The 113,743-nt window shown below is 62.1% G+C and carries 106 protein-coding genes and 9 pseudogenes (1 of these 115 cut by a window edge); 55 read left to right on the forward strand and 60 right to left on the reverse strand.

What is annotated here, in order from left to right; translation table 11 throughout:
- The first annotated feature begins 558 nt into the window (after positions 1-558).
- Positions 559-1,773, forward strand: coding sequence for an NAD-dependent formate dehydrogenase (locus tag FJV77_RS22730; RefSeq protein ID WP_142868855.1), 1,215 nt, complete (start codon positions 559-561; stop codon positions 1,771-1,773).
- A gap of 58 nt (positions 1,774-1,831) precedes the next feature.
- Here the strand turns inward: FJV77_RS22730 and FJV77_RS22735 are convergent, their stop codons facing one another.
- The gene (locus FJV77_RS22735) at positions 1,832-2,350 is read right to left on the reverse strand and encodes a YbhB/YbcL family Raf kinase inhibitor-like protein (RefSeq protein WP_142868856.1); all 519 of its coding nucleotides are present in this window, start codon (positions 2,348-2,350) and stop codon (positions 1,832-1,834) included.
- A gap of 368 nt (positions 2,351-2,718) precedes the next feature.
- Here FJV77_RS22735 and nuoH point away from each other — a divergent pair.
- The 3 genes and pseudogenes from nuoH to FJV77_RS22750 form a co-directional block, all read left to right on the forward strand.
- A pseudogene (gene nuoH / locus FJV77_RS22740) lies at positions 2,719-3,722 on the forward strand (NADH-quinone oxidoreductase subunit NuoH); the annotation flags it as partial.
- Between the two features lie 13 nt (positions 3,723-3,735).
- Positions 3,736-4,302: an NADH-quinone oxidoreductase subunit I gene (locus tag FJV77_RS22745; protein WP_142868858.1), complete on the forward strand. Its 567-nt coding sequence runs from the start codon at positions 3,736-3,738 to the stop codon at positions 4,300-4,302.
- 45 nt (positions 4,303-4,347) lie between these two features.
- On the forward strand, positions 4,348-4,788 hold the full coding sequence (locus tag FJV77_RS22750) for a CBS domain-containing protein (protein WP_142868859.1): 441 nt from the start codon (positions 4,348-4,350) through the stop codon (positions 4,786-4,788).
- 56 nt (positions 4,789-4,844) lie between these two features.
- Here the strand turns inward: FJV77_RS22750 and nuoG are convergent, their stop codons facing one another.
- The 14 genes from nuoG to FJV77_RS22820 form a co-directional block, all read right to left on the reverse strand.
- A complete protein-coding gene (gene nuoG, locus FJV77_RS22755; protein WP_142868860.1) occupies positions 4,845-7,433 on the reverse strand; it encodes an NADH-quinone oxidoreductase subunit NuoG in 2,589 nt (862 codons plus the stop codon).
- Between the two features lie 33 nt (positions 7,434-7,466).
- The gene (nuoF, locus tag FJV77_RS22760) at positions 7,467-8,732 is read right to left on the reverse strand and encodes an NADH-quinone oxidoreductase subunit NuoF (protein WP_142868861.1); all 1,266 of its coding nucleotides are present in this window, start codon (positions 8,730-8,732) and stop codon (positions 7,467-7,469) included.
- 4 nt (positions 8,733-8,736) lie between these two features.
- Complete coding sequence (gene nuoE, locus FJV77_RS22765; RefSeq protein WP_142868862.1) at positions 8,737-9,249, reverse strand: NADH-quinone oxidoreductase subunit NuoE; 513 nt, start codon at positions 9,247-9,249, stop codon at positions 8,737-8,739.
- 16 nt (positions 9,250-9,265) lie between these two features.
- Positions 9,266-10,480 carry an NADH dehydrogenase (quinone) subunit D gene (nuoD, locus tag FJV77_RS22770; protein WP_142868863.1) on the reverse strand — a complete coding sequence of 405 codons (1,215 nt, stop codon included), beginning with the start codon at positions 10,478-10,480 and terminating at the stop codon, positions 9,266-9,268.
- A gap of 28 nt (positions 10,481-10,508) precedes the next feature.
- Positions 10,509-11,045 carry an NADH-quinone oxidoreductase subunit C gene (locus FJV77_RS22775; protein ID WP_142868864.1) on the reverse strand — a complete coding sequence of 179 codons (537 nt, stop codon included), beginning with the start codon at positions 11,043-11,045 and terminating at the stop codon, positions 10,509-10,511.
- Positions 11,042-11,545, reverse strand: a complete 504-nt coding sequence (locus tag FJV77_RS22780; RefSeq protein ID WP_142868865.1) for an NADH-quinone oxidoreductase subunit B — start codon at positions 11,543-11,545, stop codon at positions 11,042-11,044. The genes FJV77_RS22775 and FJV77_RS22780 overlap by 4 nt, the downstream gene beginning before the upstream one ends.
- Positions 11,533-11,898, reverse strand: a complete 366-nt coding sequence (locus FJV77_RS22785; protein ID WP_142868866.1) for an NADH-quinone oxidoreductase subunit A — start codon at positions 11,896-11,898, stop codon at positions 11,533-11,535. Before FJV77_RS22785 ends, FJV77_RS22780 begins: the two co-directional genes overlap by 13 nt.
- 153 nt (positions 11,899-12,051) lie before the next feature.
- On the reverse strand, positions 12,052-13,491 hold the full coding sequence (locus FJV77_RS22790; protein WP_142868867.1) for an NADH-quinone oxidoreductase subunit N: 1,440 nt from the start codon (positions 13,489-13,491) through the stop codon (positions 12,052-12,054).
- Positions 13,488-14,963: an NADH-quinone oxidoreductase subunit M gene (locus FJV77_RS22795; RefSeq protein ID WP_142868868.1), complete on the reverse strand. Its 1,476-nt coding sequence runs from the start codon at positions 14,961-14,963 to the stop codon at positions 13,488-13,490. The genes FJV77_RS22790 and FJV77_RS22795 overlap by 4 nt, the downstream gene beginning before the upstream one ends.
- A gap of 8 nt (positions 14,964-14,971) precedes the next feature.
- Positions 14,972-16,732 (reverse strand): Na(+)/H(+) antiporter subunit D, encoded by a 1,761-nt coding sequence (locus tag FJV77_RS22800; RefSeq protein ID WP_142868869.1) that lies wholly within the window; start codon positions 16,730-16,732, stop codon positions 14,972-14,974.
- Complete coding sequence (locus FJV77_RS22805) at positions 16,725-16,979, reverse strand: hypothetical protein (RefSeq protein ID WP_111547971.1); 255 nt, start codon at positions 16,977-16,979, stop codon at positions 16,725-16,727. Before FJV77_RS22805 ends, FJV77_RS22800 begins: the two co-directional genes overlap by 8 nt.
- Positions 16,976-18,439 carry a monovalent cation/H+ antiporter subunit D family protein gene (locus FJV77_RS22810; RefSeq protein WP_142868870.1) on the reverse strand — a complete coding sequence of 488 codons (1,464 nt, stop codon included), beginning with the start codon at positions 18,437-18,439 and terminating at the stop codon, positions 16,976-16,978. Before FJV77_RS22810 ends, FJV77_RS22805 begins: the two co-directional genes overlap by 4 nt.
- A gap of 4 nt (positions 18,440-18,443) precedes the next feature.
- The gene (nuoK, locus tag FJV77_RS22815; RefSeq protein ID WP_142868871.1) at positions 18,444-18,746 is read right to left on the reverse strand and encodes an NADH-quinone oxidoreductase subunit NuoK; all 303 of its coding nucleotides are present in this window, start codon (positions 18,744-18,746) and stop codon (positions 18,444-18,446) included.
- On the reverse strand, positions 18,746-19,246 hold the full coding sequence (locus FJV77_RS22820) for an NADH-quinone oxidoreductase subunit J (protein ID WP_142868872.1): 501 nt from the start codon (positions 19,244-19,246) through the stop codon (positions 18,746-18,748). Before FJV77_RS22820 ends, nuoK begins: the two co-directional genes overlap by 1 nt.
- A gap of 1,150 nt (positions 19,247-20,396) precedes the next feature.
- Here FJV77_RS22820 and FJV77_RS22825 point away from each other — a divergent pair.
- A complete protein-coding gene (locus FJV77_RS22825) occupies positions 20,397-22,148 on the forward strand; it encodes an adenylate/guanylate cyclase domain-containing protein (protein WP_142868873.1) in 1,752 nt (583 codons plus the stop codon).
- Here FJV77_RS22825 and FJV77_RS22830 read toward each other — a convergent pair.
- The 4 genes and pseudogenes from FJV77_RS22830 to FJV77_RS32475 all read right to left on the reverse strand — a co-directional run bounded on the left by FJV77_RS22830 (position 22,084) and on the right by FJV77_RS32475 (position 23,675).
- Positions 22,084-22,365, reverse strand: coding sequence for a transaldolase family protein (locus FJV77_RS22830; RefSeq protein ID WP_246691348.1), 282 nt, complete (start codon positions 22,363-22,365; stop codon positions 22,084-22,086). The two genes, FJV77_RS22825 and FJV77_RS22830, sit on opposite strands and share 65 nt — an antisense overlap.
- Before the next feature lie 84 nt (positions 22,366-22,449).
- On the reverse strand, positions 22,450-22,695 hold the full coding sequence (locus FJV77_RS22835) for a DUF982 domain-containing protein (RefSeq protein ID WP_142868874.1): 246 nt from the start codon (positions 22,693-22,695) through the stop codon (positions 22,450-22,452).
- A gap of 594 nt (positions 22,696-23,289) precedes the next feature.
- A pseudogene (locus FJV77_RS22840) lies at positions 23,290-23,478 on the reverse strand (MucR family transcriptional regulator); the annotation flags it as partial.
- The gene (locus FJV77_RS32475; protein ID WP_185970403.1) at positions 23,460-23,675 is read right to left on the reverse strand and encodes a methyltransferase domain-containing protein; all 216 of its coding nucleotides are present in this window, start codon (positions 23,673-23,675) and stop codon (positions 23,460-23,462) included. The gene FJV77_RS32475 and the pseudogene FJV77_RS22840, both read right to left, overlap by 19 nt.
- A gap of 72 nt (positions 23,676-23,747) precedes the next feature.
- Between FJV77_RS32475 and FJV77_RS33395 the strand changes: the two are divergent.
- Positions 23,748-23,846: pseudogene (locus FJV77_RS33395) on the forward strand (HAD family hydrolase); the annotation flags it as partial.
- A gap of 20 nt (positions 23,847-23,866) precedes the next feature.
- Here the strand turns inward: FJV77_RS33395 and FJV77_RS22850 are convergent.
- Positions 23,867-24,328 (reverse strand): cupin domain-containing protein, encoded by a 462-nt coding sequence (locus FJV77_RS22850; protein ID WP_142868875.1) that lies wholly within the window; start codon positions 24,326-24,328, stop codon positions 23,867-23,869.
- A gap of 108 nt (positions 24,329-24,436) precedes the next feature.
- Between FJV77_RS22850 and FJV77_RS22855 the strand changes: the two genes are divergently transcribed.
- Complete coding sequence (locus tag FJV77_RS22855; protein ID WP_142868876.1) at positions 24,437-25,996, forward strand: winged helix-turn-helix domain-containing tetratricopeptide repeat protein; 1,560 nt, start codon at positions 24,437-24,439, stop codon at positions 25,994-25,996.
- Between the two features lie 358 nt (positions 25,997-26,354).
- Here the strand turns inward: FJV77_RS22855 and FJV77_RS33050 are convergent.
- The 7 genes and pseudogenes from FJV77_RS33050 to FJV77_RS22890 all read right to left on the reverse strand — a co-directional run.
- Positions 26,355-26,551, reverse strand: a pseudogene (locus FJV77_RS33050) (hypothetical protein); the annotation flags it as partial.
- A gap of 97 nt (positions 26,552-26,648) precedes the next feature.
- Positions 26,649-27,689: an EscU/YscU/HrcU family type III secretion system export apparatus switch protein gene (locus FJV77_RS22865; RefSeq protein ID WP_142868877.1), complete on the reverse strand. Its 1,041-nt coding sequence runs from the start codon at positions 27,687-27,689 to the stop codon at positions 26,649-26,651.
- A 168-nt stretch (positions 27,690-27,857) separates the two neighbouring features.
- Positions 27,858-30,023 carry a type III secretion system export apparatus subunit SctV gene (gene sctV, locus FJV77_RS22870; RefSeq protein WP_142868878.1) on the reverse strand — a complete coding sequence of 722 codons (2,166 nt, stop codon included), beginning with the start codon at positions 30,021-30,023 and terminating at the stop codon, positions 27,858-27,860.
- Positions 30,020-30,331, reverse strand: coding sequence for a hypothetical protein (locus FJV77_RS22875; protein ID WP_246691349.1), 312 nt, complete (start codon positions 30,329-30,331; stop codon positions 30,020-30,022). Before FJV77_RS22875 ends, sctV begins: the two co-directional genes overlap by 4 nt.
- A 17-nt stretch (positions 30,332-30,348) precedes the next feature.
- Positions 30,349-30,783, reverse strand: coding sequence for a hypothetical protein (locus FJV77_RS22880; protein WP_142868879.1), 435 nt, complete (start codon positions 30,781-30,783; stop codon positions 30,349-30,351).
- Entirely contained in the window at positions 30,780-31,781 is a 1,002-nt protein-coding gene (locus FJV77_RS22885) for an EscD/YscD/HrpQ family type III secretion system periplasmic domain-containing protein (protein ID WP_142868880.1), read from the reverse strand. The genes FJV77_RS22880 and FJV77_RS22885 overlap by 4 nt, the downstream gene beginning before the upstream one ends.
- 119 nt (positions 31,782-31,900) lie before the next feature.
- The gene (locus FJV77_RS22890; RefSeq protein WP_142868881.1) at positions 31,901-32,083 is read right to left on the reverse strand and encodes a hypothetical protein; all 183 of its coding nucleotides are present in this window, start codon (positions 32,081-32,083) and stop codon (positions 31,901-31,903) included.
- Between the two features lie 213 nt (positions 32,084-32,296).
- On the opposite strand from FJV77_RS22890, the gene FJV77_RS22895 reads away from it, so the two are divergent.
- Positions 32,297-33,157, forward strand: coding sequence for a MurR/RpiR family transcriptional regulator (locus FJV77_RS22895; RefSeq protein WP_142868882.1), 861 nt, complete (start codon positions 32,297-32,299; stop codon positions 33,155-33,157).
- A gap of 78 nt (positions 33,158-33,235) precedes the next feature.
- Positions 33,236-43,213: a LysM peptidoglycan-binding domain-containing protein gene (locus tag FJV77_RS22900; protein WP_142868883.1), complete on the forward strand. Its 9,978-nt coding sequence runs from the start codon at positions 33,236-33,238 to the stop codon at positions 43,211-43,213.
- A gap of 51 nt (positions 43,214-43,264) precedes the next feature.
- Here the strand turns inward: FJV77_RS22900 and FJV77_RS22905 are convergent, their stop codons facing one another.
- Together FJV77_RS22905 and FJV77_RS22910 are read right to left on the reverse strand one after the other, a co-directional pair.
- The gene (locus FJV77_RS22905) at positions 43,265-44,179 is read right to left on the reverse strand and encodes a LysR family transcriptional regulator (RefSeq protein ID WP_142868884.1); all 915 of its coding nucleotides are present in this window, start codon (positions 44,177-44,179) and stop codon (positions 43,265-43,267) included.
- A gap of 3 nt (positions 44,180-44,182) precedes the next feature.
- Positions 44,183-44,802 (reverse strand): annotated as a pseudogene (locus FJV77_RS22910) (L,D-transpeptidase).
- Between FJV77_RS22910 and FJV77_RS33055 the strand changes: the two are divergent.
- From FJV77_RS33055 to FJV77_RS22940, 7 genes are all read left to right on the forward strand, one after another.
- Entirely contained in the window at positions 44,767-44,958 is a 192-nt protein-coding gene (locus FJV77_RS33055) for a hypothetical protein (protein WP_246691350.1), read from the forward strand. The pseudogene FJV77_RS22910 and the gene FJV77_RS33055 sit on opposite strands and share 36 nt — an antisense overlap.
- A 349-nt stretch (positions 44,959-45,307) precedes the next feature.
- Positions 45,308-45,784, forward strand: a complete 477-nt coding sequence (locus FJV77_RS22915; protein ID WP_246691351.1) for a type III secretion protein — start codon at positions 45,308-45,310, stop codon at positions 45,782-45,784.
- An 18-nt stretch (positions 45,785-45,802) separates the two neighbouring features.
- Entirely contained in the window at positions 45,803-46,435 is a 633-nt protein-coding gene (locus tag FJV77_RS22920) for a hypothetical protein (RefSeq protein WP_142868885.1), read from the forward strand.
- A gap of 17 nt (positions 46,436-46,452) precedes the next feature.
- Positions 46,453-47,286 (forward strand): type III secretion inner membrane ring lipoprotein SctJ, encoded by an 834-nt coding sequence (gene sctJ, locus FJV77_RS22925; protein WP_281408594.1) that lies wholly within the window; start codon positions 46,453-46,455, stop codon positions 47,284-47,286.
- Entirely contained in the window at positions 47,283-47,903 is a 621-nt protein-coding gene (locus tag FJV77_RS22930) for a SctK family type III secretion system sorting platform protein (RefSeq protein ID WP_142868887.1), read from the forward strand. Before sctJ ends, FJV77_RS22930 begins: the two co-directional genes overlap by 4 nt.
- 5 nt (positions 47,904-47,908) lie before the next feature.
- Positions 47,909-48,526, forward strand: coding sequence for a type III secretion system stator protein SctL (sctL, locus tag FJV77_RS22935; protein WP_142868888.1), 618 nt, complete (start codon positions 47,909-47,911; stop codon positions 48,524-48,526).
- Positions 48,523-49,881, forward strand: a complete 1,359-nt coding sequence (locus FJV77_RS22940; protein ID WP_142868889.1) for a FliI/YscN family ATPase — start codon at positions 48,523-48,525, stop codon at positions 49,879-49,881. The genes sctL and FJV77_RS22940 overlap by 4 nt, the downstream gene beginning before the upstream one ends.
- On the opposite strand, the gene FJV77_RS22945 is transcribed toward FJV77_RS22940, so the two are convergent.
- Positions 49,865-50,362: a hypothetical protein gene (locus tag FJV77_RS22945; RefSeq protein WP_142868890.1), complete on the reverse strand. Its 498-nt coding sequence runs from the start codon at positions 50,360-50,362 to the stop codon at positions 49,865-49,867. The two genes, FJV77_RS22940 and FJV77_RS22945, sit on opposite strands and share 17 nt — an antisense overlap.
- Positions 50,363-50,387: 25 nt before the next feature.
- Here FJV77_RS22945 and sctQ point away from each other — a divergent pair, with 25 nt between their 5' ends.
- The 6 genes from sctQ (at position 50,388) to FJV77_RS22975 (ending at position 54,631) form a co-directional block, all read left to right on the forward strand.
- Complete coding sequence (gene sctQ / locus FJV77_RS22950) at positions 50,388-51,482, forward strand: type III secretion system cytoplasmic ring protein SctQ (protein WP_142868891.1); 1,095 nt, start codon at positions 50,388-50,390, stop codon at positions 51,480-51,482.
- On the forward strand, positions 51,475-52,128 hold the full coding sequence (sctR, locus tag FJV77_RS22955; protein ID WP_142868892.1) for a type III secretion system export apparatus subunit SctR: 654 nt from the start codon (positions 51,475-51,477) through the stop codon (positions 52,126-52,128). Before sctQ ends, sctR begins: the two co-directional genes overlap by 8 nt.
- 18 nt (positions 52,129-52,146) lie before the next feature.
- Complete coding sequence (locus FJV77_RS22960; protein WP_023758730.1) at positions 52,147-52,416, forward strand: flagellar biosynthetic protein FliQ; 270 nt, start codon at positions 52,147-52,149, stop codon at positions 52,414-52,416.
- Positions 52,417-52,425: 9 nt separating this feature from the next.
- Positions 52,426-53,241: a type III secretion system export apparatus subunit SctT gene (gene sctT, locus FJV77_RS22965; RefSeq protein ID WP_142868893.1), complete on the forward strand. Its 816-nt coding sequence runs from the start codon at positions 52,426-52,428 to the stop codon at positions 53,239-53,241.
- A 170-nt stretch (positions 53,242-53,411) separates the two neighbouring features.
- A complete protein-coding gene (locus FJV77_RS22970) occupies positions 53,412-54,239 on the forward strand; it encodes a DUF1445 domain-containing protein (protein ID WP_142868894.1) in 828 nt (275 codons plus the stop codon).
- 251 nt (positions 54,240-54,490) lie between these two features.
- On the forward strand, positions 54,491-54,631 hold the full coding sequence (locus FJV77_RS22975; protein WP_142868895.1) for a hypothetical protein: 141 nt from the start codon (positions 54,491-54,493) through the stop codon (positions 54,629-54,631).
- A gap of 46 nt (positions 54,632-54,677) precedes the next feature.
- Here FJV77_RS22975 and FJV77_RS22980 read toward each other — a convergent pair whose 3' ends face one another.
- Complete coding sequence (locus FJV77_RS22980) at positions 54,678-55,793, reverse strand: Gfo/Idh/MocA family oxidoreductase (RefSeq protein WP_142868896.1); 1,116 nt, start codon at positions 55,791-55,793, stop codon at positions 54,678-54,680.
- Between the two features lie 23 nt (positions 55,794-55,816).
- On the reverse strand, positions 55,817-56,554 hold the full coding sequence (locus tag FJV77_RS22985) for a GntR family transcriptional regulator (protein ID WP_142868897.1): 738 nt from the start codon (positions 56,552-56,554) through the stop codon (positions 55,817-55,819).
- 124 nt (positions 56,555-56,678) lie between these two features.
- Between FJV77_RS22985 and FJV77_RS22990 the strand changes: the two genes are divergently transcribed.
- Positions 56,679-57,836: an LLM class flavin-dependent oxidoreductase gene (locus FJV77_RS22990; RefSeq protein ID WP_142868898.1), complete on the forward strand. Its 1,158-nt coding sequence runs from the start codon at positions 56,679-56,681 to the stop codon at positions 57,834-57,836.
- Complete coding sequence (locus tag FJV77_RS22995) at positions 57,836-58,318, forward strand: flavin reductase family protein (RefSeq protein ID WP_142868899.1); 483 nt, start codon at positions 57,836-57,838, stop codon at positions 58,316-58,318. Before FJV77_RS22990 ends, FJV77_RS22995 begins: the two co-directional genes overlap by 1 nt.
- Here FJV77_RS22995 and FJV77_RS23000 read toward each other — a convergent pair.
- Entirely contained in the window at positions 58,303-59,367 is a 1,065-nt protein-coding gene (locus FJV77_RS23000) for a LacI family DNA-binding transcriptional regulator (protein ID WP_142868900.1), read from the reverse strand. The genes FJV77_RS22995 and FJV77_RS23000 overlap by 16 nt on opposite strands.
- 105 nt (positions 59,368-59,472) lie before the next feature.
- On the opposite strand from FJV77_RS23000, the gene FJV77_RS23005 reads away from it, so the two are divergent.
- The 7 genes from FJV77_RS23005 to ugpC all read left to right on the forward strand — a co-directional run bounded on the left by FJV77_RS23005 (position 59,473) and on the right by ugpC (position 68,438).
- Positions 59,473-60,573, forward strand: coding sequence for a glycoside hydrolase family 88 protein (locus tag FJV77_RS23005; RefSeq protein WP_142868901.1), 1,101 nt, complete (start codon positions 59,473-59,475; stop codon positions 60,571-60,573).
- On the forward strand, positions 60,570-61,403 hold the full coding sequence (gene kduI, locus FJV77_RS23010) for a 5-dehydro-4-deoxy-D-glucuronate isomerase (RefSeq protein WP_142868902.1): 834 nt from the start codon (positions 60,570-60,572) through the stop codon (positions 61,401-61,403). The genes FJV77_RS23005 and kduI overlap by 4 nt, the downstream gene beginning before the upstream one ends.
- Entirely contained in the window at positions 61,400-63,919 is a 2,520-nt protein-coding gene (locus FJV77_RS23015) for a hypothetical protein (RefSeq protein ID WP_246691352.1), read from the forward strand. The genes kduI and FJV77_RS23015 overlap by 4 nt, the downstream gene beginning before the upstream one ends.
- 85 nt (positions 63,920-64,004) lie before the next feature.
- Complete coding sequence (locus FJV77_RS23020; protein WP_142868903.1) at positions 64,005-65,273, forward strand: ABC transporter substrate-binding protein; 1,269 nt, start codon at positions 64,005-64,007, stop codon at positions 65,271-65,273.
- A gap of 53 nt (positions 65,274-65,326) precedes the next feature.
- Positions 65,327-66,292, forward strand: a complete 966-nt coding sequence (locus FJV77_RS23025) for a sugar ABC transporter permease (protein WP_246691362.1) — start codon at positions 65,327-65,329, stop codon at positions 66,290-66,292.
- Positions 66,289-67,341 (forward strand): carbohydrate ABC transporter permease, encoded by a 1,053-nt coding sequence (locus FJV77_RS23030; protein WP_142868904.1) that lies wholly within the window; start codon positions 66,289-66,291, stop codon positions 67,339-67,341. The genes FJV77_RS23025 and FJV77_RS23030 overlap by 4 nt, the downstream gene beginning before the upstream one ends.
- Before the next feature lie 8 nt (positions 67,342-67,349).
- On the forward strand, positions 67,350-68,438 hold the full coding sequence (gene ugpC, locus FJV77_RS23035; protein ID WP_142868905.1) for a sn-glycerol-3-phosphate ABC transporter ATP-binding protein UgpC: 1,089 nt from the start codon (positions 67,350-67,352) through the stop codon (positions 68,436-68,438).
- A 147-nt stretch (positions 68,439-68,585) separates the two neighbouring features.
- Here ugpC and FJV77_RS23040 read toward each other — a convergent pair whose 3' ends face one another.
- A complete protein-coding gene (locus FJV77_RS23040; protein ID WP_142868906.1) occupies positions 68,586-69,467 on the reverse strand; it encodes a CocE/NonD family hydrolase in 882 nt (293 codons plus the stop codon).
- A 520-nt stretch (positions 69,468-69,987) separates the two neighbouring features.
- Here FJV77_RS23040 and FJV77_RS23045 point away from each other — a divergent pair.
- Positions 69,988-70,215 (forward strand): annotated as a pseudogene (locus FJV77_RS23045) (Arm DNA-binding domain-containing protein); the annotation flags it as partial.
- A gap of 52 nt (positions 70,216-70,267) precedes the next feature.
- Here the strand turns inward: FJV77_RS23045 and FJV77_RS23050 are convergent.
- Positions 70,268-72,259: a protein-L-isoaspartate(D-aspartate) O-methyltransferase gene (locus FJV77_RS23050; protein WP_142868907.1), complete on the reverse strand. Its 1,992-nt coding sequence runs from the start codon at positions 72,257-72,259 to the stop codon at positions 70,268-70,270.
- A gap of 501 nt (positions 72,260-72,760) precedes the next feature.
- Between FJV77_RS23050 and FJV77_RS23055 the strand changes: the two genes are divergently transcribed.
- From FJV77_RS23055 to FJV77_RS23065, 3 genes are read left to right on the forward strand one after another with little or no spacing between them, the layout of a single operon-like run.
- Entirely contained in the window at positions 72,761-73,828 is a 1,068-nt protein-coding gene (locus tag FJV77_RS23055) for a type III polyketide synthase (RefSeq protein ID WP_142868908.1), read from the forward strand.
- 44 nt (positions 73,829-73,872) lie between these two features.
- Positions 73,873-74,550 carry a methyltransferase domain-containing protein gene (locus FJV77_RS23060; protein ID WP_246691353.1) on the forward strand — a complete coding sequence of 226 codons (678 nt, stop codon included), beginning with the start codon at positions 73,873-73,875 and terminating at the stop codon, positions 74,548-74,550.
- Complete coding sequence (locus FJV77_RS23065; protein ID WP_142868910.1) at positions 74,547-75,791, forward strand: NAD(P)/FAD-dependent oxidoreductase; 1,245 nt, start codon at positions 74,547-74,549, stop codon at positions 75,789-75,791. Before FJV77_RS23060 ends, FJV77_RS23065 begins: the two co-directional genes overlap by 4 nt.
- 267 nt (positions 75,792-76,058) lie before the next feature.
- On the opposite strand, the pseudogene FJV77_RS23070 reads toward FJV77_RS23065, so the two are convergent.
- A pseudogene (locus tag FJV77_RS23070) lies at positions 76,059-76,229 on the reverse strand (hydrolase); the annotation flags it as partial.
- Positions 76,230-76,618: 389 nt separating this feature from the next.
- On the opposite strand from FJV77_RS23070, the gene FJV77_RS23075 reads away from it, so the two are divergent.
- Positions 76,619-77,002, forward strand: coding sequence for a VOC family protein (locus FJV77_RS23075; RefSeq protein WP_142868952.1), 384 nt, complete (start codon positions 76,619-76,621; stop codon positions 77,000-77,002).
- 259 nt (positions 77,003-77,261) lie between these two features.
- On the opposite strand, the gene FJV77_RS23080 is transcribed toward FJV77_RS23075, so the two are convergent.
- From FJV77_RS23080 to FJV77_RS23090, 3 genes are all read right to left on the reverse strand, one after another.
- The gene (locus FJV77_RS23080; protein WP_246691354.1) at positions 77,262-77,546 is read right to left on the reverse strand and encodes a hypothetical protein; all 285 of its coding nucleotides are present in this window, start codon (positions 77,544-77,546) and stop codon (positions 77,262-77,264) included.
- A 245-nt stretch (positions 77,547-77,791) separates the two neighbouring features.
- On the reverse strand, positions 77,792-77,992 hold the full coding sequence (locus FJV77_RS23085; protein ID WP_142868911.1) for a hypothetical protein: 201 nt from the start codon (positions 77,990-77,992) through the stop codon (positions 77,792-77,794).
- Between the two features lie 71 nt (positions 77,993-78,063).
- Complete coding sequence (locus tag FJV77_RS23090; protein ID WP_142868912.1) at positions 78,064-78,363, reverse strand: DUF1236 domain-containing protein; 300 nt, start codon at positions 78,361-78,363, stop codon at positions 78,064-78,066.
- Positions 78,364-78,565: 202 nt separating this feature from the next.
- On the opposite strand from FJV77_RS23090, the gene FJV77_RS23095 reads away from it, so the two are divergent.
- The 6 genes from FJV77_RS23095 to FJV77_RS23120 all read left to right on the forward strand — a co-directional run bounded on the left by FJV77_RS23095 (position 78,566) and on the right by FJV77_RS23120 (position 83,606).
- A complete protein-coding gene (locus tag FJV77_RS23095) occupies positions 78,566-79,219 on the forward strand; it encodes a hypothetical protein (protein ID WP_142868913.1) in 654 nt (217 codons plus the stop codon).
- Positions 79,220-79,247: 28 nt separating this feature from the next.
- Positions 79,248-79,607 carry a hypothetical protein gene (locus FJV77_RS23100; RefSeq protein WP_142868914.1) on the forward strand — a complete coding sequence of 120 codons (360 nt, stop codon included), beginning with the start codon at positions 79,248-79,250 and terminating at the stop codon, positions 79,605-79,607.
- A 566-nt stretch (positions 79,608-80,173) separates the two neighbouring features.
- Positions 80,174-80,365: a hypothetical protein gene (locus tag FJV77_RS23105; RefSeq protein WP_142868915.1), complete on the forward strand. Its 192-nt coding sequence runs from the start codon at positions 80,174-80,176 to the stop codon at positions 80,363-80,365.
- A gap of 112 nt (positions 80,366-80,477) precedes the next feature.
- On the forward strand, positions 80,478-81,110 hold the full coding sequence (locus tag FJV77_RS23110) for an acetylglutamate kinase (protein ID WP_210246361.1): 633 nt from the start codon (positions 80,478-80,480) through the stop codon (positions 81,108-81,110).
- A 436-nt stretch (positions 81,111-81,546) separates the two neighbouring features.
- Positions 81,547-82,854: a divalent metal cation transporter gene (locus FJV77_RS23115; RefSeq protein WP_246691355.1), complete on the forward strand. Its 1,308-nt coding sequence runs from the start codon at positions 81,547-81,549 to the stop codon at positions 82,852-82,854.
- Positions 82,855-83,342: 488 nt separating this feature from the next.
- Positions 83,343-83,606: a hypothetical protein gene (locus FJV77_RS23120; protein ID WP_142868917.1), complete on the forward strand. Its 264-nt coding sequence runs from the start codon at positions 83,343-83,345 to the stop codon at positions 83,604-83,606.
- Positions 83,607-83,806: 200 nt separating this feature from the next.
- Here the strand turns inward: FJV77_RS23120 and FJV77_RS23125 are convergent, their stop codons facing one another.
- Complete coding sequence (locus FJV77_RS23125) at positions 83,807-84,130, reverse strand: hypothetical protein (RefSeq protein WP_246691356.1); 324 nt, start codon at positions 84,128-84,130, stop codon at positions 83,807-83,809.
- Between the two features lie 217 nt (positions 84,131-84,347).
- Here FJV77_RS23125 and FJV77_RS23130 point away from each other — a divergent pair, with 217 nt between their 5' ends.
- The 3 genes from FJV77_RS23130 (at position 84,348) to FJV77_RS23145 (ending at position 85,852) form a co-directional block, all read left to right on the forward strand.
- A complete protein-coding gene (locus tag FJV77_RS23130; protein WP_246691357.1) occupies positions 84,348-84,779 on the forward strand; it encodes a hypothetical protein in 432 nt (143 codons plus the stop codon).
- Between the two features lie 154 nt (positions 84,780-84,933).
- Complete coding sequence (locus tag FJV77_RS23135) at positions 84,934-85,128, forward strand: DUF2934 domain-containing protein (RefSeq protein WP_142868919.1); 195 nt, start codon at positions 84,934-84,936, stop codon at positions 85,126-85,128.
- A 313-nt stretch (positions 85,129-85,441) separates the two neighbouring features.
- Positions 85,442-85,852, forward strand: coding sequence for a DUF427 domain-containing protein (locus FJV77_RS23145; protein ID WP_142868921.1), 411 nt, complete (start codon positions 85,442-85,444; stop codon positions 85,850-85,852).
- Positions 85,853-85,859: 7 nt separating this feature from the next.
- Here the strand turns inward: FJV77_RS23145 and FJV77_RS23150 are convergent.
- Positions 85,860-86,081: pseudogene (locus tag FJV77_RS23150) on the reverse strand (metal-dependent phosphohydrolase); the annotation flags it as partial.
- 153 nt (positions 86,082-86,234) lie between these two features.
- Here FJV77_RS23150 and FJV77_RS23155 point away from each other — a divergent pair.
- The 7 genes from FJV77_RS23155 to FJV77_RS23185 all read left to right on the forward strand — a co-directional run bounded on the left by FJV77_RS23155 (position 86,235) and on the right by FJV77_RS23185 (position 92,228).
- On the forward strand, positions 86,235-87,014 hold the full coding sequence (locus FJV77_RS23155) for an alpha/beta hydrolase (RefSeq protein WP_142868922.1): 780 nt from the start codon (positions 86,235-86,237) through the stop codon (positions 87,012-87,014).
- Positions 87,015-87,084: 70 nt separating this feature from the next.
- Positions 87,085-87,855, forward strand: coding sequence for an SDR family oxidoreductase (locus FJV77_RS23160; protein WP_142868923.1), 771 nt, complete (start codon positions 87,085-87,087; stop codon positions 87,853-87,855).
- A 199-nt stretch (positions 87,856-88,054) separates the two neighbouring features.
- On the forward strand, positions 88,055-88,885 hold the full coding sequence (locus FJV77_RS23165) for an alpha/beta hydrolase (RefSeq protein ID WP_142868955.1): 831 nt from the start codon (positions 88,055-88,057) through the stop codon (positions 88,883-88,885).
- 90 nt (positions 88,886-88,975) lie between these two features.
- The gene (locus FJV77_RS23170) at positions 88,976-89,398 is read left to right on the forward strand and encodes a cupin domain-containing protein (protein WP_142868924.1); all 423 of its coding nucleotides are present in this window, start codon (positions 88,976-88,978) and stop codon (positions 89,396-89,398) included.
- 339 nt (positions 89,399-89,737) lie between these two features.
- Complete coding sequence (locus FJV77_RS23175) at positions 89,738-90,655, forward strand: MBL fold metallo-hydrolase (protein ID WP_142868925.1); 918 nt, start codon at positions 89,738-89,740, stop codon at positions 90,653-90,655.
- A 111-nt stretch (positions 90,656-90,766) separates the two neighbouring features.
- Positions 90,767-91,519 (forward strand): SDR family oxidoreductase, encoded by a 753-nt coding sequence (locus tag FJV77_RS23180; RefSeq protein WP_142868926.1) that lies wholly within the window; start codon positions 90,767-90,769, stop codon positions 91,517-91,519.
- 61 nt (positions 91,520-91,580) lie between these two features.
- A complete protein-coding gene (locus FJV77_RS23185) occupies positions 91,581-92,228 on the forward strand; it encodes a hypothetical protein (RefSeq protein ID WP_142868927.1) in 648 nt (215 codons plus the stop codon).
- 137 nt (positions 92,229-92,365) lie between these two features.
- Here FJV77_RS23185 and FJV77_RS23190 read toward each other — a convergent pair whose 3' ends face one another.
- The 4 genes from FJV77_RS23190 to FJV77_RS23205 are packed head-to-tail and all read right to left on the reverse strand — an operon-like array spanning position 92,366 to position 97,312.
- Positions 92,366-93,070 (reverse strand): response regulator transcription factor, encoded by a 705-nt coding sequence (locus FJV77_RS23190; protein ID WP_142868928.1) that lies wholly within the window; start codon positions 93,068-93,070, stop codon positions 92,366-92,368.
- Positions 93,071-93,087: 17 nt separating this feature from the next.
- Complete coding sequence (locus tag FJV77_RS23195) at positions 93,088-93,444, reverse strand: response regulator (protein ID WP_142868929.1); 357 nt, start codon at positions 93,442-93,444, stop codon at positions 93,088-93,090.
- A 2-nt stretch (positions 93,445-93,446) separates the two neighbouring features.
- Positions 93,447-94,088, reverse strand: a complete 642-nt coding sequence (locus tag FJV77_RS23200) for a response regulator (RefSeq protein WP_142868930.1) — start codon at positions 94,086-94,088, stop codon at positions 93,447-93,449.
- Positions 94,085-97,312, reverse strand: a complete 3,228-nt coding sequence (locus FJV77_RS23205; protein ID WP_142868931.1) for a PAS domain-containing protein — start codon at positions 97,310-97,312, stop codon at positions 94,085-94,087. Before FJV77_RS23205 ends, FJV77_RS23200 begins: the two co-directional genes overlap by 4 nt.
- A gap of 1,022 nt (positions 97,313-98,334) precedes the next feature.
- On the opposite strand from FJV77_RS23205, the gene FJV77_RS23210 reads away from it, so the two are divergent.
- Positions 98,335-98,688 (forward strand): hypothetical protein, encoded by a 354-nt coding sequence (locus FJV77_RS23210; protein WP_142868932.1) that lies wholly within the window; start codon positions 98,335-98,337, stop codon positions 98,686-98,688.
- Positions 98,689-98,978: 290 nt separating this feature from the next.
- Here FJV77_RS23210 and FJV77_RS23215 read toward each other — a convergent pair whose 3' ends face one another.
- The 7 genes from FJV77_RS23215 to FJV77_RS23245 form a co-directional block, all read right to left on the reverse strand.
- On the reverse strand, positions 98,979-99,959 hold the full coding sequence (locus FJV77_RS23215; RefSeq protein ID WP_142868933.1) for a 2-dehydropantoate 2-reductase: 981 nt from the start codon (positions 99,957-99,959) through the stop codon (positions 98,979-98,981).
- A gap of 2 nt (positions 99,960-99,961) precedes the next feature.
- Positions 99,962-101,488 (reverse strand): acyl--CoA ligase, encoded by a 1,527-nt coding sequence (locus FJV77_RS23220; protein WP_142868934.1) that lies wholly within the window; start codon positions 101,486-101,488, stop codon positions 99,962-99,964.
- Positions 101,489-101,565: 77 nt separating this feature from the next.
- Positions 101,566-103,152, reverse strand: a complete 1,587-nt coding sequence (gene ggt, locus FJV77_RS23225; protein WP_142868935.1) for a gamma-glutamyltransferase — start codon at positions 103,150-103,152, stop codon at positions 101,566-101,568.
- A 130-nt stretch (positions 103,153-103,282) separates the two neighbouring features.
- Positions 103,283-103,975, reverse strand: a complete 693-nt coding sequence (locus tag FJV77_RS23230; protein ID WP_142868936.1) for an ABC transporter permease — start codon at positions 103,973-103,975, stop codon at positions 103,283-103,285.
- Positions 103,972-104,685 (reverse strand): ABC transporter permease subunit, encoded by a 714-nt coding sequence (locus FJV77_RS23235; RefSeq protein ID WP_142868937.1) that lies wholly within the window; start codon positions 104,683-104,685, stop codon positions 103,972-103,974. The genes FJV77_RS23230 and FJV77_RS23235 overlap by 4 nt, the downstream gene beginning before the upstream one ends.
- Before the next feature lie 74 nt (positions 104,686-104,759).
- Positions 104,760-105,611 carry a transporter substrate-binding domain-containing protein gene (locus FJV77_RS23240; protein WP_142868938.1) on the reverse strand — a complete coding sequence of 284 codons (852 nt, stop codon included), beginning with the start codon at positions 105,609-105,611 and terminating at the stop codon, positions 104,760-104,762.
- An 86-nt stretch (positions 105,612-105,697) separates the two neighbouring features.
- Positions 105,698-106,339: a GntR family transcriptional regulator gene (locus tag FJV77_RS23245; protein WP_246691358.1), complete on the reverse strand. Its 642-nt coding sequence runs from the start codon at positions 106,337-106,339 to the stop codon at positions 105,698-105,700.
- A 192-nt stretch (positions 106,340-106,531) separates the two neighbouring features.
- Here FJV77_RS23245 and FJV77_RS23250 point away from each other — a divergent pair, with 192 nt between their 5' ends.
- Positions 106,532-106,891, forward strand: coding sequence for an FCD domain-containing protein (locus FJV77_RS23250; RefSeq protein WP_246691359.1), 360 nt, complete (start codon positions 106,532-106,534; stop codon positions 106,889-106,891).
- Positions 106,892-106,965: 74 nt separating this feature from the next.
- Here FJV77_RS23250 and FJV77_RS23255 read toward each other — a convergent pair whose 3' ends face one another.
- Positions 106,966-107,565 (reverse strand): NADPH-dependent F420 reductase, encoded by a 600-nt coding sequence (locus FJV77_RS23255; RefSeq protein WP_142868940.1) that lies wholly within the window; start codon positions 107,563-107,565, stop codon positions 106,966-106,968.
- 41 nt (positions 107,566-107,606) lie between these two features.
- Entirely contained in the window at positions 107,607-108,188 is a 582-nt protein-coding gene (locus FJV77_RS23260) for an SDR family oxidoreductase (RefSeq protein WP_142868941.1), read from the reverse strand.
- Between the two features lie 278 nt (positions 108,189-108,466).
- Here FJV77_RS23260 and FJV77_RS23265 point away from each other — a divergent pair.
- Positions 108,467-109,357 (forward strand): annotated as a pseudogene (locus FJV77_RS23265) (LysR family transcriptional regulator).
- Between the two features lie 47 nt (positions 109,358-109,404).
- Here the strand turns inward: FJV77_RS23265 and FJV77_RS23270 are convergent.
- The 6 genes from FJV77_RS23270 to FJV77_RS23295 form a co-directional block, all read right to left on the reverse strand.
- Positions 109,405-110,157, reverse strand: a complete 753-nt coding sequence (locus FJV77_RS23270) for a GGDEF domain-containing protein (RefSeq protein WP_142868942.1) — start codon at positions 110,155-110,157, stop codon at positions 109,405-109,407.
- Between the two features lie 165 nt (positions 110,158-110,322).
- On the reverse strand, positions 110,323-111,000 hold the full coding sequence (locus tag FJV77_RS23275; protein ID WP_246691363.1) for a thermonuclease family protein: 678 nt from the start codon (positions 110,998-111,000) through the stop codon (positions 110,323-110,325).
- A 59-nt stretch (positions 111,001-111,059) separates the two neighbouring features.
- A complete protein-coding gene (locus FJV77_RS23280; RefSeq protein ID WP_142868944.1) occupies positions 111,060-112,259 on the reverse strand; it encodes an ABC transporter substrate-binding protein in 1,200 nt (399 codons plus the stop codon).
- A gap of 199 nt (positions 112,260-112,458) precedes the next feature.
- Entirely contained in the window at positions 112,459-113,163 is a 705-nt protein-coding gene (locus FJV77_RS23285) for a transglycosylase SLT domain-containing protein (RefSeq protein WP_246691360.1), read from the reverse strand.
- A gap of 81 nt (positions 113,164-113,244) precedes the next feature.
- Positions 113,245-113,613, reverse strand: a complete 369-nt coding sequence (locus tag FJV77_RS23290; protein ID WP_142868946.1) for a hypothetical protein — start codon at positions 113,611-113,613, stop codon at positions 113,245-113,247.
- A 72-nt stretch (positions 113,614-113,685) separates the two neighbouring features.
- The coding region annotated (locus tag FJV77_RS23295; protein ID WP_142868947.1) for a type I secretion C-terminal target domain-containing protein crosses the window boundary (this coding region is incomplete at its 5' end): on the reverse strand, positions 113,686-113,743 show 58 of its 2,780 nt. Its footprint extends 2,722 nt past the window's final position.

The following is a 113,743-nucleotide window of genomic DNA, read 5'->3' on the forward strand; positions in this document are numbered from 1 at the left end:
GTCTCCTTTCAACCGCAATGAATCACGAACTCAAACCAAGGGGAATCCTGAATCCTTTAAAAGGCGACAGGCTTTAGCCTTGTAGCGCTGGCTGGTGAGCGTTGCGAATTGGCTTGGCAATACCGTCTGAGCGGCAAACGATGCGAGATTCCTCTGCTTGATAAGCGCTGACTAACAGGTTGTTTGCAATCTTTGAGGGGATGCAGAAGCCCTTGAGGCCTGCGAAGTCGGAGCCTGTCAGTGATCATGATGCACGGTGCCCAACCTCGTCAATTCTGAAGTGTCCGCATCAAGCATTTGTTGTCAGCAGAGCGTGCGCGCGGTCTGAAATAAAGGAACTCGAACGCTGCACCAGTGCCGCCCGCAGCACTTGAAACCATGCCCGGGTCTTCCATGTAATACGCAATAGCGCACAACTTTCCGAATGAGGAAGCGCCGGCAGATGAGTCTGCTCCCCACCAGCAATTCAACAGAGCATCGCCGTGCCGACCATCGTTGGCCGGCAGCGTTAACAACAGAGCGTTTTCCTCTTCGTTGTCAGACGAAGGGAGATACACAATGGCAAAGGTCGTTTGCGTCCTCTATGACGATCCGGTCGACGGTTATCCGACAAAATATGCGCGGGACGGCCTGCCGAAGCTCGACCGCTATCCCGGCGGCCAGACACTTCCCACGCCGAAGGCCATCGACTTTGAACCGGGGCTTCTGCTCGGCAGCGTGTCGGGCGAACTCGGCCTGAGGGAATTTCTCGAAGGCGCGGGCCACAGCCTGGTAGTGACCTCGGACAAAGACGGTCCAGACAGCATTTTCGAACGCGAACTCGTTGACGCCGAAATCGTGATCTCGCAGCCGTTCTGGCCGGCATATCTGACCGAAGAACGCATAGCCAAGGCAAGCAGACTGAAGCTTGCGATCACCGCCGGCATCGGATCCGATCATGTCGATCTTCAGGCCGCCATGGACCGCGGCATCACGGTCGCCGAGGTGACTTACTGCAATTCGATCAGCGTGTCCGAGCATGTGGTCATGATGATCCTGGGGCTCGTGCGCAACTACATCCCGTCCTACCAGTGGGTCGTGAAAGGCGGCTGGAATATCGCCGACTGCGTCGCACGCTCCTACGATATCGAGGGAATGCAGATCGGAACCGTCGGCGCCGGCCGGATCGGCAGCGCGGTATTGCGCCGGCTGAAGCCGTTCGACGTCAAGTTGCACTACACCGATCGCCACCAACTGCCTGAGGCGGTCGAGAAAGAACTTGGCGTCACCTTCCACCAGGATCCCGCATCCATGGTCGGCGTCTGCGACGTGGTCACCATCAATGCACCTCTGCATCCCGAGACGGAAAACCTCTTTGACGAGACGATGATCGCCAGGATGAAACGCGGCGCCTATCTGGTGAACACGGCGCGCGGCAAGATCTGCAATCGAGACGCCATCGCCCGCGCGCTGGAGAGTGGCCAACTCGCTGGCTATGCCGGCGACGTCTGGTTCCCGCAGCCGGCTCCCAAGGATCATCCGTGGCGATCGATGCCGCATCACGGCATGACGCCGCACATTTCGGGATCGTCGCTCTCCGCCCAGGCGCGCTACGCCGCGGGCACCCGCGAAATTCTCGAATGCTGGTTCGAAGGCCGGCCGATCCGTGAGGAATATCTGATCGTCGATGGCGGCAAGCTCGCCGGCGCCGGTGCACATTCCTACAGCGCCGGCGACGCCACCCGCGGTTCGGAAGAGGCAGCACGCTTTAAGGCCAGGAGTGATCCGAGCTAGATCGATTTCCGCTGCGCTCGACTCGGACGGGAAGAAGACAAGGGTGACGTGGGGCAGATCAACATGGGTCCCTGTCGAGAACCGGAAATGCGCGCGATCTCGGCCGGTCGGCTTCTACGCAAAACATGCGGACCACTGCGGACGGGGACAGTCGGTCCCGCGTCTTGCGCGCTTCTCGTTCGACCGCCTGACACGATGGGTCGTTGCCGGGCGGCAGGTGCTCGATCGACAGCGCAAGCAACCAGAAGTGATAGCGGTGTCGGCCGTGGCGATGCGGTGGGCAGGGACCACCGTAACCTGGTCGCCGGAAATCGTTGGTTGCCTGCTTGAAGCCTTGCTTGCCGGCGTGCTGGGCGGCGCCTTCGGCCAACCCTGCACAATCGGCCGCAATGTCATAGGCCGCCCAGTGATGCCAGATCTTCGCCGGAGCGTCTGGATCATCGCAGAGAAGGACAAAGCTGCCGGTTCCGGCTGGAGCGCCAGTCCAGCCGAGGGGAGGGGAACGATCCTCACCGTCGCAAGTGAAGCGCCGCGGGATCGTCGTACTGTTCGCAAAGCTGCTTGAACTGAGCTGCATGGGTCGCCCCTTACGCTGTTGCCGCGCCGCGCAACACTCAGTCCCAAAACGCCAGGTGCCAGGCAAAACTGGTAGGAAGCGCGGGCGTCGCCTTGAGGCTGCGTTCCGACACGAGCTTCACGGTTGATCGGGCGCGAGGATAAGCGCTCTATCGAAAATGTACGAGACAATATTGAATGGCAGTTCGCTTCGCCTTGCCGTCCCGGCTAAGCGCCGCGCCGCACGGATCGTAGCCAGCGATGGCAAGGCTGTGATATCATTGCACAGGTTGCGCCACCGTTGGCAATTGCCACGCCCGCGCAGCCTAACCACTGCGCAGTGCTAATCGGGTCGCGGGTCTCGTCCCGTTGAACGAGTGGCCTCGGATCATGGAACTCGTCGTTGCTCTTGGGCTGATCGTCTTCAAGGTCGCGTTGCTGATTGCGATCCTGCTGCTGCTGCCCTTGCCGCTGACCTGGCTGGAACGCAAGATCGCGGGGCACGTGCAGCAGAGGATGGGGCCGATGCGTGTGGGATGGCATGGGCTGCTGCAGCCGGTGGCGGACGGGGTCAAGCTCTTGACCAAAGAGGACCACATCCCTGCCGAGGCCGACCGCTTCCTGTTCAAACTGGCGCCAATCCTGGCGCTCGCCCCGCCCTTCGTGGTGTTCGTCGCGGTCCCCTTTGGCGAATCCGTATCGGTCCTCGGCACCGAGATCACTCTCTACGTCTCCAACATGAACGTCGCGCTGCTTTTCGTCTTCGCGGTGATCGGGATCGAGGTCTATGGCGTCATCTTCGGAGGCTGGGCAGCGAACAGCAAATACGCTGTTCTGGGCAGTCTCAGGACCTGCGCGCAGATGATCAGCTACGAGATCCCGATGGGGTTCGCGGTCATCGGCGTGGTCATGCTGGCGCAATCCATGAGCCTGCTCGACATCGTGCGGGCGCAAGCCAATGTCTGGAACATCGTCTACCAACCGGTCGGGTTCTTCGTGTTCTTCGTCGCTGGGCTGGCCGAATCCCAGCGCATTCCCTTCGACCTGGCGGAAGCGGAAGGCGACCTGGGGGCCGGGTTCCATACCGAATACAGCGGTATCCGCTTTGCGTTCTTCATGGTCAGTGAATACGCCATCATGCTTTTGACGTCGGTCCTGGCGGTGATCCTGTTCTTCGGCGGCTGGAACGGCGTGCTGGTCCCGTTGCCACCGCTCGTCTGGTTCGTGCTCAAGGTCGCGTTCTTCGTCTATGTGTTTATCTGGTTCCGCTTCACTTTCCCGCGCTATCGCTACGACCAACTGATGGCGATCGGTTGGAAAGTCTTGCTTCCTCTGTCAATGGCGAACATAATCATAACCGGTGTTGCTTTCCTTTAGGGGCCGTAGCGGCTCCGCAGCGGGGCGACGATGTCGCGCACACTGGACAGAATTGGAACATGGATCGGCTGGGCGTTCTTCGCCGATCTGGCGAACGGCTTGGCGCTGACCTTCGGATACATGTTCTCCAAATCCGTGACCATGCAGTATCCTGACAAGGAAAAATGGTTGCCCTATTCGCGTTACCGCGGGCATCACTTCCTGAAGCGTGACGAAGAGGGCGAGATCAAATGCGTGGCCTGCGAACTCTGCGCGCGGATTTGTCCCTGCTACTGCATCGAAGTCATCCCCTACGAGGACGAGAAGGGCAACCGACGCCCGGCAAAATTCGAGATCGACATGGCCCGGTGCCTATTCTGCGGGCTGTGTGAAGACGCCTGTCCGGCGGACGCGATCGCGCTTGGCCAACAGTACGAGTTCTCGAGTTTTTCCTCGCGTGACCTAGTGATCGGACGCGACGATCTGCTCGGCAAACCGGGCAAGGCGATGACCGGCGGCGGCGTGGTCGCTGCACGTCTGAACACCGAGCAGGACGTGCTGGTCGAGACGAGCGAGCCGCAGGGATACAACTGGTGGCGGAATATCCGACGAACATGAAGGCGCGCCAGCTGGCAAGCCGGGGCGCGCAGACAGGAGGCTCAAATGCTGGTCTGCCATATCTTGAAGACCAAGGCTCCCGAGGTCATCTCGGTCACTCCAAGTCAGACGATGGTGGAAGTGCTACGGCTGTTTCGGGAGAACAACATCGGCTTCGTGGTCGTCAGCCGTTTCCCCGGGCAATGCCTGGGCACGCTTTCGGAGCGGGACTGCTGCAATGCGGTGGCTGAATACGGAACCGAGGCGGCCTTGATGCGGGTCGCCGACATCATGAACCGCAGTGTGGCGACCTGTTCGACACAGGATTTGCTGCCGTCGGTGATGGCGACCATGACCAAACGGCGTACGCGCCATGTGCTGGTCATGGATGGCAACGCTACTGTCGGCGTGGTGAGCATCGGCGATGTGGTCAAGCACCGGCTCGACGAACTGATGAGCAACGAGCAAGTGCTGCACGATTACATTGCCGGGACCGGCTATCACTGACGACACCGGCTCAAGGCGCAGGATCAGGGCAGGCTGCACAGGGAACCCGTGATGCCTCAGATCGGATTGTCAGGCCGCGCCTCGGCCACGGCGACAGTGGCGATCTCGAAAGCGGCGTGCGCCATTTCAACTTCCACCGGACATGGGTATTCGCCCCGCCGCATCAGGCTGTTGAGACGCAGGGATCTGTAGTTCTCGGGAACGAACACGAGGCCCCTGGGAAAACGCTTGTTGACCTTGAGCTTCGCCGTCAGTTCGCCCTGGGCGGACCGCACGACCACCTGATCGCCATCCGCAAGGCCAAGCTGCGTTGCATCCGGCGCGCTCATCTCGACATACGGGTCATCCGCGACCGTATTCAGGATCTCCGAGCGCTCGGAAAGATATCCGTTGTGGAACAGGCAGTTGCCGGTAACCAGTATGAGCCGGTCGGCTGCAATGGGGGCAGGCGGGAGGGCGAAGAACTCGCCAACCGGTGGCGCAAGGGCCGCCTTCGTGAAAGCTCCGTCGGCGCCAAGCCCGTCCTGCGTCAATCCTTCGTAGGCCGGAACCAGCTGGGCGATCTCGCCGAAGATTTCGCCTTGGATCGACGGCCGCAACGCCTGGCCGCGAAGCGCCGCTACGAAGTCGAATATCGCCAGATTGTCCCGCGCCTCGAGGGCGGGTTCGCGGAACTTGCAGACCGTCTGGGTGCGGCCTTCGTTGTTGGTGAACGTGCCGGATTCCTCGCCATAACTCGCCGCGGGCAGCACGACATCCGCCAGGCCCGCCGTATCCGTGAGGAACGCGTCCTGCACGATCAAGAGATCGGCGGCACGAAGCGCCCGCTGCACGAATCCCCGGTCGGGATAGGACATCAGGGGGTCGCTTCCGACGATATAGAGCGCACCCATTCGCTTCCTGTCACAGAGCTCCAGCATGGCGTCGAAATCCACGCCCGGTTCAGATGGGATTTCGACGCCCCAGGCTCGTTCGAGAGTTGCGCGCGCCGCATCATTGGCGAGCGCCCACAGCCCCGGCAGCGCCGTCGGCAGAACGCCCATGTCCCAGGCACCCAGTTGGTTGGCACGGTCGAACAGGAACTGCATCGCCAGGCCCTTGCCGAGTGCGCGCAGAACCTGCAAAAGGTTGTTGAGCTGGTACAACGTCGCGCGCGCTTGGGGCGATCTCAAGAGGTCAGCGCTGACAAGCACGGTGACGCTGCGGCCTTCCAGCAGCGCCGCGGCCAGACGGTCCGGACCGTCACTGTCGGTGGCCGCTGCCGGCCGGCCGGTTTTCGCGCCCATGTCCGCAAAAACATCGCCCGGCAATGCCTGACCAGCCGCCCCCAGTGCGCTCACCACCGCGGCAAGGCCCTGAGCCTCACCGCCCGGCGGCACGCGAACGACCGCCCGCGCATCGGCGTCCAGGCGGGATGGCCGCGCCGCGAGCATGAGTAAGCCGGTCTGTCGCCGCCGTGCACAGTCTCGCAGCAGATATTCGGTGACTGGGTTTTCGTCCGTCACGTTGCCACCGACGACAAGCACACAGTCGTTGCCGATCACCTCCTCCAGCGGCGCGCGGGTATAGAAGGCGGCCACCAACGGGCCGAGCGCATCAAAGGGCGTGGACCAGCGCGAGGAGCAGTCGATATTGTTGGTCCGGAATGCCGTCCGCATCAGCTTCTGGAACTGATAAAGCACCTCGTTGGGCAGACGCGGCGAGGCCAGCCCGCCCGCGGCCTTGCTGGCGACGGCCGACAGCCGCCGGCGGAGGTAGTCCTCCGCTTCGTCCCAGGAAACCGGAACCAGGACCCCGTCACGACGGATCATCGGCCGCTTGATCCGGTCCTGACTGCCGACGAAGTCGAGGCCGAAGCGCCCGCGCACGCAGAGCGTTTCGCGGTTTATGCCGTGCTCCACCTTCGAGCGGACCCGCATGAATTCGCCCTTGCGCGCGCCGACGGTTAATTGGCAGCCGGTGCCGCAATGCGGGCAGACCGTGTCGGTCTCGACCAGATCCCAGGGCCGCGCCTTGTAGCGATAGGGGAAGCTCATCAGCGCGCCGACCGGGCAGACCTCGACGCAATTGCCGCATTGATCGCAACTCGCGAGACTGCCCTCGAAGCCAGTGACGGCGGTATCCATGCCTTTTTCAACGGTGCCCAAGGCGACCGCGCCGACGACTTCTTCGCACATCCGGACGCAGCGCTGGCACTGGATGCAGCGGTTGACGTTCATGATGATGACCGGGCTGAGACGGATGTCCTCGGAGTGGAACACGCGCTTGGCATCGCGGAACCGGCTTGTGCGGGGCCCGTATGCCATCACCATGTCTTGCAGCTCGCACTCGCCACCCTTGTCGCAGATCGGGCAGTCGAGGGGGTGGTTGGCGAGCAGCATGTCGAGCATGGAAGAGCGCGTTTCGTCGATCAGCTGCGTGTTCGTCCGCACCACCATGCCGTCAGTTACCGCGGTGGCGCAAGAAGGCTGTAGCCGCCGCTGCCCCTCAATCTCCACCAGGCACATGCGGCAGGAGGCCAGCGCCGGCAGCCGCTTCAGATAGCAGAAGGTCGGGATGTCGATGCCCAAACGCTCGGCGGCCTGGAGCACCGTAGAGCCCGTCTCCACTTCCAGCGTTCGTTCATCGATTGTGACGCTAACCATGGCTTTCCTCGCCGTCCTCTCGCTGCGTCCCCCTCAGTGAAACGGGCACCTCCGCTCTTCGATATGCGCGACGAATTCATGCTCGAAATGCGCCAGTGCTGCCCGCAGGCCCATTGCTGCGCCGTCGCCCAGAGCGCAGAACGTGTTGCCGAAAATGCCTTTGCAGAGCGCCTCCAGCTGTTCCAGATCGCCCGGCGCGCCCTGGCCCGCCTCGACCCGGCGCATCACTTTCACGACCCAGTTCAGCCCTTCGCGGCAGGGGGTGCACTTGCCGCAGGACTCGTGGTGGAAGAACTCGATGATCCGGGTGGCGACCTTGACGATGCAGGTCGAGTCGTCGATCACGATCACCCCGGCCGAGCCGAGCATCGAGCCAGCGGCGGCCAGCGAGTCGAAGTCCATCCCCACGTCCATCCCGCGCTCCGGGATCAGCGGCGCCGAGACCCCGCCTGGGATCACCGCCTTGAGCTTGCGCCCCGGTAGCGGCCCGCCGGCGCAGTCCTCGACCAGTTCGCGCAGCGGTATCCCCATTGGCAGCTCGTAAAGGCCCGGTTTCCGCACCTGTCCGCTGAGGCAATAGAGCTTCGGGCCGGGGCTCTTGTCCGGGCCGATGCTGCGGAACCAGTCCGGCCCTCGCGCCACGATATGCGGGACGCAGGCCAGCGTCTCGACGTTGTTGATCACGGTCGGGCTGGCGTAAAGCCCTTCGACCGCCGGAAACGGCGGTTTCAGACGAGGCTGCGCCCGCTTGCCTTCGAGCGAGTCGAGCATCGCGGTCTCCTCGCCGCAGATATAGGCGCCGGCGCCACAATGGATGTACACGACGAAGCTGAAATCCGAGCCCAGAATCCGCGTTCCCAGATAACCCTTCGCATGAGCCTCGGCGATCGCCCGCTCCAGCCGGCAGATCGCCAGCGTGTATTCCCCGCGGATGTAGACATAGGCGGTTTCCGCTCCTATCGCGTAGGCGCTGATCGCCATGCCCTCGATCAGTTGGTGCGGGTCACGCTCCATGATAATCCGGTCCTTGAAGGTGCCCGGCTCGCCCTCGTCGGCGTTGCAGCACAGGTATTTCGGCTTGCCGGCACGCTTAGGCACGAAGCTCCATTTCGCCCCGGTTGGGAATCCGGCCCCGCCGCGACCGCGAAGGTTGGATTTCTTGACGAGGTCGATGATCTCGTCGGGCGTGTGCTCGCGAAGCGCCTTGGCCAGTGCCTGGTAGCCACCGCCGGCTTCGTAGGTCGAGAGCAGATGGCCATCCGGCACGTCCACGTTCCTGAGGAGGATCGGTTCGAACATGGGGCTACTCACCCGCCAGTGCTGCTGCGGCGAGATCGGCGCCAGTCACTTGCTCCGCCGCCGCCCGGAGCCTGTCCAGCAGCGCGTCGATCCGCGTGATGTCGAGGTCGCCGTGATAGTCGTCGCCGACCTGCATCACCGGGGCCATCTCGCAAGCGCCGAGGCATTCGACGGTCGAAAGCGTGAACAGCCCGTCCGGCGTCGTGCCGCCATTCTTGATCCCCAGCACAGCCTCCAGGTGCCTCAGCAGGTCCTCCGATCGGCACAGCATGCAGGAGACGTTGTCGCAGAGTTGCAGGTGGAACATACCCACCGGCTCGGTATGGAAGAGGGTGTAGAAGGTTGCCAGTTCGTAGACCCAGATCCGCTCGACACCGAGGATGTCGGCGACCTCTTCCAACACCGGGCCGGGCAGATGGCCATGTTCTCTCTGCGCGATCAGAAGCGCGGGCATGATCGCCGAGCGCTGGTCGGGATACCGCGCCGCCGCCGCTTCGATCTTTTCGCGCATGTTCATTGCGTCCAGATCCCTGCTACTTGTCCACCTCTGCCATCACCGGGTCGAGGCTGCCCAGCACGGCGATCATGTCCGCCAGGAAGCGCGCATTGCTTGCCCCGAACAGTCCCTGAAGGTTGACGAACGACGGTGCTCGCACCTTCATACGGAACGGTTTTTGCGACCCGTCGCTGATGATGTAAAATCCGAGTTCGCCCTTTGGCGCCTCGATCGCCGAATAAACCTCGCCCTTCGGCACTTTGAAACCATAAGCCGACAGGTCGAAATGCTGGATCAGCGCCTCCATCGAGCAGTGCACCCTGTCTTTGTCTACCGGGAAAGCGACTGTCGGCATGTCGATCTGGAACGGCCCCTCGGGCATCTGGTCGAGGCATTGTTCGATGATCCGGACGCTCTCGCGCATCTCCTCGACCCGGCATCGCCAGCGCGCATAGCAGTCGCCCTCATCGCGGGTGATGACGTTGAAATCGAGCCGGTCGTAGATCTCGTAAGGCTCGTCGCGCCGGATGTCCCAGTCGACGCCCGAAGCGCGCAGGTTCGGGCCGCTCAGGCCGAGATCGATGCCGTCCTCGGCGGAGATCACACCGATCCCCTGCGTGCGTTTCAGGAACACGCGGTTGTTCTCGACCAGCCGTTCATAGTCGCGAATTCGATTCGGGAAGATGTCGCAGAACTCCCTGATCTTGGGGAAGAACCCGTCGGGCAGGTCCTCGCGCACACCGCCGACCCGGCAGAAGGAGGTGTGCATCCGCGCCCCGCTGATCATCTCCATCAGGTCCATGACCATTTCGCGTTCGCGCATGGCATAGAGCAACGCGGTCATGGCGCCCAGGTCCATCGGCAGCGCGCCGGTGATCATGAGATGACCGGAGATACGCGCCAGTTCGGCCATCAGCACGCGGATATATTGCGCGCGGATCGGCGCTTGGATGCCCAGGAGCTTCTCCACTGCAATCGCGAAGGCCAGGTTGTTCGAGGGTGGGCAGAGATAGTCGAGCCGGTCGGTCAGCGGGAAGATCTGAGTGTAGGTGAAGCTCTCGGCCAGTTTCTCAGTGCCGCGGTGGAGGTAGCCGATATGCGGGTCCACGCGTGCGACATATTCGCCGTCCAACTCGAGGACGAGCCGCAGCACCCCATGCGTGCTGGGATGCTGCGGGCCGAGGTTGAGAAGCACCTCCCTGGTGTGGGGCGCATCGGCTTCCGGCCAGCTCAGTTCCGTGACTTCGGTCATCTCAAGTCCTCGGTGTGGAACGGCCTCCCTATGGAATGTCCTTGGTGGCAAGGTCGGGCTGCGTCGGCGGCGGGCCTTCGGCGCCAAATGGGTTCAGCTTGTCCTTGTAGCCCCGCAGCGGAAAGTCCTTGCGCTGCGGGAAGCCCTCGAACCCTTCCCACATATAGATCCGGCGCAGGTCGGGGTGGCCCTCGAACCTGATCCCGTACATGTCCCAGGCCTCGCGCTCATGCCAGTTGGCGGTGCGCCAGACCCCCGTCACCGACGGGACCCGCGGCGGATCGCCGAGGCGGCACTTGATGCGAACGCGCCATTTGTTCGGCAGCGAATAGAGGTGGTACACCGCCTCGTAGCGCGGTGCCTCGGGGTAGTGATCGACCCCGCAGATGTCGGACAGGAAATCGAACCGCAGCGCCGGGTGTTCCTTCAGGAACCGGCAAAGCTCGACGACCATGTCAAGCGGAGCGGCGAAAGCGTGAACCCCATGCGAGAAGCCAAGCTCCTCGATTGCCCCCCCGAAACGTTCCGCGATCAGGGTGCGGATGAGGGTCGTCTCCACGCTCATGGCACCGCGACCCGGTCCAGAGGCGTCCCGGCAAGCGCCCTGGATTTCTTGATCTTCTCCTGAAGCAGAAGGAAGCCATGCATCAGCGCCTCGGGCCGCGGCGGGCAGCCGGGCACATGCACGTCCACCGGCACGAAGGTCTCCGCCCCCTGCACCACGGCATAGGTGTTGTAGACCCCGCCCGAGATCGCGCAGGTGCCCATCGCGATGACCCAGCGCGGCTCCGGCATCTGGTCATAGAGCCGGCGCACCACGGGCGCGAATTTCCGCGTTATGGTGCCGGCGATGATCATCACGTCGGACTGGCGCGGCGAAGGCCGGAACACCACACCGAAGCGGTCGAGATCATAGCGGGCACACCCCGCCGAGATCATCTCGATGGCGCAGCAGGCAATGCCGAAGGTCTCGGGCCACAGCGCCGAACGTCGGCTCCAGTTGATCACGCTTTCGGCCGTGGTGAACAGCACGCTGTCACGGATTGCGTTGTTTACGCTTCCCATTCCAGCGCCCCCTTCAGCCAGGCGTAGGCGAAGCCCACGAGAAGCAGCAATATGAAGATGAACATCTCGACATAGCCGACCAGCCCGATCTCTTTCAGGACAACGGCCCAGGGAAAGAGGAACATCGTCTCGACATCGAAGACGACAAATAGGATCGCGAGGATGAAGAACTGCACCCTGAAGCGGCCTCCGGCGGCTTCGCCCGCCGGGTCCATGCCGCATTCATAGGGCATGTTCTTCGCAGGATAGGGATTGGATTGGCGCAGTAGCGATGAGACAAAAAGCGTAACCATCGCCACCAGAACAATTCCGGCGACCATGAAAAGAACCGGCAGGAACTCCATTCGGGTCACGACGCTGGCCCCGGTCACCCACCGAGGGCTTTGCTCAGGCCGCTACCGACCCCTTTGGGACCGGTGATGCGGGCGCCCTGGGAAGCGACTTGGGCATTCCTTTCTTGCGCGGCCAGAGTATTCCGTCGGCCGGATCATTGCAAATCCAATCGATCAGCCGCCAACTGCGGCATGTTGAGCAAGCCTCAGAAACCACGCCGGAAATAAGCCGATGCCGATGGTGCCGGCAGCGGTGAAGGCGAGTGTGGCGCCGACCGCGGGCGTCAGCGCCGGGTCGAACGCGCCCTCTGGCTCGCGCATGTAGATCACCATCACGATGCGGATGTAGAAGTAGGCGGCAACGGCGCTCAGCAGCACTGCGATCACCGCCAGCATGACGAAACCCCGCTCGACGAGTGCGACCAGCACGTAGAACTTGGCGAAGAACCCGGCTGTCGGCGGAATGCCGGCCAACGAGAACAGATAAAGCAGCATCAGAAGCGCCAGCCCGCGATGCGACTTGGCGAAACCAGCGTAGTCCTCGATGACCTCGCCCGAGAAATCGCCGTTCCGCATCATGATGACGATGCCGAAGATGCCCAGGTTCATGAACGCATAGATCAGCAAATAGAGCATCACGCTCGCGACCCCGTCCGCACCGCCAGCCGCCACGCCGAACATGGCGAACCCGGCATGGGCGATGCTGGAATAGGCCAAGAGGCGCTTGAAATTGTCCTGCACCAGCGCCACGAAACTGCCGAGCGCCATCGTCACGGCTGCAATGACCGCGACGATGATCCAGACGTTCGAGGCCGCGACCAGTGGGTTGAGGAACACCCGCAGGACCACAGCGAACCCCGCTGCCTTGGGCCCCACCGACATGAAGGCCGTGATCGTCGTCGGTGCGCCCTCATAGACGTCCGGCACCCACATGTGGAACGGTACCGCGCCGACCTTGAATACCAGCCCGGCGACGATAAAGACCACAGCCAGGAGCAATCCGGGATCGAGCGGATCACCGGTGACCGTTGCAGCCATCCTGTCCAACTGCGTCGTGCCGGTGAGCCCGTAGATCAGCGAAACGCCGTAAAGGAAAATCCCGGTCGAGACCCCGCCAAGGATCACGTATTTCAGCGCCGCTTCGTTCGACCGCGGCTGCTGCCGCAGGAAGCCGGTCAGCACATAAGTGCACAGCACCATCAATTCGAGGCCTACATAGATCGACAGGAGGTCGGTCGCCGAGGCCATGATCATCATACCCGAAAGCGTCAAGAGCAGCAGTACATAGTATTCACTGCTCCCGATCCCTTCGGTCTCGGCATATTTTCGCGAAAGAAGGAATGTCAGAACTGTGACCAAGTAGAACACGACCTTGAAGAAGACCGCGAAGCGGTCGGCGACGAACATGCCCGAGTAGGCCGGCCGCACCTCGCCCGCCAGCATGAGTGTCCCCAGGGCGGCAATCAGCACGACCGCGATTGAAGCCCAGACAAGGAATTGTTGCTGCCCCTTCCGCACCAACTGCCCCAGGATCAGCAGGATGCAGGCCCCGGTAACCACGACGATCTCGGGCAGGCTCGCCAGAATCGACTGGAAAAGCGCGGCGGCGGTCATTGGGCGCCCCCCTTACCGTGCACCTGCGCTAGTAGATGCTTCACCGAGGCGTCGATGATTTCGAGAAAGGGCTTCGGATAGAGTCCGATCCAAAGAACGAAGACGGCTAGCGGCAGGATCGCCGCCATCTCGCGGGCGTTCACGTCGCGGATCTTGAACCGCACGCCGATGCTGGCCGGACCAAGCGCGACTTTCCTATACATGCGAAGCAGATAGGCTGCTCCCAGCAAGGCCCCTAGAACGGCGGCAGCGCCGACAGCGAGGTTGGCTGCGAACGCGCCTGACAGCACCAGCAACTCGCCAACGAACGAATTCGTTCCCGGCAGAGCCATCGACGACAGGGTGAATAGTGCAAGAAACGCAGTATAGACCGGCGCCGCCTTCATCAGCCCGCCATAATCCGCGATGCTGCGGGTATGGGTCCGCTCGTAGATAAGGCCCACAGACAGGAACAACGCGCCCGTCGTTACGCCATGATTAAACATCTGCAGGATGCCGCCCTCGAGCCCACGAAGGTTCAGCGTGAAAATCCCCAGCGTCACCAGGCCCATGTGGCTGATGCTGGAATAGGCCACCAGCTTCTTCAGATCGTCCTGCGCCAAGGCCAGCAACCCGCCATAGACGATAGCGACCGCCGAAAGGACCAGCATCAGCGTCGAATAATGCACCGTCGCCTCGGGCAGCATTGGCAGCGAGAACCGCAGGAACCCGTAGGCGCCCATCTTCAGGAGTACGGCGGCGAGGATGATGCTGCCGGCCGTCGGTGCCTGCACATGGGCATCCGGCAGCCAGGTATGGACCGGGACCATCGGCACCTTGACCGCGAAGGCGATCAGGAAGGCGAAGAACAGCCATGACTGGACCTGGAATGGCAAATCCTGCGCCATCAGGGTGCGAATGTCGAAGGTCTCACCACCGTGGAAATAGAGCATGATGATACCAATCAGGAACATGAGGCTGCCTGCCAGCGTGTAGAGGAAGAACTTGAAGGCTGCATAGACCCGGCCGTCGCCACCCCAGACGCCGATGATCAGATACATCGGGATCAGCATCGCCTCCCAGAAGACGTAGAACAGGAACAGGTCCAGTGCGCAGAACACGCCCAGCATCAGCGCCTGCATGGCCAGCAGGCTGACCATGAACTCTTTCACCTTGCGGTCGATCGCAACCCACGAGGCAAGCACGCTGATCCAGCCCAACAGCGCGGTCAGGAACACGAAGGGTGCGCTGATCCCGTCGATGCCAAGTGTGTAGGTGATCCCTAGCGCCGGCACCCACGGGCGCGTCTCGGTGAACTGCATTTCGTGGGTAGAGGTGTCAAAGCCGCCGAGCATGGCGATGCAAAGCACGAAGTCGAGGACAGTGACACCCAGTGCCATCCACCGCACCACATCGTCGTTGCGGACAAACATCAGCGCCGCTGCCCCGACGGCTGGCGTGAACACGATGAGGCCAAGCAAAGGGATCGTCATCGCGCCCCCTACCGCCACGCCACAGCGAATACAGCGATAGCCGCGATCACACCAGCGATCATCGCCAGCGCGTAATGGGTCACGACGCCGCTCTGGAGCCGCCGCAGCGCCCCACCGCCGCGCAGGATCGCGCGAGCGACGGCGTTCACGAAGGCGTCCACGCCGCGCAGATCGATCCGCAGTCCTGCCCGTGCCATCCTGTGCAGAAAGGGCAGCGCCGCGGTCTCGGACACGTCACTCACCGCCTTCTCGTAGCGCGCCAGCGGTTTTTCGGCGAGCCACATGAAGCGCCGCGCGCCCATGCGGTAGAACCAGTCGGTATCGATGCTGATCGTATTCTCGGGGTCGAGCGCTCTGAGGAAGATGACGAAGCCCAAGGCGGTGAACATCAGCACGCCGAGGCTCTCGGTGATATGGACGCCGGTGTAGGGATCGAAGTCGACCGGATGGGGCAGAAGCGCGTAGAGCGTCTGGGGGAACACCCCGATCGCAATGCAGAGCACCGCTGCCATACCCATCGCAACCAGCATGTTGCGCGGCGGTTCTCGCGCTTGCAGCCCTTGGTCCGTGCCGAAAAACATGTAGTACGGGAGCTTGAGCCCGGTGTGCAGGAACGTCCCTGACGACGCCATTGTCAGCGCCAGCACCACCAGCGCGCGATGATCCTGTCCGGCGGCGGCCACCACCATCGACTTGGTGACGAAGCCTGAGAAGAACGGGAATGCCGAGATCGCCAAGGCGCCAACCATGTAGAGCGTAAGGGTTACCGGCATGGTTTTGTAGAGCCCTCCGAGTTCGGTGAGCTTGCGCCGCCCAGTGACGTGGATCACCGCCCCCGCGCCCATGAAGAGGAGCGCCTTGTAAAGGATATGCGCGAAGGCATGGCTGACGGCGCCGTTCACCGCCATCTCGGTCCCGATGCCGATGCCCACCACCATGTAGCCCACCTGGCTGACGATGTGATAGGCCAAGAGCCGCCGGCAATCGTTCTCCAGCACCGCGTAGACAACGCCGTAAAGCGCCATCACCGTGCCGAGCCAGACAAGAAGATCGGTCCCCGGAAACGCCCGCGCCAGCACATAGACGGCGGTCTTCGTGGTGAAGGCGCTCATGAATACGGCCCCGGTGACTGTCGCTTCCGGGTAGGCGTCGGTCAGCCAGGCGTTGAGTGGCGGCACCGCGGCGTTGAGTAGGAACCCGGCAAGGATCAGGCAGGTGGCGAAGCCAAGCCCGTCCTCGATCGGGCCAAAGAGCACCGAACCGGTGGCGAACCCATGGAGAATGATGCCGCCGAGCAGGGCAACGCTGCCCGTGATATGGACCATGAGGTAGCGGTACCCTGCGCGGAGCGCCTGCTCGCTGCGCTGGGCAAAGACCAGGTAGGCAGAGGCAAACGTCATACCCTCCCAGAACAGGAACAGGGTCAGGTAGTCGCCGGCGAACACTACCCCGAGCGCGCTGCCGACGTAGACGAACGCCGCCACATGCTGGGCTGCGTGCGTCAGATGCAACGCATAGACCGTGCCGATCAATGCCATGATGCTGAAAACGGTGGCGAAGAGGACACTCAGCTTGTCGACCTTCGCGATCATGATTTGCTGCCCGATGAACTGCGCCGCGCCGTAGCCGCCAGGATGCATCGTCAGCACGGCCAGGATCGCCAGCGTCGGGATCAGCAGCACATAGGCCTTGCGGACAGACCCTTTCAGGATGGGGATCGGCAACGCGCCGAGAATGAACAGCAGGCCGGGGTGGACGAAGTCAGTCATAGTAGTCCTCGCGCCGCATCAGCCCGCACTGATGGCCAAGAAACTTGGACACGAAGATCAGAAGCACGCAGGAGCCGAAGCCGTAGAGGGCAGACCAGCCAGGCAGCCGCTCCCACAGGTATTCGGCGTGTTCGCGGAAGACCAGAAAGTCGGCGATGACGATCAGGACGAGCACCAGATAAAATAGCCGGCGACGCTTTTTCGCATGTCTCTCATCGCCAAAGAAATCGACGACGCGCTTGATCATCTGACGACTCTTTCCGCTAGGGCGAGGAAATAGTCCGGGAAGATGCCCATCGCCACCGACAGGATGGCGGTCGCGACCAGCGGGATCGTCAACATCGGAATTTCACGAACGGTCGCCGGGCATTCCTCCGCCTCCGTCCCGAAGAAAGCGGCATAGCTGACCGGGAGGAAATAGGCGGCGTTCAGGACCGAACTTATCAAGAGCACGATGAGGAACGGGGTCTCCCCAGCCTCCACCGAGCCGAGCGCCAGATACCACTTGCTGATAAAGCCCGCAGCCGGCGGCACCCCGATCATGCTGAGCGAGCCGACGAAGAACGCTCCCATCGTCCAGGGCAGTCTGCGCCCGATGCCGGCCATGTCGCTGATGTTGCGCTTGCCAGACGCGCAATAGATCGACCCGGCGCAGAAAAAGAGCGTGATCTTCGAGAATGCATGCGCCGCGATGTGGATGATCCCGCCGACCATTGCGGCGGGCGACAGCAGAACCGCGCCCAGCACGATGTAGGAGAGTTGGCTGACCGTCGAATAGGCGAGCCGTGCCTTCAGATCGTCCCGCGTCAGGGCGTAGATGGACGCCATCAGGATCGTGAACGAGACCACGTAGGCCGTGGCGATGCCGAGCCCGAGCCCGCCCACCAGCCCTGCGCCGAAGACATGGAACACCACGCGCAGCACGCAGAACACACCCATCTTGACAACCGCCACCGCATGCAAGAGCGCGCTAACCGGTGTCGGCGCCACCATCGCGGCAGGCAGCCAGGCGTGCATCGGCATCACCGCGGCTTTGGCGAAGCCAAAGAGATAGCAGAAATAGACGACGGTCAGCAGCGGCGCCGAGGCGTTTGCCCCCGCCAGCAACCCGCCCGCCACAAAGTCGAGCGACCCCGCAATCTGGTAAGTCAACGCCAGCGCGGCCAGAAGCACGCTTTTCGATGCGCCCATCAAATAGACGAGGTACTTGCGGCTGCCCGTCCATCCCTCCTCGTCCTCGTGGTGGTAGACAAGCGGATAGGTAACGAGGCTCAGGACCTCGTAGAAGATCACCAACGTGAACAGATTGGCGGCAAAGGCGCCTCCGACGGCGGCCGCGAGGCTGGCGGCGAAGCAGGCGAAGAACCGGGTCTGCGCATGCTCATTCAGGTGCCGCATGTAGCCGATGGAATAGATCGACGCCACGATCCACAGCAGCGACGAGACGGTGGCAAACACCATGCCGAGCGCATCGACCCGGAAAGCGAAGTCGATCCCCGGCAGAATCTCGAACAGGCGCAAATCGACTGTCCCGCCCGCCAGCACCGTGGGCGCCATCGAGGCGACAATTGCGAACATGGTGATCGCGGCCAACGGCGAGACGACATCGCGGAGTTTCTCGCGGTTGTTTAGAAGGAGAACTGCAAGAGCCGCCAGACCTGCGACGGCAACGGCAAGCAGCGGCCGGATCGATATCACCGGGTCCAAGCCGCTATCCTTTCATCGTGGTCACTTCGTCGACCTTGAGGGTGGACTTGTTCCTCGCGAGGGCGACCAAGATGCCGAGGGCGACGGCAACCTCCGCCGCAGTGATCGCGATGACGAAGATGGCGAAAATCTGCCCGCGGAAGTCGTCGTAGTAGTGCCCGAAAGCGATGAAATTGATGTTGACCGAGTTGAGCAGCAGTTCCAGCGACATCAGCACGACCAGGATATTGCGCCTGAGCAGTACGCCCGCCGCACCGATCACGAACAGGACCACTCCGAGCACGATATACCACCAGAGCGGCACCATCACTGCGGCTCCTTCCGCGCCAGCACGATCGCGCCTACCAGGGCCGCCAGCAGGATGACGGAGGCGACTTCAAACGGCAGGAGATAGTCGGCGAAAAGCGTCGTGCTGAGCTGCCTGACCTCACCGACGGTGCGCATTGCGACGGGCTCCGCGACCGAAAAGCGGTCGCTCCTGAGCACCAGTACAAGCATCTCGACCCCAAGCAGGACGAGCAGCACCAGAGCAGGCAGGCTGCTGCCCGGCAAGAACCGCTGCAACACCGCTTCGCGCACATCAATCATCATGATCACGAATAGGAACAGGACCATGATCGCGCCGACATAGATGAAAATTTGGATGACCGCGAGCAACGGCGCCTCGAGCAAGACGAAGATCGCCGATATCTGCAGGAAACACGCCATCAGCGCCAATGCGCTGTGAACTGGATTCCGCGCCAGGACCAAGGTCAGGGCCGTGACCACGGACGCCGCAGCGAACAGAAGAAAGAACCCCTGATCCATCGACGCCGCTCCTCCGACGCGAACTGTCACGAGACGCGACAGGGCCGGACTTGAGATAGCTGTCCACTTCCGTTCACAAATTGTGCCCGAGTATCGGATTTTTCACAAGCTTGTCGTGGTTTGGTGCTGCGCTAAACTCACTACTCATATTTGAGAGAGAAGCGCGCCAGCTCAATTTCCGGGTTGCCTCGGAAGAGTTGGGTGTCGCTCAGGGTGCTGTTGCCCGACAAACACTAGGCTTGGAAGAGGCGCTGACATCAAACGGTTTGCCAGGCAGGATGGGCGCTCATCGCGCGGTAGCGGCGCACCTTCGTCGTTCAATCCGATCGGCGTGAACGTCGCGCCAGCCTTTGCTTGCATTCGCACAAGTCCATTGCGGCGAGGCCGTACGGAACAATAGGGGAAGATTTCTGTTTCAGGCCCACGAAAAAGCCAATGAAATCAAGTTTCCTGGCACGTCCTCCGGGCCTCCCATAACCATCGATTTTCCAACGAAAATATGCACCTAGTGACGGTACTTTTCGAGACGCACTAAGTCGCGCTGTCGAACGCCACAAGCTGCAAAAATCGTCCGATTGTTCTCGATAGTTGGTGAAACCTCAAAATATTTTTTGTGGCGAATTTCCCTTTAAAATCAAAAGCGTAATTTTTTGACGGTTCTGGTGTCGGACTTTTCGCGGCTATGAACAATATTTGACAGTAATATCAATAGGTTATATGCTGTTTGAACAATCGAGTGGGAGTGAGGGGTTGGCGTCAGTAGCGACGTTCGGCAGCCCTCTTGCTCTTTCGACCGTTCCTGTGCTCTTTCCTGACCGTTTACCCGATCAGATAGGTCGTTGCTTCGGAAGTAAATCCCGTTCGGCCCCACAGAGGGCTATGGCGTACTGCGGCGTACAAATAGGCTGGTCCTAGCAGGCCCGAACCAGGGGCTGTGGTTTGCTATTTTCGGGTGGCGGCAGCTTTGACCCCAAAGTAGCCCTTCGGCAGCACCCGCGATCGGACCATAAACGACGCCGTGTGAGGAAGGCCTAAGGGACGTGGTGAGTTGATCGCTGCTGGCGCCGGCACTGCACGCTCGCATTCGAGATAGGACTAGAATACGCTCACCGCCCGGAGCTTCGACCTACGGAAGAGGCAGGACACAAGCATGGAGCGACGCCTCACCGCAATTCTTGCTGCCGACGTCGTCGGCTACAGCCGCCTCATGGGAGCAGACGAGGTTGGCACGCTTGCACGGCTGAAGAGGCTTCGCGCCGAAGTGATCGCGCCCAAGATCACCGAGTCGCGCGGACGCATCGTCGGTTCCGCTGGCGACAGCCTCCTTGTCGAATTCGCCAGCGCAGTCCTCGCGGTGCAGTGTGCGGTCGAAGCCCAAGAGGGATTGGCCGCTCACAATGCAAGTTTGCCCGAAGACAAGCGCATGACTTTCCGCATAGGCGTGAATTTGGGCGACGTGATTGCAGAGGACGAAACGATCTACGGTGATGGCGTGAATATCGCCGCGCGGCTCGAGAAGCTTGCAGAACCTGGCGGCGTCTGCGTCGCGAGCAACGTCTACGAGCAGGTCAAAGGCAAACTAGACTATGCCTACACCGACCTCGGTAGCCATCAGGTCCACAACATCGTGGAGCCGGTGCGCGCCTATCTGGTCACTCGAGCAAAACCCACTTCGGCATTCTCGACAAGGGATACGCTGACGCTTCCCGAAAAACCGTCCATCGCGGTCTTGCCATTCGACAACTTAAGTGGCGATCCCGAGCAGGGCTATTTCGCTGATGGCATGGTGGAGGAGATCATCACCGCGCTGTCCCGGACGCGCTGGCTGTTCGTCATCGCGCGCAACTCGAGCTTTACCTACAAGGGCCGGGCAGTGGACATTAAGCAGGTCGGACGCGAGCTTGGTGTGCGCTACGTGCTTGAAGGGAGTGTGCGCAAGGCGGGGAGCAGGGTGCGCATCACCGGGCAGCTTATCGATGCGTCAACGGGTGCACATCTATGGGCCGACCGTTTCGACGGCGGGCTGGAGGACGTTTTTGAGCTGCAGGAGGAGGTGACCCGGAGCGTCGTCGGAGCGATCGCTCCGAAGCTGGAACAGGCAGAGATCGAGCGGGCCAAGCGCAAGCCGACCGAGCACCTTGACGCTTACGACTACTATCTGCGCGGGGTAGCAAGCCTCCACCAGTTGACCAGGGAATCCAACGCAAACGCCCTCCAGTTTTTTTACAAAGCGATCGAACTCGACCCTGAATTTGCCTCGGCATACGGCATGGCCGCCTGGTGTGCCGTCATGCGCAAGGCGAACGGTTGGATGACGGATCGCAAGCAAGAAACCGCCGAGACGGAACGCCTGGCTCTGAAGGCAGTGGATTTGGGCAGGGACGACGCGATCGCGCTTTCTCGCGGCGGGAACGCGCTCGCCTTCGTCGTGGGCGACAACAATAGCGGGGCAGCGTTCATTGATCGCGCGCTTGCGCTCAATCCGAACCTGGCTACCGCGTGGCTATTCAGCGGCTGGGTCAGAGCCGACCTCGGCGATACGGAAACCTCCCTCCGGCACCTGGCGACTGCGATACGCATGAGCCCAGTCGACCCGCTCATGTTCGATATGCAGAATGCGGTTGCAGTGGCCCATCTCTTCGCTGGTCGATTTGAAGAGGCATCATCTTGGGCTGAAAGGTCGTTGCGTGAGAAGCCGGACTATTTGGGGTCGTTGCGCTATGCGGCTGCAAGCTATGCCTACGTTGGCCGAACCGAGGATGCGCAAAAGGTGGTGAGCCGAATGCTCGCCCTCGATCCCGGCCAACGAATTTCCAATCTCGCCGATGTCATGCCAACTAGCCGTCCGGCCGATATGGCTCTGCTTGCAGAAGGTTTGCGAAAGGCGGGGCTGCCGGAATAGCGCCCGCTTTCCCTTCTCTGGCGTTTCGATGAAGGGCCTTGTCGTAAGCTGTGCTGTTCTTAATCGCCTCATCGAAAATCGTGGGATTCGACGTCAATCCCGTCACCGAAAATTCGGTGCAATAGCGTTCAAGGGTGCCGCTGCTCAGCAAGTCGCGGGTGATGTTGTCCAACCAGAGGCTTTGGCCGAGTTCGTGCAATCGGGTTGTTACATTCATGGCGACCTCGCTAGCGTGATGGCCCGTTTGGACGGACCAAAATTGATCGGCGACCCTAACCAAATCCTATGGCCGAAACGCAAATCACTCGACCAGAATGTGTGCTTCACGCGCCGCGTCGACAAACGCGTCTCTGGCCACGTCAGCCGGAACACTGCCATTCAAGGCCTGCTGGCATGCACGTTTCGCCGATCGGTGCTTGTCGCTTCCTCCGTTGCGCCAATGATCGTTGAGTAGGTCAAGAGCTTGTCGAGCGTTGACAAGGTTTCGGATGTCGCCGCTTATGCCGGTGGCAACAGATATCGGCTTGGAAAACCAGGCATCAAACATCGAGTGGGTCGCCTCGAACTGGATGAACTCCCACAACGCGCATAGTCGGGTGAGGTTTCATCGACAGGCATCACCCTTGCGTGAACCCAAACCGTGTGAATAGCGGCAGCGCGTTGAGAGCGGTCGCGTCAAAAAAGGCAGCAAGCAGGCGATGCCTGGAAGAACGGAGCGAATGCACTCATTGCCTCCCGACTCTGTTCGAAAAGGAGATCATCCAAGGAAGACGGCGCAGTTTGTTCTCGATGGAAGCACCGAGAGATGTTGAGGGCCAGATCGCTTTCGAGGGCCATATTCCCCGCCGATGACTGGCTGTTGCCTTCCTGGTGAAGGGCGCACGCTAGCTGCTGCGCTTACCGTCGGGACCAGAACGCCTGTAGGCGCAGTGGCCACGCAGCGCTGAACTTCGGCCTTAGTCGCCAATGACTTCGGTCTTAGTCGCCAATGCACGCAATCGCGCATCGCGAACCGAGTGCATAGGAAAAGCCGGCGCCCTCGCTGGGAGGTTGCCCGAATGGCACCGGCCAGACGGTCCTTTTCAGGCCCGCCGCTCTCCATACATAGCTGAGTCTTTACGTTGCGTCAGGTGGTGGCGGACTACGCTTTGGCTTTTCGCTTGGCAGGTGCCTTCTTGGCTGGCGCGACGGGTTCAGCCTTGCGGCCAAGCCCGATGGACTTCGCCAGTTGCGAGCGCTGAGCGGCGTAATTCGGAGCTGTCATAGGGTAGGCGTGCGGCAAGTTCCATTTGGTGCGATAGGCGTCCGGTGTCAGGCCGTACTCGCCCATGGCAGCAGATAAGATAGCTCGCCCGCACCGGTGCGCATGACGTCGAAGACACCGAAACACGCACCCGCGCGAAGCACCCGCGCAACCTCCGAAAACAGTGCGCTCTTGTCGGCAATGTTCATTCCAACGTGCAACATGTAAGCGGCGGTGAACGATCCATTTGCGAAGAGCAGTTGCAAAGCATCGCCCTGCTGCAACGAGACGCGTTCCTCGAGATGCAGCCAGCCTGAAAGGACGTTGCCGGCGTCAACGGGCAGAGTTCGAGCCTTGCCAATGCGCTGACCGAAGTCGGCGCCGAGAAGGTCATCCGGCGCTGGGTGGAACTGGACAGCACGATCGCCGCGCTGTCGGAATGGTTCGAGGACGCCCAGAAGGCCGAGGACGGCATCTATGCGCGCGTCGTCAACGTCGACAGTTGGTCGGTGTCGTAGCGGTTTCGCAGATCGGCGAGCGCTTTTGGATCCGGCGCACCCTGCGCCGCGAGCTTGGCTAGTTCTTCGAAATAATGCTCGTGGCCGGGCGGAGAGACGGTCATCAGCACGCGTGCAGGTTTCTTGCTAACATTGGTGATGTTGTGCGGCACTCCCGGTGGTATGAACAGGAAAGTTCCCGGCGTTGCACGGATCGTCCTGTCCCCGACATGCCACTCGCACTCGCCCTCCAGCAGATAGAAAGTTTCCTCCTGCACCCGGTGAACATGCCGTCCGGTGGCGAACTCCGGCGGGATCGTCCAGTCGAACATGCTCGTATGCCTGGTATTTTCATCGGTGACGAGGAAAGCCATGGGGTGGCCACGCAACATGACGCCTTTCTTTTCGTCGGGCATGCGGATGATGGCATCAGCGCTCATATGATCCTCCCCTAACGGGCGCTTGTTTCTGGCAAGCGTTCACGCAACATCGGCCGCTCACGCCGGAAAGTCGTGAATCCGTTGCCAAAAATTTGCTAAAAGACTCCAATGACAGTCAGGAACGAAATCTACCAGTTCGGCCCGTTCCGCCTCGACCCGGAGGTGGGCCTTCTCTTTTGCGGAGATGAGCCGACCATGCTTGGGCAGCGCGCCGTCGCGTTGCTTCGGCTGCTGGTCCGGAACGCGGGAAAACCCGTGTCGAAGGACGCGCTGATCGACGCCGGCTGGGGTGGCTCGGCGGTTGCCGATAACAATCTGACGGTCCAGATCGCAGCCTTGCGCCGGACGCTGGCCGACACGGCGAATGTCGCGGACTGGGTCGAAACATTGCCGCGCCGCGGCTATCGCTATGTCGGACCGGCCGTCATCGCCGTTCCAGAAGCCTCGGCCGTCGCCCGCGCTGCGTCGGCGCCGAGCTTACCTGACAAGCCCTCCGTCGCGGTCCTGCCATTCTCGAATTTGAGCGGCTATCCGCAGCAGCAGTACTTTGCTGATGGGATGGTGGACGACATCATTACCGGCCTGGCACGTATCAAGTGGCTGTTCGTCATCGCGCGAAATTCGACCTTCAGGTACAAGGGTCGCGCCGTCGACGTGAAGCAGGTCGGCCGCGAGCTTGGCGTTCGCTATGTGCTCGAAGGCAGCGTTCGCAAAGCCGGCGGCAGCGTGCGGGTCACCGCGCAGATGATCGATGCGTCGACCGGCGCACATGTCTGGGCCGAGCGTTACGATCGCAGCTCCGAAGACATCTTTGCACTTCAAGACGAGATCGCGCTGGCAGCAGTAGGAGCGATTGCGCCAAGCATGCGGAAAGCCGAAATCGAACGAGTCAGGCGCAAGCGCCCCGACAGTCTCGATGCCTACGATCTCGTGCTTCAGGCCCAGCCTGACGTGGATTCAGGCATGCCGGATCAGGTGACCAGCGCGCTGGTGCTTCTCGAGCGTGCGCTCGCGCTCGAACCGGCCTATGCGCTGGCGCATGGCAATGCCGCGATGTGCTATCATTGCCTCTTCCTTCGCGCCGGCCTGCAGGAGATCAACCGTGTGTCTTCGATCCGCCACGCGCGGTCGGCCATCGTCCACGGGCAGGATGATGCGCTCGCCCTCACATGGGCGGGCTTTTCCATCGGAATGGATGCGCATGATCGCGCCGGTGCGTTCGCGGCATTGGAAGCCGCGCTTGCCATCAGCCCGTCATCGGCGCTGACCTACATCCTCGGCAGCGTCATGCTCGGATGGAGCGGTGAAGCGGAACGCGCGATAGAGTGGAGCGAGCAGGGCATGCGGCTGAGCCCGTTCGATTCATGGGCCTGGGCCGCATTTGACGCGCAGGCGATGAGCCATTTGCTGCGCGGCCGTTACGAAGAGGCTTGCCGTGCTGCCTACAAGTCCGTCCAAGCCAATCCGGCGCACAGTATCACCTATGTGCAATTGGCCGCCGCGCTGGCCAAGCTTGGCCGATTGGACGAAGCGAGGGCGGCCGGCGGCCGCGTGATCGAGCTTCAGCCTGGCTTTCGCTACAGCCGCCAGTTTGCAGGCGTGAATTGCGCGCCCGCGCTCGCGCAGGTTCTTGGCAGCGCACTACGGGCAGCCGGACTACCTGAGTAGCCTCATAAAATGCATGAGCTCGCTGGGCGGTCCGGGCGGTGGTACTTGCTGCCTATGGCTATAATCGCTTGATTTCCGCGAGATCGCGCGCTGCCGCGAGCGCGTCCGCGGCCGATCCGGCCAGCCCCCGAGCAACCGAAATGGCCCATACCGCCCTGTCGGCTGAATCCTCGGCCGGTGCTGATCACTCGGGCTCGATTATCAAGCTTTACGATGAGGCAGGCTATCTGGTTGCCACCGTCAATTTTTCCTAGGTAGTGCGTGATGGTTCCGAGCGGCGATCTCGCAGCAATAATCCGCCCAGCGAAGAGCCGGGTGTGATGCGGTCTGGATGATTAGGGTCAAACAGCTAGGCATGTCAGCCACCCGTCTTGAGGGCGCGACGTTGTCTTCTGCGTCGATGCTCCGGGCGTTTCGACGAGCAACACTCAGTTCGGCAAGTGTCGGTTGCCACCAGCCCCTCGAAAGTTCGTCCGCACCTGGCGCACTGCGTGCCGGCCACGTCCTGACCAATTCGGCGAGCGTGGCCGAACGCCAGCGGCCCCAAACGTAGTCGATGTGTGCGCGCATCGCGATTGGATCGCCCATCGTGTTCCCCGATTGATCGCTCGCGGGAACGATACCTGCTAAGAACGACCGCGGTTTTTTTGCCTCAAGTGAGTCCGTGCCGGACGAGATGGCGAACGACCGGCGAGAACATCTGCTGGCCGATATAGGATCCGGTGCTCGCATTCTCGAAGAGTGGCTCGGCGACGGCCGCATCCTCGACTATCGCGATACGTGCCTGGCGCGCCTGAGCAACTATCTCGTCGGCTGCGCGGCCTTGGCCCTTGCCGACGACCGTCGGCACCGGCGTTTCACCCTTGACGTAGCGCAACGCCACGGCGCGGTCGCCGGACACGAAGACGATGACCGCATTCTTCACACCCAGTTTCGCGGGTTGCATCACTGCTTCGCGCCGCTGCCGCTGCTGTTCGTGGCGGATCAAGGGATCGCCTTCGAGATCCTTGTGTTCGCGCTTGTATTCGGTTGTCGTCATGCGCATATCGCGAAGGAACAGCCAGCGCTGAATGGGAACGTCGATCAGGCCGATAACGACAAAGGCCAGGGCTGCGGCAACTCCAAGGGGGGTCAGCACCGCCTTGATGATGGGCTCCAGGCACGACTGACCGCAGCCTGGTGCATCGAAGAGCGGCTGCAGCCACGCGGTCAAGATGAATACGAACAGGCTTGCCAGCAACACTACCTTGATTAGGCCCTTTGTGAACTCGATGACGTTGCGGAGCGACAGGATTTTCTGAAGGCCCTTCGCCGGGTTTATGTGATCGAACTGCGGCTTGAGCTGCTCAAACGAGAAGACCGGCCCGAACGTCCCCAGCATGCCGAAAGCCACGGTGAAAACGACGACGATCCCGACCAGCGGCAATGTGGCAAGCATCAGCAACGAGAACGAATGGCGGATGGCCCGCAGGCTGACCTCCCCGAACGAGCCGCCGGGCATCGTCACGGTCTGCACGAGTTCCGAAAGGCGCCTGAAGAGCATCGGCCAGGAAAAGTAGAGATACGCGAGCGCCGCGAAAAGGGTGAAGCCGGAGACCAGGTCGCGGCTCTGCGAAACCTGGCCTTTGCGGCGGGCGTCCCGAAGCTTCTTGTCGGACGCCGGTAACTTCTTTTCCTCAGCTTCTTCGGCCATCTTGCAATCTTATCGCACTGTCGTGGTTCCACTAACCGTCGCGATAGCGAGCCGGCGCAAATCAGTCCACCTGGCGACAGCGGCTGGTCGAATGCCTGCTGCGGTATCGTTGATTGTCATGCCGTTCCTGCCCTGAATCCCCAAAAGTCCCCGTCCGTCCGGCTGGCGTCATGAGGTTGCCTCTTGCCCGGCCTTCGGCTGAGCCGATGGCAGCGACTGGGAGACATTGCGCGCGCCGGCTTTGCCCGAGCGGCCTGCGATCGTGGCCAGCGGCTGGACGTTGAATTCTTGCGCGAGTTCCTGGAAGGACAGAACCGGAAGCTCGATGGCATTGTGAATGAGCAGGCTGCGCATATGGCGCCGCACGTCCATCGCGGCGAGGACCACTGGCGAGACATCGGTGGCGTTCTGTGCCAGCGCTCGCTCGATTTCGGTGACCAAGGCCTGCGCGTCATCGTCCGAAAGATTCAGGAATGTCCCGGTCGAAGTGCTTTGCACCGCGTTTCGCAGGATATCCTCGGCCGATCGCTGCAGGACATAGGCGGCGATGATGTTGTTGCGGCCGGCTGAGCGGAAGCTGATCTGGCGTTTCAGGGATGTGCGGACATATTCCGTCAGCAGCACGACGTCCTGTTCGCGCTGGCCCCATTCGATCAGGGCTTCGAGAATCAGGCGCAGATTGCGGATCGGCACGTTTTCGCCGACGAGCCGGCGAAGCACTTCCGCGATCTTTTGCAGCGGCACGATCTCCTGTGCCTGTTTGACGAGGTCCGCGTAATCCGGCTCCATGTCCGACAGAAGCCGGCGCGTCTCCTGAATCCCGACGAAATGGCCGGCATAGAGCCGAAGGGCATTTCCGGTCCATCTGGCCGCTGTTTCGGCCGGTGCGGAGAAGACGAAGCCAGCGTCCATCAGGATCGATATGTGGCTGTCATCGACCCACACGAATTTGCGCTGACCGGCAACCGAAGGACCTTTTTCGTAAGTCACTTCGAGCAGATCGAGATGCGTTGCGTCCGCTTCGACAAGAACGCGGTCGGCCGGGATTTCGGCATCCAGGATCGGTGCACCCTCCAGATCGACGCGGATGCCGCGCGGTGAAAGCATCTCGTCGACCTGCATGCCGATTGCGGGAACGTCGACACCGAGATCGCCGAAGAGTTCACGTCGCACGCCGTCGGCGAGCGCGGCGAATTCGGGCTCGGGGATCGAGCGTCCGAGCTCGGTTCCGAAGCGTACGACGACGCGATAGGAAGGAGGCAGTGTTCCGGTGGGGATTGCTGAAAGCGAGGTGGAATTCCCTGGTTCGGGCGTCGCGATCTGGCCGATGTCCTTGGGTTCGGATTCCTGGGCCGTGCGGCGATTGATTGCGTAGGCGCCCGCTCCGAAGCAGGCGCCAAGGATGAGGAACACGATGGCGGGGAAGCCCGGCACCATGGCAAGGCCGACCATGATCACCGCAGCAAGCGCCAGCGCTCGGGCGTCCCGCAGCAGCTGACTGGTTATCTGCTGTCCAAGGTCTCCCGTTCCGTCGGCGCTGCCGACGCGCGTCACCATCGTACCGGCAGCCACGGCGACGAGCAGTGCCGGTATCTGCGCCACCAGCCCGTCACCCACGGTGAGCAGCGAGTAGGTGGCAGCCGCGTCCCCCAGGGACATATCGTGCTGCAGCGTTCCGACGGCGAAACCACCGACAAGGTTGACCAGAATGATCACGATTCCGGCGATGACGTCGCCCTTGACGAACTTCATGGCGCCGTCCATCGCGCCGAACAACTGGCTTTCGCGCTCCAGCTGCTGGCGCAGGTGGCGTGCCTCCGCATGATCGATGTCGCCGTTGCGCAGCTCGGCATCGATACTCATCTGCTTGCCCGGCAGCGCATCGAGCGTGAAGCGCGCGGCGACCTCGGCGACGCGTTCGGCACCCCGCGCAACCACGATGAACTGAGCGACGGTGATGATCAGGAAGATGACCAGGCCCACCGCAATACTGCCGCCGACGACAAAGGTGCCAAAGGCGGTAATGATGTCGCCCGCGTCGGCCTGGAGCAGGATCAGTCGCGTGGTCGTGATCGTGATGGCCAGCCGGAACAAGGTGGCGATGAGGATGACCGACGGCAGCGACGAGAACTGGAGCGGATGAGAAACGTAAAACGAAGCCAGCAGGATCAGCACGCTGATGGCGATATTCGCGGTGATGAGAATGTCGACGAGGAATGTCGGCAATGGAATGAGCATCATCACCACGGCGACGAGCAACAGGAGGGCAATGACCAGATCGCTGCGGCGAGACAGCCTGGCCAGGAATTGCAGAAGTCGCTCCGATATGGTCATTCAACACCTCGTTGCGACAGGAAGCTCAGCAAGGCACTGCGCGCCTCGGTCTTGCGCCCGGCCACGAGCAAGGCGCGGCTCTTCAGCAATGCAAGCGCCGGGTGATCCATGCCTTCCAACGTCTCCAGCCTGGCAATCGTGGCAAGCGCCTTTTCCGCCTCGCCATCGAGTATGAGCAGATGAGCCAATGTCCTGAGGACGCCGGCGTTTCCCGGCGAGAGCTGTGTGGCGATAAGCAGGTACGCCGCGCCCCGCTTTGCCTGCCCGTGACACCCGTAGAGATAGCCCAGGACGTGCAGCAGATGCACCGTGTCATGCGGGTCGGTCAGATTTCGATCCCTTCCTGCATGCGACCAAGCAGATCGCGATGGCGCTCTATCTCATCCTCCATCAGCGTTCTGGCGAGAGTCTTGAGTTGCTCGCCACCCTCAAGGTCAGGGACCAGGTTCGTTATGAAATGCTGGAGAATTGGCACGGAGCGACGCAGGATGGCTGGCTCGGGAACGCCGGGCATGACGAAATTGCTGAGGATCTCGTCGAGCGATTCCCCGGCCGCACCCGCAGAGGGCTGGAATTCCGCGGTGTCTGGCTTTTCCGTACCAGTGGCGGACTTCGTCCCCTGAGCACGGTTTGCGGCCTTGTCGGCGCCATTCATCCGTCGCCGGTTGATCGATTGACCGCGTACGCCTTCGGCCTGTCGGACCTCGCGGCCGTCGACCCTTGCCGTGTCGAACCGCGGCCCTTCAAGCCGGCGGCTCACGGATATTTCAGCGCGACCGTGGCGCCGCCCTTGGTCAGGACAAGTTCCGTCTCGCCGATATGCTTTATGGTCCAGCCGTCATTCGTGAAGGCACCTTCGTGGTAGCGTGCACCGTCGGCCGCGATGACGTAAGGCCGCTCGCCGTACCAGATTGCCTGCAGCGTCAGGCGCGGAGCCAGCTCCGCGTTGCCGGTCATGACGTTGGAGACGAGGGCGATGTGCGCGCCGAACGCCTGGTCGAACCAGGATTGCGTTTCCGTCCAGACGCCACTCTTGTCATTCGGGATCATCCCCGAGACCACGAGGCGTCCCGATGATCGCTGAACGGTCAATGTGCTTATGCCTGAGTGCTCGAGATGCTGCTTGAGCTGGCTTTCAGCGTCGGCGGCGCCCTGCATTTCAAGCGGCGATGAATCGTCCAGGGTTTGTTGCCTTGCCTCGCCTGCGAAGGCCATTCTGACCGGCTCGCCGTCCTGGGACGACAGCTTCTCGCCAATGTCGGGCCTGGCGAAAGATAACCCGTTCGCAGCGACGGAAACAGCGAACACGGCAAGGAGAACGCTGCCCGCAACCAGGAGAGGGCGATTGGAAACCGCCCACCGGCTGGAGGGGCGTTCCGGGTTGACCATCTGGATACGGGCGTCACCGATACTTATGGTGATTGGCAGCCTGCAGCGGCTGCCATGTCCCTCGTGGATGGTCTCGCCTGTGGCAAGCGTGACATCACCGCCGACAGCTTCGATTTCAAACTGGTTGCCTTGGCGCCGCAGTCTTGCATGGATCGGCGCGATGCCGGCATCCCTGAGGACAATATCCGATTCCGTGCTGGAGCCGATCGTATAGACCGGCTCGACCAGACCGATTTCGGCGCCGGCGTGAAATCCGTGGGTTACGCTGAGCGCGATGGAATGTCCGGTTGCCGGGGAGGGGGCGACAAGCGATCGGAACCGGCGCGCCGGCGCCGCATCCAGATATCTGCCGATAGGGCTAGCGGTCATGCCACTTCTCTCGCCGATGACGATTCAAAATGCAGCCAGACGACGGCGTTGTAAGGTTCTGCCGTGCAAATACGCCGCCGGTTGCTTGCGGCGGCGTATGGGTGCGAGAATCCGCTGGCTCAGGCCTTTTCGGCCGACTCGCCGAGCGTCTTCGCGGTGCTCATAAGCATGTCATGTTGGGATTTCGCGATCTCTTTCGTGATCTCCAGCCCAAACATGCGCTCCTGTTGCTTGATCATCTTGTCCAGGTTCTGTTCCGGCGATCCTGTAGAGCCGGAGGTAATGGGAGGGGTAACAGCCATCATTGTCTCCTTGAGGACTATTCAAGTTACAAACTCCAGACTCACACCGCTGCGATCCGGCAGGTTGCGAAGCCAGTCTAAGGCAGCATGATCGAAATTGAAAGTCCATTTGGAATATATGAGCCACTCAAGTTCCAAGTGTTGCATTGCCGGCGTTCGAGGAGTAATCTGCGAGGCGGGTGAATGGGGTATTTCAGGATGGAAAAAGGTCCTTTGGCCGAGCTGTTGGTCGAACGGTTTGAGACTATGCCGCCGCAGTTGCGGGTCGCCGCGCGTTTCGTGCTGGACCATCCCAAGGATGTCGCGCTGATGTCGATGCGCGAGCAGGCGCACCAGGCCGGTGTTTCGCACAGCACGATGATGCGGCTGGCGCGATGGCTCGGGCTGGAAGGCTACGAGGATATGCGCAGCCTTTATGCGCGTGCGTTGCGTGAGACGATTGCCGGGGAGCCGGCGCGGCAAGGTATCGAACAGCGGGGAGATCCGGGATATTCGACCGCTGGCGTCGTTGCCGACACGCTCGCGGCCCAGATTTCAAGTCTTGGTGAATACAGCAATGCCATGCAGATCATTGCCGCGGCCGACCTGCTTGCAAGGTCGCGCGATCTGTTCGGTCTCGGCTCGCGCTCCGCCTATCCGGTCGCGAGCCACTTCGTTCACCTCATGTCGTTTCTGGCTGGCGGTGACCGCAAGGTGACGCTTGTCGGCGAGATGGCCGGACAGGGCCTGGATGCCCTCCAGCACGCCGGACGTGGCGACGTCCTGCTGGCCGTGGGCATGTCGCCTTATGAGCGCACGACGATCGACGTGGCGCGCCAGTCGGCCAGACAGGGTGTCGCCGTGGTGGCAATCACCGACAGCAGCGTGTCACCGCTGACGCGGATCGCGCGGGAGACAATCATCGTCACGTCGAATTCGCAGTCGTTCTTCCCAAGCATGGCGCCGGCGTTCGCCGCCGTCGAGCTTCTGGCGGCGCTGACGGCAGTGCGGTCCCAGACGGATGCCGCGGAACGAGTAAAACAGTCGGAAGAGCAGCTTGCCGCTTTCGGCATTTATTGGAAGCCCCCTCGATAACATCCGAAAGGCTGCGATCGGGCGGGGCGTGCCGGCGGCCAAGGCTGCCGGCGACAGTGATTTCCGGAGGTCGTCCAGATGGTTCGCTCGATAACGCTCACCAAGCCGCCGCTCCAGCCGCAAAAGGTCAACGCCACGGCAAACGCCGAGCAGATCGCGCGGCTGGAGGCGCAGGCGGCGAAGCTCCGGGAGCAGATCAGGCTTGCCAACAGGATGGGCGAGCGTGATTGGGCGGCGCAGGCCCGCCAGGAACTGGCGCAGGTGAATACGCAGCTGAGTTCCCTTCGGCCGCCGCAGGTTGCCGCTCCGGCGGCGCCGGCTTTGAACGCCAGCAACGGCACATCCGGCAACGGCACGACGGTGACGCCGGCGCTCTATGTGCGGACGGATCTCGCGGCACCCACGCTGATGTCGGTGAAACTTGACGGGAGCAAGCCCGAAGACAACGCCGCGGAAGCGACGACTGCCCGCAACATCGTCAACGACGTCACCGGCGGCAAGAGCATCGACCAGATTGCGTCTGCCCGCGGCATGACACGCGACCAGGTTATTGCCGCGCTGAGGTCCGGTGGCATGACCGTGTCGACCACCAATCCGACAAGCGACAATGGCGACGTGCAGGCGACGAAAATCACGGATGCCAGCGGCCACACCGTCACGCAATATTACGACTATCAGCACGACAGCTACTATACGAGCGTGGAGCAGCCCAACGGCACTGCGACCACCACGCCGATCCGGGATGGGCTCGGGCGCAAGGAAACCAGCAGCCGCGATCCCGATACCGGCGCCATCACGACGCGTTATGAGGACGACCTTGGCACGGGCACCGTTACCGAGCGGACATCGCTGCCCAACGGTGCTTCTGTGGAAACCGTGACGCCGGGCGCCGGTCCTTCGCTTCCCGTGACCACCGTCACCGGTCCGGACGGCCACAAGACCATATTGGCTTACCGTCAGGATCCAGGCGGGAAAAGCACGCAGACTATCAAGGACGGTCTGGCCGACGGCAAAAGTATCGAGCAGATCGCACAGGAGAACGGTCTCACCAGCGAGCAGGTGATCGCCGAATTGCAGGCCGCCGGCTATCAGGTCAAGACAAGCAGCAATAGCGACGTGCAGTCGGTCGAAATCGTCGAGGCGCACACTGGCGACAAGACTGTCTACTCGCATGACTATCAGCACGACACACGCACCGTCGTGACCACGGCCGACGGCAAGGAAACCTCGCGATCCGTCGATGGCAACGGCGGGACCCGCAGCAGTGTGCGCAACATCAAGACGGGCGAAACCACGACCACGACAGTCGATCCGAAAACAGGGACCGAGACCAAGACCGTCACCGACAAGGACGGCCGGGTGACGACGACCACCACCGAGAAGATCAATGACGGCAAGCCCGTCGAGTACGAGGTCAAGCCGGGCGACAAGCTGAGCCTGATTGCGCGGAAATATGGCGTGACGCTCGACGATCTCAGACGGACGAACCCGGAGCTTTTCAGCTCGGCTCGCGACCCGAACGTCATCCATGCCGGTGAAAAGATCACCATCGAAAACGGCACCCGCACGACTGTCGAGGTCACCTTCAACGGCTACACGCTGACCACCAGGCCCGATGGCAGCATGACGCTGCACAACGACACCACCGGCAGCGACCTGAAGATCGAAGTCGGCACGGCGCAGCAGGCGTTGGCCGAACTGCTGATGAAAATCAACCCGCAGAGCAAGGAGCCTGAGCAGGCGAAGACCGACACGGTTCTCAAGACGACCCTGGAAGGCGTGCTGGGCGGGGCAAGTCCCGAGCTCGCCCAAGAAGTCGCAGACAAGCAGCAGGCCGTAAAGGATGCGACCAAGAAATATGGCGGTAGCAAGCCTGCGACGCCAAATCTCGATGGCAGCGCCACGTCGGTTGGCCCGTTCGGCGAGCCGCCGTCGGCTACGGCTCCGTCAGGCGGCAAATGGGTGCCGCTGATGGTCGATGGGAGCTGGCGATGGTTTGATCCGGAAGTTGCCAAGGCGATCGCCGCCGAGAACGCTGTGATAGCGCGTCTCGGCGAAGCACAGGCAAAGCCTGAGCAGAGCGCGGCACAGCTCGACGTCTATGCGCTGGATCCCGATTACAAGGGAGCCATGAAGAGTGCCGAGACGACACTCGATAAGGTCCTGGCGCCGTATGGGCTGCAATGGCAGGCCCCCGAGCCGAAAGGCACGCTGGCGGATGCGCAAAAGCGGCTGACTACCGCCAACAGCATGCTGCAAAGTGCCAGCACTGCCAGGGCAGAGTACGCACAGGGCGAGAAGAGCCTTCTCGATGCCCTGGGCAAGCAGGCAACCCTGCCGATACTCAGCGATCCGAGCAAGCCGTCCGTCGGGCCTTCCGGTGGGCCCAGCCGCGAGGAAACCAACCTGCAAGGCAGGGCCGAGCACGCGGGGGTGACGCAACTCTTCATCAACGCGGCGCTACATACTGCGCGAGGCAACAAGGCCACGATCGACCAGATGGTCAGCGCGACGGAATTGGAGCTATACGGGGTCAAATCCGGGAGCCCCGAGTATGCAGAAATCAATGGCAGGCTCGAGGGACTGAAAGGGCTGCAGGAGCCAGCAGCCAGCCAGGTGACTCTGGCTGAAGCGTATGAGGAATTTGGTGTCGCGCAAAAGGATGCGGCCGACCTTGCCGTGAATGTCGAACCGATCAAGCAGGCATTGGTCGCACAGGCGAAGCAGAGAAATCCGCACCATTTTGATTGGAACGGCTACACGAACGGCGAGGGTGACTTCACCGGCAAACTGAAATCGCAGGAAGTGATCGAGGAGAATGGACAGCTCTATCTCGTAAACACCTATGAGAATGATGTTTTCAGCGACAAAGACGGCAACGACACGCCAGTCCTGAAATATGCGCTGACATACGATCTCGGCGACAAGAATATCAGGGACGATTTCCGTAACAATCCGCTCAACAAGCAGTGGCAGGAGTTGCTGGCGTCGACGCAAAGCTCGGCTTCGGCGCCGGTCTGCACACCCAACGGCACAGGTTCGCAATCGGCGTTGGCGGCGGCCAAATCCAGGATCGTCGGCGTGCAGGTCGAGCAGTTCGACGCGAAGCTGAAAGATGCGAAAGCCAAGCTCGTCGACGCGACGACGGCGCGCGACAAAGCAATCACCGAGCATGGCGGGGGAACCGTCGAAGCGCCCGCCGGAACGCTGCAGGCGGGCGAGAAGCCGGTAAAGATCACGATGAATGGCCGCGAGCTTTGGGTCGCGCCGGAGGTTGCCGCTGCCTACGAAAAGAGTGGGCCGGGCGCAATCGGCGCCAGCGGCAAGTCGGTCCGGATCGAGATGGATGGCCAGTGGCTGTGGGTGCACCCCGAAGTGGCGGCCGCGGAAATCGACAGGGGTCTGGCGGAAACCGAAAAGACTCAACTGGAGACATGGGAAAAGGATGTCCGCCCAGCAATGGTGGCGGCGCGCGATTGGTACGGTTTCTACGCAAGCAACCCCAAGCTTCTGACCTATGGCAACGAGGAGCATGAGGCTCGGCTCAAGAACACGTATTTCGAGGAGCACAAGGATCAGGCGCTCGCCGGCTACCAGGTCCGGCTCAAGCAACTGTACGACAACGGGTTCACCGGCGAATACAAGCAATACAAGCCCGGCGAACTCAGGGGCACGGTTGCCCGCACTCTCGGCCTCGACGAATCGAGCGAGGGGGTCACGAAGGTTACCGGGGAGATCACCGACCGTGCCGGCGAAAACGCGGAGGTCAAGGTAGTGCCGATCTTCTCGCTGGATGGCGGGATGGAATCGTCGACGGCGTTGTTCGCGATCAAGAACGATGGAAAAGAAATCGGCTATGTCGACAGCTCCGGCAAATACTACGGCAGCTTCGACGAATTCCAGCATGAGAACCGCATCTTCAGCCAGAACGGCAAGCTGATCCTGGCCAAGGGCGGCGATATGAAGCTCGGCGCCGATGGGTTCTCGCTCGACGAGGTGGAGGTCGCCGACGCACGCAAGGTGGATTTCTGGGACAAGGCCACAGACATCGGTCTTGGCATCGTGGCCGGCGCCGCCACCATCGTCTCGTTCGTTCCAGGCGGTCAATGGGCCATTCCCATCGCGATCACCTCCGGCGCGGCTCTTGGCGGCAAGACCCTCTACAAGGAAGGCGAGCACCTGCTTCAGGGCGGCGACTTCGATAGTCAGTCGGCCTGGAATGTCGCCACCGGCGTGACCGCGTTCCTGCCCGTAGGGGCCGGCGCCCTGCGCACGTTCGGCCTGGCAAGGGCCGGCCTGTCCACGTCCGAGGCGTTCGCAGGCGGATTTGGGATGGCGCGCATGAGTGACGCCAGCTGGGGCGTTGGCAAACTCCGCGTAAACGTAACGCAATCGTCCTATGCCGAACAGGCAGCGAGCTATCTGCAAAGCGGCAGCAAGCTGACCAACACAGCCTGGGGCCTTGATGCCGGGGGCGTGGTCACCGGTATTCCGGTGCTTGCCAGGTCGGCGGAGGATCTGGCCAGGCACGGCGGCGAAATGTCATTTGCCGAACTTGCGAACGCCATCATGGGCATTGGTACCGGCGCGGTCGGCACGGGCCTTGGCGGCCGCTCGCTGCTGTACAACATGCCTGGAGCGGCCGGTCCCCGGGGCGGCGACGCGACTCCCGCGCCAGGCTTTCCACCGCCGGGCGGACCGGATTCGGGGCCGCGACCGCGGGCGGTCTACGCTATGGGCCAGGACGGTGTTTACAGGCCCACCGGCGAATACGTCATGCCGGACCCGAATGAGATCGTTATCCAGGGCGAGGTGATCGGCGAAACGAGCGGCCAGCCGGGGCCCGGTTTCAGCGCTGGGGAGGGGGCCGGAAATCCAGTTGGTCAGCGCGCGCTGCCGGCCGGCAAGTCAGAGGGTCAGAACCAGCCGCCACCGACAGGCGACAAGAATGATCCCTCAGGCAACAGTCAGCCGTCGCGGCCGATCGCCTTGCATGAGCCATCCGAAGGCGCTGGAAGCAGTGACCCGACGATGCTGCCGGGCCGCGATTCAGATGGCTTGGCCGTGCGAAGCCCAGCCAACCCCACTGACGGCGATCCCATCATCGTGTCGAGCAAGCCGACTGCGACAGAGGTTCCCGTGCATCTCGTGTGGGATCCGGAAACGCGCAGCTTCACTGGCACGCCTGAACGCGACACAGGCGGGTATGTCTACACAAGCGGCAAGGATCCCAAAACGCCCTCGGCGTATCTCGACGGCTTGACCACCGAACAGCTGGTCACCCGTTACGAGCAGGAGAAGGGCTATTATTCCAGCCGCGAAATGGCCGAGCGCTATGGCCCGGACGGCGTCCAGATCCCGCGCACGCCGCTTGGCGACCTGCTGCCGGACTTCCGCGTCGGCGTCACCTTCCGGACCCGGTTGAACACCGGCGATGCGTTCGGGATCGGCTCGCCAACGATTGCGGCCGTCGGCTTCGGTGTCGGAACCAAGACCGATTTCGGCATGATCGGATGGTCGATCGTCGACAGTGTCAGCCAACGCAGCCTGTCGCCGTTCAAGGACGCGCTCGGCACCCAGGGCGTCGTATCCTACCGGGCACGCGAATACAGAAACATCACAAGCCTCCAGGCCGGCGTCTGGCCGGTGTCCAATCAGACGGCCTTCCCGGTCCGCAGCAGCGATCTGTCGGCCGAGGCGAGCAAGGCGATATTCAGCGAGGCGTCCGGCTATGACGCCAAGCCGCTGGATGCAGCCATCGTCGGGATGACGCCGGATGGCGAAGGCACCGTGATCGAGATGACCTACGCGCCTTTGCTCAAAGGTGAGGGGGTCACGCTCGCACCTGGCCAGCATGACTTCTTTGGCGTGCCGGCGGAAAACCGTTCCGGCCACGTCGAGCTGCAAGGCGCGCTTCCGTTCGACCGTGTCATGACCGAGACCAAGGCCGGTATACGCCTGCCGATCGTGGCCAATCATGTCGCGGCGGTGGGCGAGATGCCGCGCGTCGGCTTCGAGAGGCGCCCGGAACTGTCCGTCAAGGACACGCTCCAGCCGGGCGACATCGTGTCGACGCAGACATTCGACCAGATCCAGTCCGCTCTCGGCTCGACAAGCCTGAAGATCCAGTTCGCGGTCAAGGATCCGGCGAAGGCATCCGAACTCATCGCGGCCATCGGCCAGGGCGATGGCGTCCGCTCGATCCGTGACCTCGTCAAGTCCGGTCAGGTCGATCCGTCGAACACGGTTTCTTTTGTCGATGAGCCGACGCTAAGCGGATTGCGACTTTCGGCCGTACCGGGCAAGGCGCCCACGGCAGACATCGTTCTGCTGACCGGCGAGAAGGCTCGCGTTGTAAACCCCGAGGCGATGCTGGTCGATGTCATCTTCAACGATCGCAACACGCTGCCCGGCATGCTGGGATCCAATCCCGACCGGATGGTAACGTCCGCGGCCTACAAGGTGAAATCGACGGTGCAGTCATGGCTTCCGGCGCGTTTCCAACCCGACGGATCACCGCAGTCCCGCTACATGCCGAGCGCCGGCAACATCTATCAGAACCTCTACGGTTCGCATGGCGCGCCGGCCACCCGCTATACGCTTTCACTCTCGACGCCTCCTCTGCCTGCAGGTGCGGTGGCTTTCAGCGCTGAGGTGAGAATCCAGTATAAGTCCAAGGCGGCCAGCATCGCTCCTTCGATCGCCAGGAACGAAACCGCGACACTGACCTTCGATCGCGCCGACGGGCAAACCGAGGCCTTGACGATCCCGGCCTGGCTCGCCCACGCTATGGAAACCTCGCGCGATGGCGCGGCGACGGGCATTCCGAAGGGCGGCAAGGCCTCCCTGGAGCAGTTCCTCGGCGAACTGGAAAAGAACGCAAGACCCGACCAGCGCGCGGCGATCGAGCAGTTCCGGACGGAATTCGGCCCGTCGATCGTCGATGGCGGCTTCATGCGCCAGAACGTTGCCGATGGCGTGCTGACCTTGCTTTCCTCGCAGGTGGGCACCCGCCGAAGCGGCCCGATCCAGATCAGGGACGAGAACGGGCAATCCGTGACGGCCACCCGCTACGGACCGCTGCCAAGGAGCGCGGAGAATGTCTATGTGCCGCCTGCCGACGGACCGCCAGCGCGCGGCGACGAACCGGAGTTGATGCACAAGTCGCATATTCTGTTCCGCGACCCCGAGACGGGAGAAACATACGTCCTGCCGTGGGTGCGCGGCGCCTCCGAGGACCATGTGCCTGCCAGCCAGGGACGGTCGGAGGGCGAGCCCGTGCCGCCAGAGGCAATGCCAGCCAGGAAGGCGATCGAGGCGGCGCCGCCAACGACCTACTCGCTGCAGCAGGTCCGCAACATGCGGCAGCCCGAGAAATGGAAGGCCGGCGAGATTTATACGCGCGAACTCAATGGCTCGCTTGGAGAGGCGCATTTCCCGGTCGACGCCAACCCCGGTGGCTCCCACCCTGTCTCAGGAGTAGGGGGGCGATATGTGGATTCGCCCGTCTTCAAGAGCGACGATGTGATCGAGGCGATCGAGGTCAAGACCTACCATCGCTGGACGACGATCAACGGTGTCGCGCAGATGCGCGAAGTGCCGCTCACGCCGAAATTGCAGGAGCAGATCAACAAGGACGTGGCACTGCGGAACGAAAACCCTCGCTATCAACCGCGCTGGGTTTTCCTCGATGCGCCGCCTTCGGCGGACTTGCAGCGGGCGCTCGACGATGCGGGAATCGTCGGCAATATCTTCGGACACAACAAACCTGCCGCGGCAAAACCGCAACTCCAATCCGCGACGGCCGGAACCGGTCCGGACAGAACCCTGCGGCTCGAGGACGAGAGTGGCAAGGCGATCATCGCGGCGATACTGGGCACCGAGCCGAGGGGGCCGGAACAGGTTTATGTGCCGCCTTCCGACGGGCCTCGCGCGCCGGCCGATGCTCCTGAACTGGCGGACAAGACGCACATATTGGTCTACGACCCCGACACCGGCGAGGCCGTCGTGCTGCCGTGGATACGCGGTGCTTCCATGCGGGTGCCGACCGGGCCGGAAGTCAGGGCGCTTTCCACCGATCAGATTTCGGGGCTGAGCGGCGCGCAGTTGCACGCCATCAAGCCGGAGCATATGGCCACGCTGACGCCCGAGCAGGTTTCTGCACTGAGCCCCGAGCAGATCGGGCAGCTGACGCTTGATCAACTTAAGGCGCTGCGACCGAAGCAGTTGCGGGCGCTGAGCGCCGAACAGCTCCAGGCAATCGGGCCAGGCGAATTGCAGGCCGTTGCCCCTGGCCGCATCAGCGGCTTGCGACCGGATCAGGTTGCCGCCTTGTCACCCGAGCAGATCGCTGCCTTGACCATCGAGCAGGTGCACAAGCTGACGCCTGACCAGGTCGCGAAGCTCGGCGATGACCAACGCAATGCCTTCACGCCGGAACAGTTCGCCGCCATGAGACCTGCCCAATTCGGCCATCTCGATGCGACGCAGTTCGCGGCGTTGAAACCCGACCTTGTCGCGGCACATGATCCCGCGACAACGGCAAAGCTGTCGCCGGACCACATCTCGGCGCTGACCCCCGGGCAGCTCGGTGCCCTGACCATTCACCAGGTCGAGGCACTGACCAAGGAGCAGATAGCGGCGCTGACGCCGAAGCAGCTTGGCGCATTGAGCCCTGGCCAGTTGCGCAAGTTCACACCCACGCAGTTTGCCTGGATGTCGACGGAGCAGATGAACGACCTTTCCGTGCTGCAACTGACGACCTATCGGGCGACCCATAAAAAGGCGATGACGCCGGTTCAGGCCACCAGCGTCGATTTGGCCCTCAGCCATGCCAGGATGCGGGAAAACGCTCAGGCACTCGCCACCTTTGGCGGCATGTCGACCACCTCCTACGCGTTGTGGAGTTCGTTGCCGCCAACCTGGACCGCCACCGCCGGAGCGGTGGCATTTGGCGTGCGAGGCCTCGTTTTCGGCGCGCAGGCGGTCTTCCCCAATGCAACCGCAGGTAACAAGCCGTTCGGGCGATTCCTCAACGCGCTCGGCGGGGCCACATTCATCGCCGCGGCGCCAGGTGCCGCGACCGGGATGATCCAGGGTAAGGATCTTGTCGTCAACAGCACCTTCACGCTCGGCAACATCGTCTATGGCACGAAGTCGATGCTGCAGTCGTTCACCGGCAGGCCGGTGATCCGAAATGTGGCCGAACACCTGGCTGGACCCGGCTATGTGCTTGGCTGCGCCGTCTATACGTTGCACTCCTGGCCGGCGCCCATCGCCACGGTCGCCGGCACCTTGTTCACGTTCGGCTGTGCGGAGTTCTGGGCGTCGGCGATAAGGACGGACCGGATGAATCGCCGTTCGGTGCCGCGAACCGATGCCGACATCGCGGCGGCGGAAAAGTCCGACAAGAGATGGGGTACGTGGGATCGGTGGACCCTGGGCATAACCTTCGGCGTTGGCATGCTTCTCTTCTCGCTGGACTCCCTGCTGACGAAGCCTTGGGAGGGCGCGCCGACCTCTCCACCCGATCCGAAAAAACCGGACGGCGATGCCTCGTCCCAGCAACCCGATAATCCTTCGGATGTTCCGCCGCAAACCCCACCCGAGGACTTCCCGCAGCTCGTGGTGTTGGCGGATGACGGTCTGAATTTGCGGACACAGCCTGACGGGGATTCGACCGTGGCCACGGTCCTGCAGCCGGGCACATTCGTCGAACAGACCGCGAAGCCTTCGACCGATCCGTCGGGAGAAGCCTGGATACCCGTCGAAGGTTTCGGACCGGACGGCAAAATCCATAGCGGCTGGGTTTCCGGCGACTATGTCGAGGTTCATCCCGAGGGCAGCAGCAATCCCGAGGGCCGCACGAATCCAACGCTGGAGAAGGACGGCTATCAGTGGGTCGAGGTCAAGGACGGCGACTCTATTCGCCTGATCGCCAGGACCCATTCAGCGGATGTGGCGCAGACGGTGGTGCTCAACATGGATCACATCCTGAGTCCGGATATGATCTTCTCGGGCGACCGCATCTATCTGCCTGCCATATCGGTCGGCTGAGGAACGGCCGGCCAACCACAGAGTCCGCCAGCGCGTCGCGTCGAACATGCGCTAGGCTTTGCCTGTTCTCGCGGCATAGGCGTGTGCGACGCAGGCGGCCAGCTTTGCCGCCCGCTCCGCTATCGGATTGGAGGGTTCGGAAGCGTAGGAGGCGGTAAACTGCAGGTCGGACGGGTGCCATTCGCAGTCGACAATGCGCAGTTTGCCGCTTGCCGTATATTCCTGGACGACTTCCTCGGGCAGAGAGGCGATGCCGATACCGTTAAGTGTCATCTTGATGGAAGCGGCAAGGGAATTGGCCGGAAAGATACGCGGCGTCTCTTCCAACTCGCCAGTGAGCTTGCGGTAAAGCTCGCTGTAGGGTCTCGTGCTGCGCGCATAGCTGATGATTGGAAACTGCATCAGGTCTTTCAGCGTCAGCTTGCGTCGATTTGGCAATTTCAATTGCGGTGAGCAGACCCAGACCAGTGGAAAGCCTGGCAGCTCGATGTTCTCGATGCTGTATTCCAGAATGGGGCCCATGAGGACTGCAAGATCGAGTCGGTGGGACATGAGTTCATTGCGAAGGGTCGTCGTCGCATCGACGACAATATCCGTATCGACAAGCGGATAGTTCGCCTGCAATTCCCTGAGAAAATCCGGAAGCCATGTGTGCACGATGGATTCGGCAATCCCGAGCCGAAGCACCCCTGCCGTCTCTGAAAGAGAGCTGGCCGCCAGCTGCAGCCGTTCCGCTACGCGCAGGACCCTTTGAGCGGGTGGCAGCAGCCGTTGTCCCTCGGCGGTCAGCCTGACGGTGCTGCTCTGCCGCTCGAACAGCTTGGCACCCAGCGCTTCTTCCAGGCCGGCAATTCGCGTGGAGACCGCGGGTTGCGTCGTGTTGAGGCGCTCCGCCGCCTTTCGAAAGCTTCCGAAAGTCGCCACAAGGAGAAAGGTTTCGAGCTGCTTGATGTTGAAAGGGATCACGTTTCAATGCCGGACAATAATCTGGGCGCCGATCTTTACTCGGTCATATAGGTCGATAACGTCTTCATTGGTCATGCGGATGCAGCCGGAGGAGTTAGCCTTTCCGACGATCCACGGCTGATTGGTACCATGGACGCGATAGAGCGTGTTCCAATATACAACGCGGGGGCGCCCAACGGGTTGTTCGGCCCTCCGGCGACATGCGCGGGCAGGAGGCGGCCTTTGGATGCTTCCCTAGATCGCATTTCGGCCGGCGGCCGCCAGCCCGGCGAGTCTCTCTTGCTCGAAATCGTGTCGCGACCGGACCACTCCAGCCCCTCCTTGCCAACGCCCACCGCGTATCGCAGCGCCTTGCCGTCCCCCAGTACGTAGTACAAGCGCCGCTCCGTGGTGTTGATCACGATCGATCCCTTTGGTTGAGTCTCGCTGAAAGGCACGATCTCCCTTGGGACTGCCGACCACCCGGAGCGAATTTCTTCGCCCGAAGTTCGGTCGGGACCTGAAGGGGAGACCAACACATTTCTTGCCGGATCGTAAGCCCAACTTCTGGGGTCATACCGCTGTTCGATCGGGCCTGCGATGGCGCCATGGCAGCAATCAACGTGGCGGCGAGTGATAGCGATGCACCCAATCTCCGGATGAGTGGCGGGCTGATCGGAATCCTGATTCCGAAAACGCTTGCGAGAGCATCCCAGTTCGCGGGCGAGATCTTGTTTGCCGCCACCGAGACCGATCCCTTCCGCCGAGCATTGAACCGGCGATCACGAACCGGTGATTGATTCCAGCGCGCACCATATCGCTTTGAGGGTCCTTCGCAACATTTGGCACAGGAAGTTAATGCGTAGTCCAATTGGACTTCCAATTTTCCAGTATGCACGATAGAGTGAAATCGGCGGGCAAACCATGAAGCGAGCGACGCGGGTCATCACTCGTGGGTTGCTTGCAATAGGACCAATGTTGACGGTACGCAGTGTCCGCCATGCTGATCGGTTGTCGGGAGCCAGGGCTGCCTTTGTCGGCTGGGGGCTTGCCGTGGTCCTGGCGCTCGGCCTTGCCTCGCAGCACGCACAAGCCGCCGAACCGCGATGGCCCCCGGGTCCCTACAAGTACATCACGGTCGACCAGTCGGTGACAGACGCGCTGGTCGAGCTTGGCCGCAACATGCGGGTGCCCATGCGTGTCAGCAAGCTTGTAAAGGGGCGCCTCAGCGCCGGCATGCCGGTGGGAACGGCCCGCGAGTTTCTGGAAGAGATTTGCAGTCGATACGGGTTGGTTTGGTATTTCGACGGCATTGTCATGAACGTGGCAACCGAAGCCGAAATCCAGACGGAAATGATCCCGCTTGATGCAAACACGGCTGCCGGCGCCGAAGATCGGCTTTCGCGGCTGGGCGTCATCGATCCGAGGTTTCCGGTAAAGGTTTCCAAGCAAGACGATGTCGTCTCGGTATCGGGGCCGCCCTCCTACATCGAACTGGTCAGGAAAACGCTCGGGGTTCCCGCGGCAACGGGCACGAAGCCGGAGCCGGGCAAGGTTGTTTCGGTCCGCGTTTTCCGCGGAAGGCAGGTGGAGGCGTATGATGTCCCCTCCGCCACGAAGAACTAGGGAACGGGAGGCAGGTTCATGCAGATCGCCCCGATTGGAGCCCTGGAGGCTACGCTTGCAAACTTGACCACCAGCATAAGCTCGCAACAGCAGATCACCGCTGGCGCCGCGGCGCAGCCTGGCAACCGGATGGTCGGTGCCAAGCAGGAAAAGCACGACGCCGTGAAGGTCAACACGCCTGAGCGCGGTGATGTCGCCACACGGGCAGGTCAGCAGGTGGCACAAGCGTCGTCCGGTGCCAATCCGGCAACGGCTGGGCAATCTTCCAAGCCGGAAAGGACGGAGCCGATCACCGAACGCCAACTCTTCGACTATCTGGCCGAGACCGAGAAGGCAGGCGGGGGAGCGTCCACGGATCCGTCGGCACTGTTCGGTTCTGCCGTTCGGTCGTTGGAAGGAACCATGCAACAGGTCCAGAAAGCGCTTGGCCAGGCGAACGCCCCCGTGAACGCTGATGCAGCCACGGTGCCGGAGGCCACCGGCAAGACGGCCCTGCCAGGCAAGGAAGGCGAAAATTCCCCGGCAAGGAATGCCGAGCAACTCCTCGAACGATCCATTTCGGTGATGTGGGCAGCCGCCAATCTCGAGGTGGTGACGAGCAGCGTGACGGCCGTCACGTCATCGACCAGCACGCTGATCAAACAACAGTAAATGCCACGGAGTGTTTCGTGCCAGCGCTAACCCTGCCGTGGCGGTCAACGCTACTGAATCGATGCGGCGCCCGGTGGCGCATTGGGCTCGTTGTCATGGGTATGCTGGTGCTGCAGGCGTGCTCGGTGGAGCTGTATTCCAACCTCAGCCAGCGGCAGGCCAACGAGATCGTGGCTACGCTGGTGCGCCACGGGATTCCGGCCCAACGCGAGACCGCCAAAGATGGGAAAATGACGGTTTCCGTGCAGAAAGACCGGTTCGCCGAAGCAATGGCGATTCTGGATGAAAGCGGATTGCCCAGACAGGAATTCCAGACGCTGGGCGACGTGTTCAAGAGAGGTGGGCTTGTGTCCTCGCCGGTGGAAGAGCGGGCGGCGATGATCTATGGCCTGAGCCAGGAACTGTCGCAGACGATCTCGGATATCGACGGCGTGCTTTCCGCGCGTGTTCATCTCGTCTTGCCCGAAAACGATCCGCTGAGACAGCAGCTGGTGCCGTCATCTGCCTCCGTCTTCATTCGGCATCGCGCATCGGTTCCGATGAATGAGCTCATCCCACAGGTCAAGATGCTGGTGGCCAAGGGTATCGCCGGACTGACCTATGACAACGTTTCCGTCACCCTCATTCCGGTAACGGCGACGGCCCCCGAGCAGGGAACCGGCGAGGCGGGCTTCACGACGTTCCTCGGCCTCTGGCTGCATCCGGACAGCGTCGTCGCCGCGATGTGGCTGTTCTACGGCATGGCGGCGGCCATCCTCGCGCTGGCTGCCCGGCTTGCCTACGTGCAGTGGTACCGACAGCCCGGCGTCTATGCGCTTGATGCTTCGGCAATGCCTGTGAAGAAGACATGACCCAGACCGGCTCGAAGCAAACCGCCAGCCCGCAATGGCAGGCATTCGTGTCCAACCCCGCATCCTATGTGGATGCGGCCAGGCTCGCGGAATGCCTTGACGGAACGATCGGCGAGGCTGCCTGCCAGCGCATGCTGCGGTCGCGACGCCTGCATGAACGATTGTCGCAGCTTCTGATCGAGCGTCATGGGCTCTCTTCAGCAATCGAAGAGCCGGCCGACGAGGTCGATCGGGCGATCGCCTTGTCCTCAGGCGAGGCGCTGGAGGAACTTGCGCTTCGCGCCGGCGCGATCTACTGGGCCGGCAGTCTGGCCGCCGTCATTGTTGGACGCGAAGCGGCCGCGTGGCAGGCAGCGCTTGGCACGGATCTCTGCGCTTTCGCGGTCGCCAACCGCGATCTGGCCGGTCCGCTGCAGCGGTTGGAGTCCCCGGAAGACATTTACGGTCGTGTCTATGCCGACGGCCTGAGTTGCCTTGGCGCCTGGTGCCAGGCGGTGCCTGGCGATACGAGCATGCGGGTGCGCCTCAAGCTGGTGCCGCACGAGCTTGTCGACCAGACGGTGGCCGAACAATTCGCCGAGCGCGGCCCCGCCATTGTCCGGCGAGCGATGAGCTAGACGCGATGGTCGAACCGGGCAAAGCGACAGATGCCGTCCCGAGGCGCCCCTACGCCCGGATCCTGCGCGCCGCCGAGGTGCGCGCGCTGCAAGACGGGCATGCCTTTCTCGATGAAGCAAGGCGCGATGCGCAGCAGTTGCGTGACGCCGCACGGCGAGCCTATGCGGCTGAATATGCGCAGGGCTATGAAGACGGCAAAGCGCAGGGCGATGCGGACGCCACGCGGTTGATGAGCGAGACAGCGGTCAAGGTGGATCGCTATTTTGGCGGGCTGGAAGCCGAAGTCATCAGCCTCGCCCTCGATGTCGTCAGGCGAATGCTTGGAGAGTTCGACGTCGGCACGCTTGTCGCCAAGGCCGCAAGGCAGGCCGTGACAGAAATTCGCCGCGCCAAATATCTGAAAGTCCGGGTTCATCCGGCTTCCGTCGACAGGGTTCGCGATGAGCTGGACACGGTCCTGCGCGAGAGTGATCTGGGCATGACGGTCGAGATCGACGCGGATGACGCATTGGCGGCCGGTGCCTGCATTGTTTCGACTGACTTTGCCGTCGTCGATGCGAGCATCGACGCGCAGCTCCAAGCCATGGCTGCCGCGATTGCGTCAAAGGCGGAGGTTCCATGACCGAGCCCGCTGTCGATATCGAAAGCCGTCTGGCCTCCATCATTCCGAACCTGCGTTCCGCACTCCGCGACGATGCCAGCCGGCCCAGGAAGGGGCGTGTACGGCGGGCCACCGGCACGGTCATCCATGCGACCATGGAGGAAGCCCGGATCGGCGAGATATGCGAACTGGTCGACCCCAGGACCGGCAAGACGACCAAGGCGGAAGTCGTCGGCCTCGTGGACGACATGGCGATCCTTGTTCCGCTTGGCGATCTGACCGGTCTTTCAAGCCTGACGGAGGTCGTTGCGACCGGCAAGGACCAGCGGGTGCCCGTCGGTCCCGGGCTTCTTGGTCGGGTGATCAGCGCGTTCGGCGAGCCATTGGATGGCAAGCCGCTTTCGCCCGGTGGCATCACCGGCAGCTATCCGGTCAATGCCTATCCGCCATCTCCGCTGGAACGCAGCTTGATTTCCGACCCGATCCAGCTCGGAATCCGCGCCCTCGACGGGCTTCTCACCTGCGCGCGCGGGCAGCGCGTCGGCATCTTCGGCGAACCCGGCGTCGGCAAATCGATCCTGCTTTCCGATATCGTCAGCGGCACCGATGCCGATGTGGCCGTAGTCGCCCTTGTCGGAGAGCGCGGACGTGAAGTGCGCGAATTCCTCGAGCAACAGCTCGGGCCGGAAGGGCGGCAGCGCGCAATCGTCGTCGTCGCGACCTCCGACCGGCCTGCCATCGAGCGCGTCAAGGCCGCCTATGTGGCGACCAGCATTGCCGAATATTTTCGCGACCAGGGCAAGCACGTGCTGCTTGCAATGGACAACATAACGCGGTTTGCCCGTGCGCAGCGCGAAATTGGCCTGGCCTCGGGCGAGCCACCGACGCGTCGCGGCTTTCCGTCTTCGCTGTTCGCGGTCTTGCCGCGTCTGCTCGAGCGCTCGGGCCCCGGTCGCGTCGGGTCCATCACGAGCCTCTACAGCGTTCTTCTGGAAGGCGACGGCACGCTGGATCCGGTTGCCGAGGAAATTCAGGCGCTCCTCGATGGCCACGTCTTCCTGTCGAACGAACTTGCGCAGCGGAACCATTTCCCGGCCATTGACGTCTTGCGCAGCCGAAGCCGCCTCATGGACGCGGTTGTGCAGCCGGCCCATCGGTCCGACGCCAGCCACCTGCGTGCGCTGCTTGCCCGCTACGCCGACATCGAACTTCTCCTGCGGGTCGGTGAATACGAAAAGGGCAGCGATGCCTTGGCGGACGAGGCCGTGGCGAAGATCGATGCCATCAACGCCTTTCTGCGCCAGGGGTCCGCCACACATGAGAGCATCGAGAAGACGCGCCAACGCATGCGGGAAATCGTCAATGAAAGATCGTGACATGATCGCCCGATTGCGCGACCTGAGACGCCGCCGCGAAGAACGCGCGAAGGAAGGCGTAATCAAAAGGCACGCCGCTGCGCACCGGGCGACGAGGGAGGTTCAGGAGGCGGCCGCCGCTGTCACCGAACACCTCCAGCGCACGGTTGACGCCGAAGAGGCGGCGTTCGGTTCGCTTGTTGGACAGCCGGTAAAGGCTGCCAGCCTCCATCGACTTCAAGGACGGTTCGAAATCGCTGCCAGAAAAACCGGGCAGTTGCGGGAAAACGAGAAGATGGCCGGCGTCGCCGAGGAACGGCGGAAAGTAGAGTTGTCGGCAGCCCGCGATGATCATCGTGCGAGCACGAAAGCGGTGACGAAGCTGGACGGGCTGCTGGAGCATCTGACCAAACGCAGCGCGCGCCGTCGCCTCGCTCTTTCCGAGCTTTTCGAGGAAGAGGAACGCGGCCCGCCGCGCTTGCCCGCAGAACGATAGCCCCATCCGTGATCGTGGATATGGAAGTGTAATGCCTCAAGCCCTGGCGTCGGCAAAAACGAAAGCGCGCGGAAAACCGGCCAGACTGCCGGGCGTCGGCGAACGGTTGACACTGGAATCTGTCGCGGCCGTGGACGTCGGCGCATTGAATGTCTTCTACCGCCGCCGCACTCCCGCGCAGATCACCATCGCGGGGAAGGCAATGACGATCGCTGCCGTCTGGCCGGCGCCGAACCCCGCGGACCAGCGGCTGTGCACGATTGCGTTCACGCTCGCAGACAAGGTCGCCAAATTGCGCCTGCCGCTTTCTGTCGTCGAAAGGGCCCTCGCCAAGGCGGACGAACTGGTCGACATGAAACGATTGGCGCCCACTCACGCCGCACTGCTGCTGGAATCCGCATTCGAAGAAGATCTCGAAAGGATCGAGGACAAGCTGGGTGAGAGGATCGCACTGACCTCGGTTGAACGAACAGATACCGTCTCCGAGCAAACCCCGTTGGCCTTTGTGCTGACTGGCAACGACGAAACGATAGACTGCGTGTTGAACACGAATGACACCGGCCTGGCGGTTCGGATCGGCCGCCTTCTCGACGAGATCGGCAAGGCGAGGCCGCCGATCCCGACCGAATTCCCGCTGCTGGTCTGCCTTCGGCGTGGAGCGCTGACGATCAGCCTTGGCGAGCTTCAAAGCCTGGAGCCTGGCGATGTGGTGCTTTTCAGGGATGCGGAGGAAGAACGCACCGCGGCACTCATCATTGCCGAGCACCTGTATGCACCGGTGGCCTTGACTGCCGGGGGGCCGCAATTGCTTGCCGCGCCTTCTGCAATCGCCGGATCGAATTGGGAGTGGACCATGAATCAGAACACGCCGCCGCCAGCCGGCCAGACATTGGAAGAGTCGACTCTGGACGAGCTGCCGGTCGCGCTTGCCTTCGAGATCGGCCGCACGGCGATGCCTCTCGGGGAGGTAAGGCAGCTTGCGCCCGGCGCCATCGTTACGCTTACCGACGTGACGAACGAGACTGTCGACATCATCGCCAACGGCAAGCGGGTCGGTCGTGGCGAGATCGTGCGGATTGGGGAAAACCTGGGCGTGCGGATCGTCCGTATGTTCGACAATGCTTGAGAATTCGCCCAACCTGCTTGGAATTCTGATCGCTGTCGGCTTTGTCGGGTTGCTGCCGCTGGCCGTCGTCACGATGACGGGCTTCTTGAAAATTTCGGTTGTGCTATTTCTCGTCCGCAACGCGCTTGGCGTCCAGCAGATGCCGCCCAATCTGGTGCTCTACGGCATAGCGCTCGTGCTTACCGTCTATGTCACCACGCCGTTGCTGAGCGAGATGTCGGGGCGACTTCAGGAAGGGCAAGTTCAGTTCCAGACCACGGACGACCTTGCCAGGGCGGCGCAACTGGTCAGGGAACCATTGCAGCGACATCTCATGAAATTCACCCAGCCGGAAGAGCGGCAGTTCTTTCTCGATGGCACCAGTCGCCTGTGGCCGGAACGGGCGCGGCAGAATCTCAAGGACGATGATCTCTCGATCCTTGTTCCGGCCTTTGTCGCGTCCGAGCTTACCCGTGCCTTCGAGATCGGCTTCCTGCTTTATCTTCCTTTCCTCATCATCGATATCGTTGTTGCGAATGTCCTGATGACGCTCGGCATGATCATGGTCTCGCCGGTTCTCATTTCGATCCCGCTGAAACTGTTCCTTTTCGTCGCCATCAATGGCTGGTCGCGGCTGATGCATGGCCTCATCCTGAGTTACGTCTGACGCCGCTGGAGGGTTTGCATGAGCAATGACTTCATCCTGGCGAAGGTCCAGAGCGCCCTTCTGACGGTGCTGCTCGCGTCCAGTCCCGCGATCATCGCGGCGCTCGCTGTCGGCATCCTTGTCGGCCTTGCCCAGGCGCTGACGCAGATTCAGGACCAGTCGCTGCCGCAGACGATCAAGCTCGTCGTGATCCTGCTCGTCATCATCGTCTTCGGTCCGCTGCTCGGTCAGCAGATCGCGGAGCAGGCCTCGACGGCGCTGGACGAATTCCCCGTCGTCACGCGCTGAGGCAAGCGGATGTCGGTCGAACCACTCTTCGCGTCTGTCAAGGAGCTCCAGTTCTATCTTCTGGCAGGTGCTTTCGCGCTCGCACGCCTGACCGGTTTCATGCTCCTGATGCCGCTCTTTTCGCGTGTGCCGTTATCCGGGCTTCTGCGCAACGGCGTGGCCCTGGCATTGGCGGTTCCGGTCTTTCCGATGATCGTGACCAAGGTGACGAACACCGATATCGCGATGACGATGATCGTCCTGTACATGCTCAAGGAGGTCGTTGTCGGGGTGACGCTTGGGCTGGCAATGGGCATACCGTTCTGGGCGGCGGAGGCTGCGGGCGATATCCTGGATCTGCAGCGCGGGTCCTCGATGGGGACCCTGATCGACCCGATGATGACCCATGAGACGAGTGCCACCGGCACCTTGCTCGCCGTCATCATGGTCACGATCTATCTGGCGGCCGGTGGCCTGCAGCTTTCCCTGACCAGCCTCTACGACAGCTACGGCCTTTGGCCGATCGACCAACTTCTGCCTGTGTTCAGCAAGGATGCTGCCGGGATATTTCTCGATCTGCTGAATCGCATCCTGGTGATGGCACTGACCCTCGTTTTTCCGGTCGTCGTCAGCATGCTCCTGTCCGACATTGTGCTGGCTTTCCTGGCGCGCGCCTCGCCGCACTTGAATGTTTTTGCGCTCTCACTGGTCGTCAAGACGCTGGTGTTCAGCCTCGTCCTTGTCCTCTACGCGGCTTTCCTGCTCTTCTACATGAACCGAGACCTGGGTTTTCTGCACGAAGCAGGCCGACAGATAGAAGCGATCGGCTGCCGCGGTTGTCAATGACAATAACAGCTTTATGAGCAGAGGCTAATAATAGTTGAAGTCTCTGTTGGCCGACCAATAAATACAATTTATCGACGAGGAAAGATTCTGATAATTTGACAAGCGGCCGGCCCGTCGATGATCTTACGCGCTCTCGACGTGTCTCTGAACATGCATATGCCTCGGAAGCCATGGCTCGCCAGACCACTTCATTGATCTATGAGGATTTGCGACTGGTCGATGCAGACAGGCTGCGCAGACTGGTTAGAATGGGTGCCTATGAAGGGCATACGGGAGGGCTTGCGCGCGGCAAGCTCCAGGCCAATGTCGTGATTGTGCCGCGCAGCTTCTCCAGCGATTTCCATCAGTTTTGCGTCCGCAACCCGAAACCCTGTCCTTTGGTGGGCGTGAGCCGCGCCGGCAGTCCATTGCTCCCGACTCTGGGTGACATCGATATCCGCACCGATGCGCCCCAGTACAACATTTATTGCTTCGGCGAGATGATCCATCGGAAAACCGACATCATCGACCTGTGGCGAGATGACTTTGCCGTTTTCGCGTTGGGCAGCTCGCTTACCGTCGAAGCCGCCCTTGCCGAGAAGGGCATCAAACTCCGCAGCATCGGATGCGGCAAAGCCTTGCCCAAATTCCGGACCAGGATCGAGACGCACGGCGTCGGATCCTTTGGTGGTGAAATGGTCGTCTCCATGCGCCCGATAAGGCGTTGCGACGTCGACAAGGTTCGCGTCCTCACCGCACGCTTCCCGCATGCCCACGGCTCTCCTATCCACGTCGGAGAGCCCACCATCATTGGGATAAAAGACTTGATGGCCCCCGACTGGGGTGACGCGGTCGAGATCATGGAAGGGGAGGTTCCTGTATTTTGGGCCAGTAGCCTGACCGCCCAAGATGCTCTCGCTCGTGCCGAACTCGCAATCTCGATCACCGTCTCGCCGGGGCACATGCTGATCACGGACTTGGATGCGCGAGCAGATGCAGGCGCTTTCAAGGTCTATTAGCAAGCGCAAGGCAGTCATCTCGACCCTTCAAGAGAGACTGCGCGGACCCACTGTCGGCCTCCGCCAGGAGCAAAAAATCGTCCGATTGGTCCCGATAGTTGGCGAAACCTCGGAAGATTTTTCGTGCCAGTTCTTGAGCGTGCCTATCATGACGAGCATCTTTCCTACGCCGGCCCGAGACTCATCGGCGCGACAGGTGTAGCCACCAAGCGCGTGGTCGGCCGGCGTTTGCGCCACCGCCCTACCATTTGATGTCCGAAGTAAGCTTTCCGACGATCGATGCACTGAAAAGCTGTGCAGCGTCCAAGGGCGGCAAGGAAGCCTTGGAGCACGCCGCGTCGTTCAGTTCCGGCGGCGCGCCGACGATCATCGTCGTCACCGACGAGACTTAATACTCGTCGCGACACAATCCAACAGGCGCAAGGGTTGGCTCCTGAATCAGATCGGCAACGCGAATTCTGCAGCGAGTTCGATGGCACGGCCTTCTCGGGCCGATCTTTGGGCGGCGAGGCCCATGATGACAGCCCACCAGCCGTCCTGTGGCGTCACCTCGACCTGGCCTTGCCCGCGAACCGCGGCGGCGAAGCGCACATGCTGGAAATAGGTCGAACCATTGTGATCGCCCGCTGCGAGAAGCCGGGGGGCGACCGGGATCTCCAGCAGGCGCGGTCCGGGCGGATTACGTGGACTGACGATCAGCTGCGGCCTGGGGGCGTCGCCGAGATGCTTCGGCCAGAAGCGCCCCGGCCCGGGCACCAGACATTCTATCTTTCCGTTGCCGCCGACGGCAGTGAGTTCCTCCTGGTAGCGGCTGCCTTCGGCGAACATGCACAGTTCCAGCATGGCGCACGCGCCGCTGGCGAAGTCGACGAGCACATAGCCATGGTCGAGAATATCCGGCGTCTTGCCGTCGTAGCGCTCGTCGAGATGGTTCACCGCCAGTCCGGCGCTCGCCATCACGCGAACAGGGTCGGATTTGAGTATCAGCCGCATCAGGTCGAAGAAGTGGCAGCATTTCTCGACGAAGGTGCCGCCGGTGTTGCGGTTGAAGCGGTTCCAGTCGCCGACCTTGGCCAGAAAGGGGAAGCGATGCTCGCGAATGGTCAGCATGCGGATGCCGCCGGTGGCATCGGCGGCCTGCTCGAGGAAGGCGGCGACCGGCGGCATGTAGCGGTATTCCATCGCCACCCACACCAGCGGCAACCGGGCGGTCAGGGCCGCAATTCGCCCCGCATCGGCGGCGTCGGTGAACAGCGGCTTTTCCACCAGCACCGGCAGCGGGCGCAGCGCCGCGATCTCCTCCAACTGGGCGAGGTGACGGTGGTTGGGGCTGGCGATCAAGATGCAGTCGACCGCGTCCACGGCCAGCAGCCCGGCAATCGAGTTAGCCGGGCGGGCGCCCGGCGTCAGCGCCAGCGCCTGCGCCAGCATTTCGGGGTCGGGCTCGAAAATCGCGACCACATGAGCGTCAGGCAGCAGCGCGATGTTGCGGATGTGCTCTTGGCCCATCATGCCGCAGCCGATGATGCCGTAGCCGATCGATAATTTGGTCACGCGGCGCCTTTCCTTTTTCAGGTCTATTTGAAACGGGTGACGTAGCGCGCCACGTCCGGATCGAACCAACTCCGGGAATATTCCACGCTGGCTCCGTCATCGGCCCAGGCGATGCGCTCGATGAAGCCTACCACCGTTCCCGCCAGCGGCCTGAAATCGGTCGGCGCCCAGCCGGGCGCGGGCGCGACGGAGATGCGATCCTCGGCGCGGGCAACCGAGAAGCCAAGCGCGAGCCGGTAATGGAGATAGAGCGATTCCGAGATGTCATCGCGGTCGATCCGCTCGGCGCGGCTGGCGTCGAGCCAGATCTCCTCAACCGCGGCCGGCTCGCCATCGAGCCGCCGCAGCCGGCGGATGCGGTGGGCCTCGCGCGCGCTTCCGAATTCCAGCAGGTCGGACGATTTCGACAGCCGGTCGACCGACAGCACCTCCGCGGTCGGCAGCCCGCCGCCGTCGATGCGCTCCAGCCGGAAGAAGGCATAGACCCCGAGCAGGTCGCCGCTCGCCCGCACATAATTGCCCGATCCCTGAATGCGGTCGAGCAGGCCTTTCTCGGTCAGGTCGGCCAGCGCGCGCCGGAGCGTGCCGACGGCGATCCCCAGGTTTTGCGCCATCTCGCGCTCAGTGGGCAGCCGTGCGCCGTCGGCAAGCCGGCCAGCGGCGATTTCGCGGATCAGCATTTCGCTGATCTGAAGGTGCACCGGTAGTGGCCCGCGCAACTGGCTGGATCGATGGCCGGGGTCGGCCCTGGTCAACTGCATTCTGCTCCTCAGTGGATCTTAGCCTCTGCCCGCAAAATTGATACAGTATTGATCTACATAAAACCCGATGCTACGCAAGTCCCATTCGCACTGCCCAAGCCAGCGACCTTCCAAGAGAGCGGCCATGACCATCGTCCCCATCACCTCGCCGGATCTCGACGCAGCCGAAATCTCCTGGTTTGCCGCGCTCTGCTCGGACGATTACCGCCATCTCGGCGTGCCGGACGGCGCGCTGCGCTCGAGTTGGGCGCATTGCTCCGAGATCGTGAAGACGTCGGAGGAACTCGGCTTCCGCAACATTCTGTGTCCATCGTCCTACCAGGTCGGCCAGGACACGCTGAGCTTCGTTGCCGGCTGCGCGCCGATCACGTCGAAGATCAATCTGCTGGCGGCCGTGCGCTGCGGCGAGATGCAGCCCATCATGCTGGCGCGTACGGTTGCCACGCTGGACCATATGCTGGAAGGCCGGCTGACGCTGAACGTCATCTCGTCGGATTTTCCCGGCGAGACAGCCGTAAGCGCCTACCGCTACCAGCGCTCGCGCGAGGTGGTACAGATCCTGCGCCAGGCCTGGACACGGGACAGCATTGATTTCGAGGGTGAGATCTATCGTTTCAAAGGGGTCTCAACGGCGCCGGCCAAGCCCTATCAGCAGAATGGCGGTCCGCTGCTCTATTTCGGCGGCTATTCGCCGGATGCGCTCGAACTTTGCGCCGAACAGTGCGACGTCTATCTGATGTGGCCGGAAACCAGGGAGGAACTGGCCAAAAGCATGAAGGCCGTGCATGAGCGCGCCGCGCGGCACGGGCGCACGCTCGACTACGGCCTGCGCATCCACATGATCGTGCGCGACACCGAGGCCGAGGCGAAGGAATACGCGCGCGAACTGGTTTCGAAGCTGGACGACGAACAGGGCAGGGCGATCCGCGAACGGGCGCTCGACGCCCGATCGCTCGGCGTATCGCACCAGGCCAGGAACCGCGAGATCGCCGACGCGGAAGGCTATGTCGAGCCGCATTTGTGGACGGGCGTCGGGCGGGCGCGTTCAGGCTGCGGCGCGGCCCTTGTCGGCTCGGTCGACCAGGTGCTGTCGGAAATCGAGGCCTACAGGAAAATGGGCATCCGCGCCTTCATCTTCTCCGGCTATCCGCATCTCGATGAGGCGCGGCATTTCGGCACCAAGGTGCTGCCACAGCTCAAGACCTGTTCGCTGCCGCATGCCTATGGCCGGGTGCCGGACGAGATGCCGGCCACGCCGTTGGGAACCGGGGAGCGGCACTGATGGAACATGTCGTGTTTGATCCCGGCAGTCTGCGCAACGCGTTCGGGCGCTTCGCCACCGGTGTCACGGTGGTCACCGCCGGCACGGCCGGCGGGCCGCTTGCCATCACCGCCAACAGCTTCTCGTCGGTGTCACTCGATCCGCCTTTGGTGCTGTGGTCGATCGGGCGCCACTCACGCCGCTTCGATGCTTTTGCCAGCGCCGCCCACTACGCCATCCACGTGCTGGCGCAGGATCAGGCCGATCTGTGCTGGCGCTTCTCGAAATCCGGCTCCGACTTTGCCGGTCTCGACCTCGCCTGGAACGCTCATGGGGTACCGCTGCTGCCGCGGGCGCTGGCGCGGTTCGAATGCAGCGTCGCCGACCGCTTCCCGGCCGGCGATCACATGATCCTGCTGGGGCGCGTGCTGGAACTGGAGACGCAGGACGGTTCGCCGCTGCTGTTTGCCGGCGGCACGTCGCAGGCTCAAGGCGCCGGCTGATGTCGGCCGGCGCCGGCCCGGGCTGGTGCCGTCGACTGGCGCACCACCAGATTGCAGGCAAGCTCGACGCGGCGCGGCAGCCCCGAATGGGCCATGTCATCGAGCAGCAGGCTGAGTGCTGCCGAGCCGATCTCGCGCATGGGAATGTGCATCGCCGTCAGCGGCGGGCTGCAGAAGGCCGCCAGCGGCAGGTCGTCCATACCGACGACGGAGACATCGGCGGGTACCGTATAGCCGGCCTCCTGGACGCCGGCGATGGCGCCGAAGGCCAGGCTGTCGCCGGCTGTCAGCACGGCGGTGAAGTCGAGACCACGCGCGGCGATGCGCTCTTTCACCGCCTTGCTGGCAAGTTCGGGCAGCCAATCCTGCACCTCGACCACGAGATCCTCGAAGCCGGCCGCGCCGCTGGCCACCAAAGCATCGCGCCAGCCTTCGTAGCGGCGCTCGATGGTGCGCCGGCCGCGCCGCATCAGAAACAGGATGCGGCGGTGGCCAAGGCCGATGAGATGCTGCGCGGCAAGCATGGCGGCGGAGCGGTTGCAGGGCGTGACCGAGGAGTGGCGCATCGAGGGATCGTCGCCGTTGACGAGCACGATCGGCTTGGAAAATCCGGCCGCCAGCGTCAGCACGTCGTCATCATCCAGCGTCAGGAACAAGCAGCCGGCGACGCTGTCGTCGCGCTCGGATTCGCGCAGCAGCGCGATTTCATCCTCTGGCGTCGAGACCGGCCGGGTCACCAGTTCGACGCCGAGCAGCCGGGCGCGTTCGTTGAGCCCGTCGAGCACGTGGTAGGTGAACTGGCTGCGGGCGCTGTCGACCATGGCCACGCTGCTTGCCGCCAGGATCACCTTGCGACCGGCGACCGAGGCCGGGATGGCGTAGTTCATCGATTTCGCCGTCTCGATAATGGTGGTGCGCAGTTCTTCGCGCACGCCGCCGACACCGCTCAGCGCCCGCGAGGCGGTGCTGACCGAGACACCGCAGCGCGCCGCGATCTCCTCGAGTCGAATGCGGCGGCTGGGGCGACCCCTTTTGCCTTGGACTGTCATGTGCCTCTCCAGCAGTGCCGTTCAATCCTGCAAAAAATTTTCAGATTGCGCAAGAAAAATGCCTGTGGGACAGTTCTGACAGAAGCGGAAAAACCCGGAGGAGTGATGCCGCTGTCGCCCGAACGCCTGAATTCCGCGCTCGCCAGCCTCGTTGCCGGCATGACCGGCCTGCGCCATGACGGGCGGTTCGACGAGCCCAATCTCGACGGCACGCCGGGCGACTATGTCAGCTTCGACAGTTGGGAATGGCCGCAAGGCGTTGGGCTCTACGGGCTGGTGCGGTTGTGGGCGCAGACCGGCGACGAGCAGCTGCTGTGGACGATCGAGGCCTGGTATGACCGGCGCATCGCCGCCGGGCTGCCGGCGATGAATGTCAACACCACCGCGCCCTTGCTGGCGCTGAGCGAATTGTGGCGACGCCAGCGCCAGCCGCGTTTCGAGCCTGTCTTGCGCGGCTGGGCCGAGCAGATCGTAGCCGCAATGCCGCGGACGCCCGAAGGCGGCTTCCAGCACGATGTCTCGGACCGAGTCAACGATGGCGAATTGTGGGACGACACGCTGTTCATGGTGGCGCTGTTTCTTGCATCCTATGGCCAGGCCGCCGGTGAGCGGCGCTTCGTTGAGGAAGCTGAACGGCAGTTCCTCGTTCATGCGCGCTATCTCGCCGATCCGGCATCGGGGCTGTGGTTTCATGGCTGGGCGTTCGAAGGCCGCAACAATTTCGCTCGGGCGCTATGGGCGCGGGGCAATGCCTGGATCACGGTCGGCATCCTCGACCTGATGGAGTTCGCCGAGATCGCCCCTTCGGTGAAAGCCTACCTGCTTGGCATGCTGGAGACGCAGATCGAGGCGCTGCTGAAGCTGCAGGCGAAGTCGGGCGCGTGGCGTACCTTGCTTGACGATCCGACCTCTTATGAAGAGATCTCGGCCACGGCCGGCTTCGGTTATGGGCTGATGAAAGCGGCAAGGCTTGGCATCGGCCCAGCGTGGTGCGAGACCGCCGGGTTGCGTGCGCTGGAAGCGGTCGTCGCTAACATCGACGCCAACGGCGTGGTGGCCAACGTGTCCTACGGCACGCGCATGGGCCACGATCTGCAGTTCTATCGCGACATCCCGATCCATCCCACGGGCTACGGCCAGGCGCTGGCGATATTGTGCCTGACCGAGGGCTCGCGGCATCTGCAGGCGAAGGTGGAGGCGGCATGATGCGGACGCTCTACGGCGCATCGCCGGCCGACATTGCCGGCATGGATACCGAGCGGCTGAGGGCCGAATTCCTGGTCGAGGGCCTGTTCCGGCCGGGCGCGATCGAATTCGCCTATACCCATATCGACCGCATGATTGTCGGCGGCGCGGTGCCGCTCGCCAACCCGCTGCTGTTCGGCACCGGCGCGGATGTCGGCACGGAGCTGTTCTTCACGGCGCGCGAGATGGGCATCGCCAATCTCGGCGGCACCGGCAACGTCACTGTCGACGGCACGCGCTTCACCGTCGCCAGCCGCGACGTCGTCTATGTCGGCCGCGGCGCGCGCGAGGTGACGCTGGAAAGCGACGATCCGGAGCGGCCGGCGCATTTCTACATGAACTCGGTGCCGGCCGGCGCCGACATCCCGCATCGCCTTATCGCCAGGGGCGAGGCCAAGTCGCTGCTGCTGGGCGAGGAGGCGCGCGCCAACAAGCGCACGCTGCGCATGTATATCCATCCCGAGGTCGCCCCGTCATGCCTGCTGCTGATGGGCATCACCGATCTCGCGCCGGGCAGCATCTGGAACACCATGCCGCCGCATCTGCACGAGCGGCGCATGGAGGCCTATTGCTATTTCGACCTCGCGGCGGCCGACCGGGTCGTCCATCTGATGGGCCAGCCCGACAACACCCGCCATTTGATGGTCGCAGACGGTGACGTCGTCCTGTCGCCGGCCTGGTCTATCCATATGGGCGCCGGCACCGGCCCCTATGCCTTCGTCTGGGGTATGACCGGCGAGAACCAGGCCTACACCGATGTAGCCCCGGTTGCCGTGAAGGATCTGCGATGAGTGTGACCGCGCAAAACGTCCGGACCGACTTTACGCTGCGCCGGCCGCTGGCGGCGGGACAACCGGTCGTCTACTGGCGGCTCGGCCCTGTCGCCGAGCAGCGCTACGACGTGGCCGACCAGCCGATGAAGGGAGAGATGGACCCCTTCTTCTTCCTGACCAAGCACAAGAATTTCATCCCGCACGAATATCCCTGCCGCACCGAGTTCGCAGCCGAGCGCCGTGGCAAGCATCCACAGGTCAGTTCCGCATTCGACGCCGGGCGCATCTGGCTGCCCTTCGCCTCGCCGCGTGTCGACCTGTCGGGCTTCTGGTTCCGGCCGACTGTGCTTGGCACCTGGGCCGAGACGATCATCGAAGCCGCTTCGGCCGGCGAGGCGTTGCTGCGGCTGCGCACATGCGGCGGCGCCGTGCTCTTCATCAATGGTGCCGAGGCCGGCTGGATGGCGCCCTACGGCCGCAATCTGGAAAGCGCTGAGGAGTTCAAGGTCGCACTCAAGGCCGGGCGCAACGATATTCGCATCTGGTTCGACGACCTCGCCGAGCGCGACGCCCGCTATTACTTCCAGTTGGACTATCTCTCGGGCCCAGCCATCTCGGTCGCGCTGCCGATCGAGGTCGAGAGCGCGGTCGCCGACGCGATGGAGGCGGCGCTCGACGACATGCGCTTCGAACGCCCCGCCTATGATGGCGGCGAGGTGGCGCTGGTGACAGGCGTGGCGCTGCCGCGCGATGCCCACGTTGCGGTCGAGATCGAGGGCGATTTCATGTCGATCGAGGCGCCGGTACGCTTTGCGTTCGAATTGCCCGCCGGCCGGATGCGGCTGCCGATCGCCGATACGGAGCAACTGCCCGCCGACTTTCGCCATTTCAAGGTGACGCTGACGGTGGGCGGCCATGCCGCGTCGCGCGTCTTCGGGGTCGAGATCTGCCACGCGCGCCGCCAGGGCGATGCGCCGGGCACGCTTGCCGCGCGCGTCGACGAGGCGCTGAGCGAGGTTGCCGACCACGCCGAGGCCGACACGGTGCGCGCGCTGGCGCGGCTGGCGATAGGGCAGGAGGGCGCCGAGACCGACGCCATGATCTCCGGCGCGCTGCCGGCGATCGAGGATTGTCACGACTGCGCCGACTTCATCCTGGTGCCGCTGCTGTGGTGCCGTGGGGCATATGGCGATAGGCTCGAGGCTGGCCTGCGCGCGCGTGTCGATAACGCAATCCGCGGCTACCGGTACTGGATGGACGAGCCCGGCAACGACGTGCAGTGGTATTTTTCCGAGAACCACGCGCTGCTCTTCCACACCGCCGCCTATCTCGCCGGCGGGATTTTGCCCGAGGCTCGCTTCGTACGCTCGGGCCGTCTTGGTCGCGAGCAGTCCGCCGTCGGGGCCGCGCGGGTGCGCGCCTGGCTCGACCATTTCGAGGCGTGGGAAATGGCCGAATTCAATTCGGCGCCCTATTTCCCGATCGACCTCAAGGGCCTGTGCGCGCTTTACGCGCTGGCGCCGGACAAGGACATCGCCGAACGTGCCGGCAAGGCGGTGATACGCCTGCTGGAGATCGTCGCCCGCTCCGCCCATCACGGCATGCTGACCGGCGCACAAGGCCGCTCCTACGAACACACGTTGCGCGCCGCGCGTTCGCTGGAATTGTCGGGCATCTGCCGCATGGTCTGGGGCAAGGGCAATTACGGCATGCGCTTCCATGCGCTGCCGCAGCTTGCGCTCTGCCTGCGCGATCACGGCCTGAGTGTTCCCCACGAACTGGCGACGATTGCTTCCGTCGCTGACGATACGGCGTGGGAGTGGAGTTTCGCGCAGGGGCAGGACCGCTTCGCGCGGCTCTATCACCACAAGACGCGCGACCATGCGATGGGCAGCGCCGCCGGCTATCGCTGGAACCAGTGGGGTTATCAGGAGACCGTCATCCACGCTCGGTTGGGCACCAATCCGGACGCGCAGATCTGGATCAACCATCCGGGCGAAGTTCTGCAGTCGGGCTATGGCAGGCCGTCGTACTGGGGCGGCTCGGGCACCTTGCCAAGGGTTCACCAATATCGCGACCTCGCCGTCGTCAGCTTCACCTGTTCGGACGAACAGCCCGACTTCACCCACGCCTGGTTTCCGGCTGATGTCTTCGACGCCGCGAAGGTGGATGGCCGTCGGGCGTTCGCGCAATCGGGCGAGGCCTTCGCCATGCTGAAGACAGATGTGCCGCTGGTCGAGGTCAAGGGCGGTCCGACAGCGGGCAACGAATTGCGGGCGGCCGGGCGCAGGACGACATGGATCGTGCGCCTCGGCGACCGGGACGCCGGTCTGCCGACGCTCGAAGCCTGGGCGGCCGCCTTTGCTGACCTGGCGGTGCGGCCGGGCGCGGATGGCGAACTGACGGTCGAGGATCCGGAATACGGCACCGTGCGTTTCCTCGCCGACGCGAGGATCATGGCTGAGGGACGGACACTTGATCCGGCCGGCTGGACCGTGCGTGGCGAGGCGACACACATGAAACGCAGGCAATAGGGAGGATCAAGCCATGCCCTCGAGAGGAGAGGGCGGGCGGCTTGAATAAATAGGGGCGCAGCCCCGACAAAGGAGGAGACGAAGCATGACCAAGCCCCGCACCTTGCTGGCCGCGATATCGGTCAGCCTGCTCGCGTCGACCAGCGCGTTTGCCGGCGACGTACGCATCATGTGGTATTCGGACGGCGTCGAAGGCGACGTCATCCAGGACCTTCTGAACCGCTTCATGAAGGACAATCCCGACATCCATGTCACGCTCGACAATGTTGCTTACAAGGTGATCCAGGAACAGCTGCCGATCCAGCTCGAGGCCGGCCAGGGCCCGGACATCGCCCGCGTTACCAACATCAAGGAACTTGCCCAGCACTGGCTCGATCTCAGGCCGCTGGTGGCCGATCCGAAATACTGGGACGACAATTTCGGCGACACGCTGGACTGGATGCGCCCCGACGGCTCGAAAGCCATCACCGGCTTCATGACGCAGCTTACCTTGACCGGTGGCTTTGCCAACAAGACACTGTTCGAACAGGCCGGCGTGGCGCTGCCCGGCGACAAGGCAACTTGGGACGACTGGATCAACGCCGCGGCGCAAGTGGCGAAGAGCCAGCAGCTTCCGGCGGCGTTCGCGATCGATCGCTCCGGCCACCGCATTTCGGGCGCCAATGTCTCCTATGGCGCGAACTATATCGGCGCCGACGGCAAGCCGGCGAAGGTGGATGACGGCACCAAGGCGTTCGTCGGCAAGCTCGTCGACTGGACCGCCAAGGGCCTGATGCTGAAGGATACCTGGGTCTCGGCGGCGGGCTCGACCTACCGCGCCGCAGCCGACGATTTCATCAACGCGCAGATCCCGTTCTATTACTCGGGCAGTTGGCAGGTCGCCAATCTGTCGACCAAGATCGGCGACAGTTTCGACTGGGTGGCGACCGGCTCGCCCTGCGGCACGGCCGGTTGTTCGGGCGTGAAGGGTGGTGCGGCACTTGTCGCCATCAAATACACCAAGAATCCCAAGGACGTCGCCAAGGTCATGGATTATTTGGCCAGCGAAAACATCGTCAAGGAGTTCAGCGAGCGCACACTGTTCCTGCCGGCGCACATGGGCGTTGTCGCGAAAGGCGGACTGAAATGGGGTTCGGCCGACAAGAATGTAGGCCCGGCCCTCGACACATTCGTCAAGGCGGCAGGTGAGACCTTGCCCGCTGCCGACGCTTTGCCGCCGTGGAAATGGTCCAACGCCTATTTCGCCGCGCTGGTGACCCGCGTCAGCCAGGTGATGGCGGGCGAGCTTACACTCGACGCTGCCTGGGCCAAGATCGACCAGGATATCGCCGACAAGGTCGCCGAGGCCAAGTGAGCGCCGCCGCGACACTCAAGACATGGGCTGGCGCCGCGCTTGCGGCGCCGGTCATCTGGCTTGCATCCATCGTCAACGTGCCGCTCAAATCCTGGCAGCGCGCGACGGGCACAGGCGGCATGGCCGCCTTCTTCCTTGCCCCGAACATGGCGATCTTCGGCATCTTCGTGCTGGTGCCGCTGGTCATCAACTTCTTCTATTCGGCGACGTCGGGCACGGCCTACTTCCTGCAGGACCGCAACTTCGTCGGACTGGAGCAGTATCAGCGCCTGCTCGACTGCAGCAATTATCTGGATACCGCCACCTGCCGCGAGGATCTGTTCTGGAAGGCGGTGCACAATACCGGCCTGTTCGTCGTCGTGCAGGTGGCGCTGATGACGGTGGTGTCGATCGCGACCGCGCTGATCCTCAACCGCGAGATCGTCGGACGCTCCTTCTGGCGCGCGGTGTTCTTCTTTCCGGTGCTGCTGTCGCCGGTCGTCACCGGCCTGATCTGGCGCTGGATCCTGCAACGCCAGGGGCTGCTCAACCTGATCGTGCACGACCTCGGCGGCGAGCCCTACAACTGGCTGACCGACCGGTTCTGGGCGTTTACCGCCGCCGTCAGCGTTTCGGTGTGGGCCCATATGGGTTTCTACACGCTCATCCTGCTTGCCGGCCTGCAGGCCATCCCGCGCGATCTTTACGAGGCGGCCGAGATGGACGGCACCAGGCCGGCGCGGGTGTTCTGGCGCATCACGCTGCCGCTGTTGATGCCGAACCTGCTCGTCGTCATCGTGCTGGCGCTGATCCGCGCCGTGCAGATCTTCGACGAGGTCTATGTGCTGACAGGCGGCGGGCCGGGAACCTCGACCCTCTACCTCACCCAGTACATCTACGAGATCGGCTTCGCCTCGCTTCTGCGCAATCCGGGCCTTGCCTCGGCGGCGTCCATCCTGATGGGGCTGGTGCTGGTCGTGCTGACCTTGCTGCAGCTGCAGGTCGGGCGCCGCGGCGAGCGCAAAGGAGCGCGCCAATGAGCGGCGTCACGACATTCCTGACCCGCCGGCGCGGTGGCCGTTCCTGGCACTGGACCGATATTGTCAGCTGGCTGTGGCTGATCGGCGGTCTCGTCATCATGTTCGGCCCGGCCGTCTGGCTGGTCGGCTCGTCGTTCAAGACGCCGGCGCAGCTTGCCGAGTTCCCGCCGACCATTCTGCCCTATGTCAGCCAGCAGGCCAGCGTCGAAGGCTACGACACGCCGCTTCCTCTCTACTCGGTGAAGTTGCCTGACGGCTCGACCAGGATCATGGCCGAGCTGCGCCGCATCGGTATTGTGGCGCAGATGGTCGATCCGAAGGCGCCGAAGGACATCGTCAAGGTCAATATCGCTGACCGCCAGCCGGTGCGCGAGATCGGCTTCGCGACAGGGAACTACACCGAGCCCTTCGTCCATTTCGACTTCTTGCACTATCTCCGCAATTCGGTTTTCGTCACCGCAATGGCGACGCTGATCACGCTGCTGACCAATTCGATGGCGGCGTTCGCGCTATCGAAATACAAATTCCGCGGCCGTGATCTCACCATGCTGGTGATCGTCGGGACACTGATGGTGCCGCTGTCGGTCATCCTGGTGCCGCTATATTCGGTGGTCAGCGCCGTCGGCCTGCTCGATTCGCTGTGGGGGGTGATCCTGCCGACCGTGGCGACGCCGACCGGCGTCTTCCTGCTACGCCAGTACATGCTGACCATCCCGGACGAATTGCTCGACGCGGCGCGCATGGACAATGCCTCGGAATGGCAGATCTACTGGCGCATCGTGTTGCCGCTTGCGGCACCCGCGCTCGCGGTGCTGGCGATCTTCTCGGTGGTCTGGCGCTGGAACGACTTCCTGTGGCCTCTGGTGGTGTTGTCGCGCAAGGAGCTCTACACGCTCCAGGTCGGGCTCAACACCTATGCCGGCCAGCTGAACGTGCAGTGGCACTACATCCTGGCGATGACCGTGGTGACGATGATCCCCGTCGTCCTCGTCTTCGTTTTCCTGCAGCGTTACATCACGTCCGGCATTGCCGGCACCGGGCTGAAGTGAGGGTGCCAATGGGACGGATAACGCTGACCGATATCGATCGCGCCTACGGCAAGGTGAAGATCCTTCACGGCATCAATCTCGATGTCGGCGACGGCGAGATGCTGGTGCTTGTCGGCCCTTCGGGTTGCGGCAAGTCCACGCTGCTGCGGCTGATTGCCGGGCTCGACCGGCCAACCAGCGGCAGGATCGAGATCGACGGCGCCGACGTCACCGAGGTTTCGGCCGCACAGCGCGGGCTGGCCATGGTGTTCCAGTCCTATGCGCTCTACCCGCATATGAGCGTGCGCCAGAACCTTGCCTTCGGGCTGGAAAACATCCGCATGCCGAAGGCCGAGGTCGATGCGCGCATCACGGAAGCGGCGCGCATGCTGGAGATCGCGCCCTATCTCGACCGCCGGCCCGGCCAGCTGTCGGGCGGCCAGAAGCAGCGCGTGGCGATCGGCCGCGCGGTGGTGCGCAACCCGACCGCCTTCCTGCTCGACGAGCCGCTGTCCAATCTCGACGCCGAACTGCGCATTTCGACGCGCGCCGAGCTGGCGGCCCTGCACAAGCGGCTGGCGACCACGATGGTCTACGTCACCCATGACCAAGTCGAGGCGATGACGCTGGCCGACCGCATCGTGGTGATGCGCGCCGGAAAGATCGAGCAGGTCGGCCGGCCGCTCGACCTCTACAACGCGCCGGCGAACCTGTTCGTCGCCGGCTTCATCGGCGCGCCGCGCATGAACCTGCTGCAGGTGAAGGTGCGTTCGGCCAGCGCGACCGAAGTCGCGGTGGAAGGCCCGAGCGGACTGGCGGCGGTGATCGCGGCCAATGGCGCTGCCCTGAAGTCCGGGGACGATGCGACGCTGGGCATTCGGCCGCACGACGTCGACCTTTCGCCAGGCGGCGCGGGCAGCGTCGAGGCGCATGTCACACTGATCGAGGCCCTTGGCCCCGAGACGGTCGTTCACGCCACCATGGCCGGCGATGAGAAGATGGTCGCAGTGCTGAACCGGCAAGGCCTCGATGCCGGCGACAGGAAGATCAGCCTGCGGCTCAATCCGGAACGTATGCACCTGTTCGATTCCGCCGGGCTGCGGGTGCCTTCGCTCTGACTCTTGTTCTGCGCGATTCCGGACACACTTTCCTGGAATTGCTTAAAGCGCGTCGCGCTGAAACGGATTCAGTCGACGCGCTTTAAAGTCTTTGTCTTGATGCATGTCGTTGTCCCAGAACCGCTGCACACTTCTGGGCGACATGCATTAGACGGCAAGGTGCTTGCGAAAGAAGCCGGCCACTGCGGCGCGCATGGCCGGCGTTTCGGCATGGCCACCCTCGGGCTCGCGGTGAAGAACGAGCCTGTAGGCGACTCCGGCCCTCTCATAGGCGTGCCGCGCCTGCGCAAGAGCGCGGTCGACAGCGGCCGGCGGCGTCAGTGGATCCTGGTCGCCTATCCCTATGAATTGTGGCCTGGGTGCGATCCGCCCGGCGATCTCGCCATTGCCGGCCAGGTTCAGTAGCCCGGGAACGGTGAGATAGATGCCGTGCAAATCGTGCGCGCCGGTGTCGATCAGGCATGCGAAGTCGGCAAAGCAGCACAGATGCGCGACGCAGGCGATGCGCGGTTCGACCGCCGCCAGCCAGTAGCCGAGCGTCGCGCCCATCGACATGCCGTAGACACCGATCCGGTCGGCGACAATGTCGTCGCGCGCGGCAAGCCAGGCAAAGGCGGCGGCCTGTTCTCCCACCATCTGGCCGGCAAGCGAACGCCCGCGCCACAGCCTGGCCTTGGTGCGTGCATTCTCGCCAGGCTCGGCGCGCAGCCCGAAGGCGGGCATGTCGATCATCAGCGTCGCCAAGCCCATCGCCGCGAATGTCGGACCGGGCGCGCCTTGAAGGCTTGCCCGGCCGTCGAGCAGCTCGCCGGCGCCGATGTCGTAGCGAAAGCCATGCGCGTGGATGCATAGGACCGCGGGCACCGGCCGGTCGTGCAGCGGGCGGGCAAGGTAGCCTCGCACCGGCTCGCCGTCCGAGGTGACGAAGTCGAGCTCCTCGAGCGTGAAGCTGTCGCGTCGTCCGCTTCGTCGCGAGCGCAGGATCAGACCGTGCTCGCCGATTTCGAATGCACCGCGCAGTCTGTCCATGGTTTTCTCGATTCTATAGCCGAAGATGATCGTCGAAAGGATGTTATACCGTTTTGCTTGAAGCGCTGGTTTTGCCTGGCTGGCGCCACCAGCCACACCGAGAAGTTTTGCAGGCCGTCCACTCTTGCGAACATCACGCGCACCACCCATGCGCGGAATCATACGGAATGATTCAGACCCACTCAAACACCGCCGAAAATACGCCAATCTGCGACGTAACGTACTGAAAACAAAGATAAATCCTTTCAGGGACAACCAGCGACGACAATCGGTACGCATAGATTGGCTTTGACGGACCGCTTGACGGACCTTCCGCATATTGCCCACCCGAATTTTCTAAGTACCGTCGGAGCGAATGAGGCTCGTGACGGTACTTTTGTGTACCTTAAGGCATTGAAGGAAAAAGGAATTTCCTGCCACAGAGCCTCGAAATCGTACTGACGGTACTTTTCAGGAGGCAATGGGTATGCTGACGGACGCCACCCTTAAAGCACTGAAACAAAAAGAAAAAATCTAAAAGATTGCTGACCGCGACGGCATGTAAGTTCGCGTCATGCCCAGTGGCGCGATCTCGTTTCGGCTGGACTACAGGCTGAATGGACGCCGCGAGACGGTCTATCTCGGCAGATTTGGCAGAGACGGAATCTCGCTCGCGTTGGCCCGAGAGAAGTGCCTCGACGCGAAGCGCGCCATTGGCGAAGGCCGATCACCGGCGATCGAGAAGAGGAGGCTTTCGGTTTCAAAAACCACAAGCCGGATGAATTGTTGCGGTCTTCTTCATGGACTCCTGTCCGCCTCGGCTAAAGTCCGAACGGATAGGTGTCGGGAACACCGGTTCCTGCGTGTTCCGGGCCAAGCGGCGTCACCGCTGCGGTTTTGTCGAACCATACGAACGCGTCGAATTGCTGGGGCAAGGAGACGTCGGCATAATGGCTGCGCAATTCTGTTTCCGGCCGGTAGATCACACCAATGAAGCGCTCCAGCCTGCGCTCCAGCAGGCGCTCGCGCAGCGCTTCGTCGCGCCTCAAGTCGAGCACGAAACGCGGTATGCGGCTGTCGTGGCAAAGCCGTTCGTAGCTGTCGGGGTGGGAGGCGCGAACCTGCTTCACCTCCATTTCACCATCCCAGTCGCTGGCGGCGGCGACGGTGCCGGAATGGGTGCCAAGGCCGACCAACGCTGCCTCATCGCCGAAACGCTGCCGGCAGAGCTGGCCGATATTCAGTTCGTCCCTGACGACACCCATCTCGGTGTGGCGGGCATCTCCGATATGCGAATTGTGCGCCCACGCGATGGCCTTGGAGTTCGGGCCACCAGCATCCAGCAGATGTTCCAGCGTGTCGAACATATGGGTGTCGCGCAGGTTCCAGGATTCAGCGCCGCCATAGTACATGATCCGGTAGTAACGCTCAGCGGCTGCGATCAGCCGGGCATTCTGGCTGGCGTCGAGGAAATCGGCGCCGTCCGATTGGGCATATTCGAGTTGTTTGGCGAGCAGATCCCGGCACTGCTCAAGAACCGCTTTCTCGCATTTCCGATAGCCGGCGGTAAGTACAGCACGACCATACGTGGATGGCTCGTTTTGCCATGGCGTCAGGCAGCCATAGCGCTCGCGCGCGATCTTTGCCGCGCGCGGGTCGACCCGGTCGAGATAGTCGAGAACCGCAGCGATGGACCCGCTCATGTTGTAGATGTCGAGGCCGTAGAACCCCGCTTGCCTGGATGGCTCAAGCTTCTTGTTGTGGTGGCGCATCCACTCGATGAAGGCCGCGAAATCGGTGTTGCGCCACATCCACGTCGGAAACCGCTGAAATGGCGTAATGGTGCCAGCTCGCGGCTGACGATGGCGAACATAGCGGTCGATCGCGGCGGCATCGGGCCAATCCGCTTCGACCGCAACGATGGTGAAACCGTGCCGTTTAACGAGCCTGCGGGTGATCGCCGCCCTCGCCTTGTAGAATTCCGACGTGCCATGGCTTGCCTCACCAAGTAGGACGACGCGCCGGTCGGCAAACCGATCGAACAATTCGCCGAAGGTCGGGTCGTCGAAATCCGGAAGCGGTTCAGCCGCTCTCGCGATCATATCGGGCAGGCTGACGGGAGGCGGATGTCGGAGCGGCCGATCGACCTCGGCCGTCTTGTCGCCTTCCGGCCAACCCTGTTCGCCGATGAGCGGGACGAACCGCACCCCGCCGAAATCCTCTTCGCTGTAGGCCGAAGCGCCTGTGCGCGTGACCTTTAGCAGACGCTGCAAATCCGGATCGTCGCCGACTGGAACGACAAGGACGCCTCCGACATCGAGTTGTTCCTGAAGAGCCAGCGGCGCACCCGGTCCGCTGGCCGCCACCACGATGGCATCGAATGGTGCCGCCTCCGGCCAACCCTTGGTGCCGTCGCCTGTGCGGACCTCGATGTTCCGATAGCCCAGCTTTTCAAAACGTTGTTTTGCCGACTTAGCCAGACCGGGATGACGCTCGATCGTGTAGACCTGTCCGACGATCCGGCTCATCACGGCGGCCGCGTAGCCCGAACCGGTACCAACTTCGAGCACGTGATCACCGGCTTTGACATCCGCCATCTCGATCATGAGCGCAACGATATAAGGTTGGGATATCGTCTGTCCGTCCGCGATCGGCAGTGGTCCGTCTTCATAAGCGAACTCTTCGAAGCCAGGATCGACGAAAGCCTCACGCGGAACTTCGCGCATGGCTTGCAGAATCTCGCGATTGCGGATGCCACGCCCGCCGACATGTACTTTAACCATTCGATCACGGGCACTGGAGAGACCGAGCATTTCTAGCTCCCTTTGGTGACCGCCTTTTGGTGACCGCCCTTTGGTAACTTGTCCGCGACGCCTCGAGGATATCCTTCGCGGTACCTTGATCAGCCATTGCCTTGAGCTTGGCTTTCGCGGCTCCAGTCTCTAACCGCTGGAAGACTTCAAGGTTCCCACAATTTCCCGCACAGGGCCTGCCAGCCCATCCTGAATCGCGAACGGCTCTTGCTGCTTGGCAGCGCGCGGTTCGATGCCGGCCCTGATGGCGGCCGTCTGGGCTTGCTCGGGCGCGCAGCCGCTCCAGTTATCACCAGCGAACTGAAGCTGGAGAACCGATACTGGAGAGGCGTGGCGGACACCTCGACTCCGGCAGGCAGCGATTGCCGGGACGAAACTCGTTTTGGGAGACGTTTACGGAACAGGCAACGCTCAAAGCCGGCGCCTCAAACATTGGTGCCCCGTTGAGCAAAGACCCTTCGGCAGCGACGATACCGCGCACGACGCCCAAGGAGACCGGAAATGTCTGCTAACGCCTACATCAACCGGATCGCGACAGCGGTTCCGGAGTATGAGGTTCATCAATTCTATCTGCGGTTCGCGGCTTCCATGCTTGCTGCCAATCGCAGGAGGATCTTCGAACGCATGGCCGGCCTTGCCGGCATCGAAAGCCGGTATTCCTGCTTTGCGCCAGCCCTCGACCCCGAGGGCGCGTATGTCGACCGTGCGGGAACCTTTGTCCGAGGCGCATTCCCCGGGACGGCCGCGAGAATGGCAATGTTTTGCGAAGCCGCTCCTGTGCTGGCACAAAAAGGCGTCGACGGATTGCGGCTTGGCGACGAAGCCTCGCGCATCACCCATCTGATCGTCACCACCTGCACTGGGTTTTCCGCGCCAGGCATCGACTTGGAGCTGGTTCAGAGCTGCGGCCTGTCGGACAAGGTCGAGCGCACGATGATCGGCTTCATGGGCTGCTACGCAGCGGTCAACGCCCTCAAGCTGGCTCGCCACATCGTTCGCTCCGACCCACAATCGAGAGTCCTGCTGGTCAATATCGAACTCTGCACCTTGCATCTCAACGAAACCACCGAACTGGAAAAGCTGCTGTCCTTCTGCCTTTGGGGCGACGGCTGCGCGGCCGCGCTCGTCACCGCCGAACCGCCCGGCATCAAGCTCGACAGCTTTCACTGCCTTGTCGCGGACGAGCGGCGGGATCTGATGAGGTGGGACATTCGCGACCATGGCTTCGACATGGTTCTTTCTGGTCAGGTTCCTGCGGCGATCCACGACGCGCTGCTGAGCAACCAGGACGCCTTCCTCGGCGGTCGGCCACCCGAAGCGATCGATCTCTGGGCCGTTCACCCCGGCGGGCGTTCGATTCTCGACGCTGTTGAAAGGGCGCTGAATCTCACGCCGGCCGCGCTAAAGCCGTCGCGCGAGGCGCTGCGCCGATATGGAAACATGTCGTCGGCCACCGTAATGTTCACGCTGCAAGAGATGCTGAAGGCGCCGCCGGGCCTGCTGGGCTGCGGCATGTCGTTCGGACCCGGCCTGACGGCTGAAACCATGCTCTTTCGAACAGTATCATGAGCGAACTGAATCAACGTCGCCTTGTCCCGGAAATCCTAGACGGATTGGCGGCCGACGATCCGCGGGCGCTCGCCTCGCGCCGCGATCTCACCCGCATCAACGCGTTGATGTTCCAGGCGCGGATCATGGCGTCATTGCTACGGAAATTCGCACCGAAGCCGCCGCGGCGCATTCTGGAGATAGGCGCGGGCGACGGCACCTTTATGCTCGCAGTGGCGCGGCGCATGGCCAGGTATTGGCCCGAGGTGGAACTGACAATGCTCGATCGCATCGATCTCCTCACCGCTGAGCTCACCGCCGATTTCGACAGGCTGGGGTGGATCCTCGAAGGCATCACCGCCGACGTGTTCGACTGGGCGGAAGGCACTGGGGGCAAGCCGTTCGACGCGATCACCGTCAATCTGTTCCTGCATCATTTCGACGATGCCAGTCTGGTGCGTCTGTTTTCTCTGCTGGCGCCGAAGGCTCCGTTGCTGCTTGCGACGGAACCGCTGAGATCGATGCCGGCGCTTGCCGCGGCTCGCCTTCTACCGGTGATCGGCGTCAATGACGTGACACGACATGATGCGGCCCAGAGCGTGCGTGCCGGCTTTCGCGGCAGCGAACTTTCCGGTCTCTGGCTCGCGGCCGGTCGCAAGCCGCTCGAGGAACGACGCGCCGGTCTTTTTTCCCATGTCTTCGTCGGTGTCAGCGACAATGCCGGTTTTGAGTTGAACCCGTGAGCAACCTATCGACCCATGATGCGATCGTCATCGGTGCCGGCCCGGCGGGCACTTCCGCCGCACTGACACTGGCCCGACGCGGCTGGTCCGTGGCGATCGTGGAAAAGAGTGCGTTCCCGCGCCGCAAGGTCTGTGGCGAATACATCTCGGCAAGCAATCTCGCCCTTCTCGACCGACTGGAGATCGGCGATGCCTGGCGCGTTAATGCTGGCCCCGAAATCCGCCGCGTAGGCTTCTTTTCCGGCGAGACCTGCGCCGCGGCGCCGATGCCGGACGCAAAATATGGTCCTTCTGCAAAAGACGGTTTCGGTCGCGCGCTGGGCCGTGACGTTCTCGACGCGTTGCTCTTGCAGGCGGCGCGAACGGCGGGCGCCGAAATCTTCCAGCCTTGCCGGGCCGTCGCCATCGATTGGGATGGGGACATGCAAAAGGTGTTTATTCAGGCGAGGGGCGAGAATTCTGGCGACGAGACGACGGCCTTGCGGGCGCCGGTGATTGTCGCCGCGCACGGTTCCTGGGAACCGGGACCGCTGCCAAGCCAGCTCGAAAAGACCAGCCGTCCGTCGGACCTGCTCAGCTTCAAGGCGCACTTCACGGGCTCGACGCTCGCGCCCGATCTGATGCCTCTTCTGGCGTTTCCCGGCGGCTATGGCGGTATGGTCTTGGCCGATCATGGCCGGCTGTCGATCTCTTGTTGCATAAGGCGCGAGATGCTCGCGCGACTGCGTAGGAAACATGGCTCCGGACATGATGGCGCCGAAAGCCCTATGTCGGCCGCTGACGTGGTCTTCCATCATCTCATGGCTTCTTGCAAGGGCGTAAGCGATGCTCTGGATGAAGCCCGCCTCGATGGGCGGTGGCTTGCAGCCGGCCCGATCCGTCCCGGTATCCGCGCCTGTTATGAGAAAGACATCTTCCGCGTCGGCAATGCCGCCGGGGAGTCTCATCCGATCATCGCCGAAGGCATCTCGATGGCGCTTCAGTCCGGTTGGCTGCTAGCCAGGGAACTTGCTGGCGCGCCAAGCGGCCGGGCAGGGCGCGAAGCTGCCGGCAGACGCTATCAAGCGGCGTGGCGAGGATTGTTTTCGACGCGGGTCCACGCTGCCGCGGCCATAGCCCGAATGGCCCTTGGCCCCGGCGGTCCCGCATTGATGGCGGCGGCTGTCCGGAATTTCCCGCAAACACTGACACTTGGCGCGCATATGAGCGGCAAGACGAGGCCGGTTCCCGGTCTTACATGACCGGCGTCATAGCGCGTCGCTGCCGCCCACAGCATTGCCTGAGCGGGCATGGCGTTGTCGGATTTTCCAGGGAAACCTCGTCGGCCATTGTGGCGGTGAACAGGTGAGATGACGGCAATCTCTTCGAGGCATTCAGCGAAGGTGCTCCGCGATTTCGCTTGAGACCGCCAGTTCCACATCGCCGTTGATAGCGATCTCAAACAGACGCAAACCGGCAGCCGCATCCGCAACCGACCTTCACCGAAGTGCTCGCCATCCCGGCCCGGATCAGCCCTCGTTTGGCACAGACGTGTTGAGCAGCCGCTGCTCCCAGAGGCAGGCGATGCCGCTGCCCGCGGCGTGCTGCTTGAGCACCTCCGTCAGCTCGCTGGCGTGCTCGGTGCGCGCCCAGTCGCGCTGCCACTCCGATGCCAGCGCCAGAGGCGGAATCCAAGTCAAGGAAATCTGACTGTCGTTTCAAATAGTTAAGACTCGCGCGACAGCAGTGCTAGCCAACAAAAATGCCAACAAAATATTTCTGTGGATTGGTTTGGTTCCCGAAACTTACTCGCAGGCCCCGGCTCGGCGCAGCTTGACTGCCGCCGGTCGCCATTAAGGCAGTCCGAGTTTGTCAAGCGCATGGCGCAAGTTGACTGAAGTGACCTCCTACTGACGTCTTGAACGTCTGCTTCGCGCCCTCAAGTCGGTCACACAAGCTAGTTTCACCCGCTGCCGAAAGCGCACATGTCTTGGTCGACGATTAAGCAGCTGACTCATGTCGGGGCAAGGAACCAACTCGGAACTTGGCGACCTTGGCCCCAGATCGCAGGTTGGCTAAAGTTGGCACCATGTTGAATGCTGTTCACCACATCGCGCTCATCTGCAGCGATTACGACCGATCGCGACGCTTCTACGTCGAACTCCTGGGCCTCGATCTGATCCGAGAGGTCTATCGGGAGGAGCGCCAGTCATGGAAGGCGGATCTGCTGATCGGATCCGTCCAGCTGGAATTGTTCTCCTTCCCCGCACCAAGGATGCGGCCCTCCCATCCAGAGGCGACGGGCTTGAGACATCTGGCATTTGCTGTGGCGGATCTTGATCCGGTCATAGCGCGGCTTGAAGCCGCCAACGTTACAGTTGAGCCAATCCGAATCGACCCATATACACATCAGCGGTTTACATTTTTCAGAGACCCAGATGAATTGCCGCTGGAACTGTACGAAGTCCCATAAGGAATGACCAACCGCATCATGTGCTCAACGCTGACGAACGGCACGACGTTCAGGCCGAGCGGCAGAGTTGCTTTCGGCTGCAGTCGACTGAACGGCTTTCTTGTCCGCTGTAGATCGGCTCCGTGGAGATCGGAGCCCGCTACCTCCTAACCCCGTCCGGCGGCGGGCTTTGATGGGGCAGCGGAACCTGGGATCAGGCCGGTAACGCTTTGATCTGATGTTGGCTAGGTCTGAAATTAATGCGAAGAAGCCGGCCGGTTTACTCGAGCTTCTGGATGCGCCCCTTTTCGAGGCGGAATACCCCGCTGCTTCCGCCTTGGCGCTCGAAATCAGACTGAATTTCATCCCACGAGCCAAGATACCGGCCGCAATCGGCGCAACTGATCGGCGTCAAAGGTTGGGCGTCCATGGGAATCTGCAGTCGGATCGTGCCGCAATAGGGGCACTCCAAGAGATGGTCTAGGTACTCGCCGGCCATGATCACTTTCAGCACCCCGACCGGGACTATTGGGCGAGCAAGCTGCAAACGCAAGCGCGTATTCATATGGCTCCCGCCACGCGCTTTTTGTAAGTGCCGGCGCTACGGCTTTTCGGCTTCCTTCGCTTCGATCAGCGCACTATGTCGCCGATCTCCCAAAGCTTGTCGGTCACACCAGCAGCCATCGCGGGCGACATGCGGAGCGAAGCGGAATGCGCACATGCGCGTGGGTCCAGTCTTGCGACTATTCCAATTTTGCCCGCACGGCTCCTGCCGTGCGGGCTTTTCCGTTTCAGCGAAAGCCGGATGCCCTATCCATGGCCATCTGCGATGAACGACGCAGCGATCAGATCGTCACCATCGATTCGACCTAAACCGTTCTCCATAATGGCGGCCACTCTCTGGAAAGTATGAACTTCGGCGCCAGAGATTTTAGCCTCCAGCATGCGAGCCTTCAGATCAGCTATCCGTGCGGACAGTTCCTCCGATTTTCCCGGCTTCTGGTACGACATGTCGTGCTCATCCTTTGATGGTGTTTGCCCGCCGCCATCTAAGGCCGCGGGCCATACGTGACGAACGAAGGTCAGTTGTAGACCTTGATGATCTTCCGAGTGCCCGGGTCGACCACCACAGTCCGGTTGTCGACCACGACGTAGCGATATTTGACGTTCGGAATCTCATGGAGTTCCACCGTATCCGGCAGCGCTGTGCCGACATTGAGTTCGACGCCGGGAAGCTTCACCGACGCCAGCGGCTGCTTCTTGACATACTCCTGGATAACCGTGTCCTGCTCGGGCTGAATGATGATGTCCTCGGCGGCGGCGACGCCTACGCCGGCCAAAAGGACAAACGCCGCGGCGGCGGCTGAGAGATACGTTTTCATAGTTTCGCTCCTTGTTAAATCGACGCCTTGGCCGACGTCCGGGGCTAAACTTTAGGCATGTGCGAACGTTCCCCGATGGGGGCTTCAGTCGGCAATGGGATGGGACTTTAGTCGTACGCCGAGAGGCAATGGTCTCACACATACCGTTCGGCGGAACGGTCGTCTTCCATGCTTGTTGTCACGCCGAAATTTGGAGGAAACCATGGACAAGAGTGTTGGCCAAGCGCGGTGGTCGCTCGCGCCGATTTTCGCTACCGGCGTAACCTTCTATTCCTGGCGGCGATCCTCTTTTGAGAACGTGAAGGTCTGCGCAGTGTCTGTCCCTTTCCTGCGCCGATGGGGTTCGTTCGGCGGGCGAACCCTCAAAGATAAGCGAGGTTCTTATGTTGCGCGACGCGGCCCAAATGAGACCCGATCCGGGTGTCACCCCAAAATGGCCGGCGCGATATTGCCCGGTGAGACAACAGCGAACCCCGCGCCGGCCACCGCGGGATACACGGAAATTAGCGCTCTCCGAACGATCGGCAACGATTGGTTAAGGACGCACAGTAAGTCCTGGTTGAAGCCACCGCTGAGCGCATTAAATCCCCAAGGTCACCGCGACGTATGGACATCGGTGCTTTGGAGCTCGTTGGCTTTGGCCCCGGGATTAGAGGTTGGTATCATGACCCAGCCAAGGATATCGGCTTCCGACTGCAATGCCTTGCGCGGCGCCTTTGTGAAATGCGTCATCGAAAAGAACATCCCGGAGGACCGATGGCGTGATGAGGCGGCGCTGTTGATCCGAGACTTTACGGATAGCGATGACGTAGATTCCAACTTGCTGGAATGGATTATACGAACTGGCACTATCTAGCCGTGGGGGGATTCGCCGGCCCTGCGCGATGCTGGCCAGGACACCCTTCACAGAGATCGAGATCGAGGACGTTGGCTTCTACCGACTGCCGAGCATGTGGCATCGCATCAAGCGCGTGAAGCTAGCCGACCGCGGCGTTGCCATTTTCGCTTTCGGCTGCGGGATGACAGTGCGGCAGTTCCGCAAGCCGCCGGCCGACAAGCAGGCGCTGGGTCTCGCGCGCTCATCTGGTGCTTTCTTCGCCATCAAATTGTTAGCCCCCAGCGAGGCCACAGAGCGGGCGCCAGGACGCGCTAGGCGCATCGGCAGTGTAGAACAGCGGCGACGAAAACGCGCGCTGACGGGAAGGTGGGGCTGGTGGGAGACCTTTAACCCAAGTGAGTCATGAGACGCGCCCACAACCTTCGCCCCGCAAGGGCGCGCTTGACGATTTCAGCGAATGTCTCGCCGACCGGGTACGCCAAGGCCAAGGGCTCCTAACCGAACAGGGCGGCCCGGCAGTTTGGCGGGGGAGCCAATACGGCCGGGCCTAACCGGGGGGACAAAGCTACGTGTTGGGCAGCACCGGTTGGCGAAGGAATATACGCGCCTGCTAATTTAATCGGAACACATCCTTAAGAACGAATGGGGGTAACCCGCGCGCTGGGTGGGCGGTCATTTTCTCAACCTCACACCAGCACCGCCACGCTTCGCCCCCGCAAGGGCGTGCTTGAAATTTTAACAGAATGAGAGGGCATTCTGTCCGTGGGCGCAGCAACCCGGACCAGTGACGACCGAAAATCGTTGGCGGGATCTCAAGTCATTTGTCCCTCTTTGGGACGACGCGCAGCTTGGCGGCTGCCGCGAACGGCCTCTCTATAGGCCGGGGGGCGGTGGTGCTGTCCAGACCTCGCGGTTAAAAGCCACCGGCTCGTCTCCGTAGCACGCCGGGTCGAGCCAGTGAGAACCAACCCCATGACTACCGACATCGACATCACCAAGAAGGGCAAAGCCCACGCCGCAATGGCCGACGGGCTCGTCGTTGACATCCACAACCCCAAAGCGATCGGCGACGCCATAGAGAAGCTGATCGACATGCTGGACGCCTTGTCGCCAGATCCCGCTACGACGCCGGCATGCTTCCCTTGCGCGAGCCGGAATGCGTAGTGGGAGCGGAACCTTTAGCTGTCGCTAATGTTTAGCAACGCAACGCCCGATTAATCGCGCCCTGCTGCTCTGTCTGTCTTGCGAGCATTGGCGCCGCATTAGGAGAACAGCCATGAACAGGCGTTTGATGCTCCTTTCCTCCTTCGCTGTGTATCTTGCTGCTGCCGGCCTACCACTCCTGCCCTTGGCCCGCGCTGACGAAGCGCAATCGGCGGCCGACGTCAGGGCTGCAATGCGCAAGCTTTGGGAGGACCATATTACCTACACCCGCAACTACATCATCAGCGCCCTCGCAGGCCTTCGAGACACTGATGACGTCGCAAAGCGCCTTCTCGAAAACCAGGACGACATAGGGGACGCGGTAAAACCCTACTACGGCGATGCGGCCGGAAACCAGCTGGCCACGCTGCTGAAAGACCATATCAAGATTGCAACTGAAGTTGTCAAAGCGGCCAAGTCAGGCAACAAGGGCAAGCTCTCTGCTGCCCAAAAAAAATGGGCTGACAACGCCGACGATATTGCAATGTTTCTTGGTAAGGCCAATCCGAACTGGTCGGAAAAGGATATGCAGGACATGCTACGTAAGCATCTGGAGCTGACGACCGGCGAAGTGGTTGGTCGGCTGAAGAAGGATTGGGCTGCCGATATCAAGTCCTATGACGAAGGGCACGTTCACATGTTGAAGTTCGCCGACATGCTGACCGACGGTATCGCCAAACAGTTTCCCAATAAGTTCAAGGGCTGATCCGGGATTATTCTGACGCGGGTCTTGCATCAGGTGCTGTGATTGCGCCTACGCCCGCGAGGGGTTCCTCGTGTAACTGCGACTAAAGTCCCTAGCTGCCCGGCATTGGTCCCGACGACGAAACATAGGGCCCGCTATCTCATTTTGCTCCCGACCGGCGAGCGGTAGTCTCTTCATCGTCGGTCGACGAGTACCAGTCGTTTTCAGACGATGGGCGGAAGCTCATTTTGGAGGCATGCATGGGACATGGCGGACTCATTGCGGAAGTGTTTACCGCGCTTCTCCTGATAAGCATCGTTGCAGTCGTGTTCTCCCCCACAGCGAGTGTGATCGTGGCTGTGGCGCGCTCAACAGGCCGACCCGTCCCGATCATCGGCCCAATCGTTTCAATGTCTTCCGGAATCGTCCTGGCTATCTGGCTTTCCAGGAGCGAATCTTGACCGATGCGAGGGCCAAGGTCGTCGTCCGGGAGCAAAGCAATGTGCAGGGACCGTTCAAGAAGTTCCTGCGAACAATTGGTCCAGGCTTCATCACCGGTGCTTCGGATGATGACCCCTCAGGCATAGGCACCTATAGCCAGGCCGGGGCACAGTTGGGCTTCAACATCGGCTGGACCATGCTGTTCACCTTCCCGTTGATGTCGGCGATACAGGAGATAGCAGCTAGAATCGGCCGTACGACCGGGAAGGGAATTTCTGGCAATTTGAGCCGCTACTATCCAGCTTCGCTGATGTATTTTGTCGTAAGCCTGCTATTTGCTGCGAACGCCATAAACATCGGCGCCGACCTAAGCGCCATGGCCGAGGCCCTAAAATTACTGATCGGAGGGCCGAGCTCGATCTATGTCTTGGCGTTTGCCTTGACCTCCGTCACGGCAATCGCATTCATTCGCTATAGCCGCTACGTTACGATACTCAAATGGACGACGCTCAGCCTGTTCGCCTATGTCGTAGCAATGTTTTTTGCGAACGTAGCGTGGGCGGAGGCGGCAAAGGGGCTGCTAATACCCCATGTGGAATGGAGCGGCGCGTTCTTTACCACTCTCGTGGCGATTCTAGGAACGACCATTTCTCCTTACCTGTTCTTCTGGCAGGCCTCACAAGAGGTGGAAGAGGAAGAATTGAAACCAATAGCCAAACCGCTGAAGCGGGCGCCTTGGCAGGCGGTGAGAGCCTTTGAGCGGATCCGCGCCGATACGCTGATCGGAATGGCATTGTCGAATCTCATTGCCGTTGCCATCATTTTTACAACTGCAGCAACGCTTCACAAGGCTGGCGTCACGGACATTTCATCGTCGACAGACGCTGCCAAAGCATTAGAGCCGGTCGCGGGGAAATTTGCGTTTATCGTCTTTTCCGCCGGGATCATCGGTACGGGATTGCTGGCGGTCCCCGTTTTGGCGGGCTCGGCGGCTTTTGCGGTTGGCGAAGCTATGCACTGGCCAGTGGGTCTTGAGCGCAAGCCAAAAGAGGCGGCGGCGTTCTATGCTACACTCGCCACGGCCACAGCCCTCGGCACCGGCATCATGTTTACTCCCATCGATCCTATCAAAGCGCTTTACTGGAGCGCCGTGATCAACGGCATTTGCGCGGTTCCGGTGATGGTCGTGATGATGCTGATGGCTAGCCGCGCCGATATTATGGGAGAATTCCAGGTGCGTGGATGGCTGCGGCTATTGGGCTGGCTGTCGACCATCGCGATGACGCTGGCAGCGCTTGGTCTTGTGGCGCAGTGGTTCTTCTGATCGCGTTAGTGTCTCTAATACGCATGCATTTCAGATGTGGTGTTGAAAAAGCATGGGCAGCGAACCCGGCGGTGACCGTCCTTGCCCGGCCTCCGGTAGTGTTAGAGCGCTAAAGTCAACGTGACCGCAACGGGCATCCCCGCATACATTCGCGCGCGGTCTAACCTAAGTAGATTGGCTTAGACGACGTCGAGCTAGATATACCGGCAAAAACGCGGCCGGCGCCGCTTTGGCGGTTACCAAATAACGCCGGCCAAGGCGGAATCAGGTCGCCGCGCTAATCCGCATCGATGGAGCAGTCTCGGGCCCGATGCTCTTGTACCCACTTTCCCCTCCAGCGATCGGAGGTCCACTCGGATACCTCAGGCCCGTTGCCTTCGGCAGCGGGCTTTTGCCTGTGTGTTGCCACCAGGTCCAGGTGGTCCGGGAACAATAGAACGGGTGCCTGGTTTCCTTGGATAGCCACCATTGCAGCGAGGAGAGACGTCATGAGCGAGGCACTGAGAACCACAAATCACGAAGTGATCCGGGCATGGGTGGAAGCGCGTAAGGGCAGGCCGGCGGTGGTGCGGGACTCAGGAAAGGGCGCCATTCTGCGGGTCGATTTTGGGCAAGATGACGAGCAGCTGCAGCCTGTCGAATGGGATGAGTTTTTCCGCATATTGGACGCAAACAATTTGGCTTTCCTGCATCAGGATTTGACGGAGAGCGGCACCACCAGCCTCGTCAGCAGATTTGTCGAGCGCAATTGAGGGGACCCACGTGCCGGCCTGATCAATGATTGCCGGACATTTCATTGTTGCCTTGCGGACGGCTAAATGCATTGTTCGCACGCGGCTGTGAGCTGGCCATCAAATCCGCGAAGCAATGCTACACCGCGATGGCGCGTGCGGAAGGATTTACCTGAAACGTTCCGACCGGACATCCGACCCTATGCAGATTTGCGCTTCGATTAACCAGCCTTCGATTTTGGCGCTTCGCCGCCCTCATATGCTAGGCTCTTGCGGAGAATCTCGGCCAGATTGACCACATTTTCTTTCGGCTTCGGCGCGGGTTTCGGTGGTGCTTTACCCTTTCGTTTCGCATCGATCATCGCGATCAGAGCATCTTCATAGGTGTCCTCGAATTTGGACGGATCGAATTTGGTGACCTTCTTGTCGATCAGAATGCCGGCAATCTCGAGCAACTCGGAATCGTAATCCGTCTTCTTGATGTCTTTGAAGACGCTGTCTTCAGACGTCATCTCGTTGGGGGTCCGAAGTTCGGTCAGCAGCATGCCTTTTCCAAAGGGTTGAATGAGGACTTCTCGTCCGCGCTGCTAGAGCACCACGCATTCTGAGTTGGGATTCGTGAGCGTCAAAGAACGACCAATGAGATCGCATGATGGCCGGCCGATCGACCCCGATACGTAGTTCAAAACAACCTTTCCGACCTCGTCGACTGCCCTAGCTCTATGTTGAGAGGAGACTGGGATGGCAATTTACGGTCTGAGGGTGATCAGCTTCATCATGGTCGCATTGGCCTTTGTCCCGGGCGGCGCGCACTTCTTCTCGATGTTCAACAAGCTGAAGCTCGATGGGACGAGCTACCTGGCCGCGCAACGCGCCTACGACGGCTGGAGCCTGTTCGGAATCGTGGTGCTTGGGGCATTGCTCTTCACAGCCGCCCTGGCAGTCCTGCTTTACCGGTCAGGTGGGTCATTCGGCCTTGTTGTCCTTGCCTTCATCAGCATCGGTGCCACCCAACTCGCCTTCTGGACGCTGACCTATCCGATCAACCAGGCAACCCGGAACTGGACCGTTTTGCCCGAAAACTGGGAGTTGCTGCGGCGCCAGTGGGAGTATTCGCACGCCGTCGCCGCCGGCCTCAATGCCTTGGCGTTGCTGGTACTTTTCATATCAGCGCTTCGCGCAGCGGTCCGTTGAACGAGCACGTCTTCACCGACGCGGCGATCGACCGGGCCGGTGGAGGCGTCGCTTATCCTGATCCCCGGGTGGAGCGCGTGCTCGGCGGCAGCCGCTGCCGAAGGGAACCAAAAATATCATCCGGAATTGAGACTGATGATCGGAGGATCGAGCCATGCCAAGCAGGGAACAGCGCATCAAACAGCGAGCCTATGAAATCTGGGAGCGCGAAGGCCATCCGGCTGGACGCGACCAGGAGCACTGGGATCAGGCCGTGCAGGAAATAGAGGCTGAAGGTCCGGAAGCAGAGCGCGCGGCGGTCCCACCCGAATCCGGGAGCAGCGGCGACTCCAATGGCTCGAATGGTTGAAGGCTGATCGCACCAGGCAACCAAAATAGCGGCGCCTCGTTTTCGAATAAAAGCAGAGGAGGCTTCGACGATGAGAGTTCCATCATGTCTGATCCTGGCGGTGGGTCTTGCGCTGGCTGCCTGTGACAACAGCACCCAGCCGACGAAAGCCAATACCGACACGGTCAACAAGAGCCCACAGGTCGACCAGGACGCCAGACCGAAATCCACGACTGGTGGCGACCAGCCGGTTGCGCCCTCTCAAAGCAAATGACCTCGGTCTCGACAGATCGGATCGACGAGCGGTTCTCGTAATCAGCAAGGAGCATTCGAAATGCAGACGTCAGCCGAAACTTCAGACCTTCGCCATCGCCAATTCGCGATAGAGCCATTCGACGGCACGGTGACGGTGCGGTTTTCCGACGCCATAGTCGCGGCAACCGAACGGGCAAAGGTGCTTCGGGAAGAAGGGCATGATCCCGTGCATTATATCCCCTTCGAGGATATCTATTTCGAACTTTTCGAAAAGACGAACACGGTCACCAAATCCCCGCTAATTGGCACGGCGAGCTATTGGCGCGTCCACGCCGTCGGAAGTTCGGCCGACGATTTCATGTGGGCCTACGAGACGCCGAATAGCGCGGCGAAGGCAATTGCGCGTCACGGTGCGTTCGATCCAAAAAAGGCGCGCATTGACATCGAACCCGCAGAGGACAAACGGCACACGCCCCACGTGATCGAGTAGGGCCGGATTACCGGCGAGGGAATTCCTCATCGAGGATGCGCAAGCCTTCTTCGTATTTGGTCGCCGATGCCCCGATCTGCCGCGACTGCCAGATATTGTCTTCCAGGTCGGCGCGCTTCACCGGCAGCGCAAGTTTGTTCGATGCAGCCCGCCGCACGAAGGCGAAATAATCCTCGCCATCCCGGCGCGACATGGCATCGACGGCCGAAGCAATTGCCGGACTGAAGCCGGGTCGCCTGCCTGCCGTCTACCTCATAGGTCATCGGCGTGGTCTGCCCTAGACCTTCGCATCATATGACAGACACCTCCGCTGAATAGTTTCCGCCGTCCACTCCGTCGCATTGTCTGCCGCATCGGCCACCCCGGCCCATAGGAGAAGACGATGCGCAACTTCATAGCCTTGATGACGCTCGGCGCATCACTAGCTCTTGCGGTCGGTGCCTCGGCACAGACGGCTGACAACAAACCCACGATCGTGCTCGTGCATGGCGCTTTCGCGGAATCGTCTAGCTGGAACGGCGTCATCGCCGAGCTCAGCAGCAATGGGTACCGGACCATCGCAGCGGCCAATCCGCTGCGCGGCGTTGCAAGCGATGCCGCGGCTGTGTCGTCCATCATCGGGTCGATCGACGGACCGGTGGTCCTCGTGGGCCATTCCTATGGCGGCCCGGTCATCACTGAGGCGGCGAACGGAAGGAGCAACGTCAAGGCGCTGGTCTATGTAGCCGGTTTCGCCCCGGATGCCGGCGAGTCGAGCCTCTCGCTGTCCGGAAAGTTCCCAGGCAGCACGCTGGGCGAAGCGCTCTTGTCCGTGGCATTGCCGAACGGCGGTCAGGATCTCTACATCCAGCCGGACAAGTTTCACGGGCAATTCGCGGCCGACGTCCCGGCGGCCGAAGCCCTCTTGATGGCGGCAACCCAACGTCCCGTCGCGAAAGCCGCCCTGGCAGAGCCCTCCGGCGCGCCTTCTTGGAAGACAATTCCGTCCTACGCGATCTACGGCTCGGCCGATCGGAACATCCCGCCCGCCGTCATGAAGTTCATGGCCGAGCGCGCGCATTCCGTGAAGACAGTGGTCATCGAAGGCGGATCGCATGCCCTGGCGGTTTCGCATCCGGGGGAGGTCGCCTCGATCATCGAGGAGGCTGCGAAGGCAGAGTGACAAGCGCACCGGCCCCATAGCCGGCTCAATCAGACATTCCAACCCTACGGCGCGAACAAGGAGGTTCGACATGAAAATCGTAATCATCGGCGGCACCGGTCTAATCGGTTCCAAAACCGTCACAAGGCTGAGCGTGAAGGGCCACGAGGTATTGGCGGCGTCACCAAGTGGCGGCGTCAACACCTTCACCGGTGAAGGATTGGATAAGGCTCTTGCCGGGACGGAGGTTGTCATCGACCTCGCCAATTCGCCTTCGTTCGAGGACAAGGCCGTTCTCGAGTTCTTCGAAACAGCCGGAAAGAACCTGCTCGCGGCGGAGAAGGTTGCCGGCGTGAAACACCACATTGCGCTCTCGATCGTGGGGGCGGAGCGCCTGCCCCGCAGCGGCTACCTGCGCGCCAAGATGGCTCAGGAGAAGCTGATCAGGGAGTCGGGAATCGCCTACACGATCGTTCACTCAACGCAGTTCTTCGAGTTCCTTGGCGGCATAGCAGAGTCGGCAACCGTCGGCGACACGGTCTCGGTATCGTCGGCCTACTTCCAGCCCATCGCCTCCGACGACGTCGCAGATGTCATGGCTGAAGTGGCGCTCTCCCAGCCGATTAACGGCGTGATGGAGATTGGCGGCCCCGAGCCGTTCCGCATGAACGAGCTGGTCGCGCGTTTTCTGCAGCTCGCCAACGATCCCAGGAAGGTGATCGGCGATCCTCATGCGCTCTATTTCGGGACCGAGCTAGACGACCGCTCGCTTGTCCCGGGCGCGGGCGCCCGCATCGCTTCGACGTCGTTCGAAGACTGGTTCGAGCACGCCCCGCCTCGGCGAAGCGGTGTTGCGGCGTAAGGCGTCATCTGAAGAGAACTCGCAAGGAAAAACGACGATGGACCACGAGCTGCCCTTTGCGCCTCAGGCAAGTCGCCGGGCCTTCCTCCTCGGCGCGGCGGCCGCCGGCATTGCAACCGGCCTGCCCAAATACGCGCTCGCGCAAGGGACAGCCGGCCAGGAGTCGAGCCCATCCATCGCTCAAGAAGGATCGAAAGATATGAGCACTGTCACTACCAAGGACGGCACCGAGATCTACTACAAGGACTGGGGGCCGAAGGACGCCCAACCGATCGTCTTCCACCACGGCTGGCCGCTTAGCGCTGACGACTGGGACGCGCAGATGCTTTTCTTCGTCAGCCAAGGGTATCGCACCATCGCCCACGACCGGCGGGGGCACGGCCGTTCCGCACAGGTGAGCGACGGTCACGACATGGCTCACTATGCCGCCGACGCGGCGGCGGTAGTCGAGCATCTCGGATTGAGGGACGCCATCCATATCGGCCATTCGACCGGCGGCGGAGAAGCGGCCCGCTATGTCGCCCGCCACGGCAGGGAGCGCACCGCCAAGCTCATCCTCATCGGGGCAGTGCCACCGATCATGGTAAAGACGCCGGCCAACCCTGGGGGGCTTCCGATTGAGGTGTTCGACGGATTGCGCAAGGCGCTGGCCGAGAACCGTGCGCAGTTCTATGTCGATTTCCCCTCGGGTCCGTTCTATGGCTTCAACCGGCCGGGTGCGAAATCCATTCAGGGCGTCATCCAGAACTGGTGGCGGCAGGGTATGATGGGCAGCGCCAAGGCGCATTACGACGGCATCAAGGCTTTCTCGGAGACCGACTTCACCGAGGATCTCAAGATCATCGAGGTGCCGACGCTTGTCATGCACGGGACAGACGACCAGATCGTTCCGATTGCCGATTCTGCGCCGCTTTCCGCGAAGCTGCTGAAGAACGGTAGGCTCAAAGTCTACGAGGGCTTCCCGCACGGCATGTGCACTACGCACGCAGACGCCGTGAACGCTGACCTACTAGCCTTCATCAAGTCATAGGCTCGCGCGCACGACCGCGAGAGCCAGATCGCCGGCTGCCCCCCGGCCGGCGATCACCCTCCATCCTCAACTGCAACTGGAGTCCAGATAATGATCAGGACCATACTCCACAGCACCGCCGCTCTCGCGACCCTCATCGCCACTGCGGCGCTGGCCGAAGATTCGGCGAGCATGCCCAAAAACGTGAAGCTCGTTTACGACCAGCCGCTTCCGAACGTGCCCGGCAAGAGCATGAGAGGCGTGCTCGTCGTGTATGAGCCAGGCGGCACGTCGCCCGCGCATCTCCATCCGAAATCCGCCTTCATCTACGCCACGGTTCTCGAAGGAGCGATTAAGAGCCAGGTCAATGATGACCCGGTGGTCACCTATCGCGCCGGCGAAAGTTGGTCGGAGTTTCCTGGCGATCGTCACAGCGTCAGCGAGAATGCCAGCGCAACCGAACCCGCCAGGCTTCTGGCCGTCTTCGTCGTTGACACCGACGAGACGCAACTGGTGCTCCCCTACGACGAATGAGGCCGGGATTTCATCGCCCTGTCAGGCGGGAAAGGCGCCGCCGCCGCGTTTGAAGAGTTCGGCGACGCGGCCACTCAAGGGAGCAGGCCCGAAACAAAGCCGGCACCATCGGCACTTACCAGCTACGACATCCGGCGCTTCGACGGTTTGAGAAGCGAAATCGATCGGGGAGCCGGGTCATGACGGGTTATTCGGCTATTCGACTCCCCGCAACCTGAATGACAAGACCTATACGGTGGTATGGTTCGCCCTCTCCCTCGACCCAATCGACCGCAAAACACAGCCCAAGGTAACGTAGTCGATGCCGCGTGTAAGGCGGCGGATCAGCAGGAGACGAACATGGGCCTACATAACATCTCACACCCCGGCAAGGCCGGGCTCGAAGAGTTGGTTCCGTCGCGCTACGCGGTGCGGGTCGGCGAGATTGACGTGCTGGTGGTCAGCGACGGAGTGCTGCCACTCCCAACTGAAATGCTGGGACACAACGCCGACCCAGCCGCCCGGGCCGCCTGGCTGGGCGACATGTTCTTGCCAACGGATGCTTTCGATTGGTCGCTGAACGTCGTCCTGGTGCGCAGCGGCGATCGGACGATATTGATCGACGCTGGGCTGGGGCTGGATCCGAATTTGAATTTGCCGCGGGCCGGACAGCTGGTCAGGCGACTGGACTCAGCCGGCATCGATCTTGCGTCGGTGACCGACGTGGTGCTTACCCACTTGCACATGGACCACATCGGCGGTCTCCTCGTCGACGGCGTGAAAGACCGGCTGCGGCCGGACCTGCAGATCCACGTGGCGGCCGCCGAGGTCAAATTTTGGGAGTCGCCCGACTTCACCCACGTCCACATGCCGCAGGGCTTCCCGGACGCGCTTAAAGCAACCGCCAAGCGGTTCATGAAAGAGTACCGGAGCCATCTGCGGCAGTTCGATGAGCAATATGAGGTGGCACCAGGAGTGGTCGTCCATCGCACCGGCGGCCACACTCCGGGGCACAGCGTCGTCCGTCTGGCGTCAGGCGGCGATCGCCTGACATTCGCCGGCGACGCTGTGTTCGCGGTCGGGTTCGATCACCCCGACTGGCACAACGGCTTCGAGCACGACCCCGAAGAGGCGGCTCGCGTTCGTGTCCGCCTTCTGACGGAGCTGGCGGCGACCGGCGAACAGCTTGTGGCCACTCACCTGCCGTTCCCGTCCGTCGGCCGGGTGGCGGTCGACGGCGACGCCTTTCGTTGGGTGCCGGCCTTCTGGGATTACTGACCGCTTTTGGGTTAGCGCGGAACCAGGGCGCGGGCTCATTGCGATATGAGTCCGCGTGTCCCTAGTTGCTCCAATCCGATAATTCGTTAGCCCTGAGCCAGGAGTGAGTTGATGTCCGCACTGGAGAACAAGGTCGTTATCGTCACCGGGGGAAGCTCCGGCATCGGTCGCGCCGCGGCGCTGAGCTTTGCAAAGCAAGGTGCGAAGGTCCTCATCACGGGGCGCCGGGCAGCAGCCTTGAAGAAGACGGTAGCCGAGCACAAGAACATCGTTAGCGTTGTCGCCGACGTCGCGAACCCGGAAGACGGGCCTCGCACGGTCGCGAAGGCCATAGACACGTGGGGCCGCCTCGACATTCTGGTCAACAATGCGGGCGCAGGAGCGCTTCTTCCGTTGCGCAATTCCTCGGCAGCGCAGATCAACGCCATCTTTGCCGTCAACGTGGTCGGGCCAAGCCTGCTCGCTGCGGCGGCTCTTCCACACCTGGAAGCAACGAAGGGTACGATCGTCAACATCTCCAGCACGTTCGGCCAAAAGGCTGGCGCGGATCTCTCCCATTACGCAGCCAGCAAGGCCGCGCTCGAGCACCTGACACGCTGCTGGGCGCTCGAGCTGGCGCCGCTTAACGTGCGCGTCAACGCCGTGGCGGCCGGCCCAACCGAGTCGGGTGCGCTGACGGGCATGATGGGGCTCTCCCCGGAGCATGCCGCCGTCATCGAGGAAGCAGAGCGCGAGCAAATTCCGCTCAAGCGACGCGGCACTCCGGACGATGTTGCCAAGTGGATCGTCCATCTGGCCGATCCGACGTCCGAGTGGGTGACCGGGCAGATCATCACAGTCGACGGAGGCCTTGGCCTCACATGACGACCTGGCCGCGGCACGCGCTGACGGAATTCCCGGTTGGGGCTCGCTGAGGAGACAGCACATGACCACGATCAAGGTTCGGACACTTGCGGGGATTTCGGTTCCAGATACGCCGCTCGTGGGCCGGGCCATCGACTATGCTCGCCGGGAAAGCGAACCCTATCTGTTCAATCATGTCGTCCGTTCTTGGCTGTTTGCGGTACGGATCGGGCAGCTTCGGCACATTGATCACGACGCGGAAGTGGTCGCCTTGGGAACGCTGCTGCACGACATCACGCTCAATGAGCGCTTCAACGGTCCACGCCGTTTCGAGGTTGAAGGCGCCGATCTGGCCCGGGCCTTCGCAACGCAGGGCGGTCTTGACGAGCGCCGAGCTCAACTGATCTGGGACAGCGTCGCCCTCAACTCCACGCCGTCGATCGGCCTCTACAAGGAGGCGGAGGTGGCGCTTTGCACTGCAGGTATCTGCCTGGACGTGGTAGGGCTCCAATACGAGCTCATCCCGGCCGCGGAGATCGCAACGATCGTCCAAGAATTTCCGCGGCTCGATATGAAGCGGCGCATGACCCGATGCTTCTGTCACATTGCCGAGGTCAGGCCGGAAACGACGTACGACAACTTCATCCGGGATTTCGGTGAACGCTATGTGCCTGGGTACAGAGCTTCTTCCGCCGTCGACCTCGTGTCGAACGCACCCTTCGACCAATAAGCACTTCTAGATTAATCGCCGGCCGCCTGTTTGAATTCGTCGTACCTTTCGACGGCCCTCCGCTTGTCCTTGGGCGGCAACGCGTTGTGCCTTGCCGGCGCGCTGGGAGATCCCCGATCCACGGCGGGGTGATCGGATCAAGCTGCAGTCTTGGTTGCACCTGCCTCACGCATGGTCGCGGGTAACGTTTCCCATGCCCGGATCAGTTCGCCGATGGAGGCGGATTCCATCTTGCGCATGACATTGCCGCGGTGCAGCTTGACCGTCACTTCGCTGATGCCGAGGTCGAACGCGATCTGCTTGTTAAGACGTCCGTGCGCCACTTCGCGCAGTACCTCGCGTTCGCGTGGCGTCAGGGTTTCAAGGCGTTCGACGTTGCGCTTCACGACCGCGGCTTCCGCCCGACGCGCGGCATCCACTGCCACGCCAGCAATTACGGCGTCGAGCAGGGTCTGATCACGGACCGGCTTCGTGAGAAAATCGACGGCGCCGGCCTTCATCGCCTGGACGGTCATGGGTATGTCGCCGTGTCCAGTCAGGAAGATGATCGGTTTCGGATTGCCGTTCCCCGCGAGTTGACGCTGCAGGTCGAGGCCACTCGTGCCCGGCATGCGAACATCCAGGATCAGGCATCCGGGCTTGTCCAGCAAGGTGGCGTCGAGCAATTCGCGCGTGGATGCAAAGCTCGCCGACTGGAAGCCGGCCGACAGGACTAATTCGGACAACGCTTCCCGGACAGATTCGTCGTCGTCAACGATGATGACGAGCGGCTGTTCCGCTTCGGGGGTCTCGTGCGAGTGCAGCGGTGCAGATCCCCGCAAGATCGACTGGTCATTTCTCATGCTCACCCTCCAGTTTCTCAATTGCGTAACGCATCGCTTACGGCCGCCAGCAGGATTTTTGCGTCGAATGGCTTCCGGAAGCATCTGCCGGTACCTTGGTGCTGATCCGCTATCTCGTGGCGTCCGGTGATGAGGAAGACCGGCAGGTCGGGACGCGCCTTCTTCACCAGGTCGCGAAGCTCAAAGCCGTCCATGCCAGGCATTCCGATATCGGTGATGAGCACATCCAGGCCAGACAGCCCGCTGACGAGCAGCGACTCCGCTGACGAGAAGCTGCGGGCCACATAGCCTGCGGACTCCAGAAGGTCCTCTACCGACTCGAGCAGTCTCGGATCGTCGTCGACAATCGCCACGACAGGTTTTGGCTTGCTCACACTCAACCTCCTCTCGTCCGGCGCGAGTGAGTGATCGGTATTTCCAATCGCTCCGCGATGCGCACGAGATCGGCGAGCGACGCCGCCATCATTTTCTGCATGACATTCCTTCTATGAATTTCCAGTGTGACCTCGCTGATCCCCAGTTCCGCGGCAGCCTGCTTGTTGAGAAGACCGCTGACCACAAGCGGCAACACCTCGCGTTCGCGCGGCGTCAGGTCGAGATAACGCTGCCTCAACGCCCCGAGTTCAGCGCGCGCCGACCGCTTTTGCCGATCCTGGGCGATCGCTGCGTTGACTGCGGTCATGAGATTCGCATCACTGAAAGGCTTGGTCAGAAAGTCGACGGCTCCGTGCTTGATCGCCCGGACCGACGATGGGATGTCGCCATGCCCTGTTATGAAAACAATCGGCGGATGATCGCCCTCCGCGATCTGCCTCTGCAGATCGAGGCCGTTGATATCCGGCAACTCGACATCGAGGATAAGGCAGGCCGGGACGTCCGGCTTGTCCGTGGTGACATAATCGCCGGCCGATCCGAACGCCATGGCGCGCATGCCGTGTGAGGCAAGTAGCTCGCCGAGCGCCTCCCGAATGCGCGCATCGTCATCGACGATGAAGACGATATGGTCGTCCGTTGTCATGCGGTAGCTTTCACTTCAGCCGGCAACGTGAAAATGAATGTCGCTCCATGCGGCTCGTTCTTTTCCACCCACAAGCGTCCGCCGTGAGACTCGACAATCGAACGGCAGATGGCGAGTCCCATGCCCATGCCATTCTCTTTTGTCGTAAAAAACGGCTCGAATATCCTCTCGGGGGACGCAACTCCCAGGCCGCGATCGCTGATTTCGGTTTGGACCACATCTCCCCTAGCTCGCACCCGCAAGCCAAGAACTCTGTCGTGTGCAACAGACTCCATCGCATCCATGCCGTTGCGGATGAGGTTGACCAGAACTTGCTGGATGTGGACGCGATCGAGCGCGACGAGCGGAAGGTCGCGGTTGACATCAACGTCCAAACGAACGCGACGGCGCACCGCCTCCTCGGCCACGAGGTTAAGCGCCTCGGCGATGACACTGCCGAGCGTCGTCCTCGTCCTCGTCTCCACGGATTGCTTGAACAAGGCGCGTATGCGGCTAACGACATCGGCGGCGGAATTCGCGTCACGAATGATGCGCTCCACCGTCTTTTGCGCCCGCTCGAGATTTGGCGGTTCGGCCATGAGCCAGCGCTGACAGGCGTGCGAGTTCGCCACGACGGCCGCCAGGGGCTGGTTCACCTCGTGCGCGATGGAAGCCGAAAGCTCCGCAAGGCTCGCTGCTTGGCTCGCACGTGCAAGTCGCTCTTGCGCCAAGCGCAACTCTTCTTGCGCCCGAACCTGACCATCGATATCCAGGCAGGTGACGTTCCACTGTATAATCGCCCCCTCGGAGTTGCGCATGGGCGCGGCGCGCGTGTCGACCCAGCGATATTCGCCGTCGAAGCGCCGCAGACGGTGCTTGCGCGCATACGGCTCGCCGGTGGCCAAGGAGCGGGCATAACTCTCTTTGACGTCCGCCACGTCGTCGGGATGAACACCAGCGTCGAGCGTGCCGGCCAAGCGGCCCTTTCCCGTTCCGTCCAATTCTTCAAGCTCATACCCGAGGAATTCGCGAAGCTGCCGGCTGCGATACATCGGCTCGCCATCCGGCGCGGCGCAATCGATCATTATCGGAAGAGTTTCAACGAGCTGCCAGAGGAAGCGTTCTCTCTCGCGCAGCGCCTCCTGCGCGGTAGCCAAATCGTGGATGTCGACGCAAACGCCGTACCACTGGACGATGCTGCCGGACTCGTCGCGAAGCGGCTCCGCGCGTCCCTCGGTCCACCGGTAGCCGCCACCTGACCGCCGCTGTCGATAGGTCCTTGCGAAGGCGGTACCAGCCTCGAACGAGCGCGCGAGCGCCTGCTCTACCACCGGCCTGTCATCCGGATGGACATCCGCCAGGGATCGCGACGAGTCCGGCGCGGTCAAGTCTTCCAGGGTGACGCCAACCGTATCCATGAGCGGCTTGTTGATGTAGGACGGCGTTCCTTCGGGCGTTGTGCTCCAGATGAGAGCGGGCACGGCGTCGATTAACTGCCGCAGCTCCCGCTCCCGGTCGCGCAGCGCCTCCTGCGCGCGCATCTCATCGTCGATGTCGATGGAAATTGCGTACCATTGCACAATCGCTCCGCCGTGATCCCGCACCGGCTCCCCGCGGCCGTCAACCCAGCGGTACGCACCGTCCGCGCGGCGCATTCGATACTTCATGGCGTAAGGTTCGCCGGTGGCGAGAGAGTGGCGGACCGTCTTCAGCAGGCGGGCTGCATCTTCGGGGTGGACGAGGGTCTGTATTGCCGCCGCCAGCCGGCTCATATCCGGCTTCTCCAATTGCGCCACGTCATGCAAGCCGAAGAAGTCAAGCAAGCGCTTGTTGAAGAAGGTAGGCTCGCCTTCGGGCGTCAGACGTCTGATCTGAACGGGCACCATATCCACGAGCTGCGCGAGCTCCCGCTCCCGGTCCCGCAACGCCTGCTGCGCGGTCACCTGGTCATCGATGTCGACGTTCACGCCGTACCAGTGGAGAATGGCGCCGGCGTCGTCGCGCAACGGTTCGGCGCGAGACTCAACCCATCGATATACGCCATCCGCGCGGCGCACGCGCCACGTCATGGAGAACGGCTTGCCGGTGGCAAGCGAGTGACCGATCGCCTCCTGAATGCCCGGAGCATCCTCGGGATGGGCGGAAGTCGCGATGGCGGCGGCCAGCCGGCTCATTCCAGGCTGATCGTAGTCAACTACATCAAGGCCGAGAAAATCGCTCAGGCGCTTGTTGATGAAGTTCGGCTCACCGGCGGGCGTGAGGCGCCAGACGTGGCTCGGAACAAGGTTGACGAGCTGCGAAAGCTCCCGCTCTCGATCGCGCAACGCCTCCACGCTTTGGCGCAATGTGAGCACCGCCACCTGATGTTGCCTGGATATCGCGGCCACTATGAGCGCTGAGGATGCCGAGATGGCCAGAAAGAGCTGTAGCATGATGTGCTTTTGCCTCTGGGACTCGGGGTCACCGGCAAATTGGCTGGCGCCGGATATCGTGAATATCGCCGTGATCAGAGCGAGGAGGGCCAAGGTGACGGCGGCGCCTTTGAATTCGAAGCGAACCGCGGCCCAAAGAAGAGGCGGCATGATGATATAGGCGAACGGCAGGTAATCACTCAACGAAAGAGCGGCGATACCGAGGAAGATCAGCCCGAGGCCGAGAGCTTCCATCCATCGCGCGCCCGTGAGCCGGGCTTCGTCGCGCCAGTTCTGCATAACGACCAACGCCAGTGGCGCTACGATCAAGACCCCGGTAGCGTCTCCGATCCACCATAGAGGCCAAGCTTCCGTGAAGGATTGCGATTGTATGCCAAACCACGCAAGCGTAGCGCTTCCCACCGTCGCGCTCACGACTGGGGCAATTCCAGCGCCCAACACGACGAGCGCGAGAACTTCATGCAGCGTTTCCAGCCTGACTGGCCGTCCTAAAGTCCGGTTAACGAGCCATGCGCCGGTCGCCGCTTCAAGAGCGTTGCCCGCATAGATCAGGACGGCGGCAGGCAGTGGACTGTGGAACCACACGACGTTGCTGAACAGTTCCGCAAAAAGTCCACCCAGCATCCACCACGGCCAACTGTGCCTGGAAGCGAGGATAAGCGTAGCCATGAAAAGCCCACTTGGAGGCCAAACGGAAATACCTGTTCCGGGTATGATCGCGAGCGCCTGAGCGAATCCGCAGCCGAGGACGTAGGCCGCTGCAAAAAGCCCCAGGTGCAAGAATTGAGGGCGGTGCGACCAGAGGCGCGTCATTGGTTTCTCCTAGCCGGACAAAGAAGGCCAGGGGGCTGTCGGCGCTCCGTATAGCACTTGTTCTCGATATCTGGCCCGGCGAAGTCACAGCCTACCCTAGTCCCACCATGGCCTAACCGCATCTCATGGAAATCCATGAGGTGTGCGAGCCGAGCACTCACCTAGCTTTCGGGATGATCCTGCCACACCACCCGAGCGGATATACGGCCCGCTCGCGTGATGGCTTGGCTCGGCTGAGCGCGGTATGTTTCTGGAGCGATCAACTTCAACGAGTTTCAAGGGGATCTTATGAACATGGCCGCCAAATCCTCTGATCTCTGGCGGACGAGGTGTTCACCATTCCGAACGCCTATCGCGCGAAGGACTGAACAGACTGGGCGGGATCGCGCCGAGCCGCGCAGGTACGTCGAACGCGGAAGTTCGCACCCGTTCGGCGGCATGTCCGCTTCCCGAAGGGCGTGCGCGAAGAGCTCGTACGAGCGGCTCGTGATGCTGGCTTACATGCCCTTCATCGACGAGTCCTCGTTCCTGAAGGTCGACGCTTCCCGTGTCGAGAGTTGTGCCGTTGACGGCATCCGATCGTCGACGCATCAGTTGCCCTGTCCAACACCATCTATGGATTCCCCTGGACGGGCCATGGCTTCGCCATTCCCCTTGGCTTCACCAAATACTTAACTGAGTAGATCGTCAGCGGTGAAAAACCGGAGGCGCTCGACGTGTTTTCAGCAAAACGGTTTCGTCCGGCGCACTCCAACCAGGCCGACACGGCGCCCGGTTCTCGATGTTCTCGATGCGAAAGCTCAGTTCTAAGCGTGGCTATCCAGTCTCCGGATGACGCAGCGACGCTCCGAGGAGAATATCCACATCGAGGGGCACCTGACGTTGATGCGCATGTCCAGCGCATGACCATTTGGATCCTGTCTTGTCAGCAGACATGGCGGTTGCTTAGCCGAGCACCTCCGCGAACCGTCGCGGCGATGCTATGATGTGCCGGGAATTATTAGACAGAAAGGAGATGACCCATGCCCGAGGTCACCCGCCGCACACTGCTTGCCTTCGCCGCCGTCGCGTCAGTTGTTGAACCATCACTAGCTCGAAGTGACGCTAACGCGACGGAATTGCGGGCGCGGATCGCAGCCCATGAGGAAGCCTATGCCGCACTCCTTCAGATTGTTCATCAATCGGGAAGTACTTGGCAGGACCGTAAGACTGCGGATCGAGTTGAACAGCAAGCATTGCTGGCCATCTGCTGCCATCCCACGACCGGCTCAAGCGAGCGCCGAGCCAAGGCCGAGTACCTGTTGAAAGTTGAGGCGCGTGGCGAACTCGACCTGGAAGAGCATATGCAGGCTCTCTTGCACTCCATGCAGAGTTGACTGGTGAGGACGCCAAAGGCCCATAGCTCCTTTGGTTGCCCAGGATGTGCAATTGCCTGGCCTCTTCAAGGAGCTTGAGATGCCAGGCGCACCTCCTCAATGGCAAGGGGTCCGGGACGCGATCGCCGTTGGCCCGATCCCGCCCCAGGGGCAGGCCGTCTCTTCAGGCCTAAAGCGCGTCGCGCTGAAACGGATTCAAGCGACGCGCTTTAAGTCTTTGTTTTGATGCATGTCGTTGTCCCAGAACCGCAGCACACTTCTGGGCGACATGCATTAGGCACCGCGCCCTCTCACCCGTAACACCCGCGCTCCACCGCCAGCCGCCGCAGCAACGCCAGCACGGCATCTATCGCCGGTGTCGGCTTGTCCGTTAGCCGGCCAAGTTCCTGGACTGCCGTCACCAGCGCATCGATCTCCATCGACCGGCCGCGCTCGAGATCCTGCAGCATCGAGGTCTTGTGCTCGCCGACATCGCCGGCGCCCTTGATGCGGCGGTCGACCCCGATCGGAAAGCGTACGCCGAGGCTTTCGCCGATCGCCTGCGCCTCCAGCATCATGGTGCGGGCAAGCATGCGGGTGCTCTCGTCGGCAACGATCGCGGCCAGCGTGCTGCCGGTCAGCGCCGAGATCGGGTTGAAGGAGAGGTTGCCCCACAGCTTCACCCAGATCTCGCTGCGGATGTCGTCGCGCACCGGTACCTGCAAGCCGGCCTTGACCATTTCCTCGGCCAGAAGCGTGACCCGTTCGCTGCGCTCGCCAGAGGGTTCGCCGAGCGAGAAACGCTTGCCGTCGACATGGTGGATGAGGCCCGGCGCATCGACTTCGACCGCAGGATAGACGACCGAGCCGATGACGCGCTGTGGCCCGATCCGCTGCCAGATGACGCCGCCCCGATCGACCGCGTTCAGCCGGGTGCCTTCGAGCGGCCCGCCGACGCCGTGGAAATACCACCACGGCACGCCGTTCTGCATGGTGACGACGGCGGTGTGGTCGCCCAGCAGCGGTGCGATCTGGTCAAGGGCCAGGGTGAGAGAATGGGCCTTCAGCGCCAGCACGACATAATCCTGCACGCCAAGCACGTCGGCCGTGGCCGCGGCCCGGACGGGGACCGACATGTCCTGGCCATCCTCGATCAGGCGCAGGCCGTTTGCCTTGATCGCTTCCAGATGCGCGCCGCGCGCGACGATCGAAAGATCGGTCCGCCCGGCCATGGCAAGCTTGGCCGCGAGATAGCCGCCGATCGCACCGGCGCCGAAGACGGTGACCTTCATCGTCAAAGTCCGAGTTTGGCGGCAAGGCCGATACGCTGCAATTTGCCCGTCGCGCCCTTGGGGATCTCGTCCAGGATCAGGATCTTGCGCGGCACCTTGAAGTCGGCAAGCCGCGTTGCGGCATAGCTGCGAATGTCGCCCTCGGTGGCACTGATACCTTCGCGCAGCACCACTGCCGCCGCCACCTCCTCGCCAAGCTTGTCATGCGGCATGGCGAAAGTGACGACCTGCGCCACCGCCGGATAATCCATCAGCACGTCGTCGACCTCGAGCGGCGAGATCTTTTCGCCGCCGCGGTTGATGATCTCCTTGAGCCGCCCGGTGACGCGCAGATAGAAGTCCTCGTCGAGCACGCCCTGATCGCCGGTATGGAACCAACCATGCGCGAAGGCCGTGGCGTTGGCATCCGGGTTCTTTTCGTAGCCTGCCGTCACATTGGGCCCGCGAATGACGATCTCGCCGGTTTCGCCGGGTTCGAGCAGCCTCCCGTCGGGCGCCATGACAGCCACTTCCGGACCGGCCGAGGCACCGACGCTGCCCGGTTTGCGCTGGCCCGGCGGCAGTCGGTTCGAGGCCATCTGATGCGCCGCCTCGGTCATCCCATAGGATTCGATCACCGGGCAGCCGAAGGTCGCCTCCAGTTCGGCCATCACCTGCGCCGGCAGTGACGCCGAGGACGAGCGGATGAAGCGTAGACGCGCTGCCGACAGCGCCTCGGTGTTGCGCGGCGCCCTGGGCAGGATCGCCTGATGCATGGTCGGCACGGCGGTGTACCAGCTTGGTTGTGCCTCGCTCAGCCACTGGAAGAAGCGCAGCGCGTTGAAGCCGGGCGTGCAATAGATGCTGCCGCCTGTTGCCAGCGACGACAGAACGGCCGCGATCAGGCCGTGGATGTGGAACAGCGGCATGATGTTGAGGCAGCGGTCATTGGCTGTCAGGCCTAGCGTCGCGCCGATATGGGCGGCCGAGGCCGCGATGTTGGCATGGCTGAGCGGCACCAGTTTTGGACGCGATGTCGTGCCGGAGGTATGCAGCAAAAGTGCGATGTCGCCGTCTTGCGTCTTATCGGGAGCGGCCTGCGGTCCGATCGCCGCGCCCTCGATCATAAAACTTCCGGCCGGTGCGTCAGGCTGCGCGACCAGCCGGAGCACGCCAATACCAAGGCGTTCGGCCACCGTCACCGCAGGGCCGGTGTCGCCTTCCGCAACGAGGATCGCCTTGGCGCCGATGTCGGTCAGGTAGAAATCAAGCTCATCAGCCCGGTAGGCTGGATTGAGCGGCGCTGTCGAGGCAGTGGCCGCCACGGCGACAAAAGCGGTGGCCATCTCCGGCCCGTTCGGCAGCACGATCGCCACCCTGTCGCCCCGGCCGATGCCGCGCTCATGCAGCTGTTTTGCCGTGGCGGCGATCAGACCGCGCAATCCGCCATGGCTGAGCGTCGCCCTGTCGGGTGCCAGGATCGCTGGAGCGTCATCAGCGCCGGCGGCGAGACGGCGGGAGAGCCCAAGGGAGTTTTCGCTACTGGCCATGATCACCGACTATCCTTCCAACCTGTCGAAATCCAGCCGCGACACGCCATTGTGATGTCATGGCAAAACCGACCTTATCAATATCCGAGCGCCATCCCGTCCTTGCGCGGATCGGAGGCGCCTGTCAGCGTTCCCTTTTCCCAGTCGATCAGCACCACTTGCCCGCCGCCAAGAGGATGATGCGGCTCGACTATGCGATGGCCACGCTTGCGCAGCCCTTCGATCGCCTCGGCGGGAACGCCGCGTTCGGCCTCCACAGTATCATCATTGTAGAACACCCGCGGCGCATCCAGCGCCTGCTGTGGATCCATTCCGAAATCGATCATGTTGGTGATCAGGTGGACATGACCGAACGGCTGGTAGCCGCCACCCATGACGCCGAACGGCATCACCACGCGGCCGTTCCTCGTCGCCATGCCGGGCATGATCGTGTGCATCGGCCGCTTGCCGGGCGCGATCGCGTTTGGGTGGGCCGGGTCGAGGCGGAAGCTCGAGCCACGATTCTGCAGCACGATACCGGTCTTCGGGCCAACAACGCCACTGCCGAAGGAATAATAGGTCGAGTTGATGAAGGAGACTGCGTTGCGGTCGCGGTCGACGATCGAGATGTAGACCGTGTCGCTGCCGGGCAGTTCCAGGCGCGGCAGATGCGTCATGGCGCGGTCGCGGTGGATCTCGGCGCGCAGCCGGTCGGCATAGGCGCCGGACAGAAGCTGCTGGACAGGCACCGGGACATGGTCCTGGTCACCGACATAGCGGTCGCGGTCCTGGTAGGCCAGCCGCCCGGCCTCGATCTCCAGATGCAGGCGCTCGGCGCCATTGGGGTCCAGGCCGCCGAGCTTGAAGCCGGACAGCACGTTCAGCATCAAAAGCGCCGTCAGCCCCTGATTGTTCGGCGGCATCTGGTGGATGTCGTAGCCGCCATAGGCGGTGCTGACCGGCGCCACATAGTCGCCTTTGGTCGCGGCGAAATCCTCTTGGCTATGCAGCCCGCCCAATTCCCTGAGCCGGCGCACCATGTCGTCGGCGACAGCGCCTTCGTAGAAGCCGGCGCGGCCCTGTTTGGCGATCACCCGCAAGGTGGCGGCGAGTTCCGGTTGGCGGTGGACGTCTCCGGCCTTCGGCGCCTGGCCGCCCGGCAGGAAGATGCGTGCGGCATGTTCGTCGGCGGACAGGTCGGTTTCCGGCTCGGCCCAGTCGAAAGCGACGCGGTCATGCACGACATAGCCGTTCTCGGCATAATGGATGGCCGGCGCCAGCACCTCGGCCAGGCTCTTGCGGCCATGGTCTTCCAGCAGCCGGCTCCAGGCATCGACGGCGCCAGGCACCGTCACCGCATGCGGCCCCTGTTTGGGAAGCTCGCTAAAACCCTTGTCCAGATACCAGTCGACGGTGGCCTTCGCAGGCGCGCGGCCCGAACCGTTGAAGGCCAGCACCTTGCCCTGTCCTCCGGGGGAATAGAGGACAAAACAATCGCCGCCGATGCCGGTCGATTGCGGCTCGACCACGCCCTGCACGGCGGCGGCGCAGACGGCGGCGTCCATGGCATTGCCGCCGGCGCGCAGCATGTCGATGGCGGCAAGGGTCGCAAGCGGATGCGAGGTCGCGGCAAGCGCTTCTGTGGCACGAACCGGCGAGCGGCCGGGAAACTGGAAATCACGCATTCTGTCTGGATATCCCTTGGTCTGATGGATGTGACGTTGCCGCCATGGCGTAACACGACACGACAACGGATCGCTTCGGCTTCTCGACACTGCGCATTTTGCCAATTCTCCTCGTTACGCCAGACGCGTATCAGGCTCGGACCCGATAAGGCGTTAGCCAGGTTTCCAGCGCGTTCAGTGCCGAGATGATCGTGAAATTGATGGTGAGATAGATCGCGCCCGCGGCCACGAAAACCTCTACGGCGCGATAGGTCTGCGAAATAAGCCCCTGGGCGATGCCCGTCACTTCCATCAGGGTGACGATCGATGCAAGCGACGTACCCTTTACCATGAGGATGATCTCGTTGCTGTAGCTCGGTATGGCTTGGCGCAGCGCCAAAGGCAGAACGACGAGGCGCAGGGTCTGGAGCCGTGTCATGCCGAAGGCAGAGGCTGCCTCGACAAGCTCGCGCGGCACACCCTGTATCGCACCCCGCAGGATTTCGCTGCCATAGGCCGCGGTATTGAGACTGAGCGCGATGATGGCGCACCAATAGGGCTCACGAAACAGCCACCAGAGCCCAACTGCCTGAAGTGTGGGGCGGAACTGGCCGAGGCCGTAATAGATGAGGAATATCTGGACGAGCAATGGCGTGCCGCGAAAGACGGCAACGAAGGAGCGTATGGGCCAGACCAGCATCCGATGGTTTCCCTGCTGCGCCAGTGCGAGCAATAGGGCCAAGGCAAAGCCTATTCCGATCGACAACCCCGCAAGTTGCAAGGTTAACGGCAAGCCGGAGAGAAGGGTGGGAATGATCTCTACAAAGAAGGCGAAGTCGATCATGCGTGGACCATGCCTCGCCACGCCCGTGCCTCGCCGTAGCGGAAGACCGATCCGGTCACGGTAGCGATGAGGAAATACAGCGTCGCGGCTGCTATATAGAAGACGAAGGGCTCTCGCATCGATCCCGCACCGATCTGAGATTGCCGCATCAATTCCACCAAGCCGATCACGGAGATCAAGGCCGAATCCTTGAGCACAAGCTGCCAGACATTTCCGAGGCCCGGCAGGGCGTGCCGCATCAGTTGAGGCACGATGACGAGACGCAGCAATTGGAACCGGGACAGGCCGAGCGCCTTGCTAGCCTCAAACTGGCCGAGATCGACGGCGAGATATGCTCCGCGATAGACCTCGGCTTGATAGGCGCCCGAAATGATGCCGATCGCCAGGACGCCAGTCGCAAATGTCGGCAGCCCGACGAAGCCTGCGCTGCCGAAGAATTTACCGATCTCAGTCAATGCTATGCTGCCGCCGTAGTAAAGCAGGTAGATCGTCAACAGATCGGGCACACCCCTGAAAACCGTGCCATAGCCCTTGGCGACCCATGACGGTAAAGCTCTCGTGGAGAGCCGACCTCCTGCTGCAACCGCGCCGAAGAGAGCGCCGAGCAGGAAGCCGAGGACTGACAGCGCAAATGTCACGCCAGCTGCCAGCAGCAGGGCTCCGCCCCAGCCGCCCTTGCCCACGGAAAGGATATGGAGTGCGTCCGTCATGTGAAACCTGATCGTTCAGCGCGGCACCCGGCCGATCGGTTGATACCAATCGGCCGGACAGAATACACGCGTGGCTACTTGACCGGCGTCACGTCCGTTTTCACCCATTTTTCCGAGATGCGTTTAATGGTCCCGTCGGCAATGGCGGCGCTGATCGCGTCATTCAGCATTTCCTTGAGCTTGGCGTCTTCCTTCCTGAGTCCCGCACCCGTACCGGCGCCGAACAAGCCGCCGACAAAGCCCGGACCTGCAACCGTGAAGCCCGAGAATTCGGGTTTTGCGAGCGTCGCGGCGAGCGCTGTCTTCTGAGCGAATATTGCATCGATGCGGCCCGCGGCCAGATCGAGATCGTGCTGCTCGGTCGTCTTGTACTCGCGAATCTCCACCGTGTCGCCGAAGTATTTCTTGAGGAATTCGAGCATGGCCGTGGCCGCCTGGACACCGACCACCTTACCCTTCAGCAGGGGCTTTAACTTGTCGACCGCAGCCTTGGAAGCAGCCTCATCGTCCAGTTTGAATTTCTCGGTCGAAGCGCCGAGCTTCCCCAGATCGCTATCCTTGGCGGCTGCGAACCCGCCCGGGTCGATCGCATAAGGCTGGGTGAAGTCGATGGTCTCGAGGCGTTTCGGCGTGATGAACATGCTGGCCATGATCACATCGAACTTGCCGACCTTCAGCGAAGGAATAAGTCCGTCCCAGTCCTGAGCGATGATGGTGCATTTGACCTTCATCCGCTCGCAAAGATTGTTGGCGAGTTCGATCTCCAGTCCGTCGAGCTTGCCGTCTGCGTTGGTGAAGTTCCACGGAGCGTAGGCGCCCTCCGTGGCGATGGTTATGGCCTTGGGCGCGTCCTCAGCCAATGCGGTGTGCATGAAGCCGAGCATGCTGAGTGCGGCCGCAACTGCGGCCAAACGACAAACTTTCATGTGGTTCCCCTTTTTTGATAGATCGATCTGTTCCTACGTCCGGCCGCATTGCCGGTTCGAGGGCATTCTTGTCCGGCCGGCGTTCGTCACCGGCTCGGACTCACGAACTCAGCCAGCATCGGTGCTGTGCTGAGAATATGATCCTGCATCACCTTTTCCGCGTGAAGTTCGTCGCCTGAACGCAAGGCCGCGATCACGGCGGCATGCTCCTCGCGCGCAGAATGCGGCTTGTCACAGTCGTCGAACCAGATGCGCATGTAGGGCTCTATCACCACATGCAGCGCCGATATCTGGTGGATAAGCTTGGGCCTCCGGCTTAGCGCACAGATACGGCCATGGAATTCCTGGTGGCGGACCACCCAGTCGCTGCTGCCGCTCTGGCCTGCGCGCTCCATGCGCTCGAGCAGGCGCTCGAGTTCCTCGAACTCCTCCTCATCGATCCGGGGCATCGCCAGCCTTACGGCCAGTCCCTCCAGAACCGAGCGAATTTCGAAAATCTCGTAGAGCTCATCGACCGTCAGGCCTGCCACCACGCATCCACGATTGGGCCGCAGAACCACCAGCCCGTCGGAGGCCAGGCGCCGAAAGGCTTCCCGCACCGGCATACGACTCATGCCAATCTCGGCGGCAATCTCCTCCGGAATAAGCCTGTCGCCCGGTTTGTAGCGACCGAAGCGAAGGGCTCTCTGAACGTGCCTGTACGCCTCTTCCTCAGCAGTGGCGGACATCTGTGGCTCTGCCGGAAAGGCTGCAGGCATGGGGCACCTAAAATATTTTTGTATCCACGTATTATCAAATCCACATTTTATTTCATCGTCAATACCCCGGTGACGACGTTCTGAAGCCGATATCGGTGCAGTACACCACCGGCACGATCTATTTCGGGCCGGGCGAGTCTTTGGGATGGTGCCGCCCTGGGCGTGGAAAATCAGACCGGCTACATTCCGGATCGCACCGCCGGGGAAAAATTCCAGGAGCTCGAGGTCGGCATCGACCTGCATCGCGTGATTGCCGAGATCAGCGGCAACGTTATGCTGCACGGCATGCTGTGCGGCATCCTCGACAAATGTCAGCACTATGTCTGGACGGAACTGCTCTGGCTGGACGAATGGAAGATCGCACGCGACGAGCATGCCGAAATCGTCGACGCCATCTGCGCCGGCGACGCTAAGCGCGCCGGCACGCTGGCGCGCGCCCATGTGCGGGGATCGCGCGACAACGTGCTGCGCCTGCTGCAGGCGAAGTCAGACTATCGGAATTTCCTGGCCAGGGCGTCGTGAGCGGGACCGCAGCGCAGCCATGGATATTGCCCTTTGGCACACCATTGAGAAGGCCTCGTACGGTCGCAGATCGATTACTGCTCCTTCTTGAACAAATCCTGGAAGATGAGCTGGCCCCAAGTGCGGCCGCGTGCGTGCACCAGCGCGCCACCCTCGTTGAGCTTTCCCAGCTTGATGGGTGCGAACCCGAGTTGTTTGGCCAAATCCGCCACGGGAGCGGTCGCGTCCTCGTCGTCGCTCGACAGGAAGACCACCCGGTGGCCGCCCTCGACGACCGGATCGGCAGCCAGGGTGGCTGCAATCAAGTGATTGAAGCCTTTCACGAACTTGGCGCCGGTGAACGACTTCGCAACGAAGGCTGAGGAGGGGAGGCCGTCCAGCTCTTCGGGGACAGGAAACGCGTTCATCGCGTCGATGACCGTCTTGCCTTTCCAGCTCGGCAGGGCTTTCGCAACCTTGCGATGCTCCCCGAACGGGACCGCCAGGATGATTGTGTCGGCCTCGAGCGCATCCCGCAGCGACTTGGCCACGACCGTGGGCCCAATCGCCCGAGCCTGCGGCGCCAAAGCCTCGGGCGGTCGGCGGCTCGCGACGGTCACATCGATGTTTTTGCGGGCGAAGGCGTGGGCGAGGGCCTGGCCTATCTTACCGAATCCTACAATCGCATAGCTCATGATACTTCTCCGATCCGTGTTGATGTTGATTCCCCGACCTTTCAGATGGCCGAGAAGCCGCCGTCGACGGACAACTCCAGCCCGTTCACGAAGCTCGAATCGTCAGACTTCCTGCCCTTCAGCTCATTGAGCCACCCGCGCGCGAACGCGTGCAACGCCGCCTTGCTCGCCGCATACATGCTGTAGCCGGGGAAACCTTTCAGCGAAGCAACTGATCCGGTCATGAAGATCGATCCGCCATCGTTGAACAGCGGCAACGCCTTTTGCACCGTGAACAGCGTGCCGCGCGTATTCAGGCCGAAGGTCGCATCGAAATGCTGCTCGGTAATCTCGCCCAGCGGGACGGCTTCGCCCGTGCCGGCGCTCGCGTACAGGACGTCGATCTTGCCCTTCTCCCGCTTGACTGTGTCGAACAGACGGTCGAGGTCGTCGAGATTGGCCACGTCGCCGCGCACGCCGGTCACGTTCCGGCCAATCAGTCTGACGGCCTCGTCGAGCGCCTCCTGTCTCCGGCCCGTGATGAAAACATAGGCGCCTTCTTCAACGAACCGCTTGGCGCTCGCCAGCGCCATGCCGCTCGATCCACCCGTGATGACTGCAACCTTACCGTCTAGCTTTCCCATGACTTTTCCTTTTGTGGTGTCGGGATGGCATCTGCCTTCGAGAACCTCGAAATGGGTCCGCCGGCTTCAGTTGTTGAGTGCGGAAACGCGCACATCGGTGGTGCAAAATCGAACCAGTAGGACGATTGACGCCAGCCGCGAAGATCGGTGTCCGCCATTCAGGATAGGCCGTGCTTGTCGGCATGGGGTATGACAACCACCCCGGGCCACCCACATACACTGTTCGATGTGTTGGACACGGGCTTTGGAAGGCGCATCTTGCGGTGCGGGATTGCACCATGATCGACTGGGATGACGTTCGCTATTTTCTTGCCGTCGCACGCGGAGGCTCGGTGCGGGCTGCCGCCGCGCATCTCGGGGTGAATCATTCAACCGTGCTGCGACGCATCGCCCAGCTCGAGGAACGCCTCGGGGCGCAGATGTTCGAAAAGCTGCCCTCGGGCTACCGCCTGACGGCTGCGGGCGAGGAAGTCCTCGAGCTCGCGAACCAGATGGAAGCGTCATCGCACCAGCTGGAGACGCGCGTCTTCGGTCGCGACCAGAGCGTGCGCGGGCTTCTGCGGGTGACGTTGGCGCCGCCCCTCGCGGCACACCTGCTCATGCCGGACTTCGCCGATTTCGCGCGTCTCCATCCGGACATCGAGATGGAAATCCTGTCGTCCGGCGAGCTAGCAAATTTGACCAACCGAGAGGCCGACGTCGCGATTCGCGTCGTCTACGACCGTAAAACCCTGCCGCTCAATCTTCACGGCCTGAAGGGACCGGAGCTGTTCGGAGGCGTCTACATGTCCCGGGATCGACCAACAGCGCGGAGTGCGGGCGCGCCTGATCCCATCCGATGGATTGTCATAAGCAGTCACGGAATCCCGGATTGGGCCCGCGAGGTTCGCACCACGGGGGTTCCGTTCAGGACCACGGACGGCGAGGCGCAGATCGCTGCTGTACGGCAAGGGGTCGGGATGACGACACTGCCGTGCTTCGTCGGAGATGCCGACCCCTTGCTGGTCAGGGTGCCGGGTACCGACCTGCACATGTACGGAACGGTTTGGCTTCTCACACAGGGCGAGACACGTAAGACGTAGCGCGTGCGGCTCTTCACCGAGTTCGTATCCCGCAGGCTCGCCGCGTACGCACCGCTTCTCACGGGACTGTCCGTATCGCGCGACTGACGCGCGGCAGTCGCCGGCGGACGCGGCATACAGGCGGCGTTTCAGAGTTAGTGGCGCAGGTGCGACAATTGAAATCCAGGCTTGTGCTCGACACCGGATAACAGCGATTCCGCCGATCGGAACATCTCTTCGAATTCCAGTTCGTTTTCAAACACCACGCCGCCGACGCTGATGGTCAGGGTATCCTCGGTTCCTTTCGGCGCGAAATAGGCTTGCGCCACGCGCGCCCGGATACGCTCGCCAATTTCCTTGGCGTCATCTTCCGTCGCACCGGGCAGAAAGACCCCGAACATGGAGGTTCCGATGCGGCCCACCAGATCTTCCTTGCGCACCGATGACTGGATGGTCGACGCTATGAGCCGCAAGGCCTCGTCACCCCAGCCCAGCCCGAAGCGCAGGTTGATGGACCTGATGTGTTCGGGATGAATGACCAGGAAGGCGCCGGATCTTGGACCGGACGAATCCTGCCGGGGTGTTCTCCTGTCGACCATCGACGTGAAGACGGTTCGGTTGAGGCAGCCTGTCAGGCTGTCAAAGGTTGCCGATTTGTTGAGTTCTCTTCGATAATGGCCGAGTTCGGCGCGCTGCAGGCCAATGAACACGAGAAGCGGGCCACCGATGATGACCGGCAACAGGATCGCCGTGACCATGCTGCGGCCGAACGGCGTCAATGCTTCCGAGAACAGAAGCAGATAGTTGAGGCCAACTGAAAGCAGCAAAATTCCCGCCGATCCCAAGGCGGTCAGCCATGCGACGTCTTTCCATTGCTGGGGCGATCTATTCGCCATCGGTGTCATCATTAGTCAATCTCCCGCCTGATCGACTATCATCATAGGCCATGGTGCTGCACATTCAGTTTCGAGGAATCATACAATTTGAGTAATGGCGCAATCGCCTACCATCGGCCGAAACCTGGCCTTCAATGCTAGGCTGCGCTGGCAACCGTAGCGACACCGAATTGTCGGCTATTGTGGCGGGCCGAATATGCCCATCTCGGCACCCTTGGCGACTTCCTCCGCCTTGCCGTAGATGCCACTTGCCAAGGCCGTCGCCCAGCCGTTGGAAACAAGCCAGGCACCGACATCCTGTTTGCCCAAATTGCACGGTGCGGCAATGGCGAAACGATCGATCTCCGGCGGCACGACGCATTTAAGCGCCCGACCGCGCAGCCAGGAATTGAAAGCCGCCCGAGCACGGTGGCCGCAAGGCCAGGCGACGTCGCGAAACGAACAAGCCTTGTCCAGGTCGATGCCCCGGACCCCGCTGATGGCTACCGTGCGTCCCATGGATTCGAAGGTCGCCGACGAGGTGACAACCGGTTGATACAGCAGGACCACTGGCCAATCCTTTGGCATCCGCATCCCTGCAGGTGCTGCCAGGCCAAGTTCGCCGAGCGGCGGGCGCGGCTCTACCCGTTCGATTTGCGCCGGATCAAGCTGCGGAGGCGCGATAAGGTCCTGAGCAATCTTGCGTGCCCGTCCTCGCCATGGCGTATTGGCGAAAGTCGCAGCCGGTCGCGTTGGCTGGCCATCGTCGATGGATTGACGTGGCGCTGGTACCGGTCGATCGATGGAAAGCAGATCGGCGGCTCGGACGATCAACAAGACCCCGGTCAGAAGCAGCAGGCTTCCGAGCAACACCACCAAGCGATTGCGCCTCAGCCAGCCCATCAGATCAAGCAGATCCCAAGGGGTCTCGCCCCTCAGTACCCCGACGTCGATTTGGCGACCAGTTTGAGCGCACCTTTTTGAACCTGATAAAAGGGCATGGATCGCTCACTGGAGCCATCCGCCCGGAACCGGAACAAGCCGGTCGATCCGCGAAATCCGCTCCGATTTTCGAGCACCTGCTTGTTGAAGCCGCCGGGCCCGACCGCACTTGCAATCCCCGCTGTCAGGGCAACCATATCATAGGCGTAGGCGACATTGGCGTCGGCTGGATAATTGTAGGTCGTCTTGAAGCGGTCGGCGATTGGCCCGGTTTCGCTAGGGTCGAGCGTGGCGATGTAGGATCCTTCAAACAGCGGTTCGATCGGATGTTCCAGCCAGCGGTTGGTTCCAACGACGGCGACTGCTTTTCCAGGGATGCCTTTCGATTTGAGCGCCGCAAGGATCTGCGACGGACTATCGTCGCCGCTGGCGACGACGATGGCATCGGGAGCATCGACCAGGGAGCCCATGTCGTTGACCGCTTTTGTGCCGCCGTCACCGGCCGAATACGGAATGGTGACGGCGAGCGTCGCGCCATAGATGCTGAGGCTGTTGGCGACCCGCTTTTCAACCGCGCTGGCATTCGCGCCGGCCGCGACGAGCAGCACGAACTTCTTGCTGCCTTTGGCCGCCAGGCCGGCCGCGCCCGCGGCCGCGCTGTCGGCCTCGCTGAGGCGCACCGCATAGACGCCCGGGCCACCGGCGAAATTGTCGGCCAGCGCCAGCACTGGCGGCCGCTGCGAGCCCGACAGCTTGGCTATATGCTGAGCGGCCGCAAGCTCGACCGGGCCGATGACGATCTTGGTTCCGGTGGTGATCGCTTTCACCGCCAATTCGCTGGCGTGCGCGCTGTCGCCCTTGGTGTCCTCGACCGTGACCGTGAGCAGTGCATTGCCAAGGTCGGCCATCGCCAGCTTGGTCGCATCGAGCATTTTTCTGCCGCTTTCGCCGACGTTACCTGGGGCCGACAAAGGCAGCAGCACCGTGACCTTCGTCGATCCGGTGCCGAGCGACTGCGTGGCTTGGGCCGGGCCGGCAGCGGCGCTGGCGGCCGGCGCTCCAGGTGCGGCGATCGCCGCCGGATCGAGCGCATCCGAGATGCTGCCTTTCGACTGGCAGCCCGATATTATGCCCGCGAGCGCAAAGACGATCGCCCCTGTCCACGAACTGTGGCCTTGCCGGCCAGCTTCCATGATGCCTCCCCCATATCCCGCCGGCTGTTTGTCCGGTCTCATCCCATTCATCTTAAGGCAGACTTGCCTCGCCGTCTTTGTAATTGCCGGACCGTGGTTTAGAGCAATTCCAGGAAAAGTGTGAAGCGGTCTTCCGTCGGAATTGCGTCAAAACAAGGAGGTAGAGCAGTTCGCCGTTTCCACGAAACGATGAACTGCTCTAGCCGTTGAAGAGTCTTGCCCGGAGCGCCTTGATCACCTTTGCTTGCCCGGCGCTTCGATAGTCCGCGCATTTCATGTATCGCGGCCCGGGCACGAACAGCCGGCGCACGCAAATCCGCTTCCCCGGGGCAGGGGCGCCGTCATCTCCTGCTGTCGGGAATGCGGAAAAGCCGAACGTCGCCACCGGTAGCGGCCCGGCAACAGAAACGCCTTCTCTCGCCAGGATCGCACGCGCACGCCGGCAGTAGCGGACCGAAAGTTCGGAGAACCGGGTTTCACCATGCCCGGCGCGATACTTCATGACGGTGGTGCAGAGATCGCCCGCGGCAAGACTGTTTGCCTGCGCCAGATATCTGACGCCGAGCGCGATGTTGGTCGCCGGCGCACCAAGCTCGTCGAGCGAACCGCGAAAGCCGAGCATTCGCGCCGTTCCCGGCATCACCTGCATCAAGCCAACTTCGCCGTCGGCGCCGTGCACGTCGGGATCGAAACCGCTTTCGATCTCCATCACTGCGTGCGCCAGCAACGGCTCCAGGCCGTAGAGCGATGCCTGGCATGTCGCGAATGCCTTGAATGTCTCGCGCGTCCATTCCGGGGCGGCGTCACAGCGGACTGGCCGCGTCAACGCGGACGGTCTCTCCAGGCTAGGTCGTTCCAGCCAGTTGGCGCGGGCTTGCGTGGCAAGCTGACCAAAACCGGTCAATGCGATCGCTCCTGCGATCGCCCTCGTCAATCGTCCGCCGACCATCGGGTCAGCCAAACTGCAGGGCCAGACCCCTTCCGGTCAGTTCATGTACTCGACCATGCGATCGTGGAAGCACTCGCACTTGTTGAGGGTGTCTTCGTCCTTGTAGTTCGTCTTGAGATAGCCATAGGCCATGCCGCAGGCGACCTTGGCTTCCGATGCCCAGACGAAGGCGGGGCGCGAAGAGTTGATCCATTCCGAGCTGTTGGCGACAGCCACCGACTCGTCCATCAGCTTCACCACCTCGGACTTGAGATCGACGATGTTGTCGTTCAGCACCAGGTTCGACGTGCCGACCGTGCGGCAATAGTCGGCCACCGGCCCTTCGATGATGTCGGCGGCGAAGCCCGTCGATCCAGCCAACAGCAGCGCCGCGGCCGAAGCCAGCAATCTTGCACAACGCTTCATTTAAGTCCCTCTCCAAACTGCGGTTTTATGTTTCGCTAATATGTAGCATGAGAGCACGGCCACGCATAAGTGCTAAATCGTGGCCGTGTGCTGTTGATGTTCTGTGTCGTCGTAGAGGATGTTGATCGTG

The organism is Mesorhizobium sp. WSM4306, from assembly GCF_007003975.1.
Lineage (GTDB): Bacteria > Pseudomonadota > Alphaproteobacteria > Rhizobiales > Rhizobiaceae > Mesorhizobium.

What these genes read in the sequence shown, in the direction of transcription:
- FJV77_RS22730 (WP_142868855.1), top strand. Translation starts at nt 559, where the DNA reads ATGGCAAAGGTCGTTTGCGTCCTCTATGACGATCCGGTCGACGGTTAT.
- FJV77_RS22735 (WP_142868856.1), bottom strand. Translation starts at nt 2,350, where the DNA reads ATGCAGCTCAGTTCAAGCAGCTTTGCGAACAGTACGACGATCCCGCGG.
- FJV77_RS22745 (WP_142868858.1), top strand. Translation starts at nt 3,736, where the DNA reads ATGTCGCGCACACTGGACAGAATTGGAACATGGATCGGCTGGGCGTTC.
- FJV77_RS22750 (WP_142868859.1), top strand. Translation starts at nt 4,348, where the DNA reads ATGCTGGTCTGCCATATCTTGAAGACCAAGGCTCCCGAGGTCATCTCG.
- nuoG (WP_142868860.1), bottom strand. Translation starts at nt 7,433, where the DNA reads ATGGTTAGCGTCACAATCGATGAACGAACGCTGGAAGTGGAGACGGGC.
- nuoF (WP_142868861.1), bottom strand. Translation starts at nt 8,732, where the DNA reads ATGTTCGAACCGATCCTCCTCAGGAACGTGGACGTGCCGGATGGCCAT.
- nuoE (WP_142868862.1), bottom strand. Translation starts at nt 9,249, where the DNA reads ATGAACATGCGCGAAAAGATCGAAGCGGCGGCGGCGCGGTATCCCGAC.
- nuoD (WP_142868863.1), bottom strand. Translation starts at nt 10,480, where the DNA reads ATGACCGAAGTCACGGAACTGAGCTGGCCGGAAGCCGATGCGCCCCAC.
- FJV77_RS22775 (WP_142868864.1), bottom strand. Translation starts at nt 11,045, where the DNA reads ATGAGCGTGGAGACGACCCTCATCCGCACCCTGATCGCGGAACGTTTC.
- FJV77_RS22780 (WP_142868865.1), bottom strand. Translation starts at nt 11,545, where the DNA reads ATGGGAAGCGTAAACAACGCAATCCGTGACAGCGTGCTGTTCACCACG.
- FJV77_RS22790 (WP_142868867.1), bottom strand. Translation starts at nt 13,491, where the DNA reads ATGACCGCCGCCGCGCTTTTCCAGTCGATTCTGGCGAGCCTGCCCGAG.
- FJV77_RS22795 (WP_142868868.1), bottom strand. Translation starts at nt 14,963, where the DNA reads ATGACGATCCCTTTGCTTGGCCTCATCGTGTTCACGCCAGCCGTCGGG.
- FJV77_RS22800 (WP_142868869.1), bottom strand. Translation starts at nt 16,732, where the DNA reads ATGACTGACTTCGTCCACCCCGGCCTGCTGTTCATTCTCGGCGCGTTG.
- FJV77_RS22805 (WP_111547971.1), bottom strand. Translation starts at nt 16,979, where the DNA reads ATGATCAAGCGCGTCGTCGATTTCTTTGGCGATGAGAGACATGCGAAA.
- nuoK (WP_142868871.1), bottom strand. Translation starts at nt 18,746, where the DNA reads ATGGTGCCGCTCTGGTGGTATATCGTGCTCGGAGTGGTCCTGTTCGTG.
- FJV77_RS22820 (WP_142868872.1), bottom strand. Translation starts at nt 19,246, where the DNA reads ATGGATCAGGGGTTCTTTCTTCTGTTCGCTGCGGCGTCCGTGGTCACG.
- FJV77_RS22825 (WP_142868873.1), top strand. Translation starts at nt 20,397, where the DNA reads ATGGAGCGACGCCTCACCGCAATTCTTGCTGCCGACGTCGTCGGCTAC.
- FJV77_RS22830 (WP_246691348.1), bottom strand. Translation starts at nt 22,365, where the DNA reads ATGAATGTAACAACCCGATTGCACGAACTCGGCCAAAGCCTCTGGTTG.
- FJV77_RS22835 (WP_142868874.1), bottom strand. Translation starts at nt 22,695, where the DNA reads ATGTTTGATGCCTGGTTTTCCAAGCCGATATCTGTTGCCACCGGCATA.
- FJV77_RS22850 (WP_142868875.1), bottom strand. Translation starts at nt 24,328, where the DNA reads ATGAGCGCTGATGCCATCATCCGCATGCCCGACGAAAAGAAAGGCGTC.
- FJV77_RS22855 (WP_142868876.1), top strand. Translation starts at nt 24,437, where the DNA reads ATGACAGTCAGGAACGAAATCTACCAGTTCGGCCCGTTCCGCCTCGAC.
- FJV77_RS22865 (WP_142868877.1), bottom strand. Translation starts at nt 27,689, where the DNA reads ATGGCCGAAGAAGCTGAGGAAAAGAAGTTACCGGCGTCCGACAAGAAG.
- sctV (WP_142868878.1), bottom strand. Translation starts at nt 30,023, where the DNA reads ATGACCATATCGGAGCGACTTCTGCAATTCCTGGCCAGGCTGTCTCGC.
- FJV77_RS22885 (WP_142868880.1), bottom strand. Translation starts at nt 31,781, where the DNA reads ATGACCGCTAGCCCTATCGGCAGATATCTGGATGCGGCGCCGGCGCGC.
- FJV77_RS22890 (WP_142868881.1), bottom strand. Translation starts at nt 32,083, where the DNA reads ATGGCTGTTACCCCTCCCATTACCTCCGGCTCTACAGGATCGCCGGAA.
- FJV77_RS22900 (WP_142868883.1), top strand. Translation starts at nt 33,236, where the DNA reads ATGGTTCGCTCGATAACGCTCACCAAGCCGCCGCTCCAGCCGCAAAAG.
- FJV77_RS33055 (WP_246691350.1), top strand. Translation starts at nt 44,767, where the DNA reads ATGGCAGCAATCAACGTGGCGGCGAGTGATAGCGATGCACCCAATCTC.
- FJV77_RS22920 (WP_142868885.1), top strand. Translation starts at nt 45,803, where the DNA reads ATGCAGATCGCCCCGATTGGAGCCCTGGAGGCTACGCTTGCAAACTTG.
- FJV77_RS22930 (WP_142868887.1), top strand. Translation starts at nt 47,283, where the DNA reads ATGACCCAGACCGGCTCGAAGCAAACCGCCAGCCCGCAATGGCAGGCA.
- sctL (WP_142868888.1), top strand. Translation starts at nt 47,909, where the DNA reads ATGGTCGAACCGGGCAAAGCGACAGATGCCGTCCCGAGGCGCCCCTAC.
- FJV77_RS22940 (WP_142868889.1), top strand. Translation starts at nt 48,523, where the DNA reads ATGACCGAGCCCGCTGTCGATATCGAAAGCCGTCTGGCCTCCATCATT.
- FJV77_RS22945 (WP_142868890.1), bottom strand. Translation starts at nt 50,362, where the DNA reads ATGGGGCTATCGTTCTGCGGGCAAGCGCGGCGGGCCGCGTTCCTCTTC.
- sctQ (WP_142868891.1), top strand. Translation starts at nt 50,388, where the DNA reads ATGCCTCAAGCCCTGGCGTCGGCAAAAACGAAAGCGCGCGGAAAACCG.
- sctR (WP_142868892.1), top strand. Translation starts at nt 51,475, where the DNA reads ATGCTTGAGAATTCGCCCAACCTGCTTGGAATTCTGATCGCTGTCGGC.
- FJV77_RS22960 (WP_023758730.1), top strand. Translation starts at nt 52,147, where the DNA reads ATGAGCAATGACTTCATCCTGGCGAAGGTCCAGAGCGCCCTTCTGACG.
- sctT (WP_142868893.1), top strand. Translation starts at nt 52,426, where the DNA reads ATGTCGGTCGAACCACTCTTCGCGTCTGTCAAGGAGCTCCAGTTCTAT.
- FJV77_RS22970 (WP_142868894.1), top strand. Translation starts at nt 53,412, where the DNA reads ATGGCTCGCCAGACCACTTCATTGATCTATGAGGATTTGCGACTGGTC.
- FJV77_RS22975 (WP_142868895.1), top strand. Translation starts at nt 54,491, where the DNA reads ATGTCCGAAGTAAGCTTTCCGACGATCGATGCACTGAAAAGCTGTGCA.
- FJV77_RS22985 (WP_142868897.1), bottom strand. Translation starts at nt 56,554, where the DNA reads ATGCAGTTGACCAGGGCCGACCCCGGCCATCGATCCAGCCAGTTGCGC.
- FJV77_RS22990 (WP_142868898.1), top strand. Translation starts at nt 56,679, where the DNA reads ATGACCATCGTCCCCATCACCTCGCCGGATCTCGACGCAGCCGAAATC.
- FJV77_RS22995 (WP_142868899.1), top strand. Translation starts at nt 57,836, where the DNA reads ATGGAACATGTCGTGTTTGATCCCGGCAGTCTGCGCAACGCGTTCGGG.
- FJV77_RS23000 (WP_142868900.1), bottom strand. Translation starts at nt 59,367, where the DNA reads ATGACAGTCCAAGGCAAAAGGGGTCGCCCCAGCCGCCGCATTCGACTC.
- FJV77_RS23005 (WP_142868901.1), top strand. Translation starts at nt 59,473, where the DNA reads ATGCCGCTGTCGCCCGAACGCCTGAATTCCGCGCTCGCCAGCCTCGTT.
- kduI (WP_142868902.1), top strand. Translation starts at nt 60,570, where the DNA reads ATGATGCGGACGCTCTACGGCGCATCGCCGGCCGACATTGCCGGCATG.
- FJV77_RS23015 (WP_246691352.1), top strand. Translation starts at nt 61,400, where the DNA reads ATGAGTGTGACCGCGCAAAACGTCCGGACCGACTTTACGCTGCGCCGG.
- FJV77_RS23020 (WP_142868903.1), top strand. Translation starts at nt 64,005, where the DNA reads ATGACCAAGCCCCGCACCTTGCTGGCCGCGATATCGGTCAGCCTGCTC.
- FJV77_RS23030 (WP_142868904.1), top strand. Translation starts at nt 66,289, where the DNA reads ATGAGCGGCGTCACGACATTCCTGACCCGCCGGCGCGGTGGCCGTTCC.
- ugpC (WP_142868905.1), top strand. Translation starts at nt 67,350, where the DNA reads ATGGGACGGATAACGCTGACCGATATCGATCGCGCCTACGGCAAGGTG.
- FJV77_RS23040 (WP_142868906.1), bottom strand. Translation starts at nt 69,467, where the DNA reads ATGGACAGACTGCGCGGTGCATTCGAAATCGGCGAGCACGGTCTGATC.
- FJV77_RS23050 (WP_142868907.1), bottom strand. Translation starts at nt 72,259, where the DNA reads ATGCTCGGTCTCTCCAGTGCCCGTGATCGAATGGTTAAAGTACATGTC.
- FJV77_RS23055 (WP_142868908.1), top strand. Translation starts at nt 72,761, where the DNA reads ATGTCTGCTAACGCCTACATCAACCGGATCGCGACAGCGGTTCCGGAG.
- FJV77_RS23075 (WP_142868952.1), top strand. Translation starts at nt 76,619, where the DNA reads ATGTTGAATGCTGTTCACCACATCGCGCTCATCTGCAGCGATTACGAC.
- FJV77_RS23080 (WP_246691354.1), bottom strand. Translation starts at nt 77,546, where the DNA reads ATGAATACGCGCTTGCGTTTGCAGCTTGCTCGCCCAATAGTCCCGGTC.
- FJV77_RS23085 (WP_142868911.1), bottom strand. Translation starts at nt 77,992, where the DNA reads ATGTCGTACCAGAAGCCGGGAAAATCGGAGGAACTGTCCGCACGGATA.
- FJV77_RS23090 (WP_142868912.1), bottom strand. Translation starts at nt 78,363, where the DNA reads ATGAAAACGTATCTCTCAGCCGCCGCCGCGGCGTTTGTCCTTTTGGCC.
- FJV77_RS23095 (WP_142868913.1), top strand. Translation starts at nt 78,566, where the DNA reads ATGGACAAGAGTGTTGGCCAAGCGCGGTGGTCGCTCGCGCCGATTTTC.
- FJV77_RS23100 (WP_142868914.1), top strand. Translation starts at nt 79,248, where the DNA reads ATGCTGGCCAGGACACCCTTCACAGAGATCGAGATCGAGGACGTTGGC.
- FJV77_RS23105 (WP_142868915.1), top strand. Translation starts at nt 80,174, where the DNA reads ATGACTACCGACATCGACATCACCAAGAAGGGCAAAGCCCACGCCGCA.
- FJV77_RS23110 (WP_210246361.1), top strand. Translation starts at nt 80,478, where the DNA reads ATGAACAGGCGTTTGATGCTCCTTTCCTCCTTCGCTGTGTATCTTGCT.
- FJV77_RS23120 (WP_142868917.1), top strand. Translation starts at nt 83,343, where the DNA reads ATGAGCGAGGCACTGAGAACCACAAATCACGAAGTGATCCGGGCATGG.
- FJV77_RS23125 (WP_246691356.1), bottom strand. Translation starts at nt 84,130, where the DNA reads ATGCTGCTGACCGAACTTCGGACCCCCAACGAGATGACGTCTGAAGAC.
- FJV77_RS23135 (WP_142868919.1), top strand. Translation starts at nt 84,934, where the DNA reads ATGCCAAGCAGGGAACAGCGCATCAAACAGCGAGCCTATGAAATCTGG.
- FJV77_RS23145 (WP_142868921.1), top strand. Translation starts at nt 85,442, where the DNA reads ATGCAGACGTCAGCCGAAACTTCAGACCTTCGCCATCGCCAATTCGCG.
- FJV77_RS23155 (WP_142868922.1), top strand. Translation starts at nt 86,235, where the DNA reads ATGCGCAACTTCATAGCCTTGATGACGCTCGGCGCATCACTAGCTCTT.
- FJV77_RS23160 (WP_142868923.1), top strand. Translation starts at nt 87,085, where the DNA reads ATGAAAATCGTAATCATCGGCGGCACCGGTCTAATCGGTTCCAAAACC.
- FJV77_RS23165 (WP_142868955.1), top strand. Translation starts at nt 88,055, where the DNA reads ATGAGCACTGTCACTACCAAGGACGGCACCGAGATCTACTACAAGGAC.
- FJV77_RS23170 (WP_142868924.1), top strand. Translation starts at nt 88,976, where the DNA reads ATGATCAGGACCATACTCCACAGCACCGCCGCTCTCGCGACCCTCATC.
- FJV77_RS23175 (WP_142868925.1), top strand. Translation starts at nt 89,738, where the DNA reads ATGGGCCTACATAACATCTCACACCCCGGCAAGGCCGGGCTCGAAGAG.
- FJV77_RS23180 (WP_142868926.1), top strand. Translation starts at nt 90,767, where the DNA reads ATGTCCGCACTGGAGAACAAGGTCGTTATCGTCACCGGGGGAAGCTCC.
- FJV77_RS23185 (WP_142868927.1), top strand. Translation starts at nt 91,581, where the DNA reads ATGACCACGATCAAGGTTCGGACACTTGCGGGGATTTCGGTTCCAGAT.
- FJV77_RS23190 (WP_142868928.1), bottom strand. Translation starts at nt 93,070, where the DNA reads ATGAGAAATGACCAGTCGATCTTGCGGGGATCTGCACCGCTGCACTCG.
- FJV77_RS23200 (WP_142868930.1), bottom strand. Translation starts at nt 94,088, where the DNA reads ATGACAACGGACGACCATATCGTCTTCATCGTCGATGACGATGCGCGC.
- FJV77_RS23205 (WP_142868931.1), bottom strand. Translation starts at nt 97,312, where the DNA reads ATGACGCGCCTCTGGTCGCACCGCCCTCAATTCTTGCACCTGGGGCTT.
- FJV77_RS23210 (WP_142868932.1), top strand. Translation starts at nt 98,335, where the DNA reads ATGCCCGAGGTCACCCGCCGCACACTGCTTGCCTTCGCCGCCGTCGCG.
- FJV77_RS23215 (WP_142868933.1), bottom strand. Translation starts at nt 99,959, where the DNA reads ATGAAGGTCACCGTCTTCGGCGCCGGTGCGATCGGCGGCTATCTCGCG.
- FJV77_RS23220 (WP_142868934.1), bottom strand. Translation starts at nt 101,488, where the DNA reads ATGGCCAGTAGCGAAAACTCCCTTGGGCTCTCCCGCCGTCTCGCCGCC.
- ggt (WP_142868935.1), bottom strand. Translation starts at nt 103,152, where the DNA reads ATGCGTGATTTCCAGTTTCCCGGCCGCTCGCCGGTTCGTGCCACAGAA.
- FJV77_RS23230 (WP_142868936.1), bottom strand. Translation starts at nt 103,975, where the DNA reads ATGATCGACTTCGCCTTCTTTGTAGAGATCATTCCCACCCTTCTCTCC.
- FJV77_RS23235 (WP_142868937.1), bottom strand. Translation starts at nt 104,685, where the DNA reads ATGACGGACGCACTCCATATCCTTTCCGTGGGCAAGGGCGGCTGGGGC.
- FJV77_RS23240 (WP_142868938.1), bottom strand. Translation starts at nt 105,611, where the DNA reads ATGAAAGTTTGTCGTTTGGCCGCAGTTGCGGCCGCACTCAGCATGCTC.
- FJV77_RS23245 (WP_246691358.1), bottom strand. Translation starts at nt 106,339, where the DNA reads ATGTCCGCCACTGCTGAGGAAGAGGCGTACAGGCACGTTCAGAGAGCC.
- FJV77_RS23255 (WP_142868940.1), bottom strand. Translation starts at nt 107,565, where the DNA reads ATGAGCTATGCGATTGTAGGATTCGGTAAGATAGGCCAGGCCCTCGCC.
- FJV77_RS23260 (WP_142868941.1), bottom strand. Translation starts at nt 108,188, where the DNA reads ATGGGAAAGCTAGACGGTAAGGTTGCAGTCATCACGGGTGGATCGAGC.
- FJV77_RS23270 (WP_142868942.1), bottom strand. Translation starts at nt 110,157, where the DNA reads ATGATGACACCGATGGCGAATAGATCGCCCCAGCAATGGAAAGACGTC.
- FJV77_RS23280 (WP_142868944.1), bottom strand. Translation starts at nt 112,259, where the DNA reads ATGGAAGCTGGCCGGCAAGGCCACAGTTCGTGGACAGGGGCGATCGTC.
- FJV77_RS23290 (WP_142868946.1), bottom strand. Translation starts at nt 113,613, where the DNA reads ATGAAGCGTTGTGCAAGATTGCTGGCTTCGGCCGCGGCGCTGCTGTTG.